Source organism: Methylophilus sp., assembly GCF_008015755.1.
Taxonomy (GTDB): Bacteria; Pseudomonadota; Gammaproteobacteria; order Burkholderiales; family Methylophilaceae; genus Methylophilus.
In genome coordinates this window covers 1-115,343 of the sequence record NZ_SSGF01000002.1, presented here as the reverse complement: position 1 = coordinate 115,343, position 115,343 = coordinate 1, and the positions used below count along the sequence as shown (strand labels likewise).

The 115,343-nt window shown below is 51.0% G+C and carries 112 protein-coding genes and 1 other RNA gene (1 of these 113 running past the window's edge); 81 read left to right on the top strand and 32 right to left on the bottom strand.

What is annotated here, in order from left to right:
* The 9 genes in view from E6Q52_RS00870 to ndk are tightly spaced (at most 55 nt apart) and all read right to left on the bottom strand, a layout consistent with a single transcriptional unit that may run on beyond the window.
* On the bottom strand, positions 1-596 hold the 5' portion of the coding sequence (locus E6Q52_RS00870; RefSeq protein ID WP_292817438.1) for an ATP-binding cassette domain-containing protein. Its footprint begins 214 nt before the window's first position; 596 of the gene's 810 nt are visible here — the first part of the coding sequence; it begins with the start codon at positions 594-596; the stop codon falls past the left edge of the window.
* A gap of 10 nt (positions 597-606) precedes the next feature.
* Positions 607-1,431, bottom strand: coding sequence for an ABC transporter ATP-binding protein (locus tag E6Q52_RS00865; protein ID WP_292817436.1), 825 nt, complete (start codon positions 1,429-1,431; stop codon positions 607-609).
* On the bottom strand, positions 1,428-2,183 hold the full coding sequence (locus tag E6Q52_RS00860) for an SIMPL domain-containing protein (RefSeq protein WP_292817434.1): 756 nt from the start codon (positions 2,181-2,183) through the stop codon (positions 1,428-1,430). Before E6Q52_RS00860 ends, E6Q52_RS00865 begins: the two co-directional genes overlap by 4 nt.
* Before the next feature lie 25 nt (positions 2,184-2,208).
* A complete protein-coding gene (gene hisS, locus E6Q52_RS00855; RefSeq protein ID WP_292817432.1) occupies positions 2,209-3,468 on the bottom strand; it encodes a histidine--tRNA ligase in 1,260 nt (419 codons plus the stop codon).
* A gap of 6 nt (positions 3,469-3,474) precedes the next feature.
* Positions 3,475-4,755: a flavodoxin-dependent (E)-4-hydroxy-3-methylbut-2-enyl-diphosphate synthase gene (gene ispG, locus E6Q52_RS00850; protein WP_292817430.1), complete on the bottom strand. Its 1,281-nt coding sequence runs from the start codon at positions 4,753-4,755 to the stop codon at positions 3,475-3,477.
* A 2-nt stretch (positions 4,756-4,757) separates the two neighbouring features.
* A complete protein-coding gene (locus tag E6Q52_RS00845) occupies positions 4,758-5,984 on the bottom strand; it encodes a RodZ domain-containing protein (RefSeq protein ID WP_292817428.1) in 1,227 nt (408 codons plus the stop codon).
* Positions 5,985-6,785 (bottom strand): type IV pilus biogenesis/stability protein PilW, encoded by an 801-nt coding sequence (gene pilW, locus E6Q52_RS00840; RefSeq protein ID WP_292817426.1) that lies wholly within the window; start codon positions 6,783-6,785, stop codon positions 5,985-5,987. It lies immediately after the preceding gene.
* A gap of 3 nt (positions 6,786-6,788) precedes the next feature.
* Positions 6,789-7,907, bottom strand: a complete 1,119-nt coding sequence (rlmN, locus tag E6Q52_RS00835; RefSeq protein WP_292817424.1) for a 23S rRNA (adenine(2503)-C(2))-methyltransferase RlmN — start codon at positions 7,905-7,907, stop codon at positions 6,789-6,791.
* A gap of 55 nt (positions 7,908-7,962) precedes the next feature.
* On the bottom strand, positions 7,963-8,367 hold the full coding sequence (ndk, locus tag E6Q52_RS00830) for a nucleoside-diphosphate kinase (RefSeq protein WP_292817422.1): 405 nt from the start codon (positions 8,365-8,367) through the stop codon (positions 7,963-7,965).
* Between the two features lie 247 nt (positions 8,368-8,614).
* On the opposite strand from ndk, the gene E6Q52_RS00825 reads away from it, so the two are divergent.
* The 6 genes from E6Q52_RS00825 (at position 8,615) to E6Q52_RS00800 (ending at position 14,750) form a co-directional block, all read left to right on the top strand.
* Positions 8,615-9,823, top strand: coding sequence for a formylmethanofuran dehydrogenase (locus E6Q52_RS00825; protein WP_292817420.1), 1,209 nt, complete (start codon positions 8,615-8,617; stop codon positions 9,821-9,823).
* Entirely contained in the window at positions 9,820-11,484 is a 1,665-nt protein-coding gene (locus E6Q52_RS00820) for a formylmethanofuran dehydrogenase subunit A (protein ID WP_292817418.1), read from the top strand. The genes E6Q52_RS00825 and E6Q52_RS00820 overlap by 4 nt, the downstream gene beginning before the upstream one ends.
* A 2-nt stretch (positions 11,485-11,486) precedes the next feature.
* Positions 11,487-12,413 carry a formylmethanofuran--tetrahydromethanopterin N-formyltransferase gene (fhcD, locus tag E6Q52_RS00815; protein ID WP_292817416.1) on the top strand — a complete coding sequence of 309 codons (927 nt, stop codon included), beginning with the start codon at positions 11,487-11,489 and terminating at the stop codon, positions 12,411-12,413.
* Positions 12,410-13,081, top strand: a complete 672-nt coding sequence (locus E6Q52_RS00810; RefSeq protein WP_292817414.1) for a formylmethanofuran dehydrogenase subunit C — start codon at positions 12,410-12,412, stop codon at positions 13,079-13,081. Before fhcD ends, E6Q52_RS00810 begins: the two co-directional genes overlap by 4 nt.
* Positions 13,082-13,189: 108 nt before the next feature.
* Positions 13,190-14,107, top strand: coding sequence for a rhodanese-related sulfurtransferase (locus E6Q52_RS00805; protein ID WP_292817412.1), 918 nt, complete (start codon positions 13,190-13,192; stop codon positions 14,105-14,107).
* Between the two features lie 121 nt (positions 14,108-14,228).
* Positions 14,229-14,750 (top strand): HPP family protein, encoded by a 522-nt coding sequence (locus E6Q52_RS00800; RefSeq protein WP_292817410.1) that lies wholly within the window; start codon positions 14,229-14,231, stop codon positions 14,748-14,750.
* A 13-nt stretch (positions 14,751-14,763) separates the two neighbouring features.
* On the opposite strand, the gene E6Q52_RS00795 is transcribed toward E6Q52_RS00800, so the two are convergent.
* Entirely contained in the window at positions 14,764-15,747 is a 984-nt protein-coding gene (locus E6Q52_RS00795; RefSeq protein WP_292817408.1) for an integron integrase, read from the bottom strand.
* 142 nt (positions 15,748-15,889) lie between these two features.
* On the opposite strand from E6Q52_RS00795, the gene E6Q52_RS00790 reads away from it, so the two are divergent.
* From E6Q52_RS00790 to E6Q52_RS00695, 20 genes are all read left to right on the top strand, one after another.
* A complete protein-coding gene (locus tag E6Q52_RS00790; protein ID WP_292817406.1) occupies positions 15,890-16,195 on the top strand; it encodes a hypothetical protein in 306 nt (101 codons plus the stop codon).
* A gap of 55 nt (positions 16,196-16,250) precedes the next feature.
* The gene (locus E6Q52_RS00785; RefSeq protein WP_292817404.1) at positions 16,251-16,601 is read left to right on the top strand and encodes a hypothetical protein; all 351 of its coding nucleotides are present in this window, start codon (positions 16,251-16,253) and stop codon (positions 16,599-16,601) included.
* A gap of 66 nt (positions 16,602-16,667) precedes the next feature.
* A complete protein-coding gene (locus E6Q52_RS00780; RefSeq protein ID WP_292817402.1) occupies positions 16,668-17,477 on the top strand; it encodes a sulfite exporter TauE/SafE family protein in 810 nt (269 codons plus the stop codon).
* 74 nt (positions 17,478-17,551) lie between these two features.
* Positions 17,552-18,073 (top strand): hypothetical protein, encoded by a 522-nt coding sequence (locus E6Q52_RS00775; RefSeq protein WP_292817400.1) that lies wholly within the window; start codon positions 17,552-17,554, stop codon positions 18,071-18,073.
* Between the two features lie 836 nt (positions 18,074-18,909).
* A complete protein-coding gene (locus E6Q52_RS00770; RefSeq protein WP_292817398.1) occupies positions 18,910-19,092 on the top strand; it encodes a hypothetical protein in 183 nt (60 codons plus the stop codon).
* Between the two features lie 5 nt (positions 19,093-19,097).
* The gene (locus tag E6Q52_RS00765; protein WP_292817396.1) at positions 19,098-19,295 is read left to right on the top strand and encodes a hypothetical protein; all 198 of its coding nucleotides are present in this window, start codon (positions 19,098-19,100) and stop codon (positions 19,293-19,295) included.
* An 83-nt stretch (positions 19,296-19,378) separates the two neighbouring features.
* Positions 19,379-19,777 carry a hypothetical protein gene (locus tag E6Q52_RS00760; RefSeq protein ID WP_292817394.1) on the top strand — a complete coding sequence of 133 codons (399 nt, stop codon included), beginning with the start codon at positions 19,379-19,381 and terminating at the stop codon, positions 19,775-19,777.
* Between the two features lie 75 nt (positions 19,778-19,852).
* Positions 19,853-20,203 carry a hypothetical protein gene (locus E6Q52_RS00755; RefSeq protein WP_292817392.1) on the top strand — a complete coding sequence of 117 codons (351 nt, stop codon included), beginning with the start codon at positions 19,853-19,855 and terminating at the stop codon, positions 20,201-20,203.
* Positions 20,204-20,378: 175 nt separating this feature from the next.
* Positions 20,379-20,711 (top strand): hypothetical protein, encoded by a 333-nt coding sequence (locus E6Q52_RS00750; protein WP_292817390.1) that lies wholly within the window; start codon positions 20,379-20,381, stop codon positions 20,709-20,711.
* Positions 20,712-20,740: 29 nt separating this feature from the next.
* Entirely contained in the window at positions 20,741-21,109 is a 369-nt protein-coding gene (locus E6Q52_RS00745; protein WP_292817388.1) for a VOC family protein, read from the top strand.
* Between the two features lie 233 nt (positions 21,110-21,342).
* On the top strand, positions 21,343-22,032 hold the full coding sequence (aqpZ, locus tag E6Q52_RS00740) for an aquaporin Z (protein WP_292817386.1): 690 nt from the start codon (positions 21,343-21,345) through the stop codon (positions 22,030-22,032).
* A gap of 163 nt (positions 22,033-22,195) precedes the next feature.
* The gene (locus E6Q52_RS00735; RefSeq protein ID WP_292817384.1) at positions 22,196-22,624 is read left to right on the top strand and encodes an EamA family transporter; all 429 of its coding nucleotides are present in this window, start codon (positions 22,196-22,198) and stop codon (positions 22,622-22,624) included.
* A gap of 144 nt (positions 22,625-22,768) precedes the next feature.
* Positions 22,769-23,431 (top strand): hypothetical protein, encoded by a 663-nt coding sequence (locus E6Q52_RS00730; RefSeq protein ID WP_292817382.1) that lies wholly within the window; start codon positions 22,769-22,771, stop codon positions 23,429-23,431.
* A 54-nt stretch (positions 23,432-23,485) separates the two neighbouring features.
* Positions 23,486-23,716, top strand: coding sequence for a hypothetical protein (locus E6Q52_RS00725; RefSeq protein WP_292817462.1), 231 nt, complete (start codon positions 23,486-23,488; stop codon positions 23,714-23,716).
* A 189-nt stretch (positions 23,717-23,905) separates the two neighbouring features.
* Positions 23,906-25,105: a PQQ-dependent sugar dehydrogenase gene (locus E6Q52_RS00720; protein ID WP_292817380.1), complete on the top strand. Its 1,200-nt coding sequence runs from the start codon at positions 23,906-23,908 to the stop codon at positions 25,103-25,105.
* A 106-nt stretch (positions 25,106-25,211) separates the two neighbouring features.
* Complete coding sequence (locus E6Q52_RS00715; protein ID WP_292817378.1) at positions 25,212-25,517, top strand: hypothetical protein; 306 nt, start codon at positions 25,212-25,214, stop codon at positions 25,515-25,517.
* Between the two features lie 6 nt (positions 25,518-25,523).
* Complete coding sequence (locus E6Q52_RS00710) at positions 25,524-25,928, top strand: hypothetical protein (RefSeq protein ID WP_292817376.1); 405 nt, start codon at positions 25,524-25,526, stop codon at positions 25,926-25,928.
* 69 nt (positions 25,929-25,997) lie between these two features.
* Positions 25,998-26,324 carry a YnfA family protein gene (locus E6Q52_RS00705; RefSeq protein WP_292817374.1) on the top strand — a complete coding sequence of 109 codons (327 nt, stop codon included), beginning with the start codon at positions 25,998-26,000 and terminating at the stop codon, positions 26,322-26,324.
* Between the two features lie 8 nt (positions 26,325-26,332).
* Positions 26,333-26,638, top strand: coding sequence for an MliC family protein (locus tag E6Q52_RS00700; RefSeq protein ID WP_292817372.1), 306 nt, complete (start codon positions 26,333-26,335; stop codon positions 26,636-26,638).
* The gene (locus E6Q52_RS00695) at positions 26,620-27,048 is read left to right on the top strand and encodes a hypothetical protein (protein ID WP_292817370.1); all 429 of its coding nucleotides are present in this window, start codon (positions 26,620-26,622) and stop codon (positions 27,046-27,048) included. The genes E6Q52_RS00700 and E6Q52_RS00695 overlap by 19 nt, the downstream gene beginning before the upstream one ends.
* A gap of 83 nt (positions 27,049-27,131) precedes the next feature.
* Here the strand turns inward: E6Q52_RS00695 and E6Q52_RS00690 are convergent, their stop codons facing one another.
* Positions 27,132-27,965, bottom strand: coding sequence for an outer membrane protein assembly factor BamD (locus tag E6Q52_RS00690; protein WP_292817368.1), 834 nt, complete (start codon positions 27,963-27,965; stop codon positions 27,132-27,134).
* 47 nt (positions 27,966-28,012) lie between these two features.
* Between E6Q52_RS00690 and rluD the strand changes: the two genes are divergently transcribed.
* From rluD to rimO, 6 genes are all read left to right on the top strand, one after another.
* Positions 28,013-29,122 carry a 23S rRNA pseudouridine(1911/1915/1917) synthase RluD gene (rluD, locus tag E6Q52_RS00685; RefSeq protein ID WP_292817366.1) on the top strand — a complete coding sequence of 370 codons (1,110 nt, stop codon included), beginning with the start codon at positions 28,013-28,015 and terminating at the stop codon, positions 29,120-29,122.
* Positions 29,122-29,850: a peptidoglycan editing factor PgeF gene (pgeF, locus tag E6Q52_RS00680; protein WP_292817364.1), complete on the top strand. Its 729-nt coding sequence runs from the start codon at positions 29,122-29,124 to the stop codon at positions 29,848-29,850. The genes rluD and pgeF overlap by 1 nt, the downstream gene beginning before the upstream one ends.
* A 135-nt stretch (positions 29,851-29,985) precedes the next feature.
* Complete coding sequence (locus tag E6Q52_RS00675) at positions 29,986-30,633, top strand: HAD family hydrolase (RefSeq protein WP_292817362.1); 648 nt, start codon at positions 29,986-29,988, stop codon at positions 30,631-30,633.
* 11 nt (positions 30,634-30,644) lie between these two features.
* Positions 30,645-31,070 (top strand): hypothetical protein, encoded by a 426-nt coding sequence (locus tag E6Q52_RS00670; RefSeq protein ID WP_292817360.1) that lies wholly within the window; start codon positions 30,645-30,647, stop codon positions 31,068-31,070.
* Between the two features lie 121 nt (positions 31,071-31,191).
* Positions 31,192-32,109, top strand: a complete 918-nt coding sequence (locus tag E6Q52_RS00665) for a ZIP family metal transporter (RefSeq protein ID WP_292817358.1) — start codon at positions 31,192-31,194, stop codon at positions 32,107-32,109.
* 12 nt (positions 32,110-32,121) lie between these two features.
* On the top strand, positions 32,122-33,456 hold the full coding sequence (gene rimO / locus E6Q52_RS00660; protein ID WP_292817356.1) for a 30S ribosomal protein S12 methylthiotransferase RimO: 1,335 nt from the start codon (positions 32,122-32,124) through the stop codon (positions 33,454-33,456).
* Between the two features lie 64 nt (positions 33,457-33,520).
* On the opposite strand, the gene E6Q52_RS00655 is transcribed toward rimO, so the two are convergent.
* Positions 33,521-33,856: a hypothetical protein gene (locus tag E6Q52_RS00655; RefSeq protein WP_292817354.1), complete on the bottom strand. Its 336-nt coding sequence runs from the start codon at positions 33,854-33,856 to the stop codon at positions 33,521-33,523.
* Positions 33,857-33,983: 127 nt separating this feature from the next.
* On the opposite strand from E6Q52_RS00655, the gene gltX reads away from it, so the two are divergent.
* From gltX to E6Q52_RS00575, 16 genes are all read left to right on the top strand, one after another.
* Positions 33,984-35,390 (top strand): glutamate--tRNA ligase, encoded by a 1,407-nt coding sequence (gltX, locus tag E6Q52_RS00650; protein ID WP_292817352.1) that lies wholly within the window; start codon positions 33,984-33,986, stop codon positions 35,388-35,390.
* A 111-nt stretch (positions 35,391-35,501) separates the two neighbouring features.
* A complete protein-coding gene (hfq, locus tag E6Q52_RS00645) occupies positions 35,502-35,744 on the top strand; it encodes an RNA chaperone Hfq (protein ID WP_140003379.1) in 243 nt (80 codons plus the stop codon).
* A 3-nt stretch (positions 35,745-35,747) separates the two neighbouring features.
* On the top strand, positions 35,748-36,875 hold the full coding sequence (gene hflX, locus E6Q52_RS00640) for a GTPase HflX (RefSeq protein ID WP_292817345.1): 1,128 nt from the start codon (positions 35,748-35,750) through the stop codon (positions 36,873-36,875).
* Between the two features lie 27 nt (positions 36,876-36,902).
* Positions 36,903-38,096, top strand: coding sequence for an FtsH protease activity modulator HflK (gene hflK, locus E6Q52_RS00635; protein WP_292817343.1), 1,194 nt, complete (start codon positions 36,903-36,905; stop codon positions 38,094-38,096).
* A gap of 20 nt (positions 38,097-38,116) precedes the next feature.
* The gene (hflC, locus tag E6Q52_RS00630; protein WP_019882151.1) at positions 38,117-38,986 is read left to right on the top strand and encodes a protease modulator HflC; all 870 of its coding nucleotides are present in this window, start codon (positions 38,117-38,119) and stop codon (positions 38,984-38,986) included.
* Positions 38,987-39,013: 27 nt separating this feature from the next.
* On the top strand, positions 39,014-39,193 hold the full coding sequence (locus tag E6Q52_RS00625) for a DUF2065 domain-containing protein (protein ID WP_292817341.1): 180 nt from the start codon (positions 39,014-39,016) through the stop codon (positions 39,191-39,193).
* A gap of 138 nt (positions 39,194-39,331) precedes the next feature.
* Positions 39,332-40,486, top strand: coding sequence for an ATP phosphoribosyltransferase regulatory subunit (locus tag E6Q52_RS00620; protein WP_292817339.1), 1,155 nt, complete (start codon positions 39,332-39,334; stop codon positions 40,484-40,486).
* Between the two features lie 41 nt (positions 40,487-40,527).
* Positions 40,528-41,862 (top strand): adenylosuccinate synthase, encoded by a 1,335-nt coding sequence (locus E6Q52_RS00615; RefSeq protein ID WP_292817337.1) that lies wholly within the window; start codon positions 40,528-40,530, stop codon positions 41,860-41,862.
* A gap of 18 nt (positions 41,863-41,880) precedes the next feature.
* On the top strand, positions 41,881-42,468 hold the full coding sequence (locus E6Q52_RS00610) for a flavoprotein (protein ID WP_292817335.1): 588 nt from the start codon (positions 41,881-41,883) through the stop codon (positions 42,466-42,468).
* Between the two features lie 4 nt (positions 42,469-42,472).
* Positions 42,473-43,930: a DUF6513 domain-containing protein gene (locus E6Q52_RS00605; RefSeq protein ID WP_292817333.1), complete on the top strand. Its 1,458-nt coding sequence runs from the start codon at positions 42,473-42,475 to the stop codon at positions 43,928-43,930.
* 5 nt (positions 43,931-43,935) lie between these two features.
* Entirely contained in the window at positions 43,936-44,511 is a 576-nt protein-coding gene (locus E6Q52_RS00600) for a DUF447 domain-containing protein (RefSeq protein ID WP_292817331.1), read from the top strand.
* An 8-nt stretch (positions 44,512-44,519) separates the two neighbouring features.
* Complete coding sequence (locus E6Q52_RS00595) at positions 44,520-45,227, top strand: (5-formylfuran-3-yl)methyl phosphate synthase (RefSeq protein WP_292817329.1); 708 nt, start codon at positions 44,520-44,522, stop codon at positions 45,225-45,227.
* A 138-nt stretch (positions 45,228-45,365) separates the two neighbouring features.
* Positions 45,366-46,466 (top strand): OmpA family protein, encoded by a 1,101-nt coding sequence (locus E6Q52_RS00590; protein WP_292817327.1) that lies wholly within the window; start codon positions 45,366-45,368, stop codon positions 46,464-46,466.
* 104 nt (positions 46,467-46,570) lie between these two features.
* Positions 46,571-47,917, top strand: a complete 1,347-nt coding sequence (locus tag E6Q52_RS00585) for a TRZ/ATZ family hydrolase (RefSeq protein ID WP_292817325.1) — start codon at positions 46,571-46,573, stop codon at positions 47,915-47,917.
* 10 nt (positions 47,918-47,927) lie between these two features.
* On the top strand, positions 47,928-48,626 hold the full coding sequence (ubiG, locus tag E6Q52_RS00580) for a bifunctional 2-polyprenyl-6-hydroxyphenol methylase/3-demethylubiquinol 3-O-methyltransferase UbiG (protein ID WP_292817323.1): 699 nt from the start codon (positions 47,928-47,930) through the stop codon (positions 48,624-48,626).
* An 11-nt stretch (positions 48,627-48,637) separates the two neighbouring features.
* The gene (locus E6Q52_RS00575; protein WP_292817322.1) at positions 48,638-49,282 is read left to right on the top strand and encodes an HAD-IA family hydrolase; all 645 of its coding nucleotides are present in this window, start codon (positions 48,638-48,640) and stop codon (positions 49,280-49,282) included.
* 14 nt (positions 49,283-49,296) lie between these two features.
* Here the strand turns inward: E6Q52_RS00575 and E6Q52_RS00570 are convergent, their stop codons facing one another.
* From E6Q52_RS00570 to ffs, 5 genes are all read right to left on the bottom strand, one after another.
* Positions 49,297-51,678 (bottom strand): EAL domain-containing protein, encoded by a 2,382-nt coding sequence (locus tag E6Q52_RS00570; protein WP_292817321.1) that lies wholly within the window; start codon positions 51,676-51,678, stop codon positions 49,297-49,299.
* A gap of 260 nt (positions 51,679-51,938) precedes the next feature.
* Positions 51,939-52,538, bottom strand: a complete 600-nt coding sequence (gene recR / locus E6Q52_RS00565; RefSeq protein ID WP_292817319.1) for a recombination mediator RecR — start codon at positions 52,536-52,538, stop codon at positions 51,939-51,941.
* 14 nt (positions 52,539-52,552) lie between these two features.
* Positions 52,553-52,861 (bottom strand): YbaB/EbfC family nucleoid-associated protein, encoded by a 309-nt coding sequence (locus E6Q52_RS00560; RefSeq protein ID WP_292817317.1) that lies wholly within the window; start codon positions 52,859-52,861, stop codon positions 52,553-52,555.
* Positions 52,862-52,885: 24 nt separating this feature from the next.
* On the bottom strand, positions 52,886-54,685 hold the full coding sequence (gene dnaX / locus E6Q52_RS00555) for a DNA polymerase III subunit gamma/tau (protein ID WP_292817315.1): 1,800 nt from the start codon (positions 54,683-54,685) through the stop codon (positions 52,886-52,888).
* A 132-nt stretch (positions 54,686-54,817) separates the two neighbouring features.
* Positions 54,818-54,914, bottom strand: an RNA gene (gene ffs, locus E6Q52_RS00550) — signal recognition particle sRNA small type.
* Between the two features lie 217 nt (positions 54,915-55,131).
* Here ffs and E6Q52_RS00545 point away from each other — a divergent pair.
* The 3 genes from E6Q52_RS00545 (at position 55,132) to E6Q52_RS00535 (ending at position 58,882) form a co-directional block, all read left to right on the top strand.
* Complete coding sequence (locus E6Q52_RS00545; protein ID WP_292817313.1) at positions 55,132-56,925, top strand: GGDEF domain-containing protein; 1,794 nt, start codon at positions 55,132-55,134, stop codon at positions 56,923-56,925.
* Positions 56,926-57,016: 91 nt separating this feature from the next.
* A complete protein-coding gene (locus E6Q52_RS00540) occupies positions 57,017-58,159 on the top strand; it encodes a PAS domain-containing sensor histidine kinase (protein ID WP_292817311.1) in 1,143 nt (380 codons plus the stop codon).
* Between the two features lie 81 nt (positions 58,160-58,240).
* Positions 58,241-58,882: a response regulator transcription factor gene (locus E6Q52_RS00535; RefSeq protein ID WP_292817309.1), complete on the top strand. Its 642-nt coding sequence runs from the start codon at positions 58,241-58,243 to the stop codon at positions 58,880-58,882.
* A 118-nt stretch (positions 58,883-59,000) separates the two neighbouring features.
* Here the strand turns inward: E6Q52_RS00535 and pgi are convergent, their stop codons facing one another.
* Together pgi and glgB are read right to left on the bottom strand one after the other, a co-directional pair.
* Positions 59,001-60,653, bottom strand: coding sequence for a glucose-6-phosphate isomerase (pgi, locus tag E6Q52_RS00530; protein ID WP_292817307.1), 1,653 nt, complete (start codon positions 60,651-60,653; stop codon positions 59,001-59,003).
* Positions 60,654-60,774: 121 nt separating this feature from the next.
* Positions 60,775-62,991, bottom strand: coding sequence for a 1,4-alpha-glucan branching protein GlgB (gene glgB / locus E6Q52_RS00525; RefSeq protein WP_292817305.1), 2,217 nt, complete (start codon positions 62,989-62,991; stop codon positions 60,775-60,777).
* Between the two features lie 216 nt (positions 62,992-63,207).
* Here glgB and glgC point away from each other — a divergent pair, with 216 nt between their 5' ends.
* From glgC to E6Q52_RS00505, 4 genes are read left to right on the top strand one after another with little or no spacing between them, the layout of a single operon-like run.
* Positions 63,208-64,530, top strand: coding sequence for a glucose-1-phosphate adenylyltransferase (gene glgC, locus E6Q52_RS00520; protein ID WP_292817303.1), 1,323 nt, complete (start codon positions 63,208-63,210; stop codon positions 64,528-64,530).
* A gap of 42 nt (positions 64,531-64,572) precedes the next feature.
* Positions 64,573-66,279 (top strand): glycoside hydrolase family 57 protein, encoded by a 1,707-nt coding sequence (locus E6Q52_RS00515; RefSeq protein WP_292817301.1) that lies wholly within the window; start codon positions 64,573-64,575, stop codon positions 66,277-66,279.
* A gap of 29 nt (positions 66,280-66,308) precedes the next feature.
* Positions 66,309-67,778, top strand: a complete 1,470-nt coding sequence (malQ, locus tag E6Q52_RS00510) for a 4-alpha-glucanotransferase (protein WP_292817299.1) — start codon at positions 66,309-66,311, stop codon at positions 67,776-67,778.
* Positions 67,771-68,700 carry an ROK family protein gene (locus E6Q52_RS00505; protein ID WP_292817297.1) on the top strand — a complete coding sequence of 310 codons (930 nt, stop codon included), beginning with the start codon at positions 67,771-67,773 and terminating at the stop codon, positions 68,698-68,700. Before malQ ends, E6Q52_RS00505 begins: the two co-directional genes overlap by 8 nt.
* Here the strand turns inward: E6Q52_RS00505 and queG are convergent.
* Complete coding sequence (gene queG, locus E6Q52_RS00500) at positions 68,697-69,800, bottom strand: tRNA epoxyqueuosine(34) reductase QueG (RefSeq protein ID WP_292817295.1); 1,104 nt, start codon at positions 69,798-69,800, stop codon at positions 68,697-68,699. The two genes, E6Q52_RS00505 and queG, sit on opposite strands and share 4 nt — an antisense overlap.
* Between queG and tsaE the strand changes: the two genes are divergently transcribed.
* Both tsaE and E6Q52_RS00490 read left to right on the top strand, forming a co-directional pair.
* Positions 69,799-70,257 carry a tRNA (adenosine(37)-N6)-threonylcarbamoyltransferase complex ATPase subunit type 1 TsaE gene (gene tsaE / locus E6Q52_RS00495; protein ID WP_292817293.1) on the top strand — a complete coding sequence of 153 codons (459 nt, stop codon included), beginning with the start codon at positions 69,799-69,801 and terminating at the stop codon, positions 70,255-70,257. The two genes, queG and tsaE, sit on opposite strands and share 2 nt — an antisense overlap.
* Positions 70,248-71,582 carry an N-acetylmuramoyl-L-alanine amidase gene (locus E6Q52_RS00490; RefSeq protein WP_292817291.1) on the top strand — a complete coding sequence of 445 codons (1,335 nt, stop codon included), beginning with the start codon at positions 70,248-70,250 and terminating at the stop codon, positions 71,580-71,582. The genes tsaE and E6Q52_RS00490 overlap by 10 nt, the downstream gene beginning before the upstream one ends.
* 667 nt (positions 71,583-72,249) lie before the next feature.
* Here the strand turns inward: E6Q52_RS00490 and E6Q52_RS00485 are convergent.
* The gene (locus tag E6Q52_RS00485; protein WP_292817289.1) at positions 72,250-73,773 is read right to left on the bottom strand and encodes a helicase-related protein; all 1,524 of its coding nucleotides are present in this window, start codon (positions 73,771-73,773) and stop codon (positions 72,250-72,252) included.
* Between the two features lie 35 nt (positions 73,774-73,808).
* On the opposite strand from E6Q52_RS00485, the gene mutL reads away from it, so the two are divergent.
* From mutL to E6Q52_RS00475, 3 genes are all read left to right on the top strand, one after another.
* On the top strand, positions 73,809-75,689 hold the full coding sequence (gene mutL, locus E6Q52_RS00480) for a DNA mismatch repair endonuclease MutL (RefSeq protein ID WP_292817460.1): 1,881 nt from the start codon (positions 73,809-73,811) through the stop codon (positions 75,687-75,689).
* A gap of 5 nt (positions 75,690-75,694) precedes the next feature.
* Entirely contained in the window at positions 75,695-76,036 is a 342-nt protein-coding gene (locus E6Q52_RS13130; protein ID WP_367124632.1) for an energy transducer TonB, read from the top strand.
* 172 nt (positions 76,037-76,208) lie between these two features.
* Complete coding sequence (locus E6Q52_RS00475) at positions 76,209-76,784, top strand: PEP-CTERM sorting domain-containing protein (RefSeq protein ID WP_292817287.1); 576 nt, start codon at positions 76,209-76,211, stop codon at positions 76,782-76,784.
* A 55-nt stretch (positions 76,785-76,839) separates the two neighbouring features.
* On the opposite strand, the gene E6Q52_RS00470 is transcribed toward E6Q52_RS00475, so the two are convergent.
* From E6Q52_RS00470 to E6Q52_RS00450, 5 genes are all read right to left on the bottom strand, one after another.
* Complete coding sequence (locus tag E6Q52_RS00470; protein WP_292817285.1) at positions 76,840-77,553, bottom strand: SAM-dependent methyltransferase; 714 nt, start codon at positions 77,551-77,553, stop codon at positions 76,840-76,842.
* Positions 77,554-77,655: 102 nt separating this feature from the next.
* Entirely contained in the window at positions 77,656-79,095 is a 1,440-nt protein-coding gene (locus tag E6Q52_RS00465) for a DUF4139 domain-containing protein (protein ID WP_292817283.1), read from the bottom strand.
* Between the two features lie 90 nt (positions 79,096-79,185).
* Positions 79,186-79,782, bottom strand: a complete 597-nt coding sequence (locus E6Q52_RS00460; protein ID WP_292817281.1) for a Maf family nucleotide pyrophosphatase — start codon at positions 79,780-79,782, stop codon at positions 79,186-79,188.
* 51 nt (positions 79,783-79,833) lie between these two features.
* Complete coding sequence (gene oadA, locus E6Q52_RS00455; protein WP_292817279.1) at positions 79,834-81,687, bottom strand: sodium-extruding oxaloacetate decarboxylase subunit alpha; 1,854 nt, start codon at positions 81,685-81,687, stop codon at positions 79,834-79,836.
* 38 nt (positions 81,688-81,725) lie between these two features.
* Positions 81,726-83,144 (bottom strand): acetyl-CoA carboxylase biotin carboxylase subunit, encoded by a 1,419-nt coding sequence (locus E6Q52_RS00450; protein ID WP_292817277.1) that lies wholly within the window; start codon positions 83,142-83,144, stop codon positions 81,726-81,728.
* 332 nt (positions 83,145-83,476) lie between these two features.
* On the opposite strand from E6Q52_RS00450, the gene E6Q52_RS00445 reads away from it, so the two are divergent.
* From E6Q52_RS00445 to fabF, 8 genes are all read left to right on the top strand, one after another.
* The gene (locus E6Q52_RS00445; protein WP_292817275.1) at positions 83,477-83,983 is read left to right on the top strand and encodes a YceD family protein; all 507 of its coding nucleotides are present in this window, start codon (positions 83,477-83,479) and stop codon (positions 83,981-83,983) included.
* A gap of 179 nt (positions 83,984-84,162) precedes the next feature.
* Complete coding sequence (gene rpmF / locus E6Q52_RS00440; RefSeq protein ID WP_018985326.1) at positions 84,163-84,342, top strand: 50S ribosomal protein L32; 180 nt, start codon at positions 84,163-84,165, stop codon at positions 84,340-84,342.
* Positions 84,343-84,490: 148 nt separating this feature from the next.
* Entirely contained in the window at positions 84,491-85,543 is a 1,053-nt protein-coding gene (plsX, locus tag E6Q52_RS00435; RefSeq protein ID WP_292817273.1) for a phosphate acyltransferase PlsX, read from the top strand.
* A gap of 48 nt (positions 85,544-85,591) precedes the next feature.
* The gene (locus E6Q52_RS00430; RefSeq protein WP_292817271.1) at positions 85,592-86,533 is read left to right on the top strand and encodes a beta-ketoacyl-ACP synthase III; all 942 of its coding nucleotides are present in this window, start codon (positions 85,592-85,594) and stop codon (positions 86,531-86,533) included.
* Between the two features lie 96 nt (positions 86,534-86,629).
* Positions 86,630-87,562, top strand: a complete 933-nt coding sequence (gene fabD / locus E6Q52_RS00425) for an ACP S-malonyltransferase (protein WP_292817269.1) — start codon at positions 86,630-86,632, stop codon at positions 87,560-87,562.
* A 2-nt stretch (positions 87,563-87,564) separates the two neighbouring features.
* Entirely contained in the window at positions 87,565-88,305 is a 741-nt protein-coding gene (fabG, locus tag E6Q52_RS00420) for a 3-oxoacyl-ACP reductase FabG (RefSeq protein ID WP_292817267.1), read from the top strand.
* Positions 88,306-88,391: 86 nt separating this feature from the next.
* The gene (acpP, locus tag E6Q52_RS00415; RefSeq protein ID WP_019882196.1) at positions 88,392-88,628 is read left to right on the top strand and encodes an acyl carrier protein; all 237 of its coding nucleotides are present in this window, start codon (positions 88,392-88,394) and stop codon (positions 88,626-88,628) included.
* 53 nt (positions 88,629-88,681) lie between these two features.
* On the top strand, positions 88,682-89,914 hold the full coding sequence (fabF, locus tag E6Q52_RS00410) for a beta-ketoacyl-ACP synthase II (protein WP_292817265.1): 1,233 nt from the start codon (positions 88,682-88,684) through the stop codon (positions 89,912-89,914).
* A 63-nt stretch (positions 89,915-89,977) separates the two neighbouring features.
* Here fabF and tpx (E6Q52_RS00405) read toward each other — a convergent pair whose 3' ends face one another.
* A complete protein-coding gene (gene tpx, locus E6Q52_RS00405) occupies positions 89,978-90,481 on the bottom strand; it encodes a thiol peroxidase (RefSeq protein ID WP_292817263.1) in 504 nt (167 codons plus the stop codon).
* Positions 90,482-90,570: 89 nt separating this feature from the next.
* Positions 90,571-91,077: a thiol peroxidase gene (tpx, locus tag E6Q52_RS00400; protein WP_292817261.1), complete on the bottom strand. Its 507-nt coding sequence runs from the start codon at positions 91,075-91,077 to the stop codon at positions 90,571-90,573.
* 181 nt (positions 91,078-91,258) lie between these two features.
* On the opposite strand from tpx (E6Q52_RS00400), the gene dnaE reads away from it, so the two are divergent.
* The 7 genes from dnaE (at position 91,259) to E6Q52_RS00365 (ending at position 103,050) form a co-directional block, all read left to right on the top strand.
* The gene (gene dnaE / locus E6Q52_RS00395; RefSeq protein WP_292817259.1) at positions 91,259-94,738 is read left to right on the top strand and encodes a DNA polymerase III subunit alpha; all 3,480 of its coding nucleotides are present in this window, start codon (positions 91,259-91,261) and stop codon (positions 94,736-94,738) included.
* Positions 94,739-94,772: 34 nt separating this feature from the next.
* On the top strand, positions 94,773-95,768 hold the full coding sequence (locus tag E6Q52_RS00390; protein WP_292817257.1) for an acetyl-CoA carboxylase carboxyltransferase subunit alpha: 996 nt from the start codon (positions 94,773-94,775) through the stop codon (positions 95,766-95,768).
* A 1-nt stretch (position 95,769) separates the two neighbouring features.
* A complete protein-coding gene (gene tilS, locus E6Q52_RS00385) occupies positions 95,770-97,218 on the top strand; it encodes a tRNA lysidine(34) synthetase TilS (protein ID WP_292817255.1) in 1,449 nt (482 codons plus the stop codon).
* Positions 97,219-97,431: 213 nt separating this feature from the next.
* Positions 97,432-99,834: a TonB-dependent receptor gene (locus E6Q52_RS00380; protein ID WP_292817253.1), complete on the top strand. Its 2,403-nt coding sequence runs from the start codon at positions 97,432-97,434 to the stop codon at positions 99,832-99,834.
* Positions 99,835-99,857: 23 nt separating this feature from the next.
* Positions 99,858-101,273 (top strand): sigma-54 dependent transcriptional regulator, encoded by a 1,416-nt coding sequence (locus E6Q52_RS00375; RefSeq protein WP_292817251.1) that lies wholly within the window; start codon positions 99,858-99,860, stop codon positions 101,271-101,273.
* A 148-nt stretch (positions 101,274-101,421) separates the two neighbouring features.
* Positions 101,422-102,618 carry a formate-dependent phosphoribosylglycinamide formyltransferase gene (purT, locus tag E6Q52_RS00370; RefSeq protein ID WP_292817249.1) on the top strand — a complete coding sequence of 399 codons (1,197 nt, stop codon included), beginning with the start codon at positions 101,422-101,424 and terminating at the stop codon, positions 102,616-102,618.
* A gap of 6 nt (positions 102,619-102,624) precedes the next feature.
* The gene (locus E6Q52_RS00365) at positions 102,625-103,050 is read left to right on the top strand and encodes a group II truncated hemoglobin (protein WP_292817247.1); all 426 of its coding nucleotides are present in this window, start codon (positions 102,625-102,627) and stop codon (positions 103,048-103,050) included.
* Between the two features lie 59 nt (positions 103,051-103,109).
* Here E6Q52_RS00365 and E6Q52_RS00360 read toward each other — a convergent pair whose 3' ends face one another.
* Both E6Q52_RS00360 and E6Q52_RS00355 read right to left on the bottom strand, forming a co-directional pair.
* Positions 103,110-104,555 (bottom strand): DEAD/DEAH box helicase, encoded by a 1,446-nt coding sequence (locus tag E6Q52_RS00360; protein WP_292817245.1) that lies wholly within the window; start codon positions 104,553-104,555, stop codon positions 103,110-103,112.
* A 9-nt stretch (positions 104,556-104,564) separates the two neighbouring features.
* Positions 104,565-106,133: a DEAD/DEAH box helicase gene (locus tag E6Q52_RS00355; protein ID WP_292817243.1), complete on the bottom strand. Its 1,569-nt coding sequence runs from the start codon at positions 106,131-106,133 to the stop codon at positions 104,565-104,567.
* Between the two features lie 384 nt (positions 106,134-106,517).
* Here E6Q52_RS00355 and typA point away from each other — a divergent pair, with 384 nt between their 5' ends.
* From typA to E6Q52_RS00330, 5 genes are all read left to right on the top strand, one after another.
* Positions 106,518-108,323, top strand: coding sequence for a translational GTPase TypA (typA, locus tag E6Q52_RS00350; protein ID WP_292817241.1), 1,806 nt, complete (start codon positions 106,518-106,520; stop codon positions 108,321-108,323).
* A gap of 252 nt (positions 108,324-108,575) precedes the next feature.
* Complete coding sequence (locus E6Q52_RS00345) at positions 108,576-108,827, top strand: hypothetical protein (RefSeq protein WP_292817239.1); 252 nt, start codon at positions 108,576-108,578, stop codon at positions 108,825-108,827.
* Positions 108,828-108,991: 164 nt separating this feature from the next.
* The gene (locus E6Q52_RS00340; RefSeq protein ID WP_292817237.1) at positions 108,992-109,801 is read left to right on the top strand and encodes a polyphosphate kinase 2 family protein; all 810 of its coding nucleotides are present in this window, start codon (positions 108,992-108,994) and stop codon (positions 109,799-109,801) included.
* Positions 109,802-109,921: 120 nt separating this feature from the next.
* Complete coding sequence (locus E6Q52_RS00335; RefSeq protein ID WP_292817458.1) at positions 109,922-111,223, top strand: ATP-binding protein; 1,302 nt, start codon at positions 109,922-109,924, stop codon at positions 111,221-111,223.
* A gap of 29 nt (positions 111,224-111,252) precedes the next feature.
* Positions 111,253-111,873: a response regulator transcription factor gene (locus E6Q52_RS00330; RefSeq protein ID WP_292817456.1), complete on the top strand. Its 621-nt coding sequence runs from the start codon at positions 111,253-111,255 to the stop codon at positions 111,871-111,873.
* A gap of 64 nt (positions 111,874-111,937) precedes the next feature.
* Here E6Q52_RS00330 and E6Q52_RS00325 read toward each other — a convergent pair whose 3' ends face one another.
* On the bottom strand, positions 111,938-112,837 hold the full coding sequence (locus E6Q52_RS00325; protein ID WP_292817235.1) for a DMT family transporter: 900 nt from the start codon (positions 112,835-112,837) through the stop codon (positions 111,938-111,940).
* 11 nt (positions 112,838-112,848) lie between these two features.
* Positions 112,849-114,000 carry an aromatic ring-hydroxylating dioxygenase subunit alpha gene (locus E6Q52_RS00320; protein ID WP_292817233.1) on the bottom strand — a complete coding sequence of 384 codons (1,152 nt, stop codon included), beginning with the start codon at positions 113,998-114,000 and terminating at the stop codon, positions 112,849-112,851.
* 262 nt (positions 114,001-114,262) lie between these two features.
* Here E6Q52_RS00320 and tal point away from each other — a divergent pair, with 262 nt between their 5' ends.
* Positions 114,263-115,216 (top strand): transaldolase, encoded by a 954-nt coding sequence (gene tal, locus E6Q52_RS00315; protein ID WP_292817231.1) that lies wholly within the window; start codon positions 114,263-114,265, stop codon positions 115,214-115,216.
* Positions 115,217-115,343: the final 127 nt, after the last annotated feature.

The following is a 115,343-nucleotide window of genomic DNA, read 5'->3' as shown; positions in this document are numbered from 1 at the left end:
TTAAGCAGCAGCAAAATTTGCGCTTGTACCGAGACATCCAGCGCCGACACTGGCTCATCGCAAATCAGGAGTTTGGGTTGCAGAATCAGCGCACGGGCAATACCGATACGCTGGCGTTGGCCACCAGAAAACTGATGCGGATATTTACGCGCGTCGTCTGCGTGCAGGCCGACTTTTTCCAGCATTTGCACTACTTGTTCCTGTTGCTGTTGCGCGCTGCCAATGCGGTGGATGACCAGGCCCTCTGCAATAATATTGCCCACGCGGATTCTGGGGTTGAGCGAAGCAAACGGGTCCTGAAACACCATTTGAATATGCTGACGGGCCAGGCGTAACGCGGATTTTTCCAGCGCCAGAAAGTCCTGGCCATCGAAAATGACCTCGCCGCTATCTAACGGTAATAAACGCAAGAGACCGCGTGCCAGCGTGGATTTGCCACTGCCGGATTCGCCGACCACCGCCAGCGTCGTGCCTTGCTTGAGTTGCAGGCTGACATCGTCCAGCGCATGGATGGTATTGGTTTTTAACCCCAGCGTGCCTGAGCGCTGACGATAGGTTTTATGCAGGTGGCGTGCTTGCAGCAATATATCCGTCATGGTGACTCCATCAGGCGGGCGTTAGCCAGTCATAAGTCATGGGTTGCAACACTTTTTTGCCTTCGGCATCTGGCACGCAGGCCAGCAGGGCGCGTGTATATGGGTGTTGTGGCGAGTGCAGCACTTGCGCCACGCTGCCGGACTCTACAATTTCACCCCTGAACATGACGATGACTTCATCGGCAATGTCTGCCACCACGCCAAAGTCATGCGTGATAAACAGCATGGCCATCTGCAGACGATTTTTCAACTCATCCAGCAAGCGTAACACTTGCGCCTGCACGGTCACGTCAAGTGCGGTCGTCGGCTCATCAGCAATCAATAATGCTGGTTCGCAGGCAATGCTCATGGCGATCATCACCCGCTGGCGTTGGCCGCCAGACAGCTCATCCGGATAACTATCAGCACGTGTCGGGTCAATGCCAACTTGCTCCAGCAGTGCGGCGACTTTTTGTTTAAGCGCCTGGCCTTTCAGGCCTAAATGCGTTTGTAATGGCTCGCCGATTTGAAAACCGATGGTGAGCACCGGGTTGAGTGAGGTCATCGGCTCCTGGAAAATCATGCCCATTTGCCTGCCGCGCAAGCGCTGCATGGCGCTTTCATTGTGCTGGCTGATCTCCTGGCCCTGAAAGAATACCTGGCCTTGCATGTGTAATTGCGGTGACAGCAGCTTCATGATGCTGAGCGCGGTCAGGCTTTTGCCGCTGCCTGATTCACCGACGATACAGGTGGTCTTACCACGTGCCAATGTCAGTGATACCTGGTTCACCAGTTTACGCGCAGGCGCATGCGCCGGGCTGATGCTGAGTTGCTCTATGCGCAGGATTTCTGTCATTCGATGTTGTAGACCACAGTCACGACCACGCGCGCAATTTTATCCACGGTGGATTTATCGTAAATACCGCCGTAGCTGCTGTCGCTGTCTTCGCCGCCGGTGGCTGGCAAAATATAAAACGCGCCCTGGCTGGCCGATTTCATCACGCCCACCTTGACGCCATCCTGTTTCACAAACTCAGTGGCGCGCGTGCGTGCATTTTTAGTCGCGTCGGCAATCAATGACATTTTGACGGTTTCGAGGTTGCTCACCAGGTATTCGGGTGGTTGAGAGGTGACCGGGTGGTTGTCTGCACGCAAGGTCAAAATGGCCTGGTTGGCGGCGGCAATTTTCTTGAGGTCTTTGCTGCTGATATGCACGCTTTGATAGCCCTCAAAGCCGCGTTGTACCTGGCGTGGGCTGTCGTGGATATATTCTTCTTCGTAGTGCGGCCCCAGTGTTTGCACATTCACCGTGCGCATACTGGCATCCAGGCCTTGCAGGTCGAGAAAATTTGCCAGCACGGCACGCTCGCGGTCAATCGCTTGCAGTGTTTCTGCCTGCGTAGGGGCGACGACGCCAATATTAATTGTCCATTGCGCGAGATCCGCTTTGACCGGTTTTTCTGCCAAGCCTTTGACGGTGATTGACTGCTGGCTGGAGACAGCATGTTTTGCCTGCACGCCAAGAATAAACGCGGCCGATGCCATGCCCACTGCCAGAAGCAGGCCTAATGCCGTCATGGCATTAAAAAAATGTTTTTGCTCCGACATCTGGCCTCCTTGTGGCTTAAAACGATTAGCTGGATTGAATGATGCTCAACAGCTGATCAAGTTTCACGCGTGCTTGCTCGCCTTGCCCAAGCATGGGTTTCAGGCTGAGTTCATTGGCGGCGGCTTCGTCATCACCCAAAATCGCTGCAAACCTGGCACCGCTACGGTCCGCTTTTTTCATTTGTGATTTAAAGCTGCCACCACCTGCATGCAGCACGACATTCAAGCCCATGCTACGCAGCTGTTCGGCGACAGAAAACGCTTTTTGCTGCGCCAGATCACCGACATTGACCAGGTAAATATCGGCCTGGTTGGCTGCGGTGACGCCATACTCTTGCATGAGCAGAAAAACGCGCTCCAGGCCAATGCCAAAGCCGCACGCCGGAGTGGCATTGCCGCCGATGCGTTCTACCAGGGTGTCGTAGCGGCCGCCACCGGCAATGGTGCCTTGCGCGCCAAGTTTGGTGGTGACCCATTCAAACACGGTGCGGTTATAGTAATCCAGGCCGCGTACCAATCTGTGGTTAATGGTATAAGCAATGCCTGCTTGGTCGAGCAGGGCGCGCAGCTGCGCAAAATGCTGTTGCGAGGCCTCACCCAGGCAATCCATCAATTTAGGGGCGGCTTCACACATGGCTTGCATGCGTGGATTTTTAGTATCCAGAATACGCAAAGGGTTGCTGTGCAAACGGCGCTTGGCATCTTCATCGAGCAAGTCTGCATGTTGCTCAAAATAAGCAATCAGCGTTTGGCGATATTGCGCACGTTCGTCAGCATCGCCGATGCTGTTTAACTGTAATTCAACGTCGGCGATGCCTAATGCTCGCCACAAACGTGCCAATAACACGATTTGTTCGGCATCGACATCCGGGCCATCAAAGCCAAAAGCCTCGACGCCAATCTGGTGAAACTGGCGCTGGCGGCCTTTTTGTACGTTTTCATGGCGGAACATCGGACCCATATACCACAGGCGTTGTGGGCCGTTGTAAGTGAGGTTATGCTCGACCACGGCACGCACGCAACCAGCGGTGCCCTCGGGGCGCAGGGTCAGTTTGTCGCCATTGAGTTTGTCTTCCCAGGCATACATTTCTTTCTCGACAATGTCGGTATGCTCACCGACGCTGCGCACAAATAGCTCAGTCGGTTCGACCAATGGCATGCGGATATTGTTATAGCCATACTGGCCCAAAATGTGGCGGGCGGTGTCTTCGAGCTTGAACCAGAGCGGGGTGGCTTCTGGCAAAATGTCGTAAAAGCCTTTAATCGATTGAAATTTTTGCGTCATGAGATACTAAATAGCGACTATGGGAATCACACTGGCTTTGGCAGCGCGCAGCTTGCCGCCTTCGGCGTAATGCGTGCGGACATATTCGTCCACAATCTGTTGAAATTCTTGGGCAATGTGGTCGCCTTTCAGGGTGACGGTTTTTTCGCCATCGACAAATACCGGCGCGACCGGCGTTTCGCCAGTGCCAGGCAAGCTGATGCCGATATTGGCCAATTTGGACTCACCGGGGCCGTTCACCACGCAGCCCATCACGGCCACATTGAGGGTTTCTACACCCGGATATTGTGCACGCCAAACCGGCATCTGGTTACGCAACCAGGTCTGGATTTGCAGTGCCAGCTCCTGAAAATAGGTACTGGTAGTGCGACCACAACCTGGGCAAGCGGTCACCAAGGGGGTAAATGAGCGTATGCCCATGGTTTGCAGGATTTCCTGCGCGACCACCACTTCTTTGGTGCGGGATTCACCAGGCTCGGGCGTGAGTGACACGCGGATGGTGTCGCCTATGCCTTGCTGTAACAAAATCGCTAGCGCAGCGGTTGAGGCTACGATGCCTTTAGAGCCCATACCTGCTTCTGTTAGGCCTAAATGCAAGGGGTAATCGCAGCGCTTGCCAAGCTCCTGATACACCAGCACCAGGTCTTGCACATTGCTCACTTTGCACGAAATAATGATCTGATTTGGGCTTAAGCCTAAATCGACCGCTTGTTGCGCGCTTTCGAGCGCAGATTGAATCAGTGCCTCACGCATCAAGGCGTCGGCGGAGAGTGGATTGGCAGACTTGCCATTGTCATCCATCATTTGTGCCATTTTGGCTTGATCCAGGCTGCCCCAGTTGACGCCGATGCGCACCGCTTTTTGGTAATGGATAGCCGCTTCAATCATGGCGGCAAATTGCTCGTCACGTTTGCTGCCTTTGCCAACATTGCCCGGGTTGATGCGGTATTTGGCCAGCGCGGCTGCGCAATCCGGATAGGCTTGTAACAATTTGTGGCCGTTAAAGTGAAAGTCACCTACCAGTGGCACGTTGCAGCCCAGGGCGTCCAGGCCTTTACGTATCGTCGCTACTTGTGCGGCAGCTTCGGCGCTGTTGACGGTAATGCGCACCACTTCTGAACCGGCTTGCCACAGCTCGTATACCTGAGCAATGGTGCCCGCAGCATCGGCGGTGTCGGTGTTAGTCATGCTTTGCACCACCACGGATGAGACGGGCGTGCCTTGCAGGCCGCCGCCGACCGCGACGTGTCCAACCATGACCCGAAAACTGTTTCTACGCGCTATCATGGTTATTTGAGCTGAATACGTGCCACACGGCCACGGGTGGCCTGTGTTAAATCATAAGGCTGGTTATCAATGGTCAATTGGGTGCCACTGGCATGGCCAACAGTAATATTGACCGGTTTCTCAGTGGTGACCTGACGCTCTGAACCCGCAGGCATCACTTCACTAAACACTTTTTTGCCTTGCAGGTCTTCAATACGCACCCAGGAATCCTCATTGACTTTAAACACCAGGTTGGCTTTTTGCGGCTCAGTGGCTTGCAGGGTGGTGCTTTCAGCGGCTTGGGTGGTAGCTGGCGTGGGTGTGCTGACAATGGTGTTATTGGCGACGGCGTTATTCGCAGATAACACATTTGCCGCGTTCGCTGTTGCGTCATTGCCTGTGGTGATTGCAGCAGGCGCGGCATTGTTTGCGGTCGCAGTGCTGGCGTCCACGTTTTCCGTCATCGGTGCGATAGGCGCTGCTTCAGTTGGAGCAGGGGCAGCTTCAGGCACCGGGATGGCGATTTCTTGTCCGGTGGTTTCGGCAATTTCATCCACTTCGAGTGCCAGGGCAGCGTCTTTCAAGGTTTGCGGCTTGATGTGGTTAATATAAAAGTAGGCAGCAATCCCGGCCAATACCAAAAAAACCAGCAATGTCAGCAAGCGTTGCGGACGGAAAGTGCGCTCTGGCTTGTCGATGACTGAGCGGCTGGCATTTGAACGCACGCTGAGTGGCAGCGGTGCCTTATTCGGCACAATGCGTTGGTAGGCTTCTAGAATCGGGTTAACGTCAATATTCAGCAAGCGCGCATAGTTGCGGATAAAGCCGCGCACGATGCTAGGCTGTGGCAGCTTGTCAAAGTCATCCTGTTCAATGGCCTGAATCTGCTTGATGCCAAGTCTCAGCTGGCTGCAGACTTCGTGGATACTTAGGCCTTGTGCTTCGCGAGCAGCTTTCAACATATTGCCGCAGCCGGAGCCGTAGGCCAGTGTGGCACTGGCAGGTTGCGGGGCGCTTTCCAGCGCCATCGCCGCACCATATTCTTCGGGCGCATCAGTGTGCGCGTCAGCGGCTGTGGCCTGCACTGGCTCGTCACTGACTGGCTCTTGCTGGCTTTGCATGGCGACCTGGTATGCCTGGCTTGAGCTCTGGTCGACCTCGGTCTTGCGTTTGCGACCACGTTTAGGTTTGTCTATAGCCTCTGCCGGTACAGGGTTGACGTTGGTTTTGTCTTCTGACGTCACTCGCATTTACTCCATTTTCAGCAATTGTTTGGTTTCATTGGCATTCGGGAACAATTTATGTAATTGCACGCTGTAATAGCTGGCATCGTCTGGCATCTGCAATGCCCGGCAAATGCGTACTGCCAAAAATAAGGACTCTGGTGAGGGGGCAACGTTCACACTATTTTGTATGGTATTCAACGCCAGCGCCGCTTCGCCGCGAGAAAATTGCAGATTAGCCAGTTGATAAGCACTGGCATGTGCCAATGGATCTACTTGCAAAGCCTGGAAGAAATAGTTTTCTGCCTGTGTTTTTTGCTGCGCGCGCAACGCACACACGCCTGCGTTGTAGAGCGCCACTTGCGGTGTTTTATACAGCGGGTTTTTCACCGCCTGCATGAACTCTTTTTGTGAGGCGTCATATTTGCCTTGGTCACACAAAAAACGTCCATAGTTGTTATGCGATTCGGAGTTGGCCGGTTGCAACTGGATAGAACGTTTAAACGCTTCTTCAGCGCGGCCTTGTTCGCCAATCGCCGCATAGACCAGGCCGAGGCCGTTGTAAGCCAGCGCATAATTGGGGCTACGCTCAATTGCAGTGTTGAACTCTTCGAGTGCCACTTCGTAGCGTTTGAGGCGGAAATACTCGGCCCCCAATTCGGTATGCACGCGGGCAGATTCGACATCGCCGGTTTCGCGGCCTATAGGTTGCTGGTCATAAGGGCCGTTGTTGTTGCCTGAGGACGGGTTTTGCGCACATCCTCCCATCCACAGCGCTGAGGCCAGGGTAAGCATGACCGCGGATGGCGTGAGGAAGGTTGTTTTCATGGCTTACTGTTCCGGATGAATCGCGATGGTTTTTTCTGACCGTTTGGTTTTGTCCAACACTTTGCCTGCCAATTGTCCGCAAGCAGCGTCAATATCATCGCCGCGTGTTTTGCGCACGGTGACCACAAACCCAGCCTGCATTAACATATCACGAAACGCCCGCACCTGCATCGGTTTGGACGTGCCGTAGCCACTGTTAGGGAAAGGGTTAAACGGGATCAGGTTAAATTTGCAGGGCACATTACGCACAATATTAATCAGTTGTTTGGCATGTTCCAGCGTGTCGTTCACACCGTCCAGCATCACATATTCAAACGTCACAAAGTCACGTGGCGCTTTGACCAGGTAGCGCTCACAGGCGGCCATCAGGTCTTTAATCGGGTATTTTTTGTTGATCGGCACGATTTCGTCACGCAAGGCGTCGTTAGGTGCATGCAGCGAAACCGCCAGCGCTACCGGGCAGTCCTCTTTTAAACGGTCCATGGCAGGCACCATGCCACTGGTCGATAAGGTCACGCGGCGGCGGCTGAGGCCATAGGCGCTGTCATCGAGCATGATTTGCATGGCGGTAACCACGTTATCGTAGTTAGCCAATGGTTCGCCCATACCCATCATCACCACGTTGGAGATAATCCGCTCACCGGGCGGCAGCAAATCGTAGCCGGGCGCTTGGCGCAGGGCGTGATTGGCAATCCATAACTGGCCGATGATCTCGGAGACGTTTAAGTTGCGATTAAAGCCCTGGCGACCGGTACTGCAAAACGTGCATTCCAAAGCACAGCCCACCTGGCTAGAAATACACAACGTGCCACGGTCATCTTCAGGGATAAAAACGGTTTCTACGCTGTTAGAAGTACCATCTTTTAAGTTGTTGGTGCCGACCAGCCATTTACGTGTGCCATCATCAGACACTTGCTCTAGCTGTATGTCAGGCAATTTGAATTCGGTTTCCTGGCGCAGTTTTTCGCGCAAGGTTTTGGCAATATCGGTCATCTGATCGAGTTCAAGGACCCCGAAATGATGCATCCAGCGCATTAATTGCTTGGCGCGAAAAGGCTTCTCGCCGAGACTTGCAAAGTACTCGGCGAGTTGCGATTGGTTAAAATTAAGTAAGTTAACCAAGTGTATTTCCTAGTTCGACATCCATAAAACGTCAGTATTGACGAAGATGAATTGATTAACCGAAGAAGTATTTGATTTCAACGGCTGCATTTTCCAATGAATCGGAACCGTGCACAGCGTTCGCATCAATGCTTTCAGCAAAGTCAGCACGAATCGTACCTGGTGCTGCATCTTTCGGGTTGGTCGCGCCCATCAGGTCGCGGTGTTTCAACACGGCGTTTTCGCCTTCCAGTGCTTGAATCATCACTGGGCCGGAAATCATGAATTTAACCAGGTCGTTGAAGAAAGGACGCTCTTTGTGTACTGCGTAGAAGCCTTCAGCTTCAGCTTGTGACAGTTGTGCCATTTTAGCTGCAACGATTTTCAACCCAGCGTTTTCAAAACGGGTGTAGATTTGACCAATCACGTTTTTTGCAACTGCGTCTGGTTTGATAATGCTGAGTGTGCGCTCTAAAGCCATGAGAACTCCAATAAATTAATTAACAAGAAAAACAAACGACTATTCTACTATTTTTAACGTGATTGATAAACCGCATTGATACATCTAAGTAGTGACTTTCGTTAGTTTATTGCTTTAAATAGCAGGCATTCATTGCTTTATTTTTTTTATCTATCCCACATAGATGTTTTATGATGTGATGGTTTCCAGCGATCAGGGGGATATTCATGATTGAATATGGAAGATCAACACGAGAGACTTATAAGCCATGACCATTCAACAAGACAGTATGCATGCATGCCCGGCCTGTGGCTTGCTATGTGACGATATTTCGGCAGATGCCATTGCCAGGCAACAGTTTTCGTGTGGCAAGGCCGCCAAATTTTATGCGCGGGTGACCACTGGCGTATCGCCGCAAGTGGCTGGTCAACCAGCCTCGTTGGCCGAGGCTGTGCGTGCGGCGGCGGCGGCGCTCAAGCAGGCAGCCGCGCCGTTGGTGGCCGGTAGCAGTACCGATGTGCATGGAGCGCGCGCACTGGTGCGCCTGGCTCAGCACACGGGCGCTGCCATGACACATATCAATGCCAGCAGCACTTTGCGCAATATGAAAGTATTGCAGCACCGTGGCTGGCAAACCACCACGCTGACCGAAGTGCGCAACCGTGCAGATGTCATCCTCATGATAGGCACCGATGTCGTCAGCCATAACACCCGCTTTTTTGAGCGCGTAGTGTGGGTGGATGAAGCCATGTTTACCGAGCCTGCGGCACGCCAGATTATTTATCTGGGCGGCGACCAACTGAATACCCAGCCTGGGGTATCGCCCGATGGCCGTGCGCCTGAGGTGATTGCCTGTGCTTCTGAACACTTGCCTGAAGTGGTGGCAATTTTACGTGCACTGGTGATGGATAAGCCAGTGACAGCCACAACAGTGGCAGGTGTCGCAGTAAGTACCTTAAAAACGCTGGCTGCGACCTTAAAAGCGGCCAAATATGCGACGCTGGTCTGGGTCTCTAAAGACCTGCATTACGACCATGCCGAACTCACGATTGAAAACATTACCGAAACCGTGGTCGCCCTCAACCAGAAGAGCCGCGCCATGGGTTTGTCTATGGGCGGTAGCGATGGTGACACCAGTGTGAACTATGCGCATACCTGGCTCAATGGCGTCATTATTGATGCGCCAGCGTGGGAAAGTCATGATGCGGTCGTGTGGGTGAATAGTTATAGCCCGCAAGCCATGCCGCCTGCAGGCACGCAGCCGGTGATAGTACTGGGCGCGCCTGACAGCATTTTTGAGTCAGCCCCGGCCGTGTTTATCCCCGTGGCAACGCCCGGCCTTGATTGCAATGGCCAGCAGTTCCGCGTCGATGGCTCTGTGACCCTGCCGCTGACCGCCGCCAAGCCGACGGACTTGCCGACATTAACGCAAGTGGTGGCCCTGATAGAAGCCCAATTACAAGGAGATTTGGCATGATTACGCTGCTCAAAAATGCCAAAGTGATAGACCCTGCCAACCACAAAGATGGTGTGGTGCAAGATATTTATATCCGCGATGGCCGTATTATTGCCAAACCGGCTGACAGTGAAAAAATCGGCCAGGTGCACGACCTGAATGGCAAAATCGTCATGGCGGGAGCGATTGATATGCATAGCCATATTGGTGGCGGTAAAGTGAATATTGCGCGCATGCTGCTGCCTGAGTATCAAGCCATGCGCCGCCTCGAAGAACCGGAGGCACATATCTGCGGCGCCAACTGTAGTCATCACGCCACGCCAAATACCACCGATACCGGCATGCGCTACATTGAGATGGGCTACACTGCCGCGTTTGAGCCTGCCGTGTTGGCCGTGAATGCGCGCCAAGCGCACATGGAGATGGGCGATACGCCCATGATCGACAAAGGCGGCTACGCCATGTTGGGCAATGACGATTACTTTTTACGGTTGCTCAGCCAGAATGCCGACCAGAAAACCATTAACGACTACGTGGCTTGGACGCTGCATGCGACACAAACCATCGGCATTAAAGTGGTCAACCCCGGCGGTATTTCTGCCTTTAAATTTAATGAGCGTCGCCAGGATTTAGACCAGCAACACAGCCATTACCACATCACGCCGCGCCGCATTTTGCAGGCCTTGAGCCGCGCGGTGAACGAGATTGGCATTGCCAAGCCGTTGCATGTGCACTGTAATAATCTGGGCGTGGCCGGTAACTTTCAGACCACGTTAGACACCATGGGTGCCAGCGATGGCTTACCCATGCATTTAACGCATATCCAGTTTCACAGCTACGGCACAGAGGGCGATAAAAAGTTTTCTTCTGCGGCGGCCAATATTGCTGAGGCGATCAATAGCAACAAACATATCACCGCCGATGTGGGCCAGATTCTGTTCGGGCAAACCGTGACTGCCTCTGGTGACAACATGATGCAGCACTTAAATGCCAAAGTTGCCAACCCGAAAAAATCGGTGATTATGGACATTGAGTGCGATGCCGGGTGTGGGGTGGTGCCGTTTAAATACCGGGACCAGAATTATGTGAATGCCTTGCAATGGGCGATTGGCCTCGAGGTGTTTTTGAGCGTGGATGACCCGTGGCGCGTGTTTTTGACCACCGATCACCCGAATGGCGCGCCGTTTACCAGCTATCCGCACCTGATTCGTTTGCTGATGGACAAAACTTTCCGTAACGATGCGTTTGATAAGCTCAATCTGGATGCGCAAGCCATGAGCAACCTGAAGTCACTGGACCGTGAATACAGCCTGTATGAAATCGCCACTATGACGCGCTCAGCGCCAGCCAAGTTAATTGGCCTGCAAGACCGCGGCCATTTAGGCGTAGGTGCAGCGGCGGATATTACGGTGTATACCGAGCAGGCCGATAAAGAAGCCATGTTTGCCAAGCCAGACCTGGTGTTTAAAGACGGCGAGCTGGTGGTGAAAGAGGGCAAAGTGGTAAAAGTCGTGTGGGGCGCAACGCATACGGCCAAACCGACTTTTGACCTTGGCGTAGAAAAAGACATCAAACAGTATTTTGATCGCTATCACACCATGCAAATGAACAACTTTAAAATTTCGAATGACCAGATTGCCGAAGATGGCCGCAACCATGTCATTAACCATGTGCAGGGGTAACTATGGTGATTAACGGAGTAGAAATAGACGATACCTTTGCCGAAGCCTTTAATATGCGCGGCACACGTATCCTGATTACCGCGCAAAACCTGCGCTGGGCCTACAACGCCGCCAATGCGATGACCGGCTTTGCCACCAGCGTGATTGGCTGCGGCGTAGAGGCGGGCATAGAGCGCGAATTGAGCGAAGAGGAAACGCCGGATGGCCGCCCTGGGCTTAGCGTGCTGATGTTTGCCATGGGCAGCAAAGTGCTGATGCAACAGCTAGAAACGCGTATGGGGCAATGTATTCTCACTTGCCCAACCGCGGCGGCATTTGCGGGCATTGAGTCTGAGGACATGATTAGCCTGGGCAAACATTTGCGCTTTTTTGGCGATGGTTACCAGGTGTCCAAACAAATCCCGGATGCGAATGGCAAGCTCAAACGCTACTGGCGTATTCCGGTCATGGATGGCGAATTTTTGACCGAAGAAACCACCGGCATGGTGCGCGCCATTGGCGGCGGCAACTTTCTGGTATTAGGCGCCAGTCAGGCACAAGTGCTCACCGCCTGTGAAGCGGCAATCGACGCCATGCGAAAATTGCCTAACGTGATTATGCCTTTCCCCGGTGGTGTGGTGCGTTCCGGCTCCAAGGTCGGTAGCAAATACCCCAAAATGTTTGCCAGTACCAACGATGCGTTCTGCCCGACGCTCAAAGGTGTGGTTAAGAGCGAGCTCGATCCACGCGTAGAAAGCGTGATGGAAATTGTGGTTAATGGCCTGACATTTGAGGATATTGCGGTTTCCATGAAAGCCGGGATTGAAGCCGCTTGTGGCCTAGGTAAAGACAATGGCATTTTGCGTATTTCTGCCGGTAACTATGGCGGTAAGTTAGGCCAGCATCACTTTAAATTGCGCCCAATTTTAAGCGGGGAGGTTAGCGCATGAGCCAGATCACTTTAACGGCAAAAGCCGTTGCACGCAGCGTTGATTGTCGCGCGTTGTTGCCAGAGGCTTTGCAAGGCAAAACAGTGGCTGAGATTGCAAACATCAAACTAGCGGCTAATTTAAGCGTGGCCGATGTATTTGAAGTCAGCGTAGACAGCGCTTCAGAAGCCGCGGTCGTGAACTTTAAAAACACCACCGCTGCGCATGAATATATTGGCTTTGGTATGACCAGCGGCCAAATCAATGTGGCTGGCGACGCTGGGGACTTTTTAGGTGCACAACTGCAAAATGGTGTGTTGATTTGCACAGGTAACGCTGGCGCGCGCGCCGGTGACCGTATGCGCCGCGGCATGTTGCTGATTGAAGGCAATGCCGGTGATTATTGTGGCTCTGACATGATGGCGGGCACGCTGGGTGTGCTGGGCACCACGGGTGCTTATTTAGGTTACGGCATGAAGCGTGGCACTTTGTTGTTGGCTCACACGCCCGCCGCGCAAGCGACCTGGGTAGACTGCGGTTTTCATAAGCTGCCTTTTCTCAATATCTTGTATAAGTCATTCAAGCGCCTGGATAGCCGTTTTGCGCAGATCAGCAGCCAGCGCGTGCAACGCTGGATGGGCGATATGGGCGGCCTGGGCAAAGCAGAAATCTTGGTCATTCAGTCCTGATGGGCTGTTTTAACGATGTGAGATGAACGGGCCTGGTGCCCATTTTTCTTTTTGCATCATAGAGTTAGAGTGGTAAAATCGCGTTTTTGAAATAAAGCCTGTTCTCAAATGAGTCAATTTCTTACCGCCGCCCTCTACAAATTTGTCACGCTGGATGACTACCAAGCCCTGCAACAACCAATTTTAGAAGCTTGCCAGAAGCTGCGTATCAAAGGCACCTTGTTGCTGGCAAAAGAGGGCATTAACGGCACCATCGCCGGGGCGCCGGATGATATCCGCGCCATTCTGGCGCATTTACGCCAGGATCCGCGTCTGGCTGACCTGGAACATAAAGAGTCCTGGGCTGACAGCCATCCGTTTTACCGCATGAAGGTCAAGCTGAAAAAAGAAATCGTCACCATGGGCATGCCCGAAGTTGACCCGAACTTGGTGGTCGGCACCTATGTGAAGCCGGAAGACTGGAACGCGATTATTTCTGATCCAGATGTAATTGTGCTGGATACGCGTAACGATTATGAGGTGCATATCGGCACTTTTAAAGGCGCGATCGACCCCAAAACCACGACTTTCCGTGAGTTTCCGCAATATGTCGCCGACAACCTGGACAAAACCAAACACAAAAAAGTGGCCATGTTCTGCACCGGTGGCATCCGCTGTGAAAAAGCCTCTTCTTATATGAAACAACAGGGCTTCGAAGAGGTGTATCACTTGCAAGGCGGTATTCTCAAATACCTGGAAACCATCCCTAAAGAGCAAAGCCTGTGGGAGGGGGATTGTTTTGTGTTTGACCAGCGTGTGGCTGTCAAGCATGGCCTGGAGGTGGGCGACCATGATCAATGCTATGCCTGCCGCATGCCGCTCACCCAGGCCGAAATGCAAAGCGAGCAATACGAAGCGGGTATCTCTTGCCCGTATTGCTTCGACAAGCTGAGTGCGGAGAAAAAAGAGTCGCTTAGAGAGCGGCAGAGACAGGTTAAACTGGCCAGATTGCGTGGCCAAAGCCACATTGGTGATGTGCAGAAGTAATCTTTTTCGCACACTAACCAGACTGACGAAACCGGGGATTGCAGACCTGCCTTTGCCGTGGAAACCCCGCTTCTGGCAATATTCGAACGTATTGTGAACCACAACCCCTCAGGGAGAGAATATGAAACTGTTAGATAAGCTTGCCGGTGAGCACGCGGCATTGCCGCCAAAGTTCAGTGGCAAAGCCATCCTCATGGCTGGGTTGGGCGGCATGATTGCCATCAGCATAGCCGCGCTGATGACTGCACGGCTAGATCAGTTGCTGGTGCTGGGGTCATTCGGCGCGTCATGCGTCATTTTGTTTGCTTACCCGGATGCACCGTTTGCCCAGCCACGCAATGTGATTGGTGGTCACTTTTTAAGTTCGTTGATCGGTCTGCTGGTGGTGTCGCAACTGGGGGGTAGTTGGTGGGCGTTAGGGATTGCGGTTGGCCTTGCGATTGCGGCCATGATGTTCACGCGGACCGTGCATCCTCCCGCAGGTTCCAATCCAGTCATCGTCTGGTTGATTGCCAGCCAGGGGGCCATGAGCTGGCAGTTTTTGTGGTTTCCCACCCTGTTCGGCGCCATTGTCATCACCGTTGTCGCGCTGGTATATAACAACCTCACACGTGAGGGGCGCTACCCCAAATACTGGTTTTAAATCACATCTGGTTTTAAATCACATCTAGCGGGCTACTCACGGCCAGCCCGCCCTTGTTAAGCACATGCGTGTAAATCATAGTGGTTGATACATCACTGTGCCCCAATAACTCCTGCACCGTGCGAATATCATAACCGCCTTCCAGCAGATGTGTCGCAAAGCTGTGCCGCAGCGTGTGTGGTGTGGCCAGTTTAGCGATATTGCCCGCCTTGGCAGCATTTTTTACCGCGCGTTGCACCGTTTTTTCATCAGCATGGTGGCGGCGAATCTTGTTGTTTGTCGGGTCTATAGAGCGCTTGATGGAAGGAAACACATATTGCCAAGCCCACTCGCGGCCAGCATTGGGGTATTTTCTATCCAGTGCCATCGGCATAAACACCTCGCCAAATCCGGCAGCCAAATCTTCTTCATGCAACGCCCTCACTTTTAACAGATGCTGCTTGAGAGGTTCTATCAGCGCAGCCGGTAACATCGTCACCCGGTCTTTAAAGCCCTTGCCCTCGCGCACCAGAATTTCACGCTTTACAAAGTCCACATCTTTCACCCGTAAACGCAGACACTCCATCACCCGCAAGCCACTGCCATACAGCAAACTCGCAATCAGCCACATCGTGCCATCCAGCCGGTTGAGCAGGGCTTGCACCTCAGGCTTGTTAAGCACCACCGGCATCCGTTTTGGGGCTTTCGCCTGTGTCACATTATCCAGCCATGGCAACTCCACCCCCAACACCTCTTTATATAAAAACAGCAGGGCGCTTTTGGCCTGATTCTGCGTGCTGGCAGATACATTTCGTGCCACCGCCAGATGCGTTAAAAAAGCCTCCACCTCAGCCACCCCCATTTCACGCGGATGCCGCTTGCCATGGTGCAAAATATATCGTTTAATCCATTGTACATAAGCCTCTTCGGTGCGCTTGCTGTAATGCTTCACTCGCAAGCGCTCTACAATAGAAGGAAATAACTTTGGCGTTGGCTTTACCTCAGGTGTGTTTTCCATAGCGTAACTCCTAAACTCAGGTGTAATATAAAGATACTCCTCATTGATTTTATTATGATAAATAAAACTGTAAATTTTATAGCCCCCAGACTAAATAAAAAATTATTGTCGTTTTTGGGGTCTATTTAACGTTAGACCTCTAATGCGTGAATATTCGACAATTCGTGATGCCATTAAAAGCCTTGGCGCTACTGTTGCTGAAGAGCACCTACAGCCTGAGTTCTTTGGTGGCAGCGCATATTGTGTATTTAATGCTAATCAGGGTTCACAATTTAGGTTGGTCTGGGATGGTAAAGAAGGCTATGGGTTTTTACAGTCGGCTACATCTCCAGAGCAGTGGCAAGATATAGGTCCTCATTTATCTGGAGTTGCAAACCCTCAGGCCCCTAAATTTGTAGAGCTACTCTCCATTGCAAAGGCATTAATAAATGGTACAACTACGGTCTAACCCATCATTCAAGCGGGACGCCTAACGGCGCCCCTTAATTCAAACGTTAGGTGTCATGAGAGTTGCATTAATCATATTTTTGCTATTCCCGGCAATCTGCAATGCCGAAGTCATGGATAAAATGCCTTCGCTTTTATCAATTTCAATAACAATGGTTGTTGGTGTCATTGCATCGTATTTGTCAGCTCGTTTCAACCCCACGCTATTGCTTATTGTCTTACCAATGTTAGGGCTGCTAACATTATCTGGGCTATTCGAAGTTAATGACCCATACATTGCAGCAGCTATTGCTCAAGAAGCCAGTAGCACTTACATTTTTGTTAGCTGGTTCAGTCCTTTTCTTATTTTAATTTTTGCTGGCTTAGGGTTACTTATAAGGTCTCGCCATGTTAAAACAAACACCTAACCCATCATTCAAGCGGGACGTGCTAAAGCACGCCCCTTAATTCAAACGTTAGGTGTCTAAACCATCTTGTCTCAAATTGAATCTAATGTGAATCCATATAAAGCCATCACTATTTTTGGCAGCGGCTTTGCTGTTGGTACACTTGGAGGCCTTATTGGTCTTGGTGGCGCTGAGTTTCGTCTGCCTTTGCTTATTGGCCTATTCGGCTTTAATGCACTCTCAGCCGTTATTCTTAACAAAGCCATTAGCCTTGTTGTTGTAGCGTCGTCTCTGCCCTTTCGGGCAGTTGCTGTGCCTCTCTCAAGCATTCTCGGGCGCTGGGATGTAATACTTACTTTGCTCGCTGGTAGTTTAGCTGGCGCATGGCTTGGTGCCGGCTGGGCAACTAAACTTAAATCCAAAACCCTTTATCGTGTGCTAGCCGTTTTGCTCTTGGTTATTGCAGCAGCTTTGTTATTGGGTCACGAGCCAAGCTCGGGTAGTGCACCCTTATTAACTGGGGTGTCTTTAGCCATCGCTGGCGCTGTAGCTGGTTTTGCTATTGGTGTGGTTGCTTCACTTATGGGGGTAGCAGGTGGCGAGCTGCTCATCCCCACTATTGTTCTGTTGTTTGGCGCTGACATTAAACTTGCTGGCAGCCTTTCACTTGCCGTCAGTCTTCCCACCATGCTTGTTGGTTTCACTCGTTATAGCCAAGACCAAAGTTTTGGCGTTATACGAGCACAACGCCATTTTCTTTTAGTTATGGCTGCTGGGTCTTTGCTGGGTGCTTTTATTGGTGGGCGTTTGTTGGGTATCGTTCCTCCAGCAGTGCTTCTACCCATCCTCGCTGTCATATTGGTCGTTTCATCAGTAAAGGTATGGGGTCACTCATAAGTGTCTAGGCCACCTAACCCATCATTCAAGCGGGACGCGCTAAAGCGCGCCCCTTAATTCAAACGTTAGCCATTATGGGATACATAGGTTTAATCATTCTTGGTTTATTGTTAATTTGCATTCCAGTACTATTATTCTTTTCAGTTCGTTGGTTATGGTCAAAAGGTCGCTATGGTCGCATGTTTCTAGCCGCCAGTTTTCTTTGGGTTTTATGGTCAATTTATGATGCAGTCTATCCACCTCAGTCTTTTTACACTTCTGAGTTGCAACGCTTGGTTAAAGTTAACCTGCCATCCGATGCCCAATTTCAATACAAAACTGCTACATACCCCGATATTCATGGTGATTATTCAGTATGTTTTATTGTACGGCTGTCTCAAACCTCATGGGAGCAGCTTAAAACCTCGATTTCGTCCGAACCCGTTCACGAAACAAAATCTGATGGTTGTGCGAATATGGACAAAAAATTGAAGCCTCTAAGTTTAATGGCAAGCCAATACACCCTCACTAATCGAGCTACTCGTGAGGATGCCGAGATACTCATTGAGCTTATTCCAAAAGAAAATTTAGCGGTCATATCATGGTATATGTGGTAATGGCTAACCCATCATTCAAGCGGGACGCCTAACGGCGCCCCTTAATTCAAACGTTAGGCCACATGAGATTTCTTTGCTTATACATTTTGTTTTGCATTGCCTGCCAGTCACTGGCAGAAGATGCCTTACCGAGAGATGTTTCAAGCTATTTAGAACTGCGCGAATCATGCGACCACTGGCGAGGTGAGTATGGTTACGATGAAGAAAGGCAAGCCGATATTGACTGGTCAATTTGCCAATCCTGCACAGGAACCGATGCGAAACTAACAAAACTCAAACACAAGTATAAGAACCAAGAAAAAATTCTTACAAAACTAAATGAGTTAGAGTCCGAGATTGAGCCAAAAGACAAATCAGCGGCACGGCATTTCTGTAAGAAAACAAGGAAACCTGAATGGTACAAATAAGTCACGGCCCAACCCATCCATCAAGCGGGACGCCTTACGGCGCCCCTTATGTCAAACGTTAGGCCAGTCGCGAATGGCAAAAAAGATTCTGATAATTGTTTTGGTACTTTGTATTCTAATTTATGCATTATTTCTATATTGGAGCAGGGCGAGGCCTATAGACCCAGAGTTGCAGAAAGAATTTAATGCTAACATTCCTGAGTGTGCTGAGAGTGAGCTTCTTGCTAAAAGACTTCGAGAGCTAAATCGAGACTACTACTACGAGAATGAATTGAATGAAATCACAAGGCGATCAAAGGAATGTTTAGATAAAATTCCCACTTATCTTAATAAAAAGAAAAATCATGCTAAAAATTAAAAGTTGCCTAACCCCTCATTCAAGCGGGACCTGCTAAAGCAGGCCCCTGAATTCAAACGTTAGGTTTAAATATGACTAGATTTGAAGTTGAAGTTGAAAAAGACGGCAAGCTATATCAAGCCACAGCAAAAGTTGAAGATGGAATGCTTACCGTAAGTTCAGTTAACTTGGGAAGTAAATCAGCTTCCGTCTCATCAAATAACAATGTCTTAGCAAAATTATTGCTAAATGAACTTATAAGAAATGCAGGTTAATCGTGATGAGAAAAAGAGATGAAATCCTCAAGGAAATAGAGAAAAAACAAAGCCAAAAAGCTGTTGCAGAGCGTGAGTCTCAGGCTTGGAATAATGGAAAATACAAGGGCTCTTCGAATGCTCAAATGTCAAAAACTCTTGTAGCTTCTTTTGACAAAGCACTCCAAGACTTATATCAAGAACTTGAAAATACTCCAGAATGATTGGTGTTTTAAAAAACCTAACCCATCCATCAAGCGGGACGCCTTGCGGCGCCCCTTATGTCAAACGTTAGGCTGGAGTCAAATTGTCCAAGATAATTCTCATAGTGATTGCTGTGTTTTCTATTTCTCAATCTTGGGCTGGCGAGAATTTGAAGTGCAATTCTGGAAAAGGGCATTTCACTGACTCGCTGTCACTCGAGATAGAAAGCGAAAAGGTATTAGGACTTAAGTATTTCAGCACTGCCGGCGAATATAGCTGTGACGTAAGCGCTCGACGTGGAGACGAAGACACGAAGTGGTCTGATCAAGGAAAAATTACAACGATTAATTTCGACGAAGGGGCTGCGGTAATTGAACAAAGAGGTAACACTTATACGGTTCGGTTCGTTGATCTTTCGCACGGCTATCATTGCGGCATGAATGGTCAACTGGCCGAGCAAATCATAATTTCCCGTGGCAGTAATAAATGCAAAATCAAGTGAGTGGTATCGGCCTAACCCATCCATCAAGCGGGACGCGCTAAAGCGCGCCCCTTATGTCAAACGTTAGGCTTCTACATGCACAGAGGTAAGTCAGCCATCTTAGTTCTAATGATGTCTACATTTACTGTAAATGCTGCAGTCAAATCAGAGACCGAAGCATGCACCATGCTGACTGACGCTGCCAAGAAAAAGCACCTTTCAGCCATGGAAGACCCAGAAGGCAAATACTATTGTTGGCTTTATTCCACTTCAAAAAAATATTTTGTTTTTCAATTGCATTACCACTTTGACGTGCCAAGAGATTGGGTGGGAAGTGATCTTGTTGGGTACTATGCCGTGCGCAAAAATGATGCTGCAATTTTCGAATGGAATCTAGGTGATGATTCGCTAGGAAAGAATCTAAACAAGTTCAAGGTAAGGCAATAATAAATGAGGCAGCCTAACCCATCCATCAAGCGGGACTGGCTTTTAAACGTTAGGTGTCATGAAACATCATCCACAGTTGCTCTTGTACTTTCTTCTACACACCAGGGTGGACGCCTGAAAGCATAGGCTTTACTATTGGTGGCTATTGTATTTGTGCCAATCATTGAGGTGTTGTGTGGCTATTCAGTTTTTACCCATTCTAAAGGCGGTGGCGCCTTATATTGCGCAGGTGGCGACGGCGGCAATCCCTGCATTTACTGCCAAGCCTGAGGCCGCCAAGGTGGATCCTGTATTGACGAGCCAGATCGAGGAGTTGCAGGCAGCGACGATTCAAAATGCGGAGTCTATCCATTTGCTGGCAGAAAAAATGCAGCTGGCGATTCAGGCGTTGGAGGACGCAGGGCAGGCGGCAAAAAAACAGGTGGCGGCTTATAAGACGATGCTGTTTGTTTCGTTTGGCTTGTCGATGACGTCGGCGCTGCTTTGTATTTATTTGTTATTGCGCTAGTTGCAGATGATTTAATGGCTTTTTAAACTATGTCTAATCTCACAGTCACCGAAATCAAGGCCTTTGTGCCCGCCAAAAACTTCGCGCTTTCCAAGCAGTTTTATCAAGACATGGGCTTTACCATGGCGTCAGAAGGCGGCGGTGTGGCTTATTTTCACTATGCACACGCGAGTTTTCTGTTGCAGGATTTTTGTGTTGAGAACCTGGCCGAGAATTTTATGATGCATCTGCTGGTACAGGATGTGGATGCCTGGTGGGACAACATACACCATAGTGGCATTATTCAGACTTATGGCGTTAAGGTATGGCCAATTCAGCTACAAAGCTGGGGCATGCGTGATTTTTGTATCACCGACCCCTCAGGTGTGTTGTGGCGCATTGGGCAAAACGTAGATTAATCGCTTGGCGCAGGGTGCAAGGTCGGCAATTGCCGGCCTTTTTTATTGCGCGGTTTGTGGGGCATGGCAATTATCGAATAGTAGCACTATTAATATTTTTTAACAGGTGGATGTTTAAGCGGCCATAGTTTGCTATATTGGGCGCTCAAGCTGCTTGGGTAGGGTCGCTTTAGAACTAGCCCGCCGCGCAGTTTGATACTTACAATAGGCTATTTAAAAAAGGAGAGGGCGCAATGAAAAAATATGTCGCAGAGTTTTTTGGCACGTTTTGGTTAGTGATTGGGGGCTGTGGTAGCGCGGTACTGGCGGCGGCTTTTCCTGAGGTGGGCATCGGCTTGCTGGGCGTGTCGTTGGCATTTGGCTTGACCGTGCTCACCATGGCCTTTGCCATTGGCCATATTTCTGGTTGCCATCTCAACCCGGCGGTGTCTATCGGGCTATGGGCAGGCGGCCGCTTTCAGGCCAAAGAGTTGCTGCCGTATATTGTGTCGCAAGTGCTGGGGGCGATTGTCGCGGGTGGCGTGTTGTATATCATCGCCAGTGGCAAGGCGGGGTTTGATGTGACCGCAGGCTTTGCGTCTAATGGCTATGAGGCCCATTCACCTGGGGGCTACAGTTTGCTGGCGGCGTTTGTGACTGAAGTGGTGATGACCATGATGTTTCTGGTGGTGATTATGGGCGCGACTGACAAGCGTGCTCCGCAAGGCTTTGCGCCGATTGCCATTGGCTTGTGCCTCACTTTGATACACTTGATTTCAATCCCGGTCACCAATACGTCGGTAAACCCGGCACGTAGCACCGGCGTGGCGGTGTTTGTCGATGGCTGGGCGATTTCACAGCTATGGTTATTCTGGCTGGCGCCCATTATCGGTGCGGTATTGGGCGCGGTGATTTACCGGTTTATCGGTAGCGACAAGGCGTAATCGCTGCAACGCCCGTCATCAGGCGTTTAATCTTGACAAGACTGGCTGCGGCCAGTCTTTTTGCTTTTAAAGCCCGTGCGTGCTGATTGAGTCATGCAACGTTTAACACGCTAGCTGCAATTGTTATACTGGGCGATCAATTCAATCTTATTGGGGCGAAACTATGGAGAGTCAATGGTTGTTCTGGGCACTGCTGTCAGCCTGCTTTGCTGCGCTAACAGCGATTTTTGCCAAAATCGGCATTCAAGGTGTCGACTCTGACTTTGCCACCTTGATTCGTACTGTGTTGATTATGCTGGTGCTGGCACCTTTTGTCTGGTTAGCGGGCAAGTGGAGCAATCCTTTTACGCTGCCTACGCGCTCGCTGGTTTTTCTGGGCTTGTCTGCGCTGGCCACTGGTGGCTCGTGGATTTGCTATTTTCGAGCGTTGCAGTTGGGCGAAGCCTCTAAAGTTGCGCCGGTGGATAAGCTCAGCCTGGTGCTGGTCGCCGTGTTTGCCTGTCTGTTTTTAGGCGAACGCTTAAACGCACGCGAATGGCTGGGTCTCGCCATGATTGCGAGTGGCGTCTTGCTATTTGCGATCAAACGCTAGCAGTGGCAGGGTATAGCTCAAACTGACTATTGCAAAGCGGCCAGATTCATTTATAAACAGGATTGGCTTTTTCAAACCATCAGGCCCCATCGGGGCCTTTTTTGATGATATCTATCCGCTTGATGACGAAAGGGAGCAATCGGTTTGCACAGCGTAGAAATAAACCAGCGGACGCCACCGCATCCATTTAAACGAGCACTGCTGGCCGCGTGTCTGCCGCTATTGCTGGCGAGTTGTTGCGGCAGTGTGCCTAGCACCATCACCCAAGCACCTGTCATTAAGCCTAAATCGGCCTCGCAAGCAGCTCTGCATGTGATCGGCGTTTATCAGGGGCAACTCCCGGAAAACGCGGATAAACGGCCATGGTGGGCACAGTGCCAGGCCGCGCAAGAGGCAGCAGGTAAAGGCGAGCCGATGACTCCGCAGGCTTGTCAGTCATTTTTTAACGCTGGCCGCGATCAGCGCACCATTAGGGTTAACGTGAGTGATGATTCAACGCCGATTATTTTAGGCCTGATGTCTTATGAGGCCGTCACCTGGGAGATTAAAGCCGCACCCGGCGTGGTGATAGAGAAGGTGATTCTGGCGGGTTATCATCAACAGCGCATTCAAGGTGTCGGCGATGCGCAGGTTGACGTGTATAGTTATGACAACAGCCCGTGCGACCGTTGCGTGCAAAAAGGGCGTTATTTTTATGCTTATGAGCGCGTGCCTGTGGAGATGGAAGTGGCTGCGGGTGTGCGGGCTACGTCATTTCAAGGCAACTACACCGGCGGCACTTACCAGATATTCAAGGGCATGCAGTAGTGGCTGCTGTGCTTGAAATGATTGCTGGATGTTTACATTTTCGTGTTGGAGTCTGTGTTGTTACGTGGTTTGATTTATGGGTTGACGATTTTGCACCTGGGGCCGGGCTTTGCGTTTGCAGTGGTGGCCTTTGGCTGTGAGGATGCCTTTTCTTTGTTGCAAGTGGTTTGCCAGCAGGATGCATTTGCGGCGTTTATCAAGCTGACACTGGCGGCCTGGGGCGTCATGATTGCAGCGTTGGCATTGAAAATACTAGTGACAAAGTACATTAATAAAGATAAATAAGTGAATGATTTGTTTGAAAATAAAATATTAATAAATAAGATGGTATAAACTTTTTTTGGATGGGGGACTCGAAAAAAAAGCCAGCTAACGGAGAGTCTTGTTTTGCATTATTCTAATCAGCGATGTTCAATCGCAGCCGCTGCCCTGAGGGCGTTTCATGTTGTTGTTACCTTGTGTTTAAGTGCTGTCGTGACCGTGACCGCATTGGCAGCTGACGATGTGGTGCCTAGATTGCTGCTGTCTGGCAGTGAGGCAGCGGAGGCCGATAAAGAAGCTAACAAAGCGCCGGAGCCCCCCAGAATCACTTCTGTGTTTGGTACGCAAACGCTCAAGGAATACAAATTACCGTTTGAAGATCAGTATCCATCCGGCCCGTTTGAGCGGCTGGATAAAAAACTGTTTTTGTTTATCAGCAAGTGTGGCGAGGTATTTTTTGTACGCCAGAACGACAGCATGGAGCTGGTGAAGCCTGGTAAACCCCTGGCGAAATTTATCCCTGGTGGTGAAACTTCAGCCGATGAAAGCAGCAGCAAGCAATTGGTGTATTGCCGTGAATTGTCTGGCGTAAAAGATTCTTTGCTGATTGGCAAAACCCTGTATGTGGCTTATACCGCCTGGGATGAGGCGAATAATGGGGTGCGGCTGGCGGTGAGTGAGTTTGAGGTCGATGTGGAAAACAGCGAAGTCAGTTTTAATCGCGAGATTTATATCAGCCGCCCGGCGATTAAAGAGCCGATTTTGGGCCATCAGGTTGGCGGCAAGTTAGCGCTGGGCGAGAACGAGCGCACTTTGTACTTCAGCCTGGGGGATTTTTCCAAGCCTGACCGCGTGCAAGATAAAACAACCTCCTTAGGTAAAGTGGTGCGCATTGATTTGCAACGCCTCAATGCCGAGGTCTATGCCTCAGGCTTTCGCTCGCCTTCTGGCGGCCTGTATTTTGACCGTGAAAGCAATGAGTTGTGGCTCACCGACCACGGCCCGCGCGGCGGCGACGAAATTAACCTGATCAAACGCGGCAAAAACTACGGCTGGCCGATCGTCAGCTATGGCACGATTTACGAGCGCGATGGCATGAGCGGCTACTACGGCAACAAATTCAATAGCCATGAGGGTTACGAAAAACCGGCGATGACCTTCGTGCCTTCCATCGGCATAGGTCCGTTGGTGAAATATCCTTCTACCGGCCGCAATGATTTTTGGGATAACGACTTGTTTGTGGCTGGCATGGGTAATACCACGCTTTATCGCGTGCGTAAGGAAGGCAGTGCGCTGGTGTACGCCGAGCCGGTGTTGAGTGGCTATCGCATACGTGCAATTCAGATTGACCAGAACGGTACTTTTTACCTTAAAACCGACCATAATCAACTGCTGATTTCAGAACAGGAATAATCTGTAAGCGTTTGTTTTTGCAAGCCTTGCTTGCCGCTGAAGGCAATCTGGCATACATTGTATGGCAGGCAGCTTCACACGTTTTTCTGAATCATAAGGAGTTCATATGGCAAAGTTTACGACTGGGCAGGAAATCAGAACCAATACGCCGACCATTGAAGTCACGATTGATGCAGCCAACCCTTTGCCGCCCGGCAGGCACCGTTTTCAGCTGATTGTAGAAGATGACGCTGGCAATCAGTCTGACCCGGCGATGGTAGATGTGATTGTGGTCGATCAATCCAAGCCAACTGCTGTGATTGATGCGCCAACGTCTGTGGCCACTGGCGCTTCTTTTACTTTGTCTGGCACACGCTCGTTTGATTTGCCGCCGGGTAAAATCAAAAACTATCGTTGGGTACAACTTTCTTAAGGCCTTATGCGCATTCACCACGCTATTTCGTTAACTGCCCTGGCCGGTGCGCTGATTGCCATCAGTTTTGAGGTGTATGCCGCCAGTGGTTTGCGATTTCTCAGTCATCGTACCGGGTTGCTGATGACGCTATGGACCGTCCTGCCTTATGTGGTGATATTTGCCGGGCGCTTCTTTTTTGACTGTATAGATGTTCTTAAACGCTGGCTGCGCTTTAGTTTGTTTGAGGTGCTGGTGGTGGCCTGGATCTACTGGCAAACGCTGGTGATGTACCCGGACGCCCAGGGGAGCCTGATTTTTCTATTTTTGCCATTGCTGCAGGCCAGCCTCAACTTGCTGGTTGGTGCGATCTTTTACTGGTTGCAATATCGTTTAAAGCAAAAAAGTGAGTCAAAAACTTTTAAGGCATAAAGTATGATCATGCGACTATTACCCTTAGTCTGAAACCTATACCGTTGGTTTCCCCTTGAGAGGCGTTTTGTGCTTAAAACATTATTTTTATTTGCCTTGACCGCCGTGGCCGAAATCGTCGGCTGCTATTTGCCTTATCTATGGTTAAAAGCAGGCAAGAGCGCATGGCTGTTATTGCCTGCCGCTGCGAGTCTGGCGTTGTTTGCTTGGTTGCTGACGTTGCATCCAACGGCGGCTGGCCGCATTTATGCGGCTTATGGGGGTGTGTATATCGGCGTGGCGATTCTGTGGTTATGGGTGGTGGACGGCATCAAACCGACCGGCTGGGATCTGTTAGGGGCTGGGGTGGCGATGCTCGGCATGGCCATGATTATGTTTGCACCGAGGTCAGCATGAGTAGGGCGATGGCTGTGCGACCTCATGCCTGTTTAGCCTTAATGCTTGCAGGCTGTATCGCCAAGCAGCCCTTAGCAGCGCCAGAGGCCGTGGTGTTTGATTGCCAAAACGGTGAAGTGATGCGCGTACGCTTTGAGGCTGCACCTGCCAGCGCTGTGCTGATCCGTGGACAAAACGAAATCAGGCTGCCACAACAGCCCAGTAGCTCAGGCTTTATCTACAGCAACGGGCCGAATACCATCCGTGGTAAAGGCGATGCCTTGACGGTGGAGATTGGTCGTATGGCTGCAATACAGTGTCAGGCCAGGTCATAGTGTTGCTCAAGCATTGGTTGCGTTATGCCTGGGCATCGCCCACCAGCGTGCTGGGGCTGCTCTTTGCGAGTGTGTTATTGCTCACAGGCGCTAGTGCGCGAACCGTGGATGGCGTATTGGAAGTCTCGGATGGTTGGCTGGCGAATAAGCTGACACGCATCAGCGGTTTTGCGGCGTTGACCTTGGGCCATGTGGTGCTTGGGCATTCAGCAGAGTGCTTGCGCCGCTTGCGCGCGCATGAGCACGTGCATGTTCGCCAGGCAGAGCGTTGGGGGCTGTTTTTTGTGCCAGCGTATTTGCTGGCGGGTGTATGGCAATGGATGCGTGGTCGCCATATTTATGATGATAATCCATTTGAGCTGGAGGCTTTTGCGGCAGAGTCCGCGCAATGCACTGCCGACGAAATGTAACCAGACAATAAAAAAACGCCAGATTGACTGGCGTTTTTTATATTTTAAATCATCAAGTGAAATGATTTTTTTAAACCGTTGTTTTAATACAGGCTTTCCCAGAACTTCCACCAGATTTTTTCGTCTTCATTGATCTTGCCGGTGACCATCGGGTTTTCAGGATAGTTAGTTTTGAGAATACGCAGCGTATCGCCTTTGAGATCAGTCATGTCCATGGCGTCATAGGCGCTGATCATGGTCACCAGGGCGTCTTCAACTGCGACAGAGTTGGGATAGGTTTCCAGCACATATCTGGAGCGGTTTAACGCAGCCACATAGGCTTTACGTTGCATGTAATAGCGCGCAACGTGCATTTCGTGCATGGCCAGCGTATTGACCAGGTAAATCATGCGCTGCGTTGAGTCTTTGGCATAACGGCTGGTAGGAAAACGCTCAACCAGCTCTTTAAAGGCGTTAAACGAGACGCGCAAGGTTTTTGGGTCGCGGTCGTTGATTTCCTGTTTGGTGTATTTCTCCATGATGCCGCGCTCGTTAAAGGTAGCCAGGCCCTTCAGGTAGTAGGCGTAATCAAGGTTAGGGTGGTTAGGGTGGAGTTTGATAAAACGGTCAACGGCGGACAAGCATAATACCGGCTCAGTTTTTTTATAGTAGGCATAAGCGACTTCTAGCTGCGCTTGTGTGGCATAAGCGCCATGCGGATAGCGCGCTTCCAGCTTCTGAAAATACTCAATCGCCTTGTCATAGTTTTTGTCGGCCATCTTTTCCTGGCCAGCAGCATAAAGCCGTTGTTCTGCCCAGCCTTTGGTCTCATCCGGTGGATTCGGGTTGCCGAAAATGGCACAAGCACTCAAGGTCAGCGCGGTGATTAAAATAAAAGCACGCGTGAACAGGGTGTTAAGCGGTAAAATGCGAAGCATGTTGTTTAATGTTGTTTTATCAAAGGAAACTCAGGGCATTATAACTGATGCTGTTTGAAAATATGAAAGAAAGCGCCTCCTTACATCTGGTCGTTCCTGGCAATCTCGGCGGGCAGCGTCTCGATCTGGCTTTGCAGCAAATGTTGCCAGATCATTCTCGCAGCCGATTACAGGCATGGATCAAAGAGGAACTGGTCTTGCTGGATGGCAAGGCAACCACTGCTAAAACCAAGGTTTGGGGCGGTGAAAAACTGGACATCACGCCGCCCAAAAATGCGCAGGAAAATGCGTTTGAACCTGAAGATATCCCGCTGGATGTAGTCTACGAAGACGATACGCTGATCATTATTAATAAGCCCGCCGGGCTGGTGGTGCATCCGGCCGCCGGTAACTGGAGTGGCACTTTGCTCAATGCCTTGCTGTTTCATTGGCCAATACTCAAAAATGTGCCCCGTGCCGGGATTGTGCATCGGCTGGATAAAGATACCAGTGGCTTGCTGGTGGTGGCCAAAACACTGGAGGCACAAACCAGCCTGGTGCGCCAGTTGCAGGCGCGTACGGTCAAGCGCGAGTACCGCGCGATTGTCTGGGGGCAATTGTGGCGTAATGGCAAGGTTGACCAGCCGGTGGGTCGCCACCCGCATCATCGCACCAAAATGGCGGTGATTCGTCGTGGTCGCCCAGCCATCACGCATTATGAGATTCTGGAGCGCTTTGGCACCAATACTTATTTGCGCTGTAATCTCGAAACTGGCCGCACGCACCAGATTCGCGTGCATTTACAGCATTTAAAAGCGCCCATGGTCGGTGACCCGATGTATGGCATCGGCAATATTATTCCGCACAAAATGATGACGCCAGAGCTGCGCGAAGTCATCGGTAGCTTTAAGCGCCAAGCGCTACATGCGATCAAACTGGGCTTGATTCACCCGGTGACCAATGAGCCGATGGAATGGCAGATTGAATTGGCCGACGATATGCGTGAGCTGCTGGAAGCCATGCGCGTGGTCAAACCGGTAGAAGAGTTGCCGCCGCCAGATTTTAATGTCGATGAAAACGGCCTGTTTGTCGGTGACGATGACGAAGATTGGGGCGACGACGACTTTGATGCGTCTGAGGATGACCTGGACGAAGACTGGGTCGATGAGGACGAGTGATGGCAGCGTTGACATTCATCACGCCTGACTGGCCTGCGCCTGTCAATGTGAAAGCATTGCAGACCACGCGCAATGGCGGGGTGAGTACGGGTGTGTATGCCAGCTTGAACTTAGGTGACCATGTCAAAGACCATCCCCAGCATGTCGCGGCTAATCGTCAATTACTGAGCGGCTACCTGCCCAGTGAGCCGGTGTGGCTCAATCAGGTGCATGGCGTACGCGTGATCGACGCCGCTTTGTCGTCTTGTCTGGAAAGTGCTGATGCCAGCTTTGCTACGCGCAAGCAGGTGGTGTGTGTGACCATGACCGCAGATTGCTTGCCGGTGTTGTTGTGTGATCAGGCGGGCACGGCTGTGGCGGCGATTCATGCCGGTTGGCGCAGTTTGTGTGATGGCGTGATTGAAGCAACAGTGGCTGCCATGCCAGTGCAGGCTAGCCAACTTATGGCCTGGTTAGGTCCCGCGATTGGTCCTGAGGCCTTTGAAGTTGGCGGCGAGGTGAGGGCGCAGTTTATCGCGCAAGACGCGCAGGCTGAGCTTGCCTTTCAACCCAAGGGTGACAAATGGCTAGGTGATTTATATGCGATAGCCAGGCAGCGCCTGCAAACCCTCGGCATCACGCAGGTGTATGGCGGCGGATGCTGCACATTTAATGAACCTGAGACCTTTTTCAGCTACCGCCGCGATGGTGATACTGGCCGCATGGGGTGTTTCATCTGGCTGGAATAAATATTTTTGCCACAGAGAACACAGCGTTCACAGAGAAAAGCATTGTGAATGATGTTTTTTTGTTTCCTCTGTGTGCTCTGTGACCTCTGTGGCTAACAATTAAAAAGTCATTCCAAAGACTCAATAACCTTATTTATGAAACAGCATTTAATTTTTGATTTAGATGGCACATTAATCGATTCTGCGCCTAGTATTTTGCATTGTTTTGGTCTGGCATTTAGCACCACCAATACGCCTTTAGCGGCACCGTTAACGCATGATGTGATTGGCCCGCCTTTAATGGAGACCTTAAAACGGCTTTCTGAAAATGAGGATGCTGCGTTATTGAATATGCTGGCCTCAGCATTTAAGCAGCATTACGACACGACGGGTTGCCTGGAGTCGGTGGTGTTTGACGGTGTGACAGCCTTGTTGCAGCAACTCAAAGACCAAGGCTACCAGTTGTATATTGCGACCAACAAGCGCTTTTACCCCACGGAAAGAATCATGGCGCATCTGGGTTGGCAGGCATTTTTCACCGGCGTGTATGCATTGGATTACTTTAACCCGCCACTCAAATCCAAAGCCGAGATGATAGGGCGCGTGGTGGCCGATAATGCGCTAGCCGTAGAGGACTGTTTGTATATTGGCGACCGCCTGGAAGACGGCATCTCGGCTGATGCCAACCAGATGGATTTTGCCCTGGTGAGCTGGGGCTATGCAGGCGATGTGGCCATGCGCAAACCGCATTGGCAAAGCTGCGCCAAGGTGCAAGACCTGGCTGGTTTAATCTCAACTTTATAGACGCTTCTATCATGCTCAAACGATTACGTATCAGGCGCCATCCGGCCAACTTTAGTACCGGTATCGACCCACTGATGAGTGGTCAACGGGTCTGGCCGAATATCGTGCTGGTGATAGGCCTGACAGCATTAATCGCTGCTGGTATTTATCTGAATTGGGACGCCCGCGTATTAGCAGGTGTGGCCGTGCTGGTTGGTTTGGTCACTGGGCTATTTGTCTGGCTGGTCGGCATGATCGGCCTGGTGCCACTGATCGGCCCCATTATTGTCAAGATATTGAGTTTCGGCTTTATCTGGTTGCTCAATGCCATGGGCTATCTGGTGTCTTATGTCGCCATCCGCCGTGGCTATTCACGCGATGTGTTGACCTATCGCGGCTTGACCATGGCCTTACTGGTCGGCATCGTGATTGGCTATATTGTGGCGCAGTTTATTTAGTGCGCTTAGCGCTTTTTAAACACATGGTTCAAACACCTGGTGTTAAAGGATAACTGTTTGTTTATGCTTTGTTTTTTTGATAACTCACGTATAATGCGCGCCTTTCTCTCATAAACTCGGCATGCCTCATTTGTCCACATTACTCTCAAATATTTCACCGTTCACCGGCATGGTGCTGGCTTGCTTGCTGGGTGGTGTGTTGAGTGTGTGTGTGGCAGCCGTGTTCGCGCTCAACGCCAGAAAGCATTGGGTGCCTTTGCTGGTCAGTTATGCGATTGGTGCCTTGCTGGCGGCGGTGTTTCTCGAAATCCTGCCGCATGCGATTGAAACCAGCCCCAATATCGAGGCGATGACCGCCACCATGTTGTTTGGCATCTTATTGTTTTTTACTTTGGAAAAACTGGTGCTCTGGCGTCATTGCCACGGTGAACATTGTGAAATGCACGCCATGCATGACGAGGCGCATTGCCCAGAGTTACACCCTGCACAGCAGGCAAACAAAAAGCCGCAGGGCGCGATCAAGTTTAAATTGCCGCAAGCAGCGCCAGCGCGGGTTGTTGGCCATCATCATGGCCATGCGCATGATGGCGGTCGCAGCGGTCTGATGATTATAGTCGGCGATACCTTTCACAATTTTGTCGACGGTATCCTGATTTGTGCGGCGTTTATGGTCGATATGCAGGTGGGCCTCGTCACCGCGCTGGCGATTATTGCGCATGAAATTCCACAAGAAGTCGGTGATTTTTTGATTTTGCTGCACTCGGGCTACAGCAAGAAAAAAGCATTCTTATTTAATATCGCTTCTAGCCTGGCCACCTTGGCAGGCGGGCTGTTAGCCTATATGGCGTTGAATCTGGTACAGCAGTGGGTGCCGTACATTCTCAGCTTGGCCGCGGCCAGTATGCTGTATGTGGCGGTGGCAGACTTGATCCCTGGCCTGCATAAACGTACGGCATTGCGCGATACCCTGAGTCAGATATTGTTAATTGTGTTGGGCGTGGCATCGGTCGCCCTGACCAAATGGTTGGTAGAAGGTTAAGAGAGAGTCATTATGCAAAGTTCGCCTAAAGTCGGGTTTGTTTCCTTGGGTTGCCCAAAAGCCGGGTCTGATTCCGAGCGTATTTTGACCCAGTTGCGTGCCGAAGGGTATGAAATCAGTAATAGCTATGAGCAGTCAGATCTGGTGGTGGTGAACACCTGCGGTTTTATTGATTCCGCTGTGCAGGAGTCACTGGATGCGATTGGTGAAGCCCTGAATAAAAACGGCAAGGTGATTGTCACCGGCTGTCTGGGCGCTAAAAAAGATGTGGTGACCGGTGCGCACCCCAGTGTATTGGCTGTAACCGGCCCGCATGCACTCGAAGAAGTGATGGGCCATGTGCATACGCATTTGCCCAAGCCGCATGATCCTTATACTGACCTGGTGCCGCCACAAGGCATCCGCCTGACGCCCAAGCACTATGCCTACCTCAAAATTTCAGAGGGCTGTAACCACCGTTGCAGCTTCTGTATTATCCCTAGCATGCGTGGTGACCTGGTCAGTCGCCCGATTGGTGATGTGCTCAACGAAGCCGAAAGCCTGGTCAATGCCGGCGTGTCAGAAATCCTGGTGATTTCACAAGATACCTCGGCTTATGGCGTAGACATGAAGTTCCGCAAAGGCTTCTGGAATGGCCGCCCGGTGAGAACGCATATGACAGAACTCAGTAAATCGCTGGGTGAGTTAGGCGTATGGGTACGTTTGCATTATGTCTATCCGTATCCACATGTGGATGATGTGATTCCCTTGATGGCCGAAGGCGCGATTTTGCCGTATCTCGATGTGCCATTGCAGCACGCCAGCCCACGTATCCTCAAGTCCATGAAGCGCCCGGCCAGTAGTGAAAACAACCTGGCACGTATTAAAGCCTGGCGCGATATCTGCCCTGAGATTGCCATCCGCAGTACCTTTATTGTCGGCTTCCCTGGTGAAACCGAAGATGACTTTAAAATGCTGCTCGACTTTATGGAAGAAGCTCAGTTGGACCGCGTTGGCTGTTTTGCTTATTCAGCAGTCGATGGTGCAGCGGCAAATGCCTTGCCTGACCCTGTGGCAGAAGAGATCAAGCAAGAGCGTTTAAGCCGCTTTATGGAAGTGCAGGAGCGTATCAGTGCCGCTAAAGTCGCCGCCAAGATTGGTAGCCTGCAAACCGTGCTGGTGGATGAACTGACTGAAGATGATGACGGCAATGTGATTGCCATTGCACGGACCAAAAGTGATGCGCCGGAAATTGACGGTATTGTGTACTTGCAAGATGCCGATGGCCTGAATCCGGGCGATTTTGTCGATGTGCAAATCGTCGACTCACAAGGGCATGATTTGATTGGTGCGCCGCCAGAGTCTTAAGCTGTCTGGATTTATAACACGTAAAAAATGCCGCAATCGCGGCATTTTTTATTGCTCATTTTGCTTAGGCGGTCACTGCTGGTCGCTCGCAGTCGGCGCGCTCGGCAAATACATCTAGGGTAAAAGGGCAGCGTTTGAGTTTTTGCTGTGCTGATTTGCGTTTACCTGTTTGTTGTAGGTTGACATAAGGGGTTTGGCTTAAGCGCACATAGCCGGATTGCAGCAATTTGCTGGCGGTGGTCTCAAACTGGCTCAGCGGGTTATCCATATTTTGCAAGGTAATGCCTAGCTTGTGCACGGCAACCACGTGATAAATCGCACTGGTTTGGCCAGGTGCGGCAGGTTTGCCGTAAAGCTCGCCGACATGAATATCGCCGCTGGGAGAGAGGAGTTGCGTCATGGCGGCATCATAGCGCGTTTGCGTGCGCGCTTCAATCTGGGGGCCGCAATTTTGCTGCAAAGTTGGATGCAGGCAGGAGTAGGGCTACCATGTTAAAATAGAGGGCTTGAGCGTTTAGAGATTCATTATGTCACAGCCTGTTAAAACCCGTTTTGCCCCTAGCCCGACCGGATACCTTCATATTGGTGGCGCACGCACTGCCTTGTTTTCATGGGCGTATGCCAAGCGCCATGGCGGGCAGTTCATCTTGCGGATTGAAGATACCGATGTCGCGCGTTCAACCCCAGAGGCGGTGCAGGCGATTCTGGATGGCATGGCCTGGTTGCAACTGGACCATGATGAAGGCCCGTTTTACCAGATGCAGCGGATGGATACTTACAAAAAGATCATCCAGAAAATGCTGGATGACGGTCACGCCTACTATTGCTATTGCAGCAAAGAAGAACTGGATGCCTTGCGTGAAACGCAAATGCAGCAGGGCGTGAAGCCGCGCTATGATGGCCGCTGGCGGCCTGAATCTGGCAAGACCTTGCCAGACGCACCTAAAGATATCCCACCCGTCGTACGTTTTAAAAATCCGACCACTGGCGTGGTGGCCTGGGATGATATGGTCAAAGGCCGTATTGAAATTGCCAATGCCGAGCTGGATGACCTGATTATTGCGCGCGCCGATGGCACGCCTACCTATAACTTCTGCGTGGTGGTGGATGACTGGGAGATGGGCGTGACGCAGGTGATTCGTGGTGATGACCATGTGAATAATACGCCGCGCCAGATCAATATGTTGCAAGCCTTGGGCGCACAAGTGCCGCAATATGCGCATTTATCCATGATTCTGGGCGATGACGGCCAAAAACTCTCCAAACGCCATGGTGCCGTGAGCGTGATGCAATATCACGAAGATGGTTACTTGCGTGAGGCGGTACTGAATTACCTGGCGCGTTTGGGCTGGTCACATGGTGATGATGAAGTATTCAGCATGGCGCAGTTCTGTGAATGGTTTGATCTCGACCATATCACGCCTTCTGCGGCGCAGTTTAATACTGAAAAACTCAACTGGCTGAATGCACACTACATTAAAACGCTGCCATTAGAGCGTATTGCCGACGAAGTGAAGCCGCGCTTGGCTGCCTTGGGCGTGACCGAGACGCAATCACCAGACTTACTGGCAGTGTTGAATTTATACCGCGAGCGCACCAATAATCTCAACCAACTGGCCAAAGAAATTGCGTTCTTCTACCAGGTGCCTGCGATCAATGAAGCCGATGCCGCCAAGCATATTCAGGACGAAACTGCGGCCTATATCGAAAGTTTTTTGCAAAAGACTCAAGATTCGGCCTGGGTTGCCGATAACTTACACGATGCGCTAAATCAGGTCGTGGCTGAGCAACAGATTAAATTCCCCAAACTGGCGATGCCATTGCGGGTGGCTTTAATCGGTATTGCGCAGTCGCCCAGCATCGATCAAGTGATGTCTATTCTGGGCAAAGAGGCTTGTTTGCAGCGTATTCGCGCATTATTTCCAAAAAAATAAGGTGCGGGGATTGAAATTGGAACAAATTAGTACAATCATAGTCACTATGAGGGATTGGTGTTCAAGATAATAAAAACTCCAATACGATTAAAACAAACAAGGAGCAATTCTATGAATAATAAAGGCCAAATGCTGCAAGACCCTTTTCTGAACGCCTTAAGAAAAGAACACGTACAAGTGTCAATTTATCTGGTTAACGGCATTAAATTGCAAGGTCAGGTCGACTCTTTTGACCAGTATGTGATTTTGTTAAAAAACACAGTGACTCAGATGGTGTACAAGCACGCGATTTCAACGATTGTGCCAGCGCGCCCAGTCAGTTTGGCACCTCACGACACAGCACAAGAATCTTAATGCATGTTTGATAGACCAAGCGGCGGAGATGCCGTCGTTCTGGTCAGCATCAATTTTGGCGATGCTGACTACGAAGAAAGTTTGCAAGAGCTCCGCCACCTCGCCGGCACTGCCGGACTGAATATCTCTGCGACGCTGGAAGGCAAGCGTCAAGCGCCTGATTCTAAATACTTTATCGGCTCTGGTAAGGCGGATGAGCTCAAGGCGCTGATGGCCGCACACGACAGTAAAGTGGCTGCCTTTAATCATGACTTAAGCCCGTCACAGCAACGCAACCTCGAAAAGCTGCTCGAAGCGCGTGTGGTCGACCGCACCGGCCTCATTCTGGATATTTTTGCCCAGCGTGCGCAGTCACACGAGGGTAAGTTGCAGGTTGAGCTGGCGCAGTTAGAACACTTGTCTACCCGGCTGGTGCGCGGCTGGACCCACCTTGAGCGACAAAAGGGCGGGATTGGCGTACGCGGCGGCCCGGGTGAAACGCAATTGGAGCTGGACAGACGCATGCTGCGCGTACGCGTCAAGCAATTGCGTGAAAAACTGGATAAGCTTAAACAGCAGCGTGGCATGCAGCGGCGTGCACGCAAACGCTCCAATCTGATGACAGTGTCGCTGGTCGGCTATACCAACGCTGGTAAGTCGACCTTGTTTAACCGCCTCACGCATTCTGGCGTGTATGCGGCAGATCAGTTGTTCGCCACGCTAGACACCACCTCGCGCAAAATGCATCTGCCTGAGGGCTATCCGGTGGTCTTGTCCGATACGGTTGGCTTTATCAAGCATTTGCCCACCACCCTGATTGAAGCCTTTGGTGCGACGCTAGAAGAAGCGGCCCAGGCAGACTTGTTACTGCATATTGTCGATGTCGCCAGCCCCAATCGTGATAATCAAATTGAACAAGTCAATATTGTGTTGAACGAGATTGGTGCCGCCAATGTCCCACAGATTCTGGTGTTGAATCAGATTGACCGCATGGGCATGGCGCCGGGAATCGACAGGGATGAGTATGGTAACATCCGTACTGTTCGCGTTTCTGCCAAGGACGGTGTTGGCATGGAAGACTTGCGCCAGGCGCTGTTAGAGCATCAACAATATTTGAAAAAACTGAGCACCGAAGAGCGTGCTTATGTTTAAAAAAATCAAAAAACACGGAGTACTAGCATGAGAAAATTCCCCGGCTTTTGGAATAAGAATAACGAAGGCCCACCTGACCTGGATGAGGTATTCAGGGATTTGAATCAAAAGCTTAATCGTCTGTTTGGCAACAAAGGCGGCCAAGGCGGCGGTCCTAGAGGCACATCGCCAGCTCCACAACCCTTGCCAGTGGCGCCGATTGTGGGCTTAGTCGCATTGATCTGGCTGGGCTCTGGTTTTTATATTGTTGATCAGGGCTCACGCGGTGTGGTGTTGCGTTTTGGGCAGCATGTCGAAACGACTATGCCTGGCCCACGCTGGCATTTGCCGTTTCCAATTGAAACCATTGAGAATGTTAACTTGGAGCAGGTGCGCACCATAGAAATGGGCTATCGCTCGTTTGAGGGCGAGTCTGGCCGCAGCAAGGAGCTGCGTGAGTCTCTCATGCTCACCGATGATGAAAATATCATCGATTTGCAGGTAGCGGTGCAATACAACCTGAAATCGGTTGAGGATTATCAATTTAGCAATCGCTCCACTGAAGAAAGTGTGCGTGGCGTGGCAGAAACCGCGATTCGTGAAATCGTCGGCAAAAGTAAAATGGACTTTGTGCTGTATGAAGGCCGCGATGATGTGGCTGCCAAAGCCAAAAAACTGATGCAGGATATGCTGGACAGATACAAATCTGGCATCAATGTGGTGAATGTCACCATGCAAAATGCGCAACCACCCGAGCAGGTGCAAGCGGCATTTGATGATGCGGTCAAAGCCAAGCAGGACCTGGAGCGACAGAAAAACGAAGGCCAAGCCTATGCGAACGATGTGATTCCTAAAGCACGCGGTACCGCTTCACGCTTGACCGAAGAGGCCGCAGGTTACAAATTGCGCGTGGAAAACGAAGCCAAGGGTAATGCGGACCGTTTTGAGCAGGTGTTAACGCAATACAATAAAGCGCCTGAGGTGACACGCCAGCGTTTGTATCTGGATGCACAAGAGCACGTGTTGGCCAACACCAGCAAAGTGCTAGTTGACCAGAAGGGTGGCAACAGTCTGCTGTATTTACCGCTGGATAAGCTGATGACCATGAGTGGTGCAACTGGTAATGCTGCTTCTGCCCCTGCGGCAGCCGCCGACAAGCCTGCACAAGAGCCGCAAGTAGATGCAAGTACCTCGGATCGTTCGCGTGATGCGATGCGCAGCCGTGATCGCGAATATCGCTAGATTGCCCTGAAGGAATAAAGATGAGAAATATTGGAAGTTTGTTAATCGGGGTGTTTGTTCTACTGGTGATCATTACCTCTTCGGCCTATACCGTTGATCAGCGCGAATACGCGCTGGTGTTCCGTCTGGGTGAGATTGTGTCAGTCAAAAGTGAGCCTGGCCTCTACTTTAAGATGCCGATGGTGGAGAATATCCGCTATTACGACAAACGTATCCTGACCCTCAACTGGGAAGAGCCAGACCGTTTTATCACCAGCGAGAAGAAAAACGTATTGGTGGATTCGTTTGTGAAATGGCGCATCGTTGATCCTTCAAAATACTACGTGTCCGTGCGTGGTGACGAAGTGCAGGCCGAGCGTCGTTTGTCGCAAATGGTCAATGATGGGTTGCGCGCCGAGTTTGGTAAACGCACCATTCATGATGTGGTGTCAGGTGAGCGCTCTGAAATCATGGAGATTCTGCGTCAGCGTGCTGACAAAGAGAGCCGTCAGATGGGTATCCAAATCCTGGATGTGCGTTTGCGTCGCGTGGATTTGCCAAAAGAGGTGAGTGAGTCTGTTTATCAACGTATGGAAGCCGAGCGTAAATCCGTGGCAAATGAACTACGTTCACAAGGGGCGGCAGCAGCTGAAAAAATCCGTGCCGACGCCGACAGGCAGCGTGAGGTGATTATTGCCGAAGCTTACCGTGATGCGCAAAAAGTGAAGGGTGAGGGCGATGCCAAAGCCTCTGAGGTTTACGCCCAGGCGTTTGGCAAAAATCCTGAATTCTATGCTTTTTATCGCAGCCAAGAAGCCTACAAAAACAGCTTTAAAAGCAAGTCTGACGTGATGGTGATTGATCAAAGCTCAGACTTCTTTAAATATATGCGTAGCAGCGGCAAGAAATAATACCTTGAGTATTAACTTGGCTTGATCATGAACGTGTGGTGGCTGATAGGTGGCGTGTTGCTGATTGAAGGCTTGATGCCATTGCTATTTACCCGCGCATGGCGCCAAACCTTTGAAAAGCTGCTACAGTTGCAAGATGGCCAGATTCGTTTTATTGGCTTTGCCTCGGCGGTGATTGGTCTGCTTATGTTGTGGCTGAACCGCTGATTGTCTGGTTGAAGTAAAAAGGCACGCATGATGGCGTGCCTTTTTTTATTGCTTTTTTAGCTAAGACCTTGCTGAGGCCTTGAGATCGCGATTGCTAAAGCCGTGCTTTAGACAGGGGTTTGCGGGTATAATAGCGGGATGCATACTTGGTTACTTCCTGAATATATTGAAGACGTCTTGCCTGCGGAAGCGGCGCGTCTTGAGTCTTATCGCCGACAATTGCTGGACCTGTTTCGCGTCCATGGTTATCAATATGTCATGCCACCCATGATGGAATATGTCGAGTCCTTGCTGACAGGCACTGGGCATGATCTGGACATCGCAACGTTTAAAGTGGTGGACCAGTTAACGGGCCGCCTGATGGGGCTGCGTGCTGATACTACACCGCAAGCCGCACGCATTGATGCACATATGCTTAACCATCAGGGCGTCTCGCGTCTGTGTTACGCCGGTACCGTATTGCGCACCAAGCCTGATGGATTGGCACGTACACGTGAGCCCTTGCAATTGGGCGCCGAGTTGTATGGCCATGCTGGCATAGAGAGCGATATTGAAGTGCAACGCCTGATGGTGAAGGCTTTGCAATTGTTAGGCATGCCTACTTTGTTTGTTGACCTTAGCCATGCGACCATTTTTGCCAGTTTGTCACATATGGCACAACTCGGCGTGCAGCAAGAGCAAGCGTTGCAAGCGGCTTTGCAGGCCAAAGACATTACGCTGGTAGAGCAGTTGGTGGCTAATCTGCCTGAAAAATCCCGATTGGCTTTTGCCTCACTCACACAGCTCAATGGCGGTATCGAGGTGTTAGATCAGGCACGCGATATTTTGCCGGAGTCAGAAGACATTACGCAGGCATTGCGTGAGCTAGAGACTGTAGCCCAGACGCTTACCACAGATGATGTGACTGTGACCATTGATTTGAGCGAGTTGCGCGGCTATCACTATCATAGCGGCATGGTGTTTGCGGCTTATGCCAAAGGCTATGCAGGTCCGATTGCACTGGGTGGGCGTTATGACGAAGTTGGTGCGGCGTTTGGTCGTGCGCGTCCGGCAACCGGCTTTAGCCTCGACTTACGCGGCGCATTACAAGCTTTGGGCCCGGCAACACTGAATAAAGGCATTCTGGCGCCCGTGGCTGCAGATGCCGAGCTGTTATCGCTGATAAATACCCTACGTTCTCAGGGCCAGATTGTGGTGGAAGGATTGCCAGATACGCCTGTGAACTATTCTGAATTGGCTTGTGACCGCACCTTGCAAAAGGTCGATGGTCGCTGGCAAGTGGTGGCTGTGTAACACAGCGCACCTTTTTTGTTTTTACAAGATATTAATTGAACATGACACAATCCAAGCAAGCAAAAAACGTCGTTGTGATAGGCACCCAATGGGGCGACGAAGGTAAAGGTAAAATCGTAGACTGGCTGACAGATCACGCTCAGGGCGTAGTGCGCTTTCAGGGCGGCCATAACGCGGGGCATACCTTGGTCGTTGGTCAGGGCGCGGCACAAAAAGTGTATAAGCTCAACCTGGTGCCCTCTGGCATTGTGCGTGATGGTGTCAATTGCTATATCGGTAACGGCGTCGTGCTCGATACCACGCATTTACTGCATGAGATTTCTACGCTGGAGCAAGGCGGCCTCGATGTTAAAAACCGCCTCAAAGTCAGCCCTGGCTGTCCATTGATCCTGTCCCATCACGTGGCGGTAGACTTGGCACGTGAAGCCAAGCGTAGCGCCGAGAAAAAAATCGGCACTACCGGTAAAGGCATTGGCCCGGCCTATGAAGACAAAGTAGCTAGACGTGCTTTGCGTGTGTATGACTTGTTCCACCCAGAGCGCTTTGCTGAAAAACTGCGCGAAGTCATGGATTATCATAACTTTGTGCTGACTAACTACCTGGGCGCAGCGGCAGTGGACTTCCAGCAGCAATATGACGCCAGCATGCAGCATGCTGTGGCGTTGAAGCCGATGGTGGCGGATATTTCAGCCGCGTTGTATGAAGCCAATGCGCGTGGCGAACACCTGTTGTTTGAAGGCGCGCAGGGCACCTTGCTGGATGTCGATCACGGTACTTATCCTTACGTGACCTCCAGCAACTGTATTGCTGGCCAGGCTTCTGCTGGTACGGGTGTTGGCGCCAATATGCTGCATTACGTATTAGGTATCACCAAGGCCTACACCACACGTGTTGGTGGCGGCCCGTTCCCAAGTGAGCTGGATATCGATACTGAAGGCGCGCCTGGGTATCAGATGTCTACTAAAGGCCAGGAAATCGGTACCGTGACACGTCGCAAGCGTCGTTGCGGCTGGTTTGATGCCGCTGCATTACGCCGCTCAGCCCGTATCAATGGCTTAACCGGTTTGTGCATTACCAAGCTGGATGTGCTGGACGGCATTGAGTCGCTGGATATATGTACCGGGTACAAACTGGATGGTAAGATTGTGGACATGCTGCCAGTGGGTGCGGATGATGTGGCGCGTTGTGAGCCTATCTACGAAACTGTGCCTGGTTGGACAGAAACGACGTTTGGTGTCAAAACCTGGGATGCGTTACCTAAAAATGCGCAGCATTACCTGAAGCGCCTGGAAGCTGTCTGCGGTGTTCCGATTGCGATTGTGTCTACCGGCCCGGAGCGTGATGAAACCATTGTGCTGCAACATCCTTTTGCTTAATCACAAGAGTAGTTTGACATGAGTGCACAACGACTGGCCTGGGCAATTACTGGTTCTGGCCACTATTTGCGTGAATCATTGGCGATTCTGCAAACCTTGCAGGACGTGGATATCTATTTGAGCCGCGCGGCGGCTGAAATCATCCAGCAATATGGGTTTCAATCCTCGCTGGAAGCCACCGGCCATAAGGTCTATCAGGATAAAACCGCCAGCAGTGTGCCGGTCGAACGTTTTTATGAGGGCGTGTATCACACCCTGGTGATTTCGCCTGCGACCTCCAATACCATTGCCAAAATGGCTTATGGCTTTTCTGACAGCCTGGTAACCAATTTGTTTGCGCAAGCGGGTAAAACGCGCGTGCACAGTATTTTATTCGCCTGCGATACGGCGCCAGAGCTTGAGTCTGAGGCGCCACGTGATCATATGGTGAAAGTGTTTCCGCGCCAGATTGACCTTGAGAATGTGGCTAAATTAAAGCATTTTGCTGACACCACGGTGGTCGAAGACATGGCTGCCTTGCAACATGTCATCATGCAGCGGCTTGCGGCATGCCATGATCTGCATTTGCACGATGGCGTACAGGTGCTAGACACACTCACAGAGTAAACCCATGACACGGCTGCTGTTCCTCACCGGAAAACTGGCAGAACACAGTCTGCACCAAATATTGCAGTCGATTCAGGCTGACAGTAAACAGTCTCCTTTTGAATATGAAGTCAAGCAAATTGGCGTCTCCGTGGCCGCCTTAATGACGCCGCCTTTAATTGCGCGGCGCCTGACAAAGGTTGAGAATATCGATAAGGTCATTTTGCCCGGCTTATGTCAGGGCGATCTGGCGCCGCTTGAGGCGCAGTGGGGCGTGCCAGTAGAACGGGGGCCAAAGGACTTGAAAGATTTGCCGCAATATTTTGGCCAGCAAGGTAAAGCGCCTGACCTGACGCAGCATAGCGTCACTATTTTTGCTGAAATTGTCGATGCACCTGATCTTACGATCACACAAATTGTAGCCAAGGCTAGCCATTTTCGGCAGCAGGGTGCCGATGTGATTGACCTGGGGTGCCTACCAGGGAAAGCCTTTGCGCACATGACAGACACGGTGCGCGCGCTCAAAGCAGAAGGCTTCCAGGTCAGCGTTGATTCCATGCGTGATGAAGACTTGCTTGCTGCGGGCAAAGCAGGCGCTGATTACCTGCTCAGTCTGCACGAAAACAGTCTGTGGATCGCTGATGAAGTGGCATCTACGCCTATTTTAATTCCTGCAAAACCGGGCAGTTTTGCCAGCTTGCAGCGAGCGATTGAGCATTGTTTGCAACGAGGCAGACGCTTTATCGCTGACCCGATTCTCGATCCTATTCATTTCGGTTTGACGGAATCGATTGTGCGCTATCACAAGTTACGTAAAAAGTATCCTGAGATTGCCATCATGATGGGGGTAGGTAACCTCACCGAGCTGACCGATGCAGATACGACGGGCGTGAATGCCATGTTGTTTGGCATGATCAGTGAGTTGAATATTAATGCAGTGCTGGCCACCTCGGTCAGTCCGCATGCGAGTGAAGCCGTGGCTGAAGCAGATGTCGCGCGCCGGATTATGTATCGCGCACGCCAGGATAAACGTTTGCCGCGCGGCTATTCTAATGGCTTGCTGGGTTTGCATGACCGCAAGCCGTTTCCCTATAGCGCTGAAGAAATCACGAGTATGGCTAGCCAGATTAAAGACCCTAGCTTTCGCATCATGGTCAGTGAGCAGGGGGTGCATGTCTATAATCGGGATGGTATCCAGCATGACACCGACCCTTACCAGTTTTATCCTGCACTGAACGTGCAAGATGATGCTTCGCATGCGTTTTACCTCGGGGTTGAACTGGCGCGTGCGCAAATCGCATGGCAATTAAAAAAGCGCTACGTACAAGACGAGCTGCTGGAGTGGGGGGTGGCTTCGTTGCAGCAAAATAAAAAAGCCAAAGTGGCACACCGCGAAGCCTCTATTCAGGAACGTTTGGAAAACGCGCACAGCCAATCGAATGACAACACAACGCCCGATAACACCGCATCGGGTACGGAATAATCTGCATGATTTATGAAACGATAGTGACTACCTGTGGGGCGGATGGCGATGTGCATGTCGCGCCATTCGGCATTCAATGGCATGAAGGCGGAGTGCTGATCATGCCGTTTAAGCCCTCTACCACCTTGCACAATATCTTGCAGACTGGCTTTGCCGTATTAAACCTGACCGACGACGTGCGTGTGTTCGCGGCTGCGATTGCCCGGAAGGCAGCCTTTGCAACCGAGCCTATCGCTAGCGGGCAAGGCGTCAGACTCAAGGACTGCCTGGCACATCATGTATTAAGTTTGCAGCAGATTGAAGAAGACGAGGTGCGCCCTAAGTTGTGGATGCAAGTGGTTGAAAGTGCCTCGCACGCCCCGTTTATGGGATTTAACCGTGCGCAAGCCGCCGTGATTGAGCTGGCGGTGCTGGTAAGCCGATTGCATATGTTGCCTGCTGAGAAAATCACCCAGGAGATGCAGTACCTGCAAATCGCCATTGATAAAACCGCTGGGCCACGGGAGCAAGAGGCCTGGCAGTGGTTGGTGGATTGTGTGAATAATCATCTGGCACAACAAAGTGGCCTGCAGCAGGCGTGAGTAATGCGATGCAAGTATTAGTCAGTGTGAATTCTGTGGCAGAAGCGCAACTCGTATTATCTGCCGGTGTGCCCTTGATTGACCTCAAAGACACCAGTCACGGCGCGCTGGCAGCCTTGACGCTGGATCTTTCAACGGCGATTGTTGACACAGTTCATCAGTATAGGCAGCAAAGTGCTGCTACAGGCATTGTGATCAGTGCCACGGTGGGCGACCACTGTGAGGCTGTTGACGAGCTCATGCACATGATAACCAGTCGCCTGCAGATTGGAGTAGAGGTGATTAAATTGCCTGAAACCATCTGGGCTGACCCTGGTTATCAGCCTCTGATTGCGACTTTGCTTGGGCAAGGCCTCAAGTTGATTGCCGTTTTAAATCCCGCCAGCCTGCTAGCCGATGAGCTGCCAGCGCGGGTACAGTGGCTGGCGCAACAGCATTATTGGGGTGTTATGGTAGATACCACCCAAAAAGCTAAGGCACTCGTAGACATCGTGCCTTTTGCTGCACTGGCTGATTTTGTGCAAGCGGCAAAATCGGTGCAGTTGTTCGTCGGTCTCGCAGGTGGCCTGTCGTTGGCGCACATTGAGCTGCTGGCTGGTTTGCAGCCTGATTATCTCGGATTTCGCAGTGGTTTGTGCGAAGGTGAGCAGAGGGCACAAGCCTTGTTGCCAGAGCGCGTGCGCGAACTGATTTCAAGAGTGTCAGAAATTTGTTGAATAATTGGTCTCAACCCTAACAAATACGCCTACGAAGTGGGGTTTAGGGTTGCGTCTGTAGCGACGTTTGCGTATAGTTCAACTTGTAAGTTTTTTCAAAGATGTGGCGAAAAAGCCCAATAACGAAGGAGTCAATGAATGAAAAAAAGTTTTTTAGGCTTGGCAATTGCTTCTGCATTTGTATTTGCATCGCAAGTTGCGCAAGCTGAAGACATGTACCGTGGCGCTTGGTATGTTGTTCCAGGTGCAACTTACATGAATACAGACAATGATCTCGAAGCTGACAATGGCCGTGGCGGTTTTCTGTCTATCGGTAAAGAGCTGAGCGAGCACTGGGACATTCAAGGCCGTTTGGGTTACAACCGTGCTGACGAAGACACTGGCATTGCTGGCGCAAGTGGCAAATACAAGCAAACAGCTTTAGGTTTGGATGCATTGTATATGTTCAGCCGCGAAAAATTCCGTCCATTCCTGCTGGCAGGTATTGGCGCAGCGCGTAACAACGTTGACTACAGCAACGTTGGTCTGTCAGACAAATCAAATACATCCTGGATGGCTAACGTAGGTCTGGGTGCACAATACTTGTTTAACGACAAGTTTGGTGTTCAGGCTGATCTGCGTCACCAATGGAGCCGTGCTGATGCACGTAATGCAGCACGTACAGTGGATGCTGATGAAACAATCGGCAACACACTGTTCAACATCGGCGGTATCTTCCGCTTTGGCGCACCAGCACCAGTGGTTGAAGAGCCAACACCTGAGCCAACACCAGCACCAATGGCTGCTGTTGAGCCAGCACCGGCACCAGCTCCTGCTCCAGTAGCACCAGCACCAGTGTGTAAGCCACAAAACGAAACAGTCACAGTAAGTGCTGAAAAACTGTTTGGTTTCGACAAGGCTAACCTGCGTGAAGAAGGCCGTAAAGTGTTGGAAGAAACAGCTGCCAAGATCAAAGCTAACCCAGAAATTACTGCTGTGATCGTAACAGGCCACACAGACCGTATTGGTTCTGATGCTTACAACCAGAAGTTGTCTGAGCGTCGCGCTAAAATGGTTGCTGACTACCTGATCGCTCAAGGTGTTGATAGCAATATCATCACTTCTGAAGGTAAAGGTAAATCTGAGCCAGTGGTTCAGTGCGATGGCAAAAAAGTAAGCAAAAAATTGATTTCTTGCTTGCAACCTAACCGCCGCGTTGATATCCGCGCTGAAGGCACTAAACAAGTTGGTTGCCAATAATCAGAGTGACATCTGAATAAAAAAGCCACGCGTCAGCGTGGCTTTTTTTATGCCTGTCGTTTTGAGCAGGTATTTTGCATCGCTGGCTCAGTTATAATCGCGCTATGGTTGATACACAATTCATTATTAAGGCGCGCTGGGTAATTCCTGTAGACGCGAACCATACGATTCTAGAGCAGCATGCGGTGCTGATCGATGCCGGTCAAATCAAAGCGATTGTGCCTAAAGCTGAGATTCCTGCATGGGCGGCAGATTGGCCGGTGGTGGATTGTGCCCAGCATGCCTTGATCCCAGGGTTGATTAATCTGCATGCACATAGCAGCATGAACTTGCTTAAAGGCTATGCTGATGATTATGCCTTGATGCCCTGGCTCAATCAGCACATCTGGCCGGCTGAAAAGCGCTGGGTGTCCAAAGGGTTTGTGCATGATGGCAGCTTGCTGGCGTGTGCAGAAATGTTGAGCGGTGGCGTGACTACCTTCAATGATATGTATTTCTTCCCGCAAGCCACCATAGAAGCGGTCAAGCGCGCAGGGATGCGTGCCCATATTGGCTTGACGGTGATGGAGTTTCCAACCAATTACGCCGCCAGCGCTAATGAGTACATCAGGTTGGGCACAGAGGTTCGTGACCAGTATAAATCTGATCCGCATATCAGTTTTTCGTTTGCACCACATGCACCGTATACCGTGAGTGACCCGACGTTTGAGCAGATTGCTACATTATCTGAGCAGTTAAACCTGGGCATCCATACCCATTTGCATGAAACGCAGGCGGAGATACAGCAAAGTCTGGAGCAATTCAGCGTTCGTCCACTACAGCGTCTGCTGGCACTGGGTGTGATTGGCCCCAGCACGATTTTAGCGCATGGTGTGCACCTGGAAACCAACGAGCTTGAAACGTTGTCAATGCAGGGCGCGCATCTCGCCCATTGTCCTTCATCAAATTTAAAACTGGCGAGTGGTATCGCGCCTGTCGCCGCGGCACTAAGAGCAGGCATCAATGTCGGCCTGGGCACGGATGGTGCGGCCAGTAACAACCGCATTGATATGTGGCAAGAGATGCGTACGGCGGCGTTATTGGCTAAAGTGGCCGATCAGAATGCCGAGGCGGTGCCTGCATACCAGGCGTTGGCGATGGCAACCTTGCATGGTGCGCGGGCTATGGGTTTGCAGGATAAGCTTGGCAGTATTGAAGCAGGTAAACAGGCAGATCTGGTGGCGGTTAAACTGGATGATTTAAACAGCTTGCCTTGTTTTGACCCGGTCTCGCATTTGGTCTACGTTGCTGGGCGCGAGCAGGTGACTCATACCTGGGTAGATGGCCAGCTACGTTACCAGCGGACGGAGGACCATCAAAGCTGGTTTGCTGGCATGGCAACAGAAGAATTACGGTCTATTGCATTGCAGTGGCAACTCAAATTGCAAGAGTCTATCGTGAAAGCATATTAAAGGAACAAGCATGGCGAATGTCGAAGTGGCTGAGGTGAATAAATTTGCCGAGTTGGCGCATCAATGGTGGGATCTGCAAGGTGTCTTTAAACCCTTGCATCAGTTGAACCCCTTGCGCCTGAATTATATCGATAGTCGCGCATCGCTGGCAGGTAAGCAGGTGCTGGATGTCGGCTGCGGTGGTGGCATTTTAAGTGAGTCTATGGCGCAGCGCGGGGCGCAGGTGTTGGGCATAGACCTGGCCGAAAAGTCTTTGCAAGTTGCACAATTGCACGCGCTGGAAACCAACGTGCAGCTAGAGTACCGCTGTGTGGCAGTCGAGGCATTGGCGCAGGAGAAACCGCAAGCCTTCGATGTGGTGACCTGTATGGAAATGCTGGAGCATGTGCCTGACCCGGCCAGTGTGGTGCGCGCCTGTGCCGCCCTGGTGAAACCGGGTGGTCACGTGTTTTTCTCCACCTTGAATCGTAATGCCAAAGCCTATTTGATGGCTGTGGTGGGCGCCGAGTATGTGCTTAATCTATTGCCTAAAGGCACGCATGATTACAGCAAATTTATCAAGCCGTCTGAGCTGGCAGCGTGGATGCGCCAATCAGCGTTAGAGTTACAACATCAAACTGGTGTGACTTACCATCCTTTAAGCAAGCAATATGCGCTGACAGTTGATAGCAGTGTCAATTACATGTTGCATGCGATTAAAGACGTCTGACAGGAAGCTACATGCAAGCTGTGTTGTTTGATTTTGACGGGACGCTGGTCGATACCGCGCCTGATTTGGGGTATGCCCTGAATTTGCAACGTGCGCGTCACGGCCTTGAATTTTTACCTGATGCGGCTATCCGCCCGTATGCCTCGCATGGTTCACGCGGCTTGCTGGAAATAGGCTTTGGTTTACTGCCCACAGATGCCAGTTTTGAAGCCATGCGTAGCGAATACCTCGACTTGTATACGCAAGTCATGACGCGTCAGCCAGTGTTGTTTGATGGCATGGCCGATGCCTTAGAGGGCATTGAGCAGCGCGGCTTGCGTTGGGGCATCGTGACCAATAAACCGCGCCGGTTTACCATGCCGATGGTGGAGCATATGGGGCTGGATGTCCGTGCCGGTGCCGTGATCAGCGGTGATGACGCGCCACAGCCAAAACCATCGCCGCAAACCTTGCTGCTCGCGTGTGAGCGCATGCAGATCGATCCGCAAACGGTACTTTATATTGGCGATGCAGAGCGTGATATACAAGCCGGTAAAGCCGCTGGTATGAAAACGCTGGTGGCTTTGTTTGGTTATTTAGCTGCGACTGATAACCCGCAGGCATGGGGTGCTGATGGCTGCATTCAGCAGCCTCAGGAGTTGCTTGCATATTTATAAGACTGATCAGCGCATTACTTACGCGCGCTACTAAGTACGGCCATGGCTGCAATGTTAATATCTGCGACCAGAATACTTTCCAGATGCCCTTGTTGGTTGAGAATCGGTAATGAGACCGTGAGGCAGAAATCCTCAGTCGCCGTAGACAGGTAAATGGTAGAAATATAAGGGGCGTGCGATTCTGCCACCCGTTGGTAATAGGCTTGCTGGCTACGATCGATGCCAGCACCACCTGCCTTGATTTTTCCGTACATGTTTGGATTGATCCAGTTGGCATAACGCTGCACACCATTCGGCTCAAGCTCGAAGATAACTTCAAAATAAGGGAATTCTGCAAAGCAGCTATCTAGATCATGCGATCCCGTTGAGCGCTGGATTTTCAATAGCGATTGCAGGGCAGAGAGTGCGCGGTCTTGCCAGTCAGAGTAGAACTCTTTTTTTGGTAAAATGGTTTGTGGTGGGGTATCTTCTACCACCACGATACTGCCGATATTGGCTTTGCCAATTTTTTTAAGCACCGCTGCGCGTTCCGCAGCCATGACACTATTCTCCAGCACACCTTGTTTGCCATTCACCACCGCGATAGACACGCTGGCCACAGGATGGTCTTTACCATCTTCAGTCGTGAAGAACCCGCGCTCAAGATCAGTTGCGTCATACAAGTGAACAGCTAGCGCCTGAAACTGGCTAATAATGTGTAAGAGGATATCAGTGAGCGTCGGGGCATTGTGATCGTAAATCAGCACGAAATCATCGCCGCCAATATGGCCGACCATCACGCCGGTTTTGTCCTGAAACTCCTGACGAATGATTTCAGACAATAATCTGATCATGGCATCGCCACGGATAAAGCCGTAGCGGTCGTTGTACGCTTTAAAGTGGTCGAGGTCGATATACACCAATTGCGTATTCGGGTTGTTACGCAAACTGTTGTCCAACGTCTGCTTTAAGGTCGGCCCGGTGGTGAGGTGACTCAGCGGGTGTAAGTTGCCGGTGGACGCTTTACGGCTAATCAACTGTGCCATGATTTCCATCGGTTGCAGAATGCCTACATAGGCGCCTTCTTCATTAACGGTAATCCAGATATCGGTATTCGCCCGGTCCAGGTAAAACAGTCTTGCCAGGACAGAGGAGGGGATGAGATGATTGATCACCTTAGGCAGCGGGTCGCAACATGCACCAAGGCCAGACACTTTTTTGGAAAACACCTTACCACGTCGCAATACGCCAAGTGGTGTTTTGCCATCAAGCACGACAGCGATGGCAACATCAATGTGGATATTAAATAAACTCCTGGCTTCAGCGATTGAGCTGCTGACATCAATGGTCAGGCCGTGGCTGATGAACTCGCCAATATGAAAGTCATCCGGCACGTGTGAGCGATGAGATTCATCGCGTGCAGGCAATGCCGCTACCTGGTCGCTAGGTGTGCTTTGCGGATGGGCAAAATAGTGCCCTTGTGCGTAATGCAGCCCTAAGTCCTGGCAATAAGTAATATCTTCTACACGCTCTAGGCCTTCGGCAATAATGGTGCAGCCCAAACGTTGCGCCATGGAAATAATCGCTTCCAGCAGCACGGTTCTCACGCGGCTACCTTGTGCTTCGTGCACAATGGCCCGGTCAATTTTAATAAAATCTGCGCGCACCTCCGCCAGAATACGCAGCCCGTTAAAGCCAGACCCCATGTCATCGAGCGCAATGCGCAGGCCATGCATGCGGATTTCGTCGCAGTAGCGCGCCAGCACTTCTGGATTGGTTTTTTCACTTTCGACAATCTCTATGACGACATCGCGTTTATCAATGTTGTGCTGTGCCATGATGTGCAGGGTAAAGTCTAGCCAGCCCGGGCTCATGATGGTTTGCGGCAAGACATTAATAAAAATAGGTGTATCCGCAGCGATGGCTTGTGATTTACCAATCAAGGCCAGATGTTGGCAGGCCAGATCGAGCTCATGAGTACGTTTCACCTCGGCAGCCAGCGCAAATGCTTCCATGCCGTTGAGCCATTTGCCTTCTGGCGTTTTGAGGCGACACAAGGCTTCAAAGCCAAATACCTTGCCACCTTGACCAAAGTCGACAATCGGCTGGTAATGCATTTGCACATGCGGCTCAAGCGCAGACAGTAGCCAGGGGTATTTGTGGCGCGCATAAAAAGTATTAAATGGCATGGTCGCCTGTAATGCTGCCATCGGGCCGATGGGCTGGGTATCCTGCGACACCAGTACCCAGGTGTCTTTTAGCGTATGCGCCGATTCTTTGGCAATCATCTGGTCTAGTATCTGTAAGAGTTCAGCCTCGGTTTGATAACTCAATGACGTTTGATTGGTGCCTGAAAAGCGTGGGCTTTCCATGTTGGCATGACTGTTGGCATCAAAAATATGCAGAAATAGTTCCATGAGAAATCACTTTGCTGGTGTGAGGTTGAGTGCAGGCTGGCTTGTGGCTTGGCCTTCATTAGAACCAGGCAACTATTGCGCCGGTTCTGCGGCAGATCGCATGATTACTATAACGACGAGGTAGGGTGTTTATTTGCCAGAAGAGCGGGCATAAAAGCCGCGAAACAATCTAATTGTCTGCCTCAATTTGGTGCGGCAGCCATGGCATTGATTAGCCAGCGTGCAGGTGCGACGCTGGCTTAGGGGATATAAAACACTCGTTAAGTGACGGCTTTGCGTTCCAGCAGTGCCGTTGAAAGGGTGCCACTATCGACATATTCGATTTCGCCACCCATCGGCAAGCCACGGGCAATGCGGCTCACGCGAATGCCGCGCGACTTGAGCATCTGGCCGATATAGTGTGCGGTAGCTTCACCTTCGGAGGTGAAGTTGGTGGCGACAATCACTTCGTGAATAGCGCTGTCTTGCGCGCGTTTGAGCAAGGTGTCCAGATGGATATCTTTGGGACCGATGCCATCCATGGGCGACAATTTACCCATCAGCACGAAGTACTGGCCCTGATAACTACGGGTGTTTTCCAGCATCATCAGGTCGGTCGGCATTTCTACCACGCACAAAATGGATTTGTCGCGGCTGGCGTCTTGGCACAGGCTGCACACGCGATGCTCGCTAAAATTGTTGCAGTAATCACAATGCGCCAGTTTATCCAGCGCTTGCTGCAAGCTGGCGGCTAATTTTTGCGCCCCTTCACGATCGCGTTGCAGCAAGTGATACGCCATACGCGTAGACGATTTGGGGCCGACGCCAGGCAAGCAGCGTAGCGCGCTAATCAGTTGTTCGAGGACGGCGGGATTGCTCAAGCGGTTGCCTGCAGTTAAAACGGCAGTTTAAAGCCAGCAGGCATCACATTGCCCATTTTAGCGGCGCTGGTTGCCTCAACTTTGGTTCTGGCATCTTTCAATGCGATTAAAAGCAGGTCTTCCAGTGTTTCTTTGTCGTCCATGGCGGCATCATCAATCTGCACGCGTTTAACATCGTTATTACAGGTCATGGTGATTTTGACCATGCCGTTGCTGGCCACGCCTTCAACTTCCGTATTGGCGAGTTCGGCTTGCGCTTTCTGCATATTGGCCTGCATCATCTGGGCCTGTTTCATCATGTTGCCCATGCCACCTTTCATCATTGTCTGCTCCTAAAATTATCGTGGTTAATGTAAGGGTTTAATCGAGTTGGGGACGATAGACGCGCCCATTTCCTGCATCAGGCCTTGCACAAAACGGTCAGCCATAATGGCTTCTGTGGCTTGGTCCTGTAATTCGGCACGCTCAACCGCGAGTTGTCTGGCTGGCGTGTTGGCCTCTTGGCCGGTGATGATATTCAGTTTGAGGCGGCGGCCAAAATGGCTGCTTAAGGCACTGTTGAGTTTTTCCAGGTAGTTGGCGCTGGCCAGATGCTTATGTGCTTCGCCAATGCGCAAAGTCATGGTGTCTGCCTCAACACTGACTAGCTCGCAGTTTTGCGCCAGTGCCCGCACCAACCCTAGCTTGCTCAAGTGGTTTTCAACCAGCGCACGCCAGTTACCATCCCATGTGAGCGGGGTTGAATCACTCTGCGCGACGACCGGCTGTGAAAAGGCTTGTTGCGGAATCTGTTTGATATCAGGCATCGCTTGCGCAGCCATCTCTGCGGCATGCGTCGTCATCGGTTCTGCTTCTGCTTGCAACGCTGGTATGGTTAAGTTCGGTGTAGCAGGCGTGGCTGCGGCTGTCGCTGTCGCGGTTACACGAGCAGGCTCGCTGCTCGCGCTCATCTGACGGCTCTGCGCCAGGGCGGCGCGGGCACCGCCGCTGGCATTACCACGTGGTGTGCCCTCAGTCGGCGCGCTACCACCCGTCGCCGGTGCGGCGGCAGAGGGGGTCATGGCGTCGGCTTTAAATGCCAGCAGGCGTAACAAGGTCATGGTGAACCCGGCATACGCGTCTGGTGCCAGGCCGATATCACGGTGGCCAAGAATACAAATCTGGTAATACAGTTGCAGCATTTCTGCGCTGAGTTGCGCCGCTAGGTCTAGCAGCGTATGCCTTTCCGGGTGGTCATCGGCAATCGCTTGCGGGCTGTATTGCGCTACCGCCAATAAGTGCAGCAAGGCCGCCAGATCATTCAAGGCGCTCTCAAAGCCAATGCTGCGAGACTCCATTTGCTGCGCAATATTGAGCAGGCTGGCCGCATCATTAGCAATCAGCGCACGCAATAACTCATACAAATAGCTCTGGTCTATGGCGCCCAGCATGCTGCGCACATCGCTTTCGCGCACTGACTGGTTGCCGTAAGCGATGGCCTGGTCGGTCAATGACAGCGCATCACGCATACTGCCGCTGGCCGCACGGGCAATCAGTTGCAGTGCAGGCGTTTCAAACGGTAATTGTTCCTGGCATAAAATATCCTGCAAATGAGCAGTGATAGTACTGCTGGCCATTTGTCGCAGGTTAAACTGTAAGCAGCGCGAGAGGATGGTGACCGGGACTTTTTGCGGGTCTGTGGTCGCCAGGATAAATTTGACGTGGGCTGGCGGCTCTTCCAGCGTTTTTAGCATGGCATTAAACGCTTCTTTCGTCAGCATGTGCACTTCATCGATCATATAGACCTTGAAGCGGCCGGAGGAGGGCGCATAAATGGCCTGTTCCAGCAGACTCACCATATCGGCAATGCCGCGGTTAGAGGCGGCATCCATCTCCACGTAGTCCACATAGCGGCCAATATCAATGGCGCGGCAGGCTTCGCACTCACCACAAGGCGTGGCAGTAATGCCGGTGGCACAGTTGAGCGATTTAGCCAGAATGCGTGACAGCGTGGTTTTACCAACACCGCGGGTGCCGGTAAATAAATAGGCATGGTGCAGACGTTGCTGGCTCAGGGCATTGGTCAAGGCCTGAACCACATGGTCTTGTCCGACCAGACTGCTAAAGGATTTTGGGCGCCATTTACGCGCCAATACTTGGTAAGACATCGCGCACTCTACTGATTAAATGCTATTAGGCAAACCTGTACTTTAGCTTAAATTGCCTGCTCATGCTTGCTCAATGCCAACTAAATTGATGCGGGTGTGGGCAGGTCGTCAAGTCTAGAGGTCAAGATGGAAAGGGGCGAGCCCAACCCCCGGCACTTGCTCGATAGTTGTGGCTGCTTGCTTCCGCACCTGACCAGATTGGCTACCTTACAATGCGGGGAGGCCCGCGGCTGCTATTGTAACGCAAAAAACGATTTTGCATGCCCTTCTTTTTTAATCGGCCTTTGCCATCGCGTTGTTTTCAAGCAGTGGAAATGACCAATAATCTACCGTCTTATAGTGGCATAACGGCCCTATTTTTCACTGCATAATGGGCTATATTTTTCATTTATTCATGATGTGCTTTAAGGATGTTACTGACGACTATGGCCGCTAACGGATCCTCCATGACAGCTTCGGAAATTGCTCGCGAAACCATTAAACAAATGGCAGTCCGTCGCGTAGAGCCGACGCCGGAGAATTACACTCAGATTTATTTTGAGGTGGCCGGTAAGCCGGTGAAAGAAGATGCCGTCGGTGCGTTGCGCAAAGCGCTGAAGCAATTGCCACACGACTCACTGGAGCAAACCAACTGGATCAACCGGTGGGAGAAGTTGCTCAAACAGGACAACTGGCAAGGGCTAGGCGAGTTACTGACCGAATCTATGCAACAGCAGTTAAGTCACTCCACCAAGTGGCCGAAAGCAATCCGCACCTTGTTGCAGGCGTGGGATGACAAACGTAGTGGCGTTGATGTCGCCAGAAAGCGTGAAACCTTAGAGCGTGTGTTAATCAACTTTGGTAATGATGCATCCTTGGCTGATAAATTGATTGGAATGGCGAGCCATTGGTTGCCGTCCGATGCGGGTGGCGACAGTATGGCTTTGACGGATGATCATTCAGAAGTGCCTGCAACGGCCGCTGTGGTGGTTGACTCAGCAGCCACAGAGGCTTTACCGAGTGAAGTGCAACAGTTTCATGGTGCTTTTACCATTTTGCAAACCTTGCTCAAGCAAACTTTGCAATTGGGATTGATTCCGCGCCTGGAAGGCTATCCTGACTTGCAAACAGAAGCCGTGGCGTTGCAAGAGAGCACTGAGCGCGCCAAAAAAGTGAAAGAGTGGGAAGCCCTGGCCAAGTCACTCAAAGCCTTGTTAATGCGCGTGGAAGTCATCGGCGCCAAAGAGGATGATGTACGCGGTGACATTATTGATTTGCTACATTTGCTGCTATCAAATATTGGCGAACTGGTGGCCGAGGATAGCTGGCTGACTGGCCAGGTGTACGCAGTGCAGTCGATTATCAGCGGCCCGCTGGACCGTGCCAAGCTTAAGCAGGCCGAAAAAAGCCTGAAAGAAGTGGTTTATAAGCAGGGCTTAGTCAAGCATAGCCTGGTTGAGGCTAGAAACTCTTTTAAAACCCTGATTAGCACCTTTATTGACAAACTGAAGTACATGGGCGAAGCAAGTGAGCTTTATAGCGGTAAAATTGAAAGTTATGCTCAGGAGCTGTCGCAGACCGATGATCTGATTAAAATCAATGAGTTGGTGAATCATCTGATGCGTGACACCTCAGTCATGCAAACCGATATCATGCGTTCGCGCGATGATTTGCTGAGTCAGCAACGGGTGGCGACCGATACCCAGCAACGCATGGAAAAACTGCAGGAAGAGTTGCAACAGCTGAGTGAAGTCGTGCGCATAGACCAGTTGACCGGCGTACTTAACCGCCGCGGGATGGACGAAGCCTTTAGCACGGAAATTGCGCGTTATCGCCGCAGTGGCGAGTTGCTGAGCATTGCTTTGCTGGATATTGATAACTTTAAAATGCTTAATGACCAGCATGGGCATGCGGCGGGTGATTCTGCACTCAAACATCTGGCAGGCGTGATCAAACGTGCCGTGCGGCCGACCGACATCGTGACTAGGATGGGCGGGGAAGAGTTTGTGGTGATATTGCCAAATACCAACCTCGATGAGGCGGTGGTAACCATGAGCCGTTTGCAACGCGCGCTGACGAAAGAATATTTTTTAGGCAATAACCAGAAATTACTGATTACGTTTAGTGCAGGTGTGGCCTTGTTTAAAACCGAAGACGACGTTAATTCTATTTTGGCGCGGGCCGACCAAGCCATGTATCTTGCCAAAAAGACTGGCAAAAACCGCGTCATGACCGAAATAGACCTGCAAGCAAACGCTTAACCAACAATAAGACACACCGCATCCGCATACCAGGCATACCCAGCCTGGCGTGGGCGTGCTATGCTAATCGGCATCTATAGCGAGGTGCCAAGTGTCCACTCCTGCCATCCATTCTGCGGCCAGTCTTACTGGCGCCAATTCTCCTGCTGATAGTGTTAAAGATGCCTTGCATGAGAGCGAGCGCAGATTCTCGGCGATTGTGTCCAGCATTCCGGGTCTGGTGTTTCAAATGCATATGACGGCCGATGCGCAAGTCGTGTTTACTTACCTGAGTGAGGGCTGTGAGGCTTTGCTGGGTATTCCGGCCGCTGCGTTGCTGAAAGATGCTCAAACGCTGTTTAAGGCGATGGAAGAGCACTCTGCCAGCCAGTTTAAGCATAATCTGCAAAAGTCTGCCCGCCAGCATAAACGGCTGGATTGGGAGGGCAAGATATGGATTGCTGACTGGCAGGATATGAAATGGGTCAATATCCGCGCCACTGTGCAGGATTTAGGTCAGGGCGCGGTACAGTGGGATGGCATCATGCTCAATATCAGCCAGAGTAAACAGGAAAAGCAGGAGATTGAGCAGGCTAGGCGAGACTTGCAGGCGCTCACCGCCCATTTGAATCAGGTCAAGGAGCAAGAGCGTGTCAGTATCGCGCGTGAAATTCATGATGACTTGGGCGGCAACCTGACGGCGATGAAATTGGGCTTGTCGACCATTATTCAGCAAATTGAGGGCGGCTTGCCGGTCAACCTGGAACAGGCGACGTTGCTGCAGGGCATTATCAACCAAACCTTTGATGCCGTGCATCGTATCTCGGGCAATCTGCGTCCGAATATTCTGGATCTGGGCTTGGTCGATGCGCTGGAATGGCAAGTGAGCCAGTTTAAAAAACAATTAGGCGTCACCGCCAAGTTTGTGACTAATTGCCATGACCTGGAGTGTGATGCAGATCAGTCTATGGCCTTATTCCGCATCTGCCAGGAGGCGCTCTCCAATATTGCCAAATACGCGCAGGCAGACCAAGTCGCGGTGGAGTTGTCCCTGTTTGATCATGCTTTGTTGATGCGTATTTCGGATAATGGCATCGGCATTGCGCCTGCGGATAAAATCAAGCCCAACTCGTTTGGCCTGCGCGGCATGCAGGAGCGTGCGGCTGCGTTGGGAGGGGAATGCCATATTGAAGCCGCGATTAACGGCTCGGGCACCTGCATACAGGTGCGTACGCCGCTGATCGCGGCCTCGTGACAGAAAGACGTATCCGATTTACAATCAATCAGACCATGCATGACATGGCGAGTGTCGCACGCGCGAATTAGAGGGATCAGGGTGGATATACAAAAAATTAAAGTCATTATTGTGGATGACCATGCAATTTTACGGTCTGGTATCAGACAAATATTGATTGCCAGCGGCGATATTGAAGTGGTTGCCGAAGCGGAGAATGTGGCGCAGGCGATTAAATGTGTCCGCGAGTATGCGGCTGATGTGATGTTGCTGGATATTTCTTTGCCTGACAAAACCGGCATCGAGGCGCTTAAGCTGATTAAACGTGAAAATGCCGCGCTGAATATCCTGATGTTGTCGATGTATATGGAAGAGCAGTATGCGGTGCGCTCAATACGCTCAGGTGCATCCGGCTATTTGTGCAAGCATACCGCTTCTGAAGAATTACTCACTGCGATACATACACTGGCCAAAGGCAAAAAATACATTACGCCTAACGTGGCAGAAATCCTGGCCGAGCAGGTGGGGAACGATCATACCGTGGCGCCACATGAGGCCTTGTCTGACCGCGAGTTTCAAGTCATGCGGCTGATTGCTTCTGGCAACTCTGTGAGCGAGATTGCCGATCAACTTGCTTTGTCGGTAAAAACGGTGAGCATGTATCGTGCACGCTTGCTGGAGAAAATGCATCTCAAACATAATGCAGATATCACGCATTATGCGATTAAAAACCAACTGGTTTAATCTCAATTTTGGTTTAAACCAGCTTGTCATTGTTCTGGTTTGTGCTTGTCCCGGGTTCGTATTGGTACCATAAAAAAAGACCTCTTTAAGAGGTCTTTTTTATTTATTAATCAATTTATTAAGAGATTTTTTTCGCGTAATTGATTAAGCCGTTGGTTGAGCTATCAAAGCTGCTGACGGCATCGGGTGTGGTCAGCTGCGGCAGAATCTGGCTGGCAATTTGTTTGCCATACTCCACGCCCCACTGGTCGTAGCTGTTGATATCCCAAATGATGCCTTGCACGAAGATTTTGTGTTCATACAGCGCGATGAGTTTACCCAAGGTGTAAGGTGTGAGTTGCTTGAACACGATAGACGTGGTCGGGCGATTACCTTCAAACACTTTGTGTGGCAGTAGATTTTCCAGCGCTTCACCGCTCATGCCTTGTTTTTCTAACTCAGCACGGGCTTCTTCGCGGGTTTTACCCAGCATCAATGCCTGCGTTTGCGCCAAAAAGTTGGCCAGCAAAATCTTGTGATGCTGGTCATTCGGGCTGCCAATTTTGTAGTGGCTGTTGGCTGGCATCAGGAAGTCAGCTGGCACCATTTGCGTGCCCTGGTGAATCAATTGGTAAAACGCATGTTGACCATTGGTACCTGCTTCGCCCCAAATGACTGGGCCAGTTTTGTAGCTGACACGGCTACCATCGCGGCAAATGAATTTGCCGTTACTTTCCATGTCTGCCTGTTGCAGGTAAGCTGCAAAGCGTGACATGCCTTGATCGTAAGGCAGAATGGCATGGGTATCGACATGAAAAAAGTTGTTATACCAGACACCAAGCAAGGCCATGATGACCGGCATGTTTTGCTCCAGAGGGGCGGTCTGGAAGTGCTGGTCCATGGCGTGACCGCCGGCCAGTAACTGCTCGAAGTTGTCCATGCCGACATACAGTGCAATCGACAAACCAATCGCAGACCACAAGGAGTAGCGGCCGCCTACCCAGTCCCAGAAAGCGAACATATTGTTGGTATCAATCCCAAACGCTTGCACGGCGCTGGCATTGGTAGACAGGGCGACAAAGTGCTTGGCAACGTGTTGTTCTTGTTTGGCCGCATCCAGGAACCAGCGACGCGCAGAGTGCGCATTGGTCATGGTTTCCTGAGTAGTGAACGTTTTAGAGGCAACGATAAACAGTGTTGTTTCTGGGTTGCAGTTTTCCAGCACGCGCATCAGGTGTGCGCCATCAATGTTGGAGACGAAATGGGCTTTCAAGTCCGGGCTGGCGTAAGGTTTTAAAGCATCACAAGCCATCACCGGGCCTAAGTCAGAGCCGCCAATACCGATATTCACGATGTCGGTAATACGTTTGCCGGTAAAGCCTGTCCATTGGCCGTTACGCACTTGCTCGGTAAAGCGGCGCATTTGCTCCAGCACGGCATTTACTTCTGGCATCACATCTTTGCCATCCACCAGCACTGGTGTATTGCTGCGGTTGCGCAGGGCGGTGTGCAAGACGGCACGGTTTTCGGTGATGTTGATTTTTTCGCCACTGAACATGCGGCTGCGCCATTGTTCGATATTGGAATCTCGTGCCAACTGGAACAACTGCGCCAGGGTTTCTTTGGTAACGCGGTGCTTGGAGTAGTCGAGCAACATGTCTTCGACGGTTAAGCTGAATTCTTCAAAGCGTTTGGGGTTTTGTTTGAACAGATCGCGCATTTGAACATCGCGCATTTCAATTTGATGCTGGTTCAGCGCGTGCCAGCTCGGGTGTGTGGTTAGTTTTGCCATGTTATGTTGTTGCTATCGTTTTCAAGTCAATTAATTTTATAGGGCCACAAGCACACATTTGATGTGTTTTGCGCGGCCAAAATCTTTACTGCAAGTCTGCATTTTCAACCAGTTTAACCAGCTATTGTAACTGAAGTATGACACCAGCCAGCGGCGGCAAGTTAAGGCTGATAGAGGCTGGATGTTCCATCCATGGGATGGGATCACTTTGACAGCCATGACCATTACCGACGTTGCTGCCACCATAACAGGCGGCGTCACTGTTCAACACTTCCTGATAGTAACCGGATTGTGGGACACCCAAACGATATTGATGGCGCGGCACTGGTGTGAAATTTAACACTATTATAACAAAACTATGGTCATTGCCGCGTCTGATGTAGCTCAATATTGACTGGGCTGCATCCTCGCAATCGATCCATTGAAAGCCTTGCGGATCAAAATCATGTCCGTGTAGCGCCGGATGCTGGCGATACAGCGTGTTCAGGTCTCGATTCAGCGCCTGTATGCCTCTGTGCAGAGCATGATCGGGTGTCAGCGCTTCCAGTAAATGCCAGTCCAGGCTCTGGTTGACACTCCACTCGCGTTTTTGGCCGAACTCGTTACCCATAAAGTTAAGTTTTTTACCTGGCATCGATATGTGCATGGTTTGTAACAGACGCAAGTTGGAAAATTTTTGCCAGGTATCGCCAGGCATTTTTTCTAACAGTGATTTTTTGCCATGCACAACTTCATCATGTGAGAACGGCAGCACAAAGTTTTCAGAATAAGCATACATCTGACCAAATGTCAGGCGGTTGTGATGATATTGGCGATAGACCGGATCCAGCTGCATGTAGGTCAAGACATCATTCATCCAGCCCATGTTCCATTTCATGTTAAATCCCAGGCCGCCAGCATAGACCGGGCGTGAAACCGCTGGCCAGGCAGTGGACTCTTCGGCAATGGTGAGTACACCCGGAAAACGTTCACCAACCATGACATTGAGTTGTTTTAAAAATTCAATCACATCCAGATTTTCGCGTCCGCCATAAGCATTTGGCAGCCATTCGCCATCTTTACGCGAATAGTCTAGGTAGAGCATAGAAGCCACGGCATCTACACGCAGGCCGTCAATGTGAAACTCTTGCAGCCAGTAGTAGGCGTTGCTTAGTAAAAAACTACGTACTTCATTGCGGCCATAATTAAAAATATAGGTGCCCCAGTCCATATGTTCGCCCAGCCTGGGGTCTGCATGCTCGTAGAGTGCAGTGCCGTCAAAGCGCGCCAGCGCCCAGTCATCCTTGGGGAAATGTCCAGGCACCCAATCGAGAATCACGCCAATATTGGCCGCATGGCAACGGTCAATAAAATACTTTAAATCATCTGGGCTGCCATAGCGTAAGGTCGGTGCAAAGTAACCTGTGACCTGATAACCCCAGGATTCATTGAGTGGATGTTCGGCAATCGGCAACAGTTCTATGTGGGTGTAGCCCATATCGACTACGTGCGGAATCAGCGTCTCTGCCAGCGCGCGGTAGTTCAAAAAGTGACCATGATGGTCGCGTTGCCAGCTACCAAGGTGTACTTCGTAGCAGTTAAACGGCGCATGTAGCCAGTCATACTCACGGCGATGTTGCTGCCAGGCGTCATCTTGCCAAGTGTACTTGCTTTGACAGATGCGGTTAGCTGTTCCCGGCCTTGCTTCAAAGGCTTTACCATAAGGATCGGCTTTGACCATCACGTGGCCGTGTTCGCGATTGCGGATTTCAAACTTGTATAAATCATGCTCGGTGAGGTGCGGAATGAAGAGTGACCACACCCCGCTGCTGCCCATCACTCGCATCGTATGTACGCGACCATCCCATTGGTTAAAGCTGCCGACCACGCTGACGCGCTCGGCATTGGGCGCCCACACTGCAAACCGCACGCCCGGCACGCCATCAACCGTCATGGGGATGGCGCCCAGTGTATTGTAGGCTTCAAATAACCGGCCTTCAGCAAACAAATGCAGGTCTTCAGCTGACAGGGTGCTGTCCAGGCTATACGTGTCTATTGTTTCGTAGCTGCTCGTCTGACCTTGTAATTGAATTTGCAGTGCGAGCGGTGTGTTGACAGTTGTGGTGGATATGTAAAGAAAAAGGCCTTGCTGATGACTGCGTGCCATCGCTTGCCACGAGCCATTCACCTTGACTGATACCTTGTCGGCATTGGGCAAAAAAACACGCACATGCCATGGCCCTTGCGCACCCTCTGCGTGCACACCCAAGTATTCAAAGGGGTTGTGATGTGTTGCGTTTAAAATACGTTGCAGATGCAAGGTGTCGGGATGGTGTGATGCTGAAGGTTTGGTTGTCATGCTGGCAATGTCCGTTTGACTAACCTCAATCCTATCAAAAAAAGTTAAGATTTACGTCATTTATCGCTGAAAATATCGTTGTCTTTACCCGAATTATCATGCAGACTGTGGGTGTCGGACCTGCGGTTACCATGCCTTGTTTCGTGTCTCCCTGAACGTACATCGCTGCGCATGACTTCGGGCTGATTTTCAGGATCAGAAAACAGGAACAGCATCATGTCTCAAGCAGCAGAGTTTATCGAACGTCGTAAAAGCAACCGGCGGCAAGAACGTCCTTCTGACCGCTTTATTAGCAATCTGACCAAAAATACCGTCGCGATTATCCTGGCCGGTGGTCGTGGTAGTCGGTTGAAAAACCTGACTGACTGGCGAGCGAAGCCTGCCGTACAGTTTGGCGGCAAGTTCCGAATTATTGATTTCCCGCTTTCTAATTGCATCAATTCCGGCATCCGTCGCATCAATGTCGCTACACAATACAAGGCGCAGAGCCTGATTCAGCATGTGCAACGTGGCTGGGGCTTTTTGCGTGGCGAATTTAACGAGTATGTGAATATCATCCCGGCGCAACAACGGTTAGGCGAGGAGTGGTACAAGGGTACGGCAGATGCCGTATACCAAAACATCGACTTGTTGCGCGAAAATGGCGGTGAGTATATTTTAGTGCTGGCTGGTGACCATATTTATAAAATGGACTACGGCAAAATGCTCGCAACCCACGCCCGTAGTAACGCAGACATGACCATCGCCTGCATTAATGTGCCACTGGAGGACGCTAAAGGATTTGGCGTGCTGGCGGTAGATAGCACCGACCGTGTGGTGGCGTTTGACGAGAAGCCTGCGCATCCGAAGCCGACGCCGAATGACCCTGAGGTGGCATTCGCCAGCATGGGTATTTACGTATTTAACGCTAAATTTTTATATGAGCAGTTGATTCGGGATGCTTATGACCGAAAATCAAACCATGACTTCGGTCAGGACATTATCCCTTACATCATCAAAAAATATAAAGTACAAGCACATCGATTTGTCGATAGTTGCGTCGGGGCACAAAGCGATAATTATTACTGGCGTGACGTCGGTACGATCGATGCTTACTGGGAAGCCAATATGGAGCTGACCAAGGTTATCCCGGAATTGAATCTTTATGACAGCGACTGGCCAATCTGGACTTATCAGGAGCAGTTGCCACCTGCCAAATTTGTGTTTAAAGACGATGGTCGTACCGGCAAGGCAACAGATTCACTAGTCTCAGGGGGCTGCCTGATTAGCGGCTCCTCGGTGTCTAACTCAGTTTTATTTTCTGGCGTGCATGTCGCTGATTATTCAGATCTGGATGGCGCGGTGGTATTGCCTAAAGTCAAAATCAACGAAGGTGTAGTGATGCGTAATGCCGTGATTGACCGTGGTTGCGAGATTCCGGCCGGTATGCAAATCGGGGTAGACCTTGAACGCGACCGAAAGCGTTTTTACGTGTCTGAAAAAGGCATTGTACTGGTCACCCCGGATATGCTGGGGCAGGATCTATACCGTGTGAAGTAGTAATCACATCTAGTGAGGTAACGATGGAAAAGAGAGTGCAGGATGTCCGATAAAAAATTGTTGTTGAATCTGTATTGGCACATGCATCAACCAGACTATCGTGATCTGGTCACTGGTGAGTATGTGTTGCCATGGACTTATCTGCATGCGCTCAAAGACTACAGCGATATGGCATATCACCTGGAGCAGAACAAAGTGGCCAGGGTGAGCTTCAATTTTGTGCCGATTCTGGTTGAGCAATTACAGGATTATGCCGAGCAGTCAAAGACTGGCAAGTGGCGCGATCCTTTGTTGCGCTTGTTGGCCAACTCGGATTTAGACAATATCACTGATGCTGAATGCCAACTGATTGTGGATAGCTGCTTTAAGGCGCACCACGAGAAGATGCTCAGCCCGTTTCCGCATTATCAACGCCTGCTGAAGCTGTATGAAGAGGTCGCACCTATCATGCAAAGTGGGCAGTTTCATTATCTCTCAGCACAATATAAAGCCGATTTGCTGGTCTGGTATCACTTGGCCTGGACCGGTGAAGGCTTGCGGCGCAAGAATAAAACGGTACAGGCGCTCATGCAAAAAGGCCTGCTGTTTACGCTTAAAGATCGTCAGGCACTGTTGGCCGTGATCAGCGAAACCTTGCAGGGCATTTTGCCGCGCTACCAGGCATTGCTGGCCAGAGGCCAGATTGAGATGTCTACCACGCCTTATTATCATCCGATTTTGCCGTTGCTGATTGACCTGAAAAGCACGCGTGATGCCATGCCGGAGGCACCGTTGCCGCATTCGGCGAATTATCCGGATGGCTATACACGTGCCATTGCGCATGTAGAGGCCGCGCAGCACTATCATGAAAAAATATTTGGCAAGAAAGCCACTGGCATGTGGCCAGCCGAGGGGGCCGTCTCGCATGCGGCACTCTCGCTGCTGGCCGAGCAAGGGGTGGCTTGGGCCGCGACCGGGCAGGGCGTACTCGCTAATAGTTTGCGCAAACTGGGACTGGCACATGAACAAGCGCAAGACTATCTTTATCAGCCTTATAAAATCACTAACGGCCAGCAAGACATCGTGTGCTTTTTCCGCGATGATCACCTGTCTGACAAAATCGGTTTTGAGTACTCCAAGCAATACGCCAGTGAAGCGGTGCATGATTTTGTGCAGTCACTAGAGCATATTCTTGCCAGCAGCGAGGATCAAACGCCAGTGGTCAGCGTGATTCTGGATGGTGAAAATGCCTGGGAATATTATCCCTATAATGGCTTTTATTTTTTGCAAGAGCTTTATCAGGCGCTGGCGAGCCATGCCGATATCCAAATGACCACTTTCAGCGATATTCTGGCCATGCAGCAGACAAAGCAGCTGCCTGAGCCCAAACTACTTAATGATGTTTGTGCTGGCAGCTGGGTATATGGCACCTTTAGTACCTGGATAGGCGAGCCAGCGAAAAACCGTGCCTGGGATCTGCTATGCGAAGCCAAACGTCAATATGACCAGCACGTACATGAGCTCTCGGCGACTGCCAAAGAAAAATGCCAGCAGCAATTGGCGCTGTGCGAAGGCTCTGACTGGTTTTGGTGGTTTGGTGACTATAACAACGCGCAGAGTGTGCAAAGCTTTGACCAGCTATACCGCCGCAACTTGAGTAATCTCTATCAGTTGCTGGGCCTGACGCCGCCAGCGCATTTATCGCAACCCATCAGCCTGGGTGGTGGTGATGCCGAAAATGCAGGCACCATGCGTCGCGGGCAATCCTGACCCATTTTATTTTTCTGAATGCCAATCTCATGACACAAGCTAGACAAGCCGGTGTGCTGCTGCATATCACCTCGTTACCTGAGGGCAATCTTGGCCCGGATGCTTACCGTTTTGTCGATAAACTGGTGGAAATGGGCGTAGCTATCTGGCAAACCCTGCCAGTCAATCAGCCACATGGCGACCAATCGCCTTACCAAAGCGTATCGGCACATGCCGGGCATACCGGTATGATCAGCGCCAGACAGTTGCTGCAAGAAGGCTGGTGCCTGCCTGAAGAGGTTGCGCTACCTTTACCTGCCTTAATGGCTAAAATCATGTCGCGTGTGCAATCTGGCAGCGCGCCGACTAAAGCAGATGGCCGTGGCTTTACCTGGCCTGGCTTTGCCCGTTTTTGTCAGACGCAACATTACTGGCTGGAAGACTTTGCCTTGTTTTTAAGTTTGCGCGAACAGCATGCGCAGCAAAGCTGGCAGCAATGGCCAGAGGCGTATCGTTTGCATGATGTGCTGGCCTTGCAGGCATTTGCAGATGCGCACGAAGCGCAACTGACATTGATTAAATTCACCCAATATGTATTTTTTCAGCAATGGGCGCAGCTTAAAACCTATGCGAATCAGCGTGGCATCAAGCTGTTTGGCGATATTCCGATTTTTGTCGCCTACGATAGTGTCGATGTCTGGGCGCACCCCGAGTGGTTCAAGCTGGATGCCGCGCTTAATATGACTGTCGTGGCCGGCGTGCCGCCTGATTACTTCTCAGAAACCGGCCAGCGCTGGGGCAACCCGCACTATGACTGGCAGGTGATGCAAGCCGATGGCTTTGCCTGGTGGCTGGGCCGCATTGATACCCAGGCGCAATTGTTTGATGTTCTGCGTATCGACCATTTTCGTGGGTTGCAAGCAGCGTGGGAGATTCCGGTACTCGAGCCCACGGCTATCAACGGCAACTGGCAGGAAGCACCAGGCCATGCCCTATTGCGAGCCATTACCGAGACTTTTCCGCAACTGAGCCTGGTGGCCGAAGATTTGGGCATCATCACAGATGAAGTGGATGCCTTGCGTCATGCGTTTGACTTGCCGGGTATGAAAATCCTGCAATTCGCGTTTGGTGGCGGTGAAGATAATCCTTATTTGCCAGACAATATCGAAGAAAACAGCGTCGCTTACACCGGTACTCACGATAACGATACGACGCTAGGTTGGTATCAATCCGCGCCAGAGCACGTGCGCAACCACGTTCAACACTATTTAACCCAGCATGGCATTCAAGCATCGCATGAGATGCCAATAGCGCTGATGCAACTCACTTTTAATAGCGTCGCGAGCCTGGCGATTGTCCCTATGCAAGACATTTTGGCATTAGATAGCCAAGCGCGCATGAACACCCCGGGCACCATAGAAGGCAATTGGTCTTGGCGGATGGCTTGGGACCAATTAAGCGATGATAAACTGCAACGATTCAGACAATTAGTAGAAGAAAGTGATCGTGTGCATGCCTGAAGCAAATGCGGTATATCGATTGGGCTTGGATGTTGGCGGGACGAATTTGCGCCTGGGCGTGTTTTCTGATCTGGTGCTGGTTGAAGAAACCCGCTTTCAGGCCAATTACTCAGCCATTTGCAAGCAATATCCGCCAGCCCAAGCCTGGCAAACCATTTTGCAAGTGACGGCAGATGCGATTCGGCCGTTACTGCACAAATATCCAGCCATTCATTCCTTAGGCATCGGTTTTCCAGGGTTTATTGATCCCAATACAGGCGTGCTAGCGCAATCGCCTAATTTGCCTGGGCTCAAAGAGGTGAATCTTGGCCACGATCTTTCTAGCTTGCTGGGCGTGAACGTCCGGGTTGAAAACGACGCTAACGCCGCCGCTTATGGTGAGTATTGTCAACTAGACCGGCCAGCTGGTGGTTTGCTCTATGTCGGCCTAGGCACTGGCGTGGGCGCTGGGCTAGTGGTCAATGGCCAAGTGTGGGTAGGGCATCATGGTTATGCATTAGAGGCAGGGCATATTATTGTCGTGCCCGAAGGGCGTTTGTGCGGTTGCGGCAATCAGGGTTGCGTCGAGCAATATGCCTCTGCCACAGGCATCAGCCAGGCTTACGCAGACCTCACCGGCCAAACGCTGACTGCCCAGGCGATTGCCGAGGTCGCGCAACAAGGCGATAATCATGCACAGGCCGTGTATGCCGATGCTGGCAGCAAGCTGGCGCAAATGCTGGCCAGCGTGCTCAAAGTGGTGGATGTCGAAAATGTACTGATCGGCGGTGGTGTGGTGGCGGCCTGGCCGTTGATGTCAGCGGCATTTGAGCAGAGGTTTGATCATGATTTGATCCCAGTCTTGCGCGGTAAAGTGACTGTGCAGATTACCTGTTCTGGGGATATCGCTGGCATGCTGGGGGCTGCGTTGTTGGCGGCTTAAACGCGCTGGTGCTGATGCTGTCCCAGCGCCCAGGCGACATGCTCGCGCACCAATGCGTTTTCATCCTGTTGCCTGGAAGTTAACGCATGAATCACTGCTGGCGAGGTCGGGGCGTTACCCAGCCCAACCGCTACATTGCGTAGCCACTGTATGTATCCTATGCGGTAAATCGCACTTCCGGCCATGCGTGCCGCAAACTCAGATTCTGTCCAGGCAAAACAATCCACCAAGTCATTGCTATCCAGCCCATTGCGCACGGCAAAGTCGGCCTCTTGCGTGTGCACTGCAAACTTGTTCCACGGGCAGATGAGCTGGCAATCGTCACAGCCATACACGCGGTTGCCGATCAGTGGCCGTAACTCAAGTGGGATGCTGCCTTTGTGTTCAATGGTCAGGTAAGAAATACAGCGCCTGGCATCCAACTCGTAAGGCGCGACAATAGCGCGGGTAGGGCAGATGTCGATGCAGGCTGAGCAACTGCCACAATGTGCGGTGGTCGGCGGGTCTATGGGTAACGGCAGGTTGGTATAAATTTCGCCCAGAAAAAACCATGAGCCCTGCTGACGGTTGAGCAATAACGTATGTTTGCCACGCCAGCCCACGCCTGCTTTGGTTGCCAAAGCGACTTCCAGCACGGGTGCGCTGTCGGCAAAAACGCGATATTCAAAACTGCCATAAGTGTCGCTGATACGCGTGCATAGTTGTTGCAACTTGTTTCGCATCACCTTATGGTAATCACGGCCCATGGCATAGCGGGCCACATAAGCCTTATTCGGGCTTTCCAGTACTTGCCAGCCATCAGCCGCGTTTTCTGGCAGATAATTCAGGTTAACCGAGATCACACGCAACGTGCCGGGCACCAATTCTGCCGGGCGGCTTCGCTTGGTGCCATGTTTTGCCATATAATCCATGTCGCCGTGGTATTGTTTGTCTAGCCAGTTTAAAAGATCAGGCTCGGCGGCAGACAAATCAGTATCGGTAATGCCTATGCTGCCAAACCCAAGTTCTCGCGCCCAGGTCTTGATGGTTGCTGCCATTTCTGCAGCAGCCTCCTGATCAGGTAGTAACGGTGTTGGGCTTGGATGTGATTGATGTGACATGACAGAAACGTATTCTACACAGATTTTAAAAGACGAAGCAGCGACCGTACAGGCGGCAGCCGTGTTGGCAACGCAGTTGAGGCCTGGGCAGGTGATTTACCTGCATGGCGATCTTGGTGCGGGCAAAACCACGCTGGTGCGCGGCATTCTGCACGCGCTGGGCCATGTCGGCAAGGTCAAAAGTCCGACATACACCATTGTTGAGCCATACAATCTAGCCCTCGCTTCATGTTACCATTTTGACCTGTATCGCTTTCAAGACCCCGAAGAGTGGGAAGCGGCCGGGTTTAGAGATTACTTCAATACCAGCAGCATTTGCCTGGTCGAATGGCCAGAACGTGCCGATCAGGTGTTGCCCCCCGCTGATATAGAAATACACTTTGATATTTTGCCGCACGGCCGTGTGCTGCATATCACCAGTCAGCACGTGCTGGCGTTGGAAGGACTATGCCAGTAATCCGCAAGACTTTAACCTTATGGCTGCTCACAGCCGTATTCTCAGTCGTGAGCAGTATGGTGCAAGCCGCCGAAGTGATTCTGGCTAACCTGCAACAACATGGCAGCCAGGTGCAGGTGGAGTTACTGCTAGACCAGCAAGTCAAATACCGCGTATTCACGCTGGATAACCCGTTCCGTGTGGTGATCGATATGGATGCGGTGGCGATTAGCCCGACCCTCAAAGCCTTGCCATTTCAGCTCGATGCGCAACATTCTTACCTGTCCAAGATTCGCATCGCCCCGTTTACCGAACATACCACGCGCTTGGTGTTTGATATTAAGTCCGACATCAAACCACTGGTCACCGATATGAATGCAGGCAGCTCGCAACAACGGTTGGCGATCAGCATTGCGCCTGCCACGGGCAGTGCAGAGCCTGCTGCCGTCACGCCAGTGCTGACACCTTCCAAGCAGTTGCAGGAAGTACCGCCAGCCAATAGTGAAGACAAATCGGCCGAACCGGCAACCCCGCCAGCGACCACCAAAGAACCTGCCAGCGAGGCGCCAGCCGTTACCGCAACGACGGAAAAACCAGTCGACAAGCCAGTGGTTGCCGATAAACCAAAACAAGCCAAGCCTGGCCAAAAGCTGATCACGATTGCTGTCGATGCCGGTCACGGCGGTGAAGACCCGGGTGCCAGGGGGGCCAACGGCAGCCATGAGAAAAATATTACGTTGGCGATTGCGCGTAAGCTCAAGCAGCAGATCGATGCTGAAGATAATATGCAAGCCATCCTGATTCGTGATGGAGACTATTTCGTACCACTGGGCGATCGTGTGAAAAAAGCGCGTGCCGCCAAGGCTGACCTGTTTATTTCTATTCACGCCGATTCGTTTGTGAATAGCACCGCCAAAGGCTCATCGGTGTTTGCGCTTTCAGAACGCGGCGCCACCAGTGCCGGGGCGCGCTACCTGGCGAAAAAGGAAAACGCGGTGGACTTGATTGGTGGTGTATCGCTGGATACGCGCGATATGGATTTGGCGCGCACGCTGCTCGATTTATCGCAAACCGCAACCATTCATGACAGTATTCGTATGGGTAAAGCTGTGCTAGGGCGTATTGCCAAAATCAATACCCTGCATTCCAAATACGTGGAACAGGCGGCGTTTGCGGTGCTCAAATCACCGGATATTCCATCGATTTTGGTGGAGACTGCGTTTATCAGTAATCCGGATGAAGAGGCCAGATTAAATGATGACGGCTATCAGGATAAGTTGGTGAATGCGATTTTGACTGGCGTGAAGTCGTACGTGGCGACGAATCCTTCGTTTGCTAAAAAGTAACTCTGAGATTGATTGATGCTTTTTCGCCTCTCAGCGAGTCACTTTCTGGTGCTTGCCCCTCAGAAAGTAACCAAAGAAGAGGGCACCCAGCCATCACGGCCTGCGGCTCCCTTGCGTTGTTGGCTACGGCCGCTACGCTTAATATCGCTGCGCGAGTTAGCCTACGCCGTAACAGACTGCTGCGCAGTCTTAGTTATCAACAAAATAAGCCGGTCACGAAACTCGCCCTGACAAGCCACACACTTCGTGGCTTGTTGCGGAGCTCAGACAGTCGCTCCCTCTATTCTTATTTTATTTCCGCTACTCAGCGTGATGGAATGGGATTCATCTCGCTAAACTCACATTGACGAGATTTGGACGCTTTAAAAATCAGATTCTTTTTCTTCAATCCGCTTCCGATGGCAGTCGCATGGTGTTCGGGGGCCCCATCTGCCGCGCCGAGCAACGCAGGATTGGCGGGGGCCTTCGGTCATCGGCTATCCGAATCCCGCAGCAGCTCACGCTTTGTGTGAGCTGCAAGGTTGAGTTTCGATGGCCGCCCACTTTGGCGAGCAACGGAGGGAACAAGCGGAAGCTGGGGTGTCTTGTTCTTTGTCTTCTTTCTTATGGACAAGCATAAGAAAGAAGGGTCGCCGAAAAGGCGAAATGGATCACTCATAAAACCACTTTAGCGATACTGAGCCAATTCCGCTTCTCTCTGCGTCTTCCCATACCCCGCCTGCACCCTCAACGCCCGGCTAATATAAGCATTGAGCTTGCTTCTCGCATCATCAATCAATGCGCTATCCAAGAAAATCTGCGGATACTGATACGACAACCAGCTATATAAACTCAAATGCTGGCAAATTAATTCAGCTTGCTCCAGATATTGTGCCTGCTGCCCATTAAGCCAGTCCGGCATATTTGGTAATGCCCGTGGTTGTTGGGTAGCGACAGCTTCTACACATTGCAAAAAATAATCCCGTGCAATCGGCACCTGTATCGCCAGTGGCGCGCACATCAGGCGGTATTTGTCGCGCATGCTGAGTTTGGGCGCGACGTCGTCTATGAGTAAAGCTTGCTGGTGTTGCAGGGGCGTGACTTGCCATTGTAGGCTGGTTGCGTCATGTTGCCGCTGATATTGCGTTTGTAAATACGCCATACACTCCGCCAGCCGCCAGGTGGGGATTTTTTGACTCAAGGCTTCAATGTCGCCACTACCAACCGCCATCGGTAGTGCAAATAGCGGTGCGGTATCGTCTACTTGCAACATGGCTTGCAGATGCCATTGCTCGTCCTCCTCCAGCACGGTCACGTAGCCCGTGTCATAGAGGCCGTGGCGACCAGCGCGGCCTGCAATCTGGCGCATTTCGGTGGCATTGAGCGGGCGCGGGGCGATGCCGTCAAACTTGTGGATATTGGCAAAAATAACGCGGCGGATAGGCAGGTTGAGGCCCATGCCAATCGCATCGGTCGCCACCAGTATTTGTGCTTCTCCATTAGCAAAACGGGCGGATTCACCACGCCGGACTTCTGGTGACAGCGCACCATAAATAGTGGCAACACTTAATCCCCATTGGCGAATACGTGCTGCCAAGGTGAGTACATCTTTGCGGCTAAAGGCGATAATGGCATCGCCGGGCTGCAAGGCCTTGTGTAGCTTGGCCGCATGGTAGCGGGTGCCGCAAATGCTATGGTCTTCAATCAGCAGCGGCGTCATGCGTTGCAAGTGGGTGAGGGTATAAGGCTCGCCCAGCGCATCCAGCACGCGGGTGCAACTGGCGGTTACGCTGTTGGCACCGCAGATAAATACCTGTTTGGCGGGGACGCCAAGCAAGGCAGCCGTCCAGGCGCTGCCACGGTCTGGGTCCATCAGCATCTGGATTTCATCAATCACAGCGACGTCTACCGCCATGTCTGGCCGCAGCATTTCAATGGTAGACGCGGTATGTTTGGCGCCCGGCACCATCACACGCTCTTCGCCGGTGACCAAGTTGCAAGGCACGCCTGCTTGCATTAATCGGTCACGCACTTCCATTGCCAGTAAGCGTAATGGTGCCAGGTAAACGCCAGACGAGGCCTGGCGCAAAGTTTCGAGCGCCTGATAAGTTTTACCGGAGTTGGTGGGGCCGACATAAAAATGGTGTTGGCGTTGCATCTGGCGCGCAAGGCGAAAGCGCGACAAATAATCCTGGTATACGGCGAGAGACATAGCAGCCATTCTAGCAAAACAGGTAAAATGGCGTGATGAAAATCCACCTATTACCCGACCAACTGATTTCACAAATTGCTGCTGGAGAGGTGGTCGAGCGCCCGGCCTCTGCGCTTAAAGAGTTACTAGAAAACAGTGTGGATGCAGGCAGTACGCAGATTCAAGTGGCGCTGCAGCAAGGTGGCATCAAGTTGCTTAAAGTCAGTGATGATGGGCATGGCATTGCCAAAGATGACCTGGCGCTGGCGCTGACTCGCCATGCCACCAGCAAGATTCAAAGTCTGGAAGACCTGGAGCAAGTTGGTAGTTTGGGCTTCAGGGGCGAGGCGCTGGCCAGTATTGCCTCTATTTCGCGCACGGTGCTCACTAGTCGCCAACAAGCGGCCAGCCATGCCTGGCAAATTGCTGCCGAGGGCACACACGGCCAAGCAATCAGTCCGGCTGCGCTAGATGCGGGCACCATTGTTGAAGTGCATGATTTGTACTTTAACACCCCGGCGCGGCGCAAGTTTCTTAAAACTGAAAACACCGAGTTTGGTCATTGCGAAGATGCGTTTACGCGTGTGGCTTTGTCACGCCCGAACGTCGGCTTTTTATTGCAGCATAACGGCAAGGCTATCTCGCGTTTGGCGGCCAATACACCACAACAACGCATCACCGATGTACTCGGTAGCGAGTTTGCGGCGCAAAGTGTTTGGCTAGAGGAAGAGAGCGGTGGTTTGCGCCTGTGGGGTATGACCGCGTCACCGACGTATCAACGCCATAGCCGCGATAGCCAGTATGTATTTGTGAATGGCCGTTTTGTGCGCGACAAGTTGATTGCTCACGCGATTAAACAAGCCTATCAAGATGTGTTGCACGGCGACAAACATCCGGCTTTTGTGCTGTTTTTAGAGCTTGATCCATCCTTAGTCGATGTCAACGTACACCCAGCCAAAACTGAGGTGCGTTTTCGTGAGTCGCAAGCGGTGCATCGCTTTATTTTCCATAGCTTGCACAAAGCATTAGGCAAAACCTCGGCTGAGATTCAAGCCAGTCAGCCTGTGCAAGCACCGTTCAACCCGTTTCGGCCAACGAATATGCCCGCTTTTAATATGCCGCGTGAACAGGTTGAAATGCCCCTGCAAAGCCGCTCCGTCTTTAGCGGCGACTATCAACCGAGTGTTAGCAATGGCGCAGCGCTGGCGCAGCAATTTTACGGCCAGCTCTATGGTGATTTAAACCCTGCGGTGACGGCTGGGAGTATGGAAGAAAGTCATTCTGCAGCAAGCATGCTGGCAGTCACGCCTGTGATGGCAAGCGCTACCGCAGCAGAAGCACCGCAGCAATATCCCCTAGGTTTCGCGCTTGGTCAATTGCATGGTATTTATATCCTGGCCCAAAACACGCAAGGCATGGTGGTGGTGGATATGCACGCCGCGCATGAGCGCATTATGTATGAGCGCCTGAAAAATGCCCTGAGCGAGCAAGCCATCGCCACGCAGCCATTATTGATACCGATCAGCTTCTACGCCGAAAAGGTCGAAGTCGCTACCTTGCAAAGCCTGCAAGGTAGTGACACCTTACAACAGCTGGGGTTTGATCTGGCGACTTTGTCACCCACCACTATTGCCATCCGCGCCGTGCCAACCATGCTGCAAGACGCCGATGCCGTAGCTTTGGCGCGCGCGGTGTTGCGCGATTTGCATGAGTATGGCGCGAGCCGCGTATTGCTAGAACGCCAAAACGAAGTATTAGGTACCATGGCCTGCCATGCCGCTGTGAGAGCCAACCGGCAGCTTACCGTCACCGAAATGAACGCCTTGCTGAGAGACATGGAAGCCACCGAGCGCAGCGGCCAGTGTAACCACGGCAGACCGACCTGGTTTCAGGTCAGTTTGAATGAATTGGATAAGATGTTTATGCGCGGGCAATAACTTTAATGAATAAGTTGTTATTGGGTATATTTTTTACGTTCGTTTCATTTGCTTCTCATGCTTCTGAATCTGCGACTTGCGGAGAGGCTAATGGGGCTGCCTCAATCAAGGATAGATTAGAGTACCCTCTGGAGTCCCGAAGATTAAGGGAGGAGGGGAAAACGATTTTGAAGGTGTTTGTGGATAAAACGGGCCATCTCGTTGAGGTCAAATTACATGAATATAGTGGATTTAGTCGATTAGACGAAGCGGCGATAGCGTCAGTCAAATCTTTTGTTTTATTTCTGCAAAAAAAGCAGGAGAGCCTTTTAGTGCCTGGTTTCTTGTGCCGATTACCTTTAAATTAAACGAGTAAAAATTTAAATTATTCATGGTAAAAAAGCCTCGATGTTTCGAGGCTTTTTCGCATTTAAACCACGGTCACTTTAATAGCCGCAACTCTATAGCATTAACTCATTGCAAATATTGTTAATATAAGTTAATAATAATGAACTTTATTGTTAATTTTGGAGAGTGAAGATGAAATTGTTTAAACATTCATACAAGCAAGGCATGGCTGCATTATTGGGTTTAGCCATGTTGAGCGGTGTTGCGACCAGTGCACAGGCGGCGACTGTTTCAGAAGGCGTTGCGACTATCCCAGGCACTTTTTTATTCGATTTTGATGCTGGCTCATTGGCTGGTGCGGGTCCAGATGTTTGGTGGGAGCAAATGACGACGACTAGCCGTGCGTTGATGCCTTACTCAACAGCGCAACTCGCTTATGTTGGCCAAGTAGGGGTTGGCGGTTTAAGTTTTAATGCGTTGACCGTGAGCGACCTCGAGGCATTAACTTATTCTTCTACAGGCATTAGTGGTGGCGATGTAGGCAGTTTGTTGACGGCTAACTCAGTATTTGCCGTGAAAACGGATGCGGGTAACTATGGCAAGGTGTTGGTGACTTTCCCGTTCTTCCAAGCCTATCAAAACAATGGTTTGGGTGTTTACTGGGTCACGATGACACCGACAACGCCGGTGCCTGAGGCAGATACCTACAGTATGTTGCTGGCTGGGTTTGCTTTGATGGCAGCGGTTGTTCGCCGCCGTACCGCCTAATAGCTGATTGCTTGTTGTGGGAAGCCCCGCCTAGTGCGGGGCTTTTTTGTGCTTGTTATGCGAGTAGCAAAAACACGGTCGGTTTTTTGTGTACATCGGGTAACGCTGCTTTTTTCCACTCGGCGATGGTTTTAGTCACAATCATTTCATCGGGTGCCGTGATGTTGCAGGCTACGCATAGGCGTGTTTGCGCTTGTAAGTGATCAATCAGGTCTTCCAGCACATGCTGGTTGCGGTAGGGCGTTTCAATAAACAGTTGGGTGGCTTGCTGTTTTCTTGAGTCAAATTCAATGCCTTTGATGGTTTTGATGCGTTCAGCTTTTTCACTGGGCAAGTAGCCTAAAAAGGTAAAGCGTTGGCCATTGAGGCCGCTGGCCATCAAGCCCAGTAACAAGCTGCTAGGGCCGACTAATGGCGCCACGCGTATGCCTTTATGGTGTGCAACAGCTGCCAGTGCGGCGCCGGGATCAGCGATACCAGGGCAGCCTGCTTCACTCATCAAGCCGACATCCAAGCCTTGTTGTAAGGGTTGTAATAGTTTTGCCAGCTCTTTGTTGGGCGTATCTTTGGTCAGCACTGTGAGGCTTAACTCGCGCATAGACACCGGATGTCCGCTGGCGGCGATAATCTGGCGTGCGGTTTTTTCGTTTTCGACGATGAAATGGTGCAAGCTGTGTATGCGTTGAACGACCTCTGCCGGGAGCACTTGTTGTGGCGTGGTGCCTTCAGCGAGTGGGGCAGGGATAAAGAATAAGGTACCAGTGGCCATAGTATTCGGTTTATTGTAAAAACTGGATTATCCCACGCTGGCGCATAAAAAAAGCATTCTTTTGCAAGAATGCTTTTTTGTCGTGCGATGGGTGCTGCGGGCTTAATACTTCACTTGCACACGGTATTTGAGTGTCACATCACTTTCAGCAGGCACATTGACTTGCCAGGTGGCTTGGTGTGCACTGGTTTTTTTGTGTGGCTGAGATTCATTAAGTATTTTCCAGTCGCCATTGAGCGGCTCTTGCAACGTGACCGTTACGGCTTCTTTTTTGCCGTTATGCAAGGTAATGGCATAAGCGCTTTCATACAACGGCGCCTGACTGGGTTTGCCCAGGTTTTTAAAGTCGGTTTGTACGCGGTCTGCGGTTACATCAAACGCGTTGCCGAGTTTGAGGCGTACGCTATCGTTTTTAGGCGTGTGGTCAATCTGGTCTTCACCGACAAATTGCGCCGTACCATCGTTGTCTTTTTTATACACACGCATGGTGCCTTTTGGCAGCGGGATACCTAACTTGCTGCTTTCTTTGTTTTCAAACTCTACAAATACCTGCACTTTTTGCTTTTTCTCAATATCACGATAAGCGCCTTGGTAATAATAGTCTGCACCACTGAGCACCAGCTCTTTACGCGCCGGGATATGCTGTGCGGAGAGCAGTGCCACTTGTTTGGTTTGGTTTTCGGCAATGGTGGTGGTGCGTGGCAGTGTATATAAGTGGTACTCGAGCAAGCCTTGCTCGCTAGGCATCGCCACATCGGCCACCATGGCTTCACTGCGCATCATCATGGTTTTGGGGTGAATCACTTCACGCACGCGGTTGACGTCGCCTGCCACCAGTTGCACTTTGGCGTTAGGATAGGCGCTACCGCTGGTGTTGGTGAGTGTGACCCAGCCTGAGAGGTCAATGGCGTCTTCTTTACTGCTGAGTTCGGCCACGTAGTCGGCTTTCCATTGCAGGCCGCCGGTGAGGTAGCTGAGCTCCAAGTTGCTTTGTTCAGCACCCTTGTATTGCACTTGCGTGGTCAAGGTGGGGCGGTCTTTGAGCTGGCCGGGCACGTTAGGGTAAGCGATGCGGCCTGGAATACCTGTTTCAATGCGGTTGCCGATTTTGAGCACCACGCCATCTTGTGCAGACAGCACGGTGGCGGTTTCTTCTGTCTCAGCGCCTGTGCTGGGGTTGGTGCGGATAATCGTCACTTGCTGGCCTACGTTTTTCTCCAGCAGTTTTTGCGGGGTGAGCAGGTCAAAGTCGAAGTTTTGCTCCAGCACCTGCAAGTTGCTATTGGGCAGCAGGCTGCGCAGCAAGGCGGTTTCTGACTTGATCTGAGCGCTGACATCACGGAATGACAGGGCAGACAAGCCCGGATTCAAGTGGAGTTTACGGCTGTCTTTCACCAATGCCAGATCTTCGTTATAAATGGTCACGGCCATACTGGTTTGGTCAGATTGCGGGCTAACCGTGGCAGATTCTGCTTGTGCGATGGACGGACTGCACAGTGAAACACTACCTAAAGAAAAAAACAGCAGGGAGCTGAGTCGCATGGGTGATCCTCTCGTTGTTATTAAGTGCTTGCACTTGAGACCCACATAACGCAACAGCCGTTCAAAAGTTAACGTGTCTGTGAGTCTGCGTTAGGTTGGTGAGTGTGATAATACATCGATGCCCGCTTGTTGCAGCATATTGACCAGTGCAATCAATGGTAAGCCTATCAATGCGTTAGGGTCGTCTCCGCGCATATAGTCGAGCAGGGCAATGCCCATGCCCTCAGATTTGGCGCTGCCCGCGCAGTCGTAGGGCTGTTCCAGCCGCAGATAGCTATCAATCTGGGCTAGGCTCAGTGTCTTAAATTTTACAAAATAAGGCACGATGGTCGATTGCATGTGCTGATGACGGCTATCGTACAAACACAGCGCGCTATGAAAAATCACTTCTTTGCCGCTGAGCGTGGTCAATTGCTTGACCGCATTTTCGTGATTGCCAGGTTTGCCGATCTGCAAGCCATCGACCGTAGCCACCTGATCGCAACCGATAATCAGCGCATGCGCTTGGCTCTCTGCCACTTTGCGTGCTTTGGCTTCGGCTAGCCTTAACGAGGTTTGCGCAGGGTTTTCATCTGGCAACGGTGTTTCGTCAATGTCAGGTGAAATGCATTCAAACGGCAAATGTAGCTTTTGCAGCACTTCGCGGCGATAACGTGAAGATGAGGCGAGGATGAGGGGGGTTGTCATGGGTAAAAGCAAAAATCCCTGAATTGCTTCAGGGATTTTTGTCTATCTGCATTATTCCGGTTGAATTTCAATCAGTGATTCGTCTGGAGTGACATTATCACCTTTGGCAACATGGATAGCCACTACGGTGCCTGATTTACTGGCCTGGATTTCGTTTTCCATTTTCATGGCTTCAATGACCAGCACACCATCGCCTGCATTCACTTTGTCACCGACATTGACTTTGACGGTCACGATAGTGCCTGGCATGGCCGTGGTCACACAACCTGGGTGGCTAGGGCGCGGGCGACCACTGGCGGCAACAGCCGCTTTTTTCTTGCCACCACTTGCGCCATTATTACCGCCGCCGCTGACTTCCATCTCGTTGAGTGTTTCTACAAACACTTCTTCTGAGATGCCATCCACTTTGACGTAATATGGCTTGCGCTCTTCACCGGCATGGCCGCTACCAGTCAGTTTGATATGATAGGTTTCACCGTGCAGTGTGATATTGAACTCATTAGGCGCGTAGCGGGCCGCAGCCGTTTGTTGCGTGACTGCATCTTTGCTCAACAAAGGCTCTGGTTTCAACGAGCCCGCATTGCGCTCCTGCAAGAAGGTTTGGCCAATATCCGGGAACATAGCGTATGTGAGTACGTCTTGTTCGTTGTTGGCAAAACGCTCGGCCTCAGACTGCAATCTGACCATTTCTGGTTGCAACAAATCAGCCGGGCGGCAGGTAATCACTTCAGCATCGCCAACCGCCTGCTTACGTACGTCTGCATTCACCGCCGCTGGCGCTTTACCATATTGACCCAACAGGTAGTTTTTCACTTCGTTGGTGATGGACTTGTAACGGCCACCGGTCAACACGTTTAACACCGCCTGGGTGCCGACGATTTGTGAGGTTGGTGTCACCAACGGAGGATAGCCCAAGTCCTGGCGTACGCGAGGAATTTCGGCCAGCACTTCATCCATACGGTTGAGCGCGCCTTGTTCTTTTAACTGGTTAGACAGATTGGAAATCATGCCACCCGGAACCTGGTTAACCAGCACGCGCGTATCCACACCGGTGAACTCGCTCTCAAACTGCCAGTATTTTTTGCGTACTTCTTTAAAGTAGGCAGTGATTTCCTGCAGTTTGCCTAAGTCGAGGCCGGTGTCGTACTCAGTGCCTTTTAAAGCGGCAACCAGGCTCTCGGTGGTTGGATGGCTCGCGCCTTCAGAGAATGAGGAGTTACAGGTGTCGATAATATCAACACCGTTTTCCACGCTTTTGAGCATGACCATGCTGGCCAAGCCTGAAGTGGCGTGGCTATGCATGTGGATAGGCAAGCTCACCGCGGCTTTTAATGCTTTAACCAGTTCACCCGCCATGGTCGGCGTCAGCAAACCAGCCATGTCTTTCACGCCGATGCTGTCGCAGCCCAGCGCTTCGAGCTCTTTCGCCATATTGACGAAGTAAGCCACGTTATGCACAGGACTGGTAGTGAAAGATAAGGTGCCGATGGCGTGTTTTTTCACTGATTTAACGGCTTCAATCGCTGTTTTCAGGTTGCGGATGTCGTTCATCGCATCAAAAATGCGGAAGACATCGACGCCTGTGTCTGCGGCTTGTTTCACAAACGCATGCACCACATCGTCTGAATAATGACGGTAGCCTAGCAAGTTCTGGCCGCGCAACAGCATATTGATCGGCGTATTAGGCAAAGCCTTACGCAGGCTGCGCAGGCGCTCCCAAGGGTCTTCTTTCAAAAAGCGCACGCAGGCGTCAAAGGTGGCACCGCCCCAGGCTTCCAGTGACCAGAAACCAATTTCATCCAGTTTGCTGGCAATCGGCAGCATATCTTCGGTACGCATGCGCGTCGCGATCAGGGATTGATGGCCATCTCTTAAAACGAGTTCGGTGACATGTATTTTGCTCATAATCTTATCGATCTAATTAATATCTGCAATACGGTTAATCAAATGCCTTCGTGGGCTGCAATCGCGGCAGCGATCGCTGCGGCCATCAGTTCTTTTGGGAGTCCGACGTCATACTCGGTCAGCTCCGGGTGTTGCTCTACAAAGCTGGTGTTGAAGTCAGCCGCCCTAAAGTCAGGGTGTAACATGATCTGCTGGTAGTAAGGAATCGTTGTTTTGACGCCATAAACTACCATGTCATTCAGCGCACGGCGACCGCGCTCAATCACACCCTCCCAGTCCAATGCCCAAACAGTGAGCTTGGCACACATGGAGTCGTAGTAAGGTGGAATCACATAGCCGCTGTAAATGGCCGCGTCCATACGAACGCCAGGGCCACCCGGCGCGTAGTAGCGTGTAATCTTACCAAAGCTGGGCAAAAAGTCTTTTTGCGGATCTTCAGCATTGATACGGTATTCCATCGCAAAGCCACGGAAGGCGATTTCGCTTTGCTTGTATTGCAATGGCAGGCCAGCCGCGACGCGAATCTGCTGCTGGACGATATCAACGCCAGTAATGGTTTCAGTCACGGTATGTTCCACCTGCAAGCGGGTGTTCATTTCCATGAAGTAAAAATTGTTGTCGGAGTCGAGTAAAAATTCGACTGTGCCCGCATTTTCATAGCCAACCGCTTTAGCTGCCTTGACACCCAGGCCACCAATATAGTCACGCTGTGCTTGGGAAAGTTGTGGTGAAGGAGCGATTTCAATCAGCTTCTGGTTGCGGCGCTGGATAGAACAATCGCGCTCAAACAGATGGATCACGTTGCCATGTGCATCGGCCAGAATCTGCACTTCGATATGGCGCGGATGGACCACGCATTTTTCGAGGAAGACTTCTGGTTTACCAAAGGCTTTGCTGGCTTCAGAAATGACACGGTCATAGTTGCTTAACAACTCTTTTTCGCTATCGCAACGGCGAATACCGCGACCACCACCACCGTTAGTGGCTTTCAGCATCACCGGATAGCCAATTTTATTGGCCAATACCACGGCGGCTTCTAGGGACTCTAGGTTGCCATCACTGCCTGGCACACAAGGGATACCGGCATTGATCATGGCGTTACGCGCCTGAATCTTGTCACCCATCTGGCGAATGACGTCGGCTTCAGGGCCGATGAACTTGATGCCGCGACGGGAACAAACTTCGGCCAACTCTGGATTTTCAGACAAAAAGCCATAGCCAGGGTGCAAGGCATCACAGCCGGCAGCCACCGCGATATTCACTATATTGTGTGCGTTCAGGTAGCCTGCGACTGGGTCAGAACCAATGTTGTAAGCTTCGTCAGCCTTTTTAACATGTAAGGCATGACGGTCAGCATCCGCGTAAATGGCCACAGATTTGATACCCATTTCCGAGCAGGCGCGCACAATGCGTACCGCAATTTCACCGCGATTCGCGACTAAAATTTTCTTAAACACACATTACCCTTAAAGCAAGAAAAAAGGACAGAGTCTTTTAGTAACTCAACCGTTTATTTAATTAGCAACTACTTGTATTTAAAACGCTTTGAGTTGATTTGGTTGTGGTTTTGCAGCAATAAGGCCGTCTGAACGGATGGCCGATTATGCAAACCGGCACCATGAGCGCGCTCATGAAAAGAGCGCCGCGTGATGCGACATCATTATAACAACAAACCGTGGTCTTAAAAAGTAGGGCGTCATTTTTGGCTGTGGCTGGCATGCCGCAGGTCGTCAAGAGAGGCTGAGTTTGTTATAGTGTGAAGATTGTTTATTAAGAGTTTTGGTTGCTTATGACGCGATTTGAGGAGCTGGCCCGGCAGCAGAAAGACACAGAAGGTGAGTTAACGCTTTCATCCTTGCCGCGCTTGCGTGAGGCATTGCTGGCCCTGGGCGTATCCGATGCCGCTGCTTTGTCTGCATTGCGCGTGCATTATCAGTTACAGGGGTTGCCGTCTCGTTTTTTTAGTGAGACTGCTTTGCCGATGTTGTCATTGGATGTGCAGTCTGACTTGCCGTTGGTGTGTCAGCGCTGTTTTGCGCCACTGCCGCAGACGCTGGATTTGCAATTTGAATTTGCACTGTGCGATGAACCGCCAGAAGCGTTGCTTGAAGATGAGCAGGTTGATTGGCTGGAAGAAGATGGAGAAACCACCATAGAGTCACTGGTTGAGGATGAGTTGCTGATGGCCTTGCCGATTGCGGTCATGCATGAGGACGCGTGTGTCAGTTTGCAGCAATCTGCCGGTGAAAAGCCTAATCCTTTTGCGGCGCTCAAGCAGTTAAAGCTGGATAAGTAGGACTTGTTTGCAAACATGCACATGCAAAAAACCAAATTAAAAGCGATATTTGCAGGATTTATTTGCAGTTGTCTCTGGAATATTTTATAATTGCGGATTAGGTAGCATTCTAAGTTTATTTACAACTGCCCTTTAACTTCATTCTCTGAGGTGCGGCGGTTTGATTTTGGAGTATTTAAATGGCAGTTCAGCAAAACAAAAAGACACCGTCCAAGCGTGGTATGCACCGCTCCCACGACTTTTTGACTAACCCACCTTTGGCAATTGAGCCAACGACTGGTGAAGTACATTTGCGTCATCACGTGAGCCCAAACGGTTTTTACCGTGGCCGTAAAGTGATGCCAGCAAAAGGCGAATAATCGCTGCATTAAAGCGTCAAGCTTTAAAACACGCCGCGCAGTAAAATGCGCGGCGTTTGTGTATCTGGCGTAAGCCTCTACTTTTCTAATGCAAGCTGCTGAGGTTCGATAGCAAAGCAGTTTCAGAAAGGTAAATTTGGGAAATAACATGACAACTGGTCAACACGCGCATTCACAAGAAGTAGTGATTGCCATTGATGCCATGGGGGGAGATCACGGTCCACATGTGACGGTGCCTGCGGCAGTGCGTATTTTGAACGAAAATCCTAATCTCAATATTATTCTAGTGGGCTTGCAAGACGCGGTTGAAGCGGAATTGAAAGCTTTACACGTCCAACCCGGTCCGCGTTTGCGTGTGCATCACGCCAGTGAAGTGGTGCTGATGGATGAATCGCCACAAAGCGCAATGAAGAATAAAAAAGATTCTTCTATGCGCGTGGCGATTAATATGGTCAAAACTGGTGAGGCGCAAGCCTGTGTGAGCGCCGGTAATACCGGCGCCTTAATGGCGACCGCGCGCTTTGTGCTGAAAACCTTGCCTGGGATCGACCGTCCGGCGATTGCCTCGACCTTGCCTTCTGAAAATGGCAGCACATTTATGCTCGACTTGGGCGCTAACGCTGACTGTACGCCGGAACACCTCTATCAGTTTGCCATTATGGGTGCGATGGTGGTGAGTTGTATCAGCAATAAACCTAACCCTACGGTTGGCCTGCTCAATATTGGCTCTGAAGATATCAAAGGCAATGAAGTGGCCAAGCAGGCAGCTGAATTGCTGCGTGGCAGCCATTTGAATTTTTACGGCAATGTTGAAGGCGATGATATTTTCAAGGGCACGACCGATGTGGTGGTGTGTGATGGCTTTGTTGGTAATGTGGCGCTCAAAACCACTGAGGGTTTGGCGCATATGATGGGCAAGTTCTTGACCCAGGAATTCAAGCGCAACTGGTTGACTAAGCTCATGGCGCTGGGCGCTTTTCCGGTATTAAAAGCTTTTAAAAAGCGTCTGGATCCGCGTCGTTATAATGGCGCCAGTTTTCTGGGCTTGCGTGGCATTGTCGTGAAGAGCCATGGTGGGGCGGATAGCGTCGGTTTTTATCATGCCATTCATGTGGCGATGGAAGAGGCGCAGAGCGGCGTGTTAAAGCGTATTCAGGCACAGCTTGAGATCGAGCACCTGACCACATCCGAGCCTTCCTGAGCCCCATTCAGTTAGCTAATTTGACCCAATTAAGGCATAATCGTACGAATGATTAACGCACGAATCGCAGGCACTGGCAGTTATCTGCCGCCCACTATTTTAACCAACGCCGAACTGGAAAAGATGGTTGATACCACGGATGAGTGGATCTTTGCCAGAACCGGTATTAAGCAGCGACATCGTGTCACGGATGAACGCACCAGTGATCTGGCTACCGAGGCCGCACGTCATGCCATCGAAGCCGCTGGCATTCAGGCGCAGGATATCGACCTCATTATTGTGGCAACGACCACACCGGACAAGATTTTTCCGAGTGTAGCGACTATGGTGCAACGCAAATTAGGCATTAGCGGTTGCCCGGCGTTTGACATACAAGCGGTTTGTAGCGGCTTTGTGTATGCGTTGACCACTGCCCATCAATTTATCAAGTCTGGTCAATATCGCAATGTGCTTGTGATTGGTGCCGATACCTTTACCCGTATCACCGACTACAGCGACCGCAGCAATTGCATTTTGTGGGGCGATGGCGCAGGGGCCGTGATCTTACAAGCCAGCGAAGAACCTGGCGTGCTCTCTACTCATATCCATGCCGATGGCAATTATGAAACCTATCTGCATGTGCCGCGCAAAGAGGATGGCCCGGACACCGTGGTGATGGAAGGCAATGCTGTGTTTAAAATGGCGGTCAATACGCTGGACCAGATTGTGGATGAAACCTTGGCTGCGAACCAGATGCAAAAGTCTGACATCGACTGGCTGGTGCCGCATCAGGCCAATATCCGCATTTTGCAAGCCACCGCCAAAAAGTTGGATATGCCGATGGAGAAGGTGGTGGTCACCGTGGACCAGCATGGCAATACTTCTGCGGCTTCTATTCCGTTGGCGCTAGACACCGCGGTGCGTGATGGCCGTATTCAGCGCGGGCATCTGTTGCTGATGGAGGCGTTTGGTGGCGGCTTTACCTGGGGTTCTGCATTGGTGAAGTATTAAGTCGTTACTTGATACCCGGCCGTGAAGTTTTTTGTGTGCAGGCGTCATATAAATGATGGCCTGCATATTGTTTTAGTCAATACGTGATCAAAAATTATGTCTACATTTGCTTTTTTCTTTCCAGGCCAGGGCTCACAGTCCGTGGGTATGATGCAGGGGCTTGAGGCCCACGCCATTATTAAACAAACCTTTGATGAAGCCTCAGCGGTGTTGGGTGTCGATTTCTGGAAAATGGCGACAGAGGCCAACGATGAAATTAACCTGACCGAAAACACACAGCCTATCATGCTCACTGCAGGGGTTGCTACCTGGCGTGTTTACCAGGCGCTGGGCGGCCAGTTGCCAACGGCGATGGCGGGTCACAGTCTGGGTGAATATACCGCACTGGTAGCGGCCAATGCGATTTCATTTGCAGATGCGTTACCACTGGTCAAGTTCCGTGCCCAGGTCATGCAGCAAGCGGTGCCTGAAGGTCAGGGCGCCATGGCTGCGATTTTAGGGCTGGATGACGAGACTGTTCGTGCCGTGTGCGCCGAAGCCGCGCAGGGCCAGGTGGTGCAGGCGGTGAACTTTAACTCACCAGGTCAAGTGGTCATCGCAGGTGACAAGGCGGCTGTTGAGCGGGGCATGGAGTTAGCTAAAGCCAAAGGCGCTAAACGTGCCTTGCCGTTGCCTGTGAGCGTGCCGTCACACTGTGACTTGATGAAGCCTGCTGCCGAAAAGTTGCGCGAATACCTGCAGAACGTGGACGTGCAAGCGCCTGTGGTGCCAGTGTTACACAATGCCGATGTGGCTGCGTATAGCGATGCGGCGCAAATTAAAGACGCTTTGGTGCGTCAATTGCACAACCCGGTACGCTGGGTAGAGACGGTGCAGCAGTTAGCCGCACAAGACGTGTTAGCTGCGGCAGAGTGTGGTCCAGGCAAGGTGCTGGCTGGTTTAGCCAAGCGCATCGTGGCCGACATGACCTGTGTCGCACTGGTGAATGATGAATCTGTGCAAGCATTTGTTGCACAACAAGGGGAATAATGATGTCGAATCAGCAAGTAGCATTGGTGACTGGCGCAAGCCGCGGGATTGGAGCTGCCATTGCGCAAGCCTTGGGTAAACAAGGTGCTTTTGTCGTGGGGACGGCCACTTCCGCCAGTGGCGCAGAGGCGATTACTGCGCATTTGAAAGCCGCTGGTGTGAACGGCGTGGGTCTAGCGCTGGATGTGACGCAGCCAGAGCAAATCGAAGCGGTTTTAAAGCAGATTGCTGAACAGTATGGTGAAGTCTCCATCCTAGTCAACAATGCAGGCATTACTAAAGATACCTTGTTGATGCGCATGAAAGATGAAGATTGGGATGCGGTATTAAATACTAATCTCAAGTCGGTTTTCCGCATGAGCCAGGCAGTATTGCGTCCGATGATGAAAGCGCGCCAAGGTCGCATCATTAATATTTCTAGCGTGGTCGGCCATATGGGCAATGCTGGGCAAGTTAACTATGCGGCGGCCAAGGCTGGTATGACGGGTTTTACCAAATCGATGGCGCAAGAGGTGGGTAGCCGTGGCATCACGGTGAACTGTGTGGCGCCAGGCTTTATTGAAACCGATATGACTGCCGAGCTGCCAGAAGAGATCAAAGCCAAAATGCTGGAACGCATTGCGGTAGGCCGTTTAGGCCAGGTGGATGAAATTGCGGCCACGGTTGCTTTCCTGGCGTCGTCTGCCGCAGCCTACATTACAGGTGAAACCATCCACGTTAATGGCGGCATGTATTGCGCTTAATACAGAGTTTCTTTGGTATTCTGGGCAAGTTTTGCTAGAATATCGGTTTACTGAACATGACACTTATCAACAAAGGGGTATTTTAGATGTCCGACATCGAACAACGCGTAAAGAAAATCGTTTGTGAACAATTAGGTGCAAACGAAGCTGACGTTAAAAACACATCATCTTTCGTGGATGATCTGGGTGCAGATTCTCTGGACACCGTAGAATTGGTGATGGCTTTGGAAGAAGAATTCGATTGCGAAATTCCTGACGACGAAGCAGAAAAAATCACAACCGTGCAGCAAGCGATTGATTACGTCAACGCAAACCTCAAGTAATTCATTGACTTCATTCTTCAATCAGCCCTCGCAAGAGGGCTGATTTCTATATTATGACGAAACGCAGAGTAGTAGTAACTGGCTTGGGCGTGGTGTCTCCAGTAGGGATTGGTACCCAAACCGCTTGGGACAATCTGGTTGCTGGTCAATCAGGCATTACCCGCATCACCAAATTTGACCCCACACCATTCGCTTCGCAAATTGCAGGCGAAGTGAAAGGCTTTAACGCGGAAGACTTTATTCCAGCCAAAGATGCCCGTCGTATGGATACGTTTATCCAGTATGGCTTGGCCGCTGGGTTGGAAGCCTTCCGCGACTCCGGCCTGGAGGTGACTGACGCCAATGCAGAGCGCATCGGCGTCACCATCGGCTCCGGCATTGGTGGTTTAGGCCTGATCGAGTCCACAAACGACAGTTATGATGAAGGTGGCCCTCGCAAGATTTCGCCATTCTTTATCCCTGGCACCATTATCAATATGATTTCAGGCAACCTGTCGATCATGCTGGGCTTAAAAGGCCCGAATATCGCCGTGGTCACGGCCTGTACCACAGGCACACATAGCATTGGTGAAGCTGCGCGTATGATTGAATACGGTGATGCTGACGTGATGGTGGCTGGTGGCGCTGAAGCCGCGATCACCGAACTGAGCGTGGGTGGCTTTGCCTCTGCGAGAGCCTTGTCTAATCGCAATGATGATCCGGCAACCGCCAGTCGTCCCTGGGATAAAGACCGTGATGGCTTTGTCATTGGTGAAGGTGCTGGCGTGATGGTGCTTGAAGAATATGAGCATGCCAAAGCCCGTGGTGCCAGAATTTACGCTGAAGTGGCTGGTTACGGTTTAAGTGCCGATGCCTATCACATGACCGCGCCAAATATGGATGGTCCACGCCGGTCCATGGTAAACGCTCTGAAAAATGCAGGCGTTAATCCTGACCAGGTGCAGTTTATGAATGCGCATGGCACGTCGACACCGTTGGGTGACACCAATGAAACCAACGCGATTAAAGCCACGTTTGGAGATCACGCTTATAAACTGGTAGTGAACTCTACCAAGTCTATGACGGGGCACTTATTGGGTGGTGCGGGTGGTTTGGAGTCTGTCTTTACGGTGTTGTCTATTTATAACCAGATTTCACCACCGACGATCAACTTGTTTAATCAGGACCCAGAATGCGATCTGGATTACTGTGCGAATACCGCACGTGATTTACAGATTGAATATGCCCTGAAAAATAACTTTGGTTTCGGCGGCACGAATGGCAGCCTGTTGTTCAAGCGCGTTTAACTCACATTTTGTGCTAAATAAAAAAGCCAGCATTTGCTGGCTTTTTTATTGCTTACTAATTGCTTATTTCAATACCGCCAATGCAGCCGCGTAGTTAGGCTCATCAGCAATCTCGCCTACCAGTTCGCTATGCAACACTTTATTGTTTTCATCCAGCACAACCACTGCACGTGCTGTTAAGCCCGCCAGGCTGCTGTCAGTGATGAGTACACCGTAGTCGGTGGCAAATTTTGCCGTATCACGGAAAGTAGACAGGGTGACGACGTTTTCCAGGCCTTCTGCGCCGCAGAAACGGCTTTGTGCAAATGGCAAGTCAGCAGACACACACAGTACAACAGTGTTGTTCACGCTGCTGGCCTCTTTGTTAAAGGTGCGCACTGAAGTCGCGCAGGTTGGTGTATCAATACTAGGGAAAATGTTGAGGACTTTACGCTTGCCAGCATAAGCATCCAAGCCAACCAAGTTGCGTTTGGCATCTGCCAGTTGAAAAGCTGGGGCAGCATCACCTGCTGCCAAGAATTTACCGCCAACGGCGACCGGGTTACCTTTAAGCGTTACGCTTGCCATAATCTTCTCCAAAAACGTGATTGATGAGTATTAAACGAACACTTTAACGTGTCAGGCAATGTCAATCAACCACATAAAAAGTAAGGGAATCACTTTTGCAGTGCCGCCAGGGCGGCGGCATAGTCTGGTTCGCTGGTTAATTCTTTGACCAGTTCGACATGCAATACGCGATCATTTTCGTCGGCCACCATCAGCACGCGTGCAGGCAACCCCGCCAGTTTGCTGGTCATCATCAACACACCATAGTTTTTAAGCATGTCGCGGCCACGCATAGTTGAGAGATGAATACCAGTAGACAGGTTTTCTGCCGCGTAGAAACGCGTCATGGTGAAGGGCAGGTCTGGCGAAATATGCAGCATGACCGTGTTGGGTAAGTTTGCTGTCAGGCTGTCCAGCGTGCGGACGCTGTTGGCGCTGGTGGCAGTGTCTATGCCAGGGAAAAAATGCAAGATTTTGCGCTGGCCGCGAAACGCTTCCAATGACACGTCTTCCAGGTCGTGGTTGACCAGTTGAAAGAAGGGTAAGGTTTGCCCCAGGCCCGGCAAATCGTCTTCAACCAGTATCGGGTCGTCCAGTAAAGCAGTGGCATTCGGCATATCGATGATCTATTCACAAAAACGTCTGACATCATAGAGCATAACGACTGCAGGTTAAGTTTTTTATCACATGTTAACCAGTATGGCTGGCGTGGATGAATCTGGGTTTTTAACGCTGTCAATCAGATTATTTGCACCCGTCATGGGTACAAAAAACCGCGTTGGCGGTTAAAATAAGGCCATGGAAGCGCCTGAAATACCCACCATTCAACCTGCATTTATTCATCTGCGCTGTCACAGTGAGTATTCCATTGTGGACGGCACAGTGCGCATTGACGACTATGTCAAAGCCGCCAAAAACGATGCCATGCCAGCCATTGCGCTGACGGATCTCTCCAACCTGTTCGGCGCAGTCAAGTTCTATAAGGCCGCGCGTGGCAAAGGCTTGAAGCCGATACTGGGTTGCGATGTCTGGATTGAAAATAGCGTACAGCGCGATCAGCCACAACGTTTGCTGTTGCTGGTGCAAAACCCGCAAGGTTACCGCCATTTGTGCGAATTACTCTCTAGGGCTTATCTCGAAAACCAGTACCGTGAACGTGCAGAGATCAAAGCAGCCTGGTTGCTAGAAAAAAATGCCGGTTTGCTGGTGCTCTCAGGGTTCGCGGCAGGTGATGTTGGCCAGGCCTTGCAGGCGGGCAATCAGGCTATGGCCGTGCAATATGCGCAGCAATGGGCACAGGTATTTGCCGGCCGTTATTATCTTGAGGTGCAGCGCGTACACGCGGCGGGCAGTCCAGAGGCCTATGCCCAGGAGCAATTAATCCAGCAGACCGTGCTGCTTGCACAGCAGCTCGATCTACCGGTAGTAGCGACGCATCCGGTGCAATTTCAAACCGCAGATGACTACATGGCGCATGAAGCGCGCACCTGCATTGCCGAGGGCTATGTGTTGGCAGATAAACGCCGTCCACGCAAGTTTGTGGCCACACAGTATGTGAAAAGCCAGGCCGAGATGCAGGCCTTGTTTGCTGATATGCCGCTGGCATTACAAAACTCAGTAGAGATCGCCAAACGCTGCAACTTGATGCTCACACTCGGCAAAAACTATTTGCCGGATTTTCCGACGCCGAACGGCGAAAGCCTGGATGTGTACCTGGTAGAACAGTCAAAACTGGGCCTGGAGCACCGCCTGGCCTATTTATATCCGGATGAGCAACAGCGAGAAGCCAAGCGTCAGGAATATGAAGAGCGCTTGCAATTCGAGTGCGGCATTATTGTGCAGATGGGGTTCCCGGGCTACTTTCTGATCGTGGCGGATTTTATTAACTGGGCCAAAAATAACGGTGTGCCGGTGGGGCCGGGGCGGGGGTCTGGTGCGGGCTCGCTGGTGGCGTACAGCCTGGGCATTACTGACCTGGATCCGCTTAAATACAACCTGCTGTTTGAGCGGTTCTTAAACCCTGAGCGGGTCTCCATGCCCGACTTTGATATTGACTTCTGTATGGAAGGACGAGATCGCGTCATCGATTACGTCAAGCATAAATATGGCTTGGCATCGGTGTCACAGATCGCCACCTTCGGTACCATGGCCGCGAAGGCGGTGATTCGTGACGTGGGCCGCGTGCTGGATTTACCGTTTAACTTCGTGGATGGCATTGCCAAGCTGATTCCGATGGAATTGGGCATCACCTTGGAAGGCGCGCTGGAAAAGGAGCCGCAACTCCAAGAGCGACGCGAAAAAGAGGAAGAGGTCGCAGAATTACTTTCTTTAGCGCTGCGCCTGGAAGGCCTGGTGCGTAACATCGGCATGCACGCTGGCGGCGTGTTGATTGCACCTGGTAAGATTTCTGATTTTTCGCCGGTCTATTGCCAGCCCAATGGTGACAGCCTGGTTAGCCAGTACGACAAAGATGACGTGGAAGCCGTCGGCCTGGTCAAGTTCGACTTTTTGGGCTTGCGAACGCTGACTATCCTCAATATGGCGCTGGAAAACGCCAATGCCCAGCGCGCGCAGGAAGAATTGCCGCCGCTGAGTTTTGAAACCATTCCGCTGGATGATAAACGCAGTTACCACCTACTGAAAACCGCCAATACCACAGCGGTGTTCCAGCTAGAATCGCGTGGCATGAAGGACATGCTCAAACAGGCCAAGCCAGACTTGTTTGAAGATATTATTGCGCTGGTTGCTTTGTATCGCCCGGGCCCGATGGACCTGATTCCTGACTTCTGTCGCCGTAAACACGGGACGCAGCGGGTGGAATATCCGCACGCCTCCACTGAGTCTATCCTGAAAGAAACCTACGGTATCGCCGTGTATCAGGAGCAGGTGATGCAGATCGCGCAGGTGGTGGCGGGCTATAGTCTTGGTGGCGCTGACTTGCTGCGGCGCGCCATGGGTAAGAAAAAGCCCGAAGAAATGGTGCAGCAGCGCGAAATTTTTAACGAAGGCGCACAAAAAAATGGCCTAACGTTGCAGCAGTCTAACGACTTGTTTGACTTGCTGGAAAAATTTGCTGGTTATGGTTTTAACAAGTCGCACGCCGCTGCTTATGCCTTGGTTGCCTATCACACCGCGTATCTCAAGGCCCATTATCCGGCCGCATTTTTGGCCGCCACCATGTCGGCCGACATGAACAACACCGACAACGTGCATACGTTTTTTGATGATTGCGGCGCGAATCAGGTTGAAGTGTTGCCACCGGATGTCAACGCCAGTGTGTACCAGTTTAAGCCGCTGAGCGCGCAGCAAGTGTTATATGGGCTGGGCGCAATTAAAGGTACAGGCTTGGCCGCGATTGAGTTGATCATGGCTTCACGTCAGGCACAAGGACCGTTCAAGGATCTGTTTGATTTTTGTCAGCGTCTGGATTTGCGTAAAGTGAACCGGCGTGTGATCGAGTCGCTGATTCGTGCCGGCGCTTTTGATAAGTTGGAGGCAAACCGTGCCGCCTTGCTGGCCGGGTTGGATACGGCAATTAGTGTGGCTGAGCAAAGTGCTGCACACGCTGGGCAGGACTGCCTGTTTGGCGGTGTGGTTGAAACCCGTCACGCACTGCCCGGTATCCCGCCATGGAGTCCCGAGCAGGCCTTGGTGGAAGAGAAAGTAGCGCTGGGTTTTTACCTCAGCGGTCACCCTTACTTGAGCTACAAATCGCAATTGGGGCCATTTATTAAAGGCAATCTCAGCGATCTCGCGCCGCAAGACCAGCCCAAGCTGCTGGCGGGCGTGGTGATGGGCGTGCGCGTGCGGATGACACAACGGGGCAAGATGGCGATTGTGACGCTTGACGATGCCGTGGGCCGCGTCGATGTGGTCGTTGGCTCAGAATTGCTGATGCAGCATGCGCCGTGGATTAAAGAAGATCAATTGCTGGTGGTCGAAGGCCGTATCAGCAATGACGAGTTCTCAGGGGGCATTCGTGTCAGCGCCAGAAAGCTCTATGACTTAGCGGCAGTCCGTAACCGTTTTGCGCAAATGCTAACGCTGAGCTGCAATGGCAGCTCTGATGTGCAACGCCTGATGAATGTGCTGACACCATATCGCTACGCAGGCGAAGAGCAGAAGCGCTGCCCGATTAAAGTCGACTACCATAACCAGTCGGCGCAAGTGAGCTTGATGTTGGGCGATGACTGGCAAGTCGTCCTCCATGACGACCTGTTGCAGAATTTGCAGGGCTGGTTGTCAAAAGAAAACGTCAAAATCCTTTATAATGCCTAAACTTTTTTTCTAAGAATTCACACTGGAATTCATTATGAGTGCAAAACGTCTCACGCCTAGTAAACTGACTTATCTCGATTTTGAGCAGCCAATTGCGGCTCTCGAAAAGCGTATTGAAGCTTTGCAAGTTTCACACGATGAACATGACTCGCTGGATATTTCCAAAGAGTTGGACTTGCTGCAAAAGAAAAACACCAAGTTACTGCAAGATACTTATCAAAATCTCAGCGCCTGGCAAATTTCGCAGGTAGCCCGCCACCCGCAACGCCCTTACACTATTGACTACATCAGCGCCTTGTTCACTGATTTTCAAGAGTTGCACGGCGACCGTGCGTTTGCGGATGACCCGGCGATTGTCGGCGGCATTGCCCGTTTTAAAGGTATCCCGGTGATGGTCATGGGCCATCAAAAAGGCCGTGATATCAAAGAGCGCCAATACCGTAATTTTGGCATGCCGCGTCCGGAGGGCTACCGCAAAGCTTTGCGCTTATTCCGCCTGGCAGAAAAATTTCACCTGCCGATTATTACCTTTATTGATACGCCTGGCGCTTATCCTGGTATCGGCGCCGAAGAGCGTGGTCAATCCGAAGCGATTGCGCGTAACTTGTATGTGATGGCCGAGTTGAAAACACCGATTATCGGTGTGGTGATTGGTGAAGGTGGTTCGGGCGGCGCACTGGCCTTAGGCGTGGTGGATCACTTAAACATGCTGCAATACTCAACTTATTCCGTGATCTCGCCTGAAGGCTGCGCCTCTATTTTGTGGAAGAGTGCCAGCAGGGCGCCTGACGCTGCAGAAACCCTGGGCATTACTGCAGACCGCCTGAAGTCTTTAGGCCTGGTGGATAACATTATTAGCGAGCCATTGGGTGGCGCACATCGTCACTATGAAGAAGTCATGGAGCGCGTCGGCCAGGCGATTGGCCAGCAGCTCAAAACCTTGCAGGCGAAAAAAGTGCCGCAACTGCTTGAGTCGCGTTACCAGCGTCTGATGAGTTACGGTAAATTTAAATCCAGCAGTGAAAAATAGCATGTCTTTTTTATCCCAGTTAGAAAATGTCATTGAGACCTTTCTGGCTGGGGGCGACACGCCTCGTACGACACCGCCACATTTGCTGCTGGCACTTAGTGGCGGTGTTGATTCCATCGTGCTGTTGCATACCTTGTCGCAGCTCAGTCAATCACGGCCGTTTACCTTATCAGCAATGCATGTGCACCACGGCTTGAGCCCGCATGCAGACACCTGGTTGCAACAATGCGCGCAGGCTTGTCTTAATAAACAGATTCCCTTTTATAGCCAAAAAGTGCAGGTGGATTTGCAAAGCGGCTTGGGCGTTGAAGCCGCCGCACGCGATGCGCGTTACACGGCGTTAGAGCAGGTGCGCCAGCAAGTGGGCGCAGATGCGATTGTCACGGCGCATCATATGCAAGATCAGGCAGAAACCCTGTTGTTACAACTGGTGCGCGGTGCCGGTGTGAAAGGCTTGAGTGCCATGGGGCATTGGGATGCTGAGCGCTTATTGCTCAGGCCGTTGCTCGGTGTAGCTAAAGCTGAGCTGTTGCAATATGCCGCAGCGCAGCAGTTAACGTGGGTAGAGGACGAAAGTAACGCCGACATTCGCTATGACCGCAATTTTATGCGGCAGCGCGCCATGCCTGTGTTGCGTGAGCGTTATCCACAACTCGATCAGGCCTTGCTGCGGAGTGCCAGCCATCTGGCAGACGCGCAGATGTTGCTGGATACCCTGGCACAGCAAGACTTATTGCAATGCGACGTGCGGGAAGAGTGGTTGGGGCAGTCGATAGACATTTCTCACCTGCACACGCTGGGCGATGTACGCGCAAAAAACCTGTTACGCTTCTGGTTTCAGCAGCGTCAATGTCGCATGCCAAATACCGAGCAACTGCAGGATTACTGGAAACAGCTATCCTCGGTCAAGCCGCATCGTTATTTGCATCTGCCTTTACAAGGCCAGGCAGCCAACCACAAGGCTTATTTGCATCATTATCAGGGCCGCCTGTATTGCGTTGCCAAGCCCGCGGCACTGCCAAACACGCCACTCATCTGGCAAGGTCAGCAAACGCAAATCTGGGGCGACTGGCAAGTGCAGTTCAAAGTCAGCAAAGGCCGTGGCATCGCTCTTGCCAGGTTAGGCATATCCCCGGCGGCTATTACCCTTAACAAGCGCTACGGACAGCCGATTCCATTGGCTGACGGTATTCAGCTATTAGTTACGCCACGCACTGGTGGCGAAGTCTTGCAGCCTGATGCCAAACGCCCAAGACGTGAGTTAAAAGTCATTTTTCAAATGCTGGCCGTGCCTCCGTGGCAACGTGCTTTTTACCCTGTGGTGCAAGTCACAACCACACAACCCACTGCCTCACAAACACTGGTGGCTTTGGCTGCGCTCGCAGTCGATGAAGCCTGGCGTCCCGGCCGTAACGCTTACGGCCTCGAAATTTTCCTGCATCCTCTCTGATTCAAATGTGGTTGTAATAAACCAATATAAACCATAAAATTGGTTGTATTAAGCCAATTTTATGGTTTATATCCACCATAAAAATATTAGTTGATTGATTTCAATGATCTTTTTTTGCACGGCATAAGCGGAACGTTTTTTGCTGCTAAGAAGTACTTTTAAATCACTACAGATATTCAATAAAAGTATTCTCGGGAAAAAGGATCACACGATATGAATAAAAATACTATCAAGCCATTGCTGCTGGCGATTGTGTCTGCGTATGCGGCGCAAGCGATGACGGTTCAAGCAGAAGAGGTGAAATTGCAAAAGGTTGAGGTCGTAGGCACTACGCCACTGCCTGGCGTGGGGTTGCCATTAGAAAAAGTGCCTGCCAACGTACAGTCGGCTAAGGGTAAAGAGATCGTGAATCAACATAGCAATACGATTGCTGATTTTATGAATAACAATATGGTGGGGGTCAGTGTCAATGAGTCACAGAATAACCCGTTTCAACCTGATGTGTTGTTCCGTGGCTTTACTGCGTCGCCATTGCTAGGCACACCACAAGGCTTGTCTGTGTTTGTAGATGGCGTCCGCGTGAATGAACCGTTTGGTGATGTGGTTAACTGGGATCTGATTCCGGTGAATGCGATTGCAAACATGAACTTGATTCCTGGCTCTAACCCGGTTTTTGGCTTGAACACACTGGGGGGCGCTTTGTCTGTCACGACAAAAAATGGCCGTACCCACAAAGGTGGCGCGATTGAAACGAGCTTTGGTTCATGGGGCCGCAAAAACACTTCTGCGGAGTTTGGTGGGGTGTCAGAAGATAACTCAGTCGATTACTTTATTTCTGGCAACTATTTTGACGAAGATGGCTGGCGTGATTACTCACCAAGCACGGTCAAACAATTGTTTGGCAAAGTGGGCTGGCAAAATGAGACCACACGCCTGGAGTTAAGCTATACCGGCGCCGATAACAATATGATTGGTAACGGTCTGGTTCAAAAAGAACTGATTCAGGATTTTGGCCGCAGTAGTATCAATACGCGTCCGGACCAAACCAAAAACAGCATGAATTTCTTGAATTTGAACGGCAGCCACTGGTTTAACGACGACGTGCAGTTAACCGGTAATGTGTATTTCCGCCAATCTAACCGCAAAACCTTGAACGGTGATGTGAATGATGATTTCAACGGCTCGGGTGCATTAGACCTGAACGCTGATGGTGAAGTCGACAGTGCAGAATTGGCGACAGCGCTCGCAGATTGTCAGGCAGGCAATAACTCCGAGGAAAACTGTTCTGGTGCTTTGAACCGCAGTAATACTCGCCAGAGAGGGCATGGCTTTAATACCCAGTTGACTTTTAACCAGCCTTTGTTTGAAAAGAAAAACCAGTTAATTGTGGGCGGTGGCTATGATTTTTCAAAAATCAAATTCTCACAGTCTACCGAATATGGCTTGATTAACGCTTCACGTGGTGTAGATGCGTTGGGTGAGTTGAGCGATGAAGCCGCAGTGAAACTCAATGGCAGAACCACCAGTTGGGGTGCATTTGTGACCGATACCTTGTCTTTGACTGATCAATGGCACTTAACCATGTCTGGCCGCTACAACCATATCAAGGTTGAAAACCGTGACCGCCTGATTCCGGATGTGACCAACCCGGAGACACTGTCTGGCGATCATAGTTTTAACCGTCTTAACCCTGCGGTTGGCTTGAACTTTACGCCAACTCAGGCGCTGACCATGTACGGTAGCTATAACGAGGGCATGCGTGCACCGACGTCTATGGAGTTGGGCTGTGCAAACCCGGCAGTACCGTGCAAGTTACCGAATGCGATGGCAGGAGATCCTCCATTGAAAAAAGTGGTAGCCAAAACCTTTGAAGTGGGTGCGCGTGGCCAGTTAACTGACAATATCCGCTGGTCTACGGCGGTATATCGTACTGAAAACCATGACGATATTCAGTTTATTGCGACGAATGCGACTAATGGCATGGGCTATTTTGATAACGTGGGTAAAACCCGTCGTGTGGGCCTGGATGCTGGTTTGAACGGCGTAACAGGTGATTTGTCATGGAACGTGGGCTATAGCTTTGTGCGCGCGACTTACCAAACACCTTTTGAAATTACCAATGAGGTGAATTCGTCTTCTGATGGCACGGCGATTCAGGTCAGCAAAGGCGATCGTCTGCCTAACTTGCCTGAGCATGCCTTGAAATTGCGCTTGCAATACCAGGTGACCTCGCAATGGACTGTCGGCAGTAACATCAATACTTATTCAGACGTGTATGTGCGCGGTAACGAGAACAACAAGCATCGCGCCAATGATGGCGATGACGAGCATGTACAGGACTCTGGCAAAGTCGGTGGCTTCACCATCGTTAACATCGATACCCGTTACCGTTTTGGCAACAGTGGTTGGCAGTTTTTTGCTAAAGCCATCAATATTTTCGATAAAGAATATGCGACTGGTGGTTTGCTAGGTGAAAACTGGATTGAGGGGGGTCAGTTCTCAGGCAATGAGGAGCCTTCCAAATTGCTGATGATAGGCGCGCCTCGTGCGGGCTGGTTGGGCTTCCGTTACGAGTTCGGTGCTAAACCATCTTTAGCCAGTTACGACCGTGACTAAATAATAATCATTAAGGACGACGCGTGCTTTCACAACTTTCATCATCCACGGATAAATCGGTTTTTTTACCCTTCAAGAAAAAAATCTTGTTGGTAGAAGACGAGGTGCTGTTTGCCAAGGCGGTGGTTAAGCGCCTGCAAAAGGCCGGGTTTGAGTGTGAGCACGCAGAGTCTTTGCATGATGCCAGGTTGCTGGTCAAACAATTTGAACCGGATATGGCGCTGCTGGATATGCGCCTGCCCGATGGTAATGGCCTGGATTTATTGGCAGACTTTGTTGCCAAGAACATCAATACCATCGTCATGACCGCTTTTGGCGATGTGACCGATGCGGTCAATGCGATCAAGATGGGGGCGATTGACTATTTAAAAAAACCCATTGATCTTGAAGAATTACTGCTCATTATTCAAAAAAATGAGAAAACCACCGATCTGCAAACCAGCCTCGACTACTCCAGGCAACGCGATACTATCGTGAATGAGTCTGTGCAGTTGATTGGTGAGAGTGCCGCCATGCAAAGCGTGCGGCAGCAAATTACCCGTATTGCACAACTGAGCGCACTCAGTGACGCGGTACAACCAACGGTTTTAATCACCGGCGAAACCGGCACCGGTAAAGATGTGGTGGCGCGCTATTTGCACGCCAGTTGCGCCAATCATGACAAGCCGTTTGTGCATGTCGATTGTGCCTCGTTGCCGGCAGAGCTCATTGAAAGTGAGTTGTTTGGCCATGAGAAGGGCGCGTTCACCAATGCTGTGGCTTCCCGTCCGGGGTTGATTGAGTCTGCTGAAGATGGCACCTTATTTTTAGATGAAATCGGCGAATTGCCGTTAGGCTTGCAAGCGAAGTTGCTGAATGTGCTGGAGCGCAGAATGGTGCGCCGTCTGGGCTCCACCAAAGAACGCCCAGTGCAGGCGCGAATTATTGCAGCGACTAACCGTGATTTGTACCAGATGTCGAGTGAAGGACGTTTTCGCTCAGATCTGTATTACCGTTTAAATGTCATCACCATGCAGATGCCACCATTGCGTGACCGTGGCCAGGACGTACTGCTGCTGGCCAACTACTTCAGGCAAATGACAGAAAAGCGTTATGCCTTGCCACACCATGAGTTTAGTGCGATGGCGCTGATGGCGATACAAAGTTATCACTGGCCTGGCAATGTGCGTGAAATGCGCCATCAAATCAGTCGCGCTGTTTTAATGTGCACGCAGGCGATGATTTCCGAGCATGATTTGGGGTTGCCGCAGATCGCCGTGGTGAATCCTAGCGCGTCCATGCAGGGCGAGGCACAAGTGACGCTGGATGATGCCGAAAAAGCCATGTTGCTCAATGCACTCGAGCAATCACGCCATAATGTCTCTAAAGCCGCCAGGCTGTTGGGGATTACCAGAATGACCATGCGTTACCGTATGGATAAGCATGGCATTTCGGTATGAGTTTTATGATTTGAAGTCCCCTTAAGCCCTTCGGATTGTCGAGGGGTTTTTTGTTTTATATCAAGATGAATCCCGACATAAATCAACCGTGATCAGGCGCCAGCCAAATCGCGCATGGTATCATTGCGTTTTTACAGTGGAGCTAAAAATGATTGGTACCCCGTTGAGCGCAAATGCGACCAAAGTCATGTTGTTAGGCAGTGGTGAGCTTGGTAAAGAGGTGATTATTGCCTTGCAGCGTTTGGGGGTAGAAGTCATTGCCGTGGACCGCTATCAAGACGCACCTGGTCATCAGGTGGCGCATCATGCTTATGCGATTGATATGACCGATGCCACGGCGTTAAAAGCCTTGGTTGATCAGGTAAAGCCACATTATATCGTGCCGGAGATCGAGGCCTTGAATACTGAGGCGCTGGCTGAGATTGAAGCCACGGGCGTGACGGTCGTGCCTACTGTGCGCGCAGTGCAGCTGACCATGAATCGTGAAGGTATCCGTCGCTTGGCGGCTGAAGAATTAGGGTTGCCCACATCGCCTTATGCTTTCGCACGCTCCGAGGCTGAGTTGCAGGCGGCGATTGATGCTGGCATTGCTTATCCGTGTTTTATCAAACCGACCATGTCCTCATCTGGCAAGGGCCAATCGCGCATTACACAGGCTTCTGAAGTCAAAGCCGCCTGGGAATATGCGGCCAGTGGTGGCCGCGTGAATCAGGGCGTGGTGATTGTTGAAGGCCAGATTGATTTTGATTATGAAATTACCTTACTGACGGTGCGTGCCAAGAATGTCTCCGGCCAGATCGAAACACACTTTTGTGCGCCGATTGGCCATGTGCAAAAGCAGGGCGATTATGTCGAGAGCTGGCAACCACAGGCCATGCATCCACAAGCATTAAAAAATGCGCAAGATGTTGCCAAAAAGGTGACGGATGCACTTGGTGGCCAAGGCTTGTTTGGCGTAGAACTGTTTGTCAAAGGCGAGCAGGTCTGGTTTTCTGAGGTGAGCCCACGCCCTCATGATACTGGTATGGTGACCATGTGCACCCAGCGCCTGAATGAGTTTGAGTTGCACGCACGCGCCATTCTTGGCTTGCCAGTAGATGTGGCGCAACGTGAAGCGGGTGCCAGTGCTGTCATCTATGGCGGCGCAGATGCGCAAGCGCTCGAGTATCACGGTCTGGAGGCCGCGATGTCTGTGCCCAATAGCGAAGTCCGTCTGTTTGGCAAACCAGAGTCATTTGTGCGTCGCCGCATGGGTGTTGCTCTTGCGACGGCAGAGAGTACTGACGCTGCACGTGAATTGGCCAAGCAGGCTGCCGCTTTGGTGACGCCAAAGGTTTCAGGTTAACGCAAGATGGCAATAGAGATACAAGAGCCTAACGCGGCCAAGCAATCCTTATTTGACTGGCTGGGTGGGGCAGAAAAGGGTGCCGAGACCATCCGCAACTTGGTTGAGACGTTTTACGACACCATGGATACTGATCCTAAAGCCGCTGATTTACGCGCCATTCATCAGCCCGATTTAACCGAAGCGCGCGAAAAGCTGTTTATGTTTTTGATGGGCTGGACTGGCGGGCCGCAGTTATATATTGAGCGTTATGGGCATCCGCGTTTGCGCGCACGGCATATGCCATTTCCGATTGATGAATCCGCGCGTGACCAATGGATGTACTGCATGATTAAAGCCATGCATACCTTGCAGTTTGAAGAGTCGCTGATGAAGCATCTGGCCAATCAGCTGTATGGTGTGGCTGACTTTATGCGCAATCGCGAAGGCTAAGCCCGCTTAATTTCCCGCAACCATCACAGCAAAGAAAAAGCCCCGCGAACGGGGCTTTTTTACGCCTGAATACTGACGCTTTCTATGCTATCGGCTTCAGCAAGTGCATTGCCTTCAGCTGGCTGTCGCGGTTTAGCGGCGCCACGCTTGGCCTGGTGGCGTGCTTGTGGCGTGGCTTTAAAACCAAAGCCACCCAACAACGCGGCAACGACCTTGCGCTTGCTTGTCGATGACTTGGCAGGCACTTGTTTCGGTGCTGCGGCTGTCGTCGTTGGCTGATACGGTTGCTGGAACCAGCCATCATCCGCGCGCGCGGCTTTAGCGTTCGACGTGCGTGGACGACTAGTACTGGTGTTGATCGTGGCTTTTTCTTTTGGAATCTGCTTTTTGATCAACTTCTCAATCTCGTCGAAGTATTTGGTTTCATCTTCGTCAATCAGTGAGATGGCAATCCCTTTGGCACCTGCACGGCCTGTGCGGCCAATACGGTGCACATAGTCTTCCGGTGCCGTCGAAATTTCATAGTTAATCACCAATGGTAAGTCGGTGATATCCAGACCGCGTGCCGCAACATCGGTGGCGACAAGCGCGCTAATGGTGCCTGCCTTAAACGCATCCAGTGCTTCAATCCGTTCTTTTTGCGTTTTATCCCCATGAATGGCGCTACACGGAATCTGGTCACGTTCCAGCGCACGTGCCAGCTTGCTGGCGGAGAGCTTGGTTTTTGTGAATACAATCACTTGCTGGTTGGCATATTGTTTTAGCAACTGCACCAAAAAGCGCTGCTTCTGATCGCTATTCACCAGATAGGCTTTTTGCTCCACATTGTCATTGGTCGCGTTGCTGCGTGCGACTTCGATCAAGGTAGGATTATTTAAAAACGCATCGGCCAGTTTTTTGATTTCATCAGAAAACGTTGCTGAGAACATGAGGTTTTGGCGCTGCTTGGGTAATAGCGCCAAAATACGTTTTAAATCCGGCATAAAGCCCATGTCCAGCATGCGATCGGCTTCGTCCAGGACCAAAAACTGCACCTGACTTAACGACAACGTTTTTTGCTCAACATGGTCCAGTAGGCGACCTGGGGTAGCGACCAAAATTTCCACGCCGGTTTTCAGGATAGGCGTTTGGGTTTTGATGTCTACACCACCATACACCACCAAGCTACGCAATGGAGTGTGCTTGGCATAAGTTTTGATGTTGTCATATACCTGGATAGCCAGCTCACGCGTTGGCGCCAGCACTAACGCCCGGATGGGGTGCTTGGCTGGCGAGGTGCTCGTGCTGGCAAGTGGTAACAGGGTATGCAAAATAGGCAGCGAAAACGCTGCTGTTTTGCCGGTCCCGGTTTGTGCACCTGCCATCAAGTCCCTGCCTTGCAGGGCGAGTGGAATCGCCTGCGCCTGGATAGGCGTAGGCGTGGTGTAGCCAGAGTCATCAATCGCTTTTAACAGCGGCTCGGCTAAGCCGAGCGTTCGAAAATCTACTATGGTTTGCTCAGACATAGGCGCGTCTTAGGCAAATGAACGAGGACGCTTGGCACCACCATTGTCGCCAAATGACTTGCCTGCCGGACGTGGTTTGTTATTGCCACGGTTGGCGGTCGGATTGCCAAAACGCTCTTGGTTGCTGCCAGTTGGGCGTGGACGACGTTGACCAAATTCATCAGCCAATGCGCGTGCAAACTGAAAGTCGGTATCTTTGTTATAACTCTTGCTGTTACCGTTGACTTCTTTGTCTTGCTTTTGCTCCATGACGCGAGGCGCACGTGGCTTGTTCGCTTGTGCATCACGTTGGCCGTCACGATTACCTTCACGGGCAACGCGCTCACCAAATGACTTGTTCTGGGCTGGACGTTCATCACGACGGAAACCGCCTTTGCCTTGTGGTTTACCGTGGCTGCTGCGTTTGCCGCCACGTTTATCACCGCCATCATCCATGCGTGCTGCACGTTTTGGCTCGAAGCCTGCAATGACCTCAGCTTGCAGCTTATGGCCGGTATATTGCTCAATTTTGCGCAACAAGTGACGATCAGCGTTTGATGCAAACGAAATCGCAACCCCTGTATTGTTCGCACGGCCAGTACGACCAATACGGTGTACGTAGTCTTCTGCAAATTTTGGCAGGTCGTAATTAATCACATGTGAAATACCTTGCACATCGATACCGCGTGCGGCCACATCGGTCGCGACCAATACTTTAACATCGCCATGACGCAGCTTGGTCAAGGTGCGGTTACGTGCCCCTTGAGTCATGTCGCCATGCAGGGCTGCTGTACTATGACCAGCGGCATATAAGTCTTCAGCCAGCAAGTCAGCATGACGCTTCGTGCTGGTGAAAATAATGGTCTGGTTCACGTCTGGTGCAATCAGCAAATGCTCCAGCAGTTTGTTTTTGTGGTTCATGTCATCGACAAAGTGCAAACGCTGCTCAATATTGGCGTGTCTTTCTTTTTGGCCAGCCACTTGAATCGTCAGTGGGTTACGCAAGAAGCGTTTGCCGATATCCATAATGCCATCCAGCGTTGCTGAGAACAGCAAGGTCTGACGCTCGGCAGGCAGGGCTTCACAAATGCGCTCTACATCAGGCATAAAGCCCATGTCCAGCATACGATCAGCTTCGTCCAGTACCAGCATTTGCAAACGGCTCAAATCAATACGACCACGCTCAAGGTGATCAATAAAGCGGCCTGGGGTCGCTACCAGAATGTCCAGTGGCTGTGACAGCAATTTGTTTTGCAATGGATAAGGCATGCCACCGACGATACTAATGCAGCGTGCGCGCAAGAACTTGCCGTATTTACGTGCAGCATCGTTCACTTGGGCTGCCAGCTCGCGAGTTGGTGTCAGCACTAGGATACGTGGGCCACGGCTGCGAACCGGATGTTGTGTTGCCAGCAAGTTTAAGGCTGGCAGTGTAAAGGCCGCGGTTTTACCCGTGCCGGTTTGGGCAGAGGCCATGATGTCACGGCCTTGCAAAGCTTCAGGAATAGATTGCGCCTGAATGGGTGTTGGGTTTTCATAGCCTGCGTCGGTCAAAGCGCGCAAAATGGAGGGGTCGAGATTTAAATCTGCAAAAGACAAGGAATGTCCCTTTCATCAACAATTAAAAAGGGCGCTAGTAAAGCAATAAAGCAAAGCCAATTAAGCAACACAACACTTATAAAGGTGTGATGCAATATCAACTAAGCCAAAGCAACATTTTGGAATGGATGCTTTTACCGGCGCTTGGGCATGGCCACTAACCGATAAAAGAAGATGTGTCATTAAGACTGCATCTAAAGATGATAACCTCAAAATTTCGCGAGTTATCGACAGGTCAGGGCAATGAATTTAAAACAAGTGTGGCGGGTCTAGTACCAGCCGTGTTTTAAAGTTGCTCGCAGTATAGCTACTTTATTTTAAAAGTCAAATATTTAAGTTGATTTGTGATAAAATCGCGCCCTTTCCAAACAGATGGCAGTTCACATGGCACGCAACCTCAGAAATATCGCAATTATCGCGCACGTTGACCACGGTAAAACAACCATGGTCGATAAGCTACTTCAACAATCAGGTACCTTTGCCTCACATCAAGCGGTCACTGAGCGCGTGATGGATAGCAACGATCTGGAAAAAGAGCGTGGCATTACTATTCTGGCTAAAAATACCGCCTTAACCTATGAAGGCACACACATTAACATCGTCGACACACCGGGCCATGCGGACTTTGGTGGTGAGGTTGAACGCGTATTGGGCATGGTCGATGGCGTCTTACTATTGGTCGATGCCGTAGATGGCCCGATGCCGCAAACGCGCTTTGTGACCAAAAAAGCCTTGGCGCTGGGCTTGAAGCCTATTGTGGTAATCAACAAAGTAGACCGCCCAAGTGCGCGTCCTGACTGGGTGATTAATCATACGTTTGATCTGTTTGCCAACTTGGGCGCGACCGATGAGCAATTAGACTTTCCTGTGGTCTATGCTTCAGCGTTGAATGGGTTTGCAACCTTAGATATGAGCAAACCTTCAGACAATATGCGTGCCTTGTTTGACACGATTTTAAGTCATGTTGAGCCGCCTAAAGGTGACAGTGATGCGCCTTTGCAGTTACAAATTTCAGCGTTGGATTACTCAACCTACACTGGTCGTTTAGGCGTTGGTCGCGTGACCAATGGCCGTATCAAACCAGGCCAGGTCGTGGCTGTGATGCGTGAAGACGAGCAAGTCGCGCAAGGCCGTATTAATCAGGTGTTAGGTTTTAGAGGCCTGGAGCGCGTGCCGGTTGAAGAAGCAGAAGCCGGTGACATTGTCATTATTTCCGGGATTGAAGAAATCGGGATCGGCTTCACTATTTGTGATCGTGACAAGCCGATTGGTTTGCCGCATCTGGGTGTCGATGAACCAACCCTGACCATGGACTTTATGGTGAACACGTCACCATTGGCGGGCACTGAAGGTAAATTTATTACCTCACGTCAAATCCGTGACCGTTTAACCAAAGAGTTGCTGGTGAACGTGGCGTTGCGTGTTGAAGATACAGAAGATACCGATGTCTTCCGTGTCTCTGGTCGTGGTGAATTGCACTTGACCATCTTGCTGGAAAACATGCGCCGCGAAGGCTTTGAAATTGCTGTGGGTAAACCTAAAGTGGTGTTCAAAGAAATTAACGGCGAAAAATGTGAGCCTTACGAAATTCTGACCGTGGATCTGGAAGACGAACACCAAGGTGCCGTGATGGAAGAACTGGGCCGTCGCCGTGGCGAGATGAGCAATATGGAGTCTGATGGTAACGGTCGTACGCGTCTGGAATACCGTATCCCAGCACGTGGCCTGATTGGTTTCCAGGGTGAGTTTTTGACATTAACTCGTGGTACTGGCCTGATGGCACATATTTTTGATGAATATGCACCAGTGAAAGCCGATATGCCAGGCCGTCGTAATGGTGTATTGATCTCCGCTGAGCAGGGCGAAGCCGTGGCCTATGCTTTGTGGAAGCTGCAGGACCGTGGCAAGATGTTCTCCAGCCCAGGGGACAGATTGTACGAAGGCATGATTATTGGTATTCATAGCCGTGATAACGATCTGGTTGTGAACCCGATTAAAGGTAAGCAATTGACCAACGTGCGTGCTTCTGGCACCGATGAAGCGGTGCGTTTGGTTCCACCTATTTCTATCAGCCTGGAAAGTGCTGTCGAATTCATTGACGATGATGAGTTGGTTGAAATCACGCCTAAAACGATTCGCCTGCGTAAGCGCTTTTTGTTAGAGCACGAGCGTAAACGGGCCAGTAAGTAATTTTTAAGAGAAGTTTATAAAAAGCCGATGCATGCATCGGCTTTTTTATTTTGCTTTTTTGGTGGATTCTTTATGCTGACACGTTCTCACGCCTGTTAATTTTTGATATGATATTAACAAATGATTTTTAATAATAATTAAAGTTAATTTTATGCTGCTTGAATCATTTTTAAGATTGATTTTTGTGGTATGCGTTAACGCCGTGAAAAATTAAATTTTTATTGTTTATATCCAAGGAGTTTCAAGCTGTCTATGCAAGAATTAAATGCTGTAGAAGTTGAAGTAGTTGCAGGTGGTTTGGGTGCTGGTATTGGTTACTATGGCACACCAGAAGAAACTATCGCTGCTGGCAATGTGCTGATTGCTGCAGTAGGTGGCATTGTCGGGATTACGGCTGTATTGGGTTCAGTATTGAATGGCCCAAATGGCCCAGCCGTGGTGTCTGGGTTGTCAGGCGTGCTGTCTGGTGGTGTATTTGGCTTGTTGTTTGGCCGTAGCCAATAATTTAAACTAAGAATCTCCATTAATAACAGCCTCAACTGAGGCTGTTTTTTTATGTCTAAGTGCCATCCGCATTGGCTGTCTGTGATTTAAGCAAGTTGTTACCTTGATGTTTGCAAAATAACTACGATACACTTGGTGATCAAATCATCTGAAAGCCTGTAGATATGGAATTGCTGGAACAATATCGCGTTAACCCGAAAAAGTTTTTATTAAAGCAATTCAAGCCAGACGATCGCTCTGCCCGCACCGGCGACAAAGAAAGTGACGCCAGTTTATTAGCGGAGCTCACCCATCAAATCAATCTCAGGCAGGATATTTTGCATGCCGAGGGCAAGCATAAAGTCTTGCTGATTTTGCAGGGCATGGATACTAGCGGTAAAGACGGTACGGTCAAGCATGTGTTTAGTGCCTGTGATCCTCTAGGCATTCGCCTGGCCAGCTTTAAGGCGCCTAGTGCCGATGAGTTGGCGCATGATTATTTGTGGCGAGTGCATCATCAGGTGCCGACTAAGGGAGAGCTAACGATTTTTAATCGTAGCCATTATGAAGATGTATTGATCGTAAAAGTGCATGACTGGATAGATGACGCCGAGTGTCAGCGACGTTACCAGCAAATCAATGACTTTGAACGCACGCTCAGCGAAACCGGCACCACCATCATTAAATGTTTTTTGCATATCTCTAAAGATGAGCAAAAAGAACGCTTGCAAGAGCGCCTGGATGATCCGACCAAACATTGGAAATTTAATCCCAAGGACCTGGAAGAGCGCGCTTTGTGGGACCGTTATATGGAGGCGTATGAACTGGCGCTGAAAGAGACCTCGACCAAATATGCGCCTTGGTATGTGATCCCCGCTGACTCTAAAACCAATCGTAATTTGCTGGTTTCCCAGATTCTGCTGGAAGCCTTGAACCAGTTGCCACTGGCATATCCCGCCAAGCCCAAGGCATGGGATAAGCTCACGATTGAGTGATTAAACGCACAATTTAATGATTTTACGCTGTGTAAATGTGGTCGTTTACAGTTTAATAAGCCTGAATTTAATCGTGGTTAAAAAATGAGCTTACGTTTTCGACTCAACTTGTTAGTCACCATGCTGTCGCTGGCCTTTTTGGTGGCCGCTGCGGTGGTGTTGGTGCGCGATACCAAAGACAGCATCCGTGAGCGCGTAGAAGCCGCCACGCGTGTTACTGTGCAATTGCTGGATACGGTGATTGTCAGCTCGGCCATGAATCCTAGCTTGGGCCCAACCCATTATGTGCTGCAAGACTTTTTGCGCTCGCTTGGTTATGTACGTAGCAGCCGTATCGAGCTCTATGATTACGCTAATAACCCTTTATACATTTCGCCAACGTCGACCTTTAAATCCGAAATTAACCCGCCTGAATGGTTTACCAAACTGGTGGCCCCAAAGGTAGAAACCGTGACCCGGCGCGTACGCTATGGCGTGCTCACCATTAGTTCGAATGCCGAAGGCTCTATTCGCGAAGCTTGGTCAGGCTTTTTGCAATTGATGATGATGGGCGTTGGTTTTTTTGTATTGCTCAACCTGTTGGTGTATGGCTTGCTCAGCCATGCCTTGCGCCCGGTCAGGCATATCTTGCATGCGATTAACCGCATTGAGCAGGGCGACCTGACGACGCGGCTAGCGCGTTTTTCAGTGCCTGAGTTTGACAAGATCGGCTTGAGCTTAAACCAGATGGCGTTGTCACTGGATGCAGAGCGCCAGTTAGAGCAAAATCGCCAGCTGACGCAATTGATTCAGCAGCATATTGAGGACGAGCGGCGTAGCCTGGCACGCGAACTGCATGATGAGCTGGGGCAATACGTGACGGCGATCAAGACGTTTGCCGTGGCGATTGTGAATAAAACCAAAGCCAACACGCCGGATATCGCCGCCAACGCGCAAACCATTGTCGCTGCCGCCAACCATATTTACGACGGGATGCATAACATCATCCGCCAATTGCGCCCGGCGGCCATGGATAATATGGGGCTGGTGGAAACCTTGCGTGACATGGTCTCCGGCTATCAGGCGCAACACCCCGAGCTAAACATTCAATTGCATGCGGCTGGCGAGTTCACGCCCATGGGTGAAAACGTCAATATCAACATCTATCGCATGGTGCAAGAAGCGGTTAATAACGCCATCAAACATGCGCATGCACAATCTATCAACGTCCACCTGTTGACCGATACCGAAGGCTTGCGGCTAATGGTGTGTGACGACGGGGTGGGCATGCAACTCGACGTCGTTGACCAGACCCAGCACTTTGGTCTGCTCGGCATGCGTGAGCGTGTGCAGGCGCTACACGGACAATTTAAAGTGGTTTCGCAACCTGAGGCTGGGCGTGGAACCACTTTGGACATACGATTGCCTATACAATCAGCATAAACAAGGGAGAAATAAGTGTGATTAGTGTGATGCTGGTAGATGACCATGCGGTGGTCAGGATGGGCTTTAAAATGCTGCTCGAGTCAGACCAGGACATTAAAGTGATCGCCGAGGCTGAGAGCGGCGAAACCGCGATCAAGGCCTATGTCGAGCACCATCCGCAAGTGGTGGTCATGGATATCACCATGCCGGGTATTGGCGGCATGGAGGCCATTGAGCGGATTTTGGCCAAAGATAATCATGCGCGTATTCTGGTGCTGTCAGCGCATGAAGATTCCGTGCATCCCAAACGCGTGCTCAATGCAGGCGCCATGGGTTATGTCACTAAACGCAGCGCGGCTGAGGAGCTGATTAAAGCGATTCGTAGTGTGGCGCAGGGCAAAAAATACATCGAGGCCAGCGTGGCGCAACAAATGGCGATTCAGCAGCTGTCTGGCGAGCAAAACCCGGTGGATGTGCTCAGTGAGCGCGAGTTTGAGGTGTTTATGTCACTGGCCCGTGGCAAATCTACCAATGAAATTGCCGAGACCTTATTCCTGAGCCCGCGTACGGTAGGCACCCATTTGTATAACATCAAGCAAAAACTCAATGCGCAAAATTCGGCAGAGATTGCCCTGATTGCCATGCGCTGTGGTTTACTTGAGCCTTAAAGTACTTAGATAAAGTAAAAAAGCCATTCTGACAAAGAATGGCTTTTTTATTGTGATCACCCCATTATTTTGCACTACGTGTGCTTAATATGCCGAATGCCACAATTAGCAGCATGCCGGCAATTTCGTGTGCGCTGAGGGCTTCACCCCACACAATGACCCCTAGCAGGGTGGCAAATACGACGGTGCTATACGCCAGGCTGGCAACGGTTAAGGTGTTGCCGGTACGGTAGGCACGCGTCAGTGCCAGTTGGCTTAAGGTGGCTGATAATCCTAACCCGCAGAGCAGCGGTAAATCTTGCCAGCGCAACACTGTCATATGATCAATCAGCATCCAGCCACCACTGGCAATGGTGCATACCAGGGTAAAGTAAAACACGGTGCGCCAGTCAGGCTCGCCCTGCAGGCCTAATTGCTTGACGTGCACATAAGCGAAGGCTGCGCCTATGCCTGATAGCAGACCTATGCTGCCAGCCAGTAATTGATTGCTGTGGAATGCTGGCTGCAACAGCAGGCATACTCCGGCGAAGCCACCCATCACGCACAAGTTTAGCCGCCAACGTTGTTGACGACTGGGTGGTTGTTCTGCTTTGAGCAGCCACGGTGACAGCAGCGCTAAAAACATGGGCGAGGTGTAGTTGAGCGTAATGGCGGTGGCCAGCGGTAAATGCGCGATGGCGTAGAAAAACAGCAAGAGGGCGGTGAAACCCACTATGGCGCGTCGCATTTGCATGGCGAGCAGCGGTGTTTTTAATGGTTTGCCATGCCAGATGACAATGGCGGCAATCATGATAAAACCAAAGGCTGATCGATAGAATACCAGCTCGCTGGCGCTAAAGCGCGCTGCCCCGGCTTTGACGCATGCGCCCATCACGGCAAAGCCCAGGCCTGCCAGCAGCATCCAGTAGCTACCCAACTGCCAGTGTCTGGGATGCCGCAAGGCGGCGTGACGGTGTTTGAGCAACAGTAATTCGCCTAGCGCTGCAAATGCTCGGGCAGATGTGGCTCCATCTGCTTGCGATACCAGCGGTGAAAGTGCTCGAGGCCAGTTTCCATCGGGTGCTGGTAGGGGCCACGCTCATCTTTACCTAGCATAAACAAGCCTTTGCGGCCGTTGTGCATGCGCTGGCAAATTTCCTTATCTTCTACCGCGGTTTCAAAATAAGCGGCTTGTTGTGCTTTGATATATTCACGCTCAAACAAGGCAATGTCTTCCGGGTAGTAAAACTCAACCACATTCTGGCAAGTGTCTACCCCTGTTGGAATAATGTGTGAAACCACCAACACGTTGGGGTACCACTCAATCATGAGCAATGGGTAAAGCACAAACCAGATGGCGCCATACTTGGGCGCCGTGCCTTGCTGGTAATCGGTGACGGCCTGCTGCCATTGTTTGTACACTGGCGATAAACTGTAATCAGGTAGCGGTTTGTAGCCGACGGTTTGCACACTGTAATGCTCGCCAAACTCCCAATTTAATTCGCCGCAGTCGACAAACTGGTTGAGACCAGGGTGGAACGGGCCCACATGATAGTCTTCCAGATAGACTTCGATAAAGGTTTTCCAGTTGAAATCGTAATGATCCACAATCGCTGACTCAAAGTGGTAACCGGTAAAGTCGAAGTCCTGCTTGCAGCCCAGTTGTTTGAGCACCTGGGCGATCTCCAGGCCTTTTTGTTTGGCTGAACTGTCATTGGCTTTGAATAGCAAGCCTTGCCAGGTGTTTAAGGGTTGTTTTTCGAGATGCAGGCACGGGTTCTGTTCAAAATGTGGCGCGCCCAGCAGCTGGCCATTGAGGTCATAGGTCCAGCGGTGTAGCGGACAGACAATATGTTGCGTATTGCCTTGGCCATTGAGCATCACCGCTTGGCGATGACGGCAGATATTGCTGATCAGTTGCAGCTGGCCATGCTGGTTCACTAACGCTGTGGCATTGTGCATCCAGTCCAGGGCACGGTAATCGCCCGCATCGGGAATCATGCGTTCATGTCCCAAGTACTGGGGCAGCAGCGAGAACAAATGCGCCTGCTCAAGCGCATAAATGTCCGGATGCATATACCAGTCAACAGGGAGTTGTGCGAAGCGAGTCTGGTTTTGTTCTTTATTTAAAGCGGTGACAGAACCCATATGCCTAACTAATCAATCACTTGCAAAAAAGAAGAATTGTGCCCGAAAAGGGGGGGGTTGGAAAGCCAAAACAGGCAAAATTGCTTGGTTGAACGGCAGCAATTATTTGATTTTAATCAATAAAACCGCCTGCCCCCAAGCAGTACACACGCTGCAAAGTGCAAAGGACGCTTAACTAACTCGCGTAAATTCAGTTATAATGTTGGAGGTTTCTATGTATAACTATACGTAAACGATTATTGCAATTTATAGGAGCAATCGCATGGCAAATTTATTAGATCAGTTGAAAGCAATGACAACCATCGTGGCTGACACTGGTGACGTTGAAGCAATCAAAAGTGTTAAACCTGTGGATGCAACCACAAACCCGTCTCTGGTATTGAAGGCTAGCCAAATCCCAGAATACGCACCGTTGATTGAAACTGCCATTGCTTATGCAAAAGCACAAGGTGGTTCTAAAGAGCAACAAATTGAAAACGCAGCTGACAAGCTGGCTGTGTTGATTGGCGCTGAAATCACTAAAGTGGTCCCAGGCCGTATTTCTACAGAAGTAGATGCACGTTTGTCTTTCAACATCGACGCAATGGTGGCTAAAGGCCGTAAACTGATCGCCTTGTACCAAGAGTCTGGCATCAGCAAAGATCGCGTTCTGATCAAGCTGGCTTCTACCTGGGAAGGTATCAAGGCAGGCGAGATCTTGGAAAAAGAAGGCATCCAGTGTAACTTAACGCTTTTATTTGGTTTTGGCCAAGCCCGTGCTTGTGCTGAAGCTGGCGTGTTCCTGATTTCTCCATTCGTTGGCCGTATCCTTGACTGGTACAAAGCGAAAAACCCAGGTACTGAGTACACACAAGAAACAGACCCAGGTGTGGTTTCTGTACGCGCTATTTACCAATACTACAAAGAACACGGTTACAAAACGGTTGTGATGGGTGCTTCTTTCCGTAACACTGGCGAGCTGATTGCCCTGGCTGGTTGTGACCGTTTGACCGTTTCTCCAAACTTGCTGCAAGACCTGGCTGCCACAGAAGGCACCTTGGTTCAAGTGTTGAAAGATGGCGGCAAAACCAAAGAAGTACCCGCTAAATTGACAGAAGAGCAGTTCCGTTTTGAGCTGAACCAGGACCCAATGGCGACTGAGAAGTTGGCTGAAGGTATCCGTGGTTTCGTGGCTGACCAAAACAAGCTGGAAGCTGCCTTAGCCGCAAAACTGTAATATCTGTGTGAGATGATAGAAAGAACTGGCAGGACCTGCCAGTTCTTAGTTTTTAGTCAGGTAGAAATCAGCCTGCAACATTGACTTATTTTGGCTGCCAGCTTACTATGAGCGACCAGCTTGAATT

Bases quoted from the DNA above. Each gene is read 5' to 3' on its own strand.
- E6Q52_RS00820 (WP_292817418.1), top strand. From the start codon at position 9,820: ATGATTACGCTGCTCAAAAATGCCAAAGTGATAGACCCTGCCAACCAC.
- glgB (WP_292817305.1), bottom strand. From the start codon at position 62,991: ATGACAACCAAACCTTCAGCATCACACCATCCCGACACCTTGCATCTG.
- E6Q52_RS00710 (WP_292817376.1), top strand. From the start codon at position 25,524: ATGCGCATTCACCACGCTATTTCGTTAACTGCCCTGGCCGGTGCGCTG.
- typA (WP_292817241.1), top strand. From the start codon at position 106,518: ATGGCACGCAACCTCAGAAATATCGCAATTATCGCGCACGTTGACCAC.
- E6Q52_RS00860 (WP_292817434.1), bottom strand. From the start codon at position 2,183: ATGTCGGAGCAAAAACATTTTTTTAATGCCATGACGGCATTAGGCCTG.
- E6Q52_RS00340 (WP_292817237.1), top strand. From the start codon at position 108,992: ATGGAATTGCTGGAACAATATCGCGTTAACCCGAAAAAGTTTTTATTA.
- rpmF (WP_018985326.1), top strand. From the start codon at position 84,163: ATGGCAGTTCAGCAAAACAAAAAGACACCGTCCAAGCGTGGTATGCAC.
- fabD (WP_292817269.1), top strand. From the start codon at position 86,630: ATGTCTACATTTGCTTTTTTCTTTCCAGGCCAGGGCTCACAGTCCGTG.
- tilS (WP_292817255.1), top strand. From the start codon at position 95,770: ATGTCTTTTTTATCCCAGTTAGAAAATGTCATTGAGACCTTTCTGGCT.
- E6Q52_RS00360 (WP_292817245.1), bottom strand. From the start codon at position 104,555: ATGTCTGAGCAAACCATAGTAGATTTTCGAACGCTCGGCTTAGCCGAG.
- E6Q52_RS00345 (WP_292817239.1), top strand. From the start codon at position 108,576: ATGCAAGAATTAAATGCTGTAGAAGTTGAAGTAGTTGCAGGTGGTTTG.
- E6Q52_RS00330 (WP_292817456.1), top strand. From the start codon at position 111,253: ATGCTGGTAGATGACCATGCGGTGGTCAGGATGGGCTTTAAAATGCTG.
- mutL (WP_292817460.1), top strand. From the start codon at position 73,809: ATGAAAATCCACCTATTACCCGACCAACTGATTTCACAAATTGCTGCT.
- E6Q52_RS00365 (WP_292817247.1), top strand. From the start codon at position 102,625: ATGGCAATAGAGATACAAGAGCCTAACGCGGCCAAGCAATCCTTATTT.
- E6Q52_RS00810 (WP_292817414.1), top strand. From the start codon at position 12,410: ATGAGCCAGATCACTTTAACGGCAAAAGCCGTTGCACGCAGCGTTGAT.
- E6Q52_RS00380 (WP_292817253.1), top strand. From the start codon at position 97,432: ATGAATAAAAATACTATCAAGCCATTGCTGCTGGCGATTGTGTCTGCG.
- E6Q52_RS00390 (WP_292817257.1), top strand. From the start codon at position 94,773: ATGAGTGCAAAACGTCTCACGCCTAGTAAACTGACTTATCTCGATTTT.
- hflX (WP_292817345.1), top strand. From the start codon at position 35,748: ATGTTTGATAGACCAAGCGGCGGAGATGCCGTCGTTCTGGTCAGCATC.
- pgeF (WP_292817364.1), top strand. From the start codon at position 29,122: ATGGCAGCGTTGACATTCATCACGCCTGACTGGCCTGCGCCTGTCAAT.
- E6Q52_RS00790 (WP_292817406.1), top strand. From the start codon at position 15,890: ATGCGTGAATATTCGACAATTCGTGATGCCATTAAAAGCCTTGGCGCT.
- E6Q52_RS00610 (WP_292817335.1), top strand. From the start codon at position 41,881: ATGAGTGCACAACGACTGGCCTGGGCAATTACTGGTTCTGGCCACTAT.
- E6Q52_RS00460 (WP_292817281.1), bottom strand. From the start codon at position 79,782: ATGACAACCCCCCTCATCCTCGCCTCATCTTCACGTTATCGCCGCGAA.
- E6Q52_RS00735 (WP_292817384.1), top strand. From the start codon at position 22,196: ATGGAGAGTCAATGGTTGTTCTGGGCACTGCTGTCAGCCTGCTTTGCT.
- tpx (WP_292817261.1), bottom strand. From the start codon at position 91,077: ATGCCGAATGCCACTGCTTTACTGGACGACCCGATACTGGTTGAAGAC.
- E6Q52_RS00470 (WP_292817285.1), bottom strand. From the start codon at position 77,553: ATGGCCACTGGTACCTTATTCTTTATCCCTGCCCCACTCGCTGAAGGC.
- fabG (WP_292817267.1), top strand. From the start codon at position 87,565: ATGTCGAATCAGCAAGTAGCATTGGTGACTGGCGCAAGCCGCGGGATT.
- fabF (WP_292817265.1), top strand. From the start codon at position 88,682: ATGACGAAACGCAGAGTAGTAGTAACTGGCTTGGGCGTGGTGTCTCCA.
- ubiG (WP_292817323.1), top strand. From the start codon at position 47,928: ATGGCGAATGTCGAAGTGGCTGAGGTGAATAAATTTGCCGAGTTGGCG.
- hflC (WP_019882151.1), top strand. From the start codon at position 38,117: ATGAGAAATATTGGAAGTTTGTTAATCGGGGTGTTTGTTCTACTGGTG.
- E6Q52_RS00320 (WP_292817233.1), bottom strand. From the start codon at position 114,000: ATGGGTTCTGTCACCGCTTTAAATAAAGAACAAAACCAGACTCGCTTC.
- E6Q52_RS00825 (WP_292817420.1), top strand. From the start codon at position 8,615: ATGACCATTCAACAAGACAGTATGCATGCATGCCCGGCCTGTGGCTTG.
- E6Q52_RS00655 (WP_292817354.1), bottom strand. From the start codon at position 33,856: ATGACGCAACTCCTCTCTCCCAGCGGCGATATTCATGTCGGCGAGCTT.
- E6Q52_RS00625 (WP_292817341.1), top strand. From the start codon at position 39,014: ATGAACGTGTGGTGGCTGATAGGTGGCGTGTTGCTGATTGAAGGCTTG.
- E6Q52_RS00485 (WP_292817289.1), bottom strand. From the start codon at position 73,773: ATGTCTCTCGCCGTATACCAGGATTATTTGTCGCGCTTTCGCCTTGCG.
- E6Q52_RS00490 (WP_292817291.1), top strand. From the start codon at position 70,248: ATGCCAGTAATCCGCAAGACTTTAACCTTATGGCTGCTCACAGCCGTA.
- gltX (WP_292817352.1), top strand. From the start codon at position 33,984: ATGTCACAGCCTGTTAAAACCCGTTTTGCCCCTAGCCCGACCGGATAC.
- E6Q52_RS00600 (WP_292817331.1), top strand. From the start codon at position 43,936: ATGATTTATGAAACGATAGTGACTACCTGTGGGGCGGATGGCGATGTG.
- fhcD (WP_292817416.1), top strand. From the start codon at position 11,487: ATGGTGATTAACGGAGTAGAAATAGACGATACCTTTGCCGAAGCCTTT.
- hisS (WP_292817432.1), bottom strand. From the start codon at position 3,468: ATGACGCAAAAATTTCAATCGATTAAAGGCTTTTACGACATTTTGCCA.
- E6Q52_RS00560 (WP_292817317.1), bottom strand. From the start codon at position 52,861: ATGATGAAAGGTGGCATGGGCAACATGATGAAACAGGCCCAGATGATG.
- tsaE (WP_292817293.1), top strand. From the start codon at position 69,799: ATGACAGAAACGTATTCTACACAGATTTTAAAAGACGAAGCAGCGACC.
- E6Q52_RS00475 (WP_292817287.1), top strand. From the start codon at position 76,209: ATGAAATTGTTTAAACATTCATACAAGCAAGGCATGGCTGCATTATTG.
- dnaE (WP_292817259.1), top strand. From the start codon at position 91,259: ATGGAAGCGCCTGAAATACCCACCATTCAACCTGCATTTATTCATCTG.
- E6Q52_RS00665 (WP_292817358.1), top strand. From the start codon at position 31,192: ATGCCTCATTTGTCCACATTACTCTCAAATATTTCACCGTTCACCGGC.
- E6Q52_RS00690 (WP_292817368.1), bottom strand. From the start codon at position 27,965: ATGCTTCGCATTTTACCGCTTAACACCCTGTTCACGCGTGCTTTTATT.
- aqpZ (WP_292817386.1), top strand. From the start codon at position 21,343: ATGAAAAAATATGTCGCAGAGTTTTTTGGCACGTTTTGGTTAGTGATT.
- E6Q52_RS00745 (WP_292817388.1), top strand. From the start codon at position 20,741: ATGTCTAATCTCACAGTCACCGAAATCAAGGCCTTTGTGCCCGCCAAA.
- E6Q52_RS00865 (WP_292817436.1), bottom strand. From the start codon at position 1,431: ATGACAGAAATCCTGCGCATAGAGCAACTCAGCATCAGCCCGGCGCAT.
- rluD (WP_292817366.1), top strand. From the start codon at position 28,013: ATGCTGTTTGAAAATATGAAAGAAAGCGCCTCCTTACATCTGGTCGTT.
- tal (WP_292817231.1), top strand. From the start codon at position 114,263: ATGGCAAATTTATTAGATCAGTTGAAAGCAATGACAACCATCGTGGCT.
- pilW (WP_292817426.1), bottom strand. From the start codon at position 6,785: ATGAAAACAACCTTCCTCACGCCATCCGCGGTCATGCTTACCCTGGCC.
- E6Q52_RS00445 (WP_292817275.1), top strand. From the start codon at position 83,477: ATGACGCGATTTGAGGAGCTGGCCCGGCAGCAGAAAGACACAGAAGGT.
- E6Q52_RS00570 (WP_292817321.1), bottom strand. From the start codon at position 51,678: ATGGAACTATTTCTGCATATTTTTGATGCCAACAGTCATGCCAACATG.
- E6Q52_RS00785 (WP_292817404.1), top strand. From the start codon at position 16,251: ATGAGAGTTGCATTAATCATATTTTTGCTATTCCCGGCAATCTGCAAT.
- dnaX (WP_292817315.1), bottom strand. From the start codon at position 54,685: ATGTCTTACCAAGTATTGGCGCGTAAATGGCGCCCAAAATCCTTTAGC.
- ispG (WP_292817430.1), bottom strand. From the start codon at position 4,755: ATGATAGCGCGTAGAAACAGTTTTCGGGTCATGGTTGGACACGTCGCG.
- E6Q52_RS00805 (WP_292817412.1), top strand. From the start codon at position 13,190: ATGAGTCAATTTCTTACCGCCGCCCTCTACAAATTTGTCACGCTGGAT.
- E6Q52_RS00765 (WP_292817396.1), top strand. From the start codon at position 19,098: ATGAGAAAAAGAGATGAAATCCTCAAGGAAATAGAGAAAAAACAAAGC.
- rimO (WP_292817356.1), top strand. From the start codon at position 32,122: ATGCAAAGTTCGCCTAAAGTCGGGTTTGTTTCCTTGGGTTGCCCAAAA.
- E6Q52_RS00675 (WP_292817362.1), top strand. From the start codon at position 29,986: ATGAAACAGCATTTAATTTTTGATTTAGATGGCACATTAATCGATTCT.
- E6Q52_RS00700 (WP_292817372.1), top strand. From the start codon at position 26,333: ATGGCTGTGCGACCTCATGCCTGTTTAGCCTTAATGCTTGCAGGCTGT.
- E6Q52_RS00755 (WP_292817392.1), top strand. From the start codon at position 19,853: ATGCACAGAGGTAAGTCAGCCATCTTAGTTCTAATGATGTCTACATTT.
- glgC (WP_292817303.1), top strand. From the start codon at position 63,208: ATGTCTCAAGCAGCAGAGTTTATCGAACGTCGTAAAAGCAACCGGCGG.
- E6Q52_RS00770 (WP_292817398.1), top strand. From the start codon at position 18,910: ATGACTAGATTTGAAGTTGAAGTTGAAAAAGACGGCAAGCTATATCAA.
- E6Q52_RS00575 (WP_292817322.1), top strand. From the start codon at position 48,638: ATGCAAGCTGTGTTGTTTGATTTTGACGGGACGCTGGTCGATACCGCG.
- E6Q52_RS00615 (WP_292817337.1), top strand. From the start codon at position 40,528: ATGACACAATCCAAGCAAGCAAAAAACGTCGTTGTGATAGGCACCCAA.
- E6Q52_RS00620 (WP_292817339.1), top strand. From the start codon at position 39,332: ATGCATACTTGGTTACTTCCTGAATATATTGAAGACGTCTTGCCTGCG.
- E6Q52_RS00335 (WP_292817458.1), top strand. From the start codon at position 109,922: ATGCTGTCGCTGGCCTTTTTGGTGGCCGCTGCGGTGGTGTTGGTGCGC.
- E6Q52_RS00505 (WP_292817297.1), top strand. From the start codon at position 67,771: ATGCCTGAAGCAAATGCGGTATATCGATTGGGCTTGGATGTTGGCGGG.
- ndk (WP_292817422.1), bottom strand. From the start codon at position 8,367: ATGGCTTTAGAGCGCACACTCAGCATTATCAAACCAGACGCAGTTGCA.
- E6Q52_RS00545 (WP_292817313.1), top strand. From the start codon at position 55,132: ATGACAGCTTCGGAAATTGCTCGCGAAACCATTAAACAAATGGCAGTC.
- E6Q52_RS00595 (WP_292817329.1), top strand. From the start codon at position 44,520: ATGCAAGTATTAGTCAGTGTGAATTCTGTGGCAGAAGCGCAACTCGTA.
- pgi (WP_292817307.1), bottom strand. From the start codon at position 60,653: ATGGCAAAACTAACCACACACCCGAGCTGGCACGCGCTGAACCAGCAT.
- E6Q52_RS00585 (WP_292817325.1), top strand. From the start codon at position 46,571: ATGGTTGATACACAATTCATTATTAAGGCGCGCTGGGTAATTCCTGTA.
- E6Q52_RS00430 (WP_292817271.1), top strand. From the start codon at position 85,592: ATGATTAACGCACGAATCGCAGGCACTGGCAGTTATCTGCCGCCCACT.
- E6Q52_RS00800 (WP_292817410.1), top strand. From the start codon at position 14,229: ATGAAACTGTTAGATAAGCTTGCCGGTGAGCACGCGGCATTGCCGCCA.
- E6Q52_RS00775 (WP_292817400.1), top strand. From the start codon at position 17,552: ATGGGATACATAGGTTTAATCATTCTTGGTTTATTGTTAATTTGCATT.
- hflK (WP_292817343.1), top strand. From the start codon at position 36,903: ATGAGAAAATTCCCCGGCTTTTGGAATAAGAATAACGAAGGCCCACCT.
- E6Q52_RS00715 (WP_292817378.1), top strand. From the start codon at position 25,212: ATGGCAAAGTTTACGACTGGGCAGGAAATCAGAACCAATACGCCGACC.
- plsX (WP_292817273.1), top strand. From the start codon at position 84,491: ATGACAACTGGTCAACACGCGCATTCACAAGAAGTAGTGATTGCCATT.
- E6Q52_RS00795 (WP_292817408.1), bottom strand. From the start codon at position 15,747: ATGGAAAACACACCTGAGGTAAAGCCAACGCCAAAGTTATTTCCTTCT.
- acpP (WP_019882196.1), top strand. From the start codon at position 88,392: ATGTCCGACATCGAACAACGCGTAAAGAAAATCGTTTGTGAACAATTA.
- queG (WP_292817295.1), bottom strand. From the start codon at position 69,800: ATGTCACATCAATCACATCCAAGCCCAACACCGTTACTACCTGATCAG.
- tpx (WP_292817263.1), bottom strand. From the start codon at position 90,481: ATGGCAAGCGTAACGCTTAAAGGTAACCCGGTCGCCGTTGGCGGTAAA.
- E6Q52_RS00845 (WP_292817428.1), bottom strand. From the start codon at position 5,984: ATGCGAGTGACGTCAGAAGACAAAACCAACGTCAACCCTGTACCGGCA.
- E6Q52_RS00515 (WP_292817301.1), top strand. From the start codon at position 64,573: ATGTCCGATAAAAAATTGTTGTTGAATCTGTATTGGCACATGCATCAA.
- E6Q52_RS00670 (WP_292817360.1), top strand. From the start codon at position 30,645: ATGCTCAAACGATTACGTATCAGGCGCCATCCGGCCAACTTTAGTACC.
- malQ (WP_292817299.1), top strand. From the start codon at position 66,309: ATGACACAAGCTAGACAAGCCGGTGTGCTGCTGCATATCACCTCGTTA.
- oadA (WP_292817279.1), bottom strand. From the start codon at position 81,687: ATGAGCAAAATACATGTCACCGAACTCGTTTTAAGAGATGGCCATCAA.
- purT (WP_292817249.1), top strand. From the start codon at position 101,422: ATGATTGGTACCCCGTTGAGCGCAAATGCGACCAAAGTCATGTTGTTA.
- hfq (WP_140003379.1), top strand. From the start codon at position 35,502: ATGAATAATAAAGGCCAAATGCTGCAAGACCCTTTTCTGAACGCCTTA.
- E6Q52_RS00465 (WP_292817283.1), bottom strand. From the start codon at position 79,095: ATGCGACTCAGCTCCCTGCTGTTTTTTTCTTTAGGTAGTGTTTCACTG.
- E6Q52_RS13130 (WP_367124632.1), top strand. From the start codon at position 75,695: ATGAATAAGTTGTTATTGGGTATATTTTTTACGTTCGTTTCATTTGCT.
- E6Q52_RS00590 (WP_292817327.1), top strand. From the start codon at position 45,366: ATGAAAAAAAGTTTTTTAGGCTTGGCAATTGCTTCTGCATTTGTATTT.
- E6Q52_RS00605 (WP_292817333.1), top strand. From the start codon at position 42,473: ATGACACGGCTGCTGTTCCTCACCGGAAAACTGGCAGAACACAGTCTG.